Below are 105736 nucleotides of genomic sequence, written 5' to 3'. Positions count from 1 at the left end.
CAGAAGATCCTTCAAGTAACTAATGTGTGTGTTCAGTGTGAGGAGGCTTACTGCGTTTCAGCGTGTCCTGTGGGAGCGTTATCAAGAGACAATGTCTTAGGCTACATAAAAGTAGATAAAGACCTCTGCATATCTTGTGGGTCGTGCGTCGAGGCATGTCCTTATAAAGGCATAATACTGAGTCACGTAGATGTTAAGCCGATAATATGTGATTTATGTTATGGCGACCCACAATGTGTTAAGTGGTGTCCTTTCAACGCTTTAGAATACCTAGACATTAACGAGAAGACTATCTCGCTAGTTAAGCTAGCGCGAGAGAAAATGATTAGCCTAATTAAGGAGATTAGATGAGCGTAAAAACGCTTCGTTTTAAGTGAGTAGCTTAATTAAAGACTTAACAGACTCAACACTACTTAAGAATCTCTGCTTCTCATCCTCATTCAGCGGCAATTCTACTACTTTCTTCACTCCAGTCTTGCCCAACAATACTGGAACTTCTGCTACTACATCGTACTGTCCGTACTCACCGTCGAGGAAGACGCTCGCAATCAATAGCTTGTTTGAGTCTCTCCTTATGGCTTCTACCATAACTGTTAATCCAGCTGCTGGCCCGTAAGAGCTACTATAGCCTTTAAGCTTAGTTATTGTTGCTCCTGCTTCGATGGTCTCTTTCGTTATTGACTCAATCTCGTTCTCGTGTAGCAACTGAGTTAGGGGGACACCACAGACTGTGGAAAATCTAGGTAATGGCAACATGTTTTCGCCATGCATTCCAACGACTACTGGAGTTATCGAAGAATAACTTACGTTGAGTTTTCTAGATGTGTAGTAAGCTAATCTAGCAGAGTCTAGAACTCCACTAAAGCCTATTACTCTCTCTCTAGGGAAGCCTAATTTCTTAAACATTAAGTAAGTCATTACTTCTAAGGGATTCGTAGTGATTATTACTATGGAGTCTGGAGCATATTCTCTAATCTTAGGAGCTATGTCATTAATTATTGACGCATTATCCGTGATTAGTTGCTCTCTAGTCATGCCAGCTTTCCTAGGTTTACCTGCAGTTACTAAGACTATGTCACTACCTCTGATCGTGCTGAAGTCTTCTGAACCCTGTATGTCCACGTCAATGCCGAGGACCGCGGCAGCGTGAGATAAGTCGAGAGCTTCTCCCCGCGCTAGACCTGGCACAACATCTACTAACACTATCTTGTTATCAACGCCTCTTAAGAGGCACATCAAAGCAGTTGAAGTTCCTACTCTGCCAGCTCCTATTATTGAAATCACGTTTTCGTCACCCTATAATATCTCCTTATCTTAATTTAAGGAGTCTTCCCTTTCATTATTAAATAACTCTTAGGGGTTCTTTAATTCGGGGTATACTAAGGATGAGTTTAAAACGTCCTGTAATAGCTATTCTAGTAACGCTAGATACTAAAGAGGGTGAAGGCTTCTTCCTTAAGGAAAGGATTGAAGCTAATGGCGGGTTAGGATTTCTAATAGACATTTCTATGCGTAAACACGAGCCTAGATTGGGTAAGGCTGATGTAAGTAACGAATTACTAGTTAAGTTAGCTGGCTACTCTATAGAAGAACTTAACGATATGGATAGGGCTGATGCTCAAGAAATAATTGCTAGGGGTGCTCTGACATTATTAAAGAGTAAAGTAGCTAGTGGTGAAGTTGACGGTGTAGTAGGTATAGGTGGGTCGACAGGCTTAGGTCTCGTGTCTATGATAATGCGTGAATTACCTATGTTAATGCCTAAAATCGTGGTAACTACTGCCGTGAGCGAGGCTTGTAGTGCCGTATTAGGCTCGGATATAACGATAGTGTGGTCAATAACGGACTTTTCGGGAGGTACTTCACTTAACTCTATAGAAGCTGAAGTACTCAATAAAGTAGCTGCAATGATAGTTAAAGCTTCCTCACCCACTCCCGTAAGTATTGAGAAGAAGCCAATGATTCTAGCATCTCAATTCGGTAACACAACGCCGTTCATTATGGTCTCTAAGGAGATCTTATCTAGTAAAGGTTATGATTTTGTTTCGTTTCACGCTCTAGGACGCACTGGCGGATACGTCTTAGAAAAACTAATTAGTTCTGGCGTTGCTGTAGGGGTTCTTGACGCTACCACCCACGAACTCACAGATGAATTGTTCGGGGGAGTTCTCAACGCAAGTGTAGGCGGAGTTATTAGACTAACTACGGCAGGTAAGTTAGGAGTGCCTCAAGTAGTTCTCCCTGGAGGAGTAGATCAAATAGTTTTCTGGAAGCCTGAGAGCGTTCCTGAGAAATTCAGAAGTAGGTGCGTCTACGAACATAGCAAAGGATTAGTAACTCTGGTTAGAGCTACTGGTGATGAGCTGTATGCTGTGGGTAAGTTAATGGCTGAAAGACTGAACATGTCTAAGGGACCTACAGTAGTAGTGTTTCCTTTAAGGGGTTTCGGAATAATAGATAACGACCCCAACATAAAACCAGTCAACTTTCCTTCAGGAGCTTACTGTCAAGAATTAGTATTTCATGAAGATAAGGTAGTATTTAAGCGGACTAATAAACCATGGTTCAATAAAGAATCTAATCTTCAGTTTCTCAAAGCTCTTCTAGAATACTTAGACTTATCGAAACCTAATATAGACTTGATAGTAGTAGACCATAACATAAATGAGCCTGAAGTAGCTATTCTCAGCTCAGAGATTCTTCACAACATGATCAAAGGTGTCTGGAGGAAAGGCTGGATCCCCAGAGTACCGAATCTCAGAATAATTCAAGAAACTAACTAGTCTTTAGTATGTGCGGGGAGCAAGCAGTACGCGATTTTCACATGTCGTTACTTCTTAGGTTCTTATGACGCTTAAGAATTTCGTGAAGACTTCTATTAGTATTTTGGCTGCTAAGAACGAAGTAACGTCTCCTAGGTCGACGAGGGGGTTTACTTCAACTAAGTCGAGACCAGAAGTTTTTTCATCTATTATGTTCGTCAGCAAGTCTATCACTAGTGTTGGTTGAAGTCCTTCGGGTTCGGGGGTAGACACGCCCGGTGCGTAGGCTGGGTCTATCACGTCCATGTCTAGAGAAACGTATGTGTGACTACATGTGGTTAAGAAGTCTCTAACCTTGCTAACTACTTCTCTCAGGGTCATTCTGTTAAGTTCGTATGAGTTAATCATGTTTAGACCGGCTTCCCTAGCTTCTCTTAACTCTCTGGAATCAACTGCTCTAAAACCTAAGACCATTAAGTTCTTTACTCCTACAACCTCACTAGTTCTTCTGGTCGCGCAGGCATGACTATATCTGAAGCCTAGGTAGTCTGGCCTGAAGTCTAGGTGCGCGTCAAGAACCAAAACACACGGAGGTTTCCCTATAGCGTTGAGGAATCCCTTAATAATCCCGTAAGTGATTATGTGGTCTCCTCCCACAAAAGCTGTTTTCCTGTTCTTGAATAACTCTTCAGCAACCGCTGAGACATTTCTTAATGTTGCTTCAGCATTGCCATGTACTACTGCTACATCACCTTCATCTACTGGGGGATTTTCTTCTAGTGCGAGTCCGTTCCTGAATGAGTAAGTTTCTAGAGAGTGTGATGCGAGTCGTATATGTATCGGCGCGAATCTTGAACCACTTCTAAAACTGTTGGTTGAGTCGAAAGGAACTCCTACGAAACTTAGAGGGTTTCTCTTTCTGTCTCCGCTTACGCCTAAAAACACGTATGGGTTATTAACTATGTAGAGTTCTAGCATTACTTATCCACTCCTTAATGTATGGTGATAAGGTTTTATAAAACTAGAATCTATTTATTTTCTTTAGGTGTTGCGTGAGCATGAGTAGTGGTGACAAGTACGAGAAGATAGTTGATTTAGCGGCGCGCAGAGGTTTTTTCTGGCCGTCTTACGAGATTTACGGCGGTTTAGCAGGTTTTTACGATTTAGGTCCTTTGGGTTCTCTCTTAAAAGAGAACATAAAGAAGCTCTGGCTAGATTACTTTGTTTTCAAACATCAAGATATGGTTGTTCTTATAGAGACTCCTATGATAGCCCCTGAGATCGTTTTTAAGGCATCGGGACACTTAGAAAGTTTCACTGATCCTATAGTCACTTGCAGTAAGTGTGGCAAGATTTACAGAGCTGACCATCTCTTAGAGGATATCCTCGGAGTTAAGGTTGAGGGCTCACGTCCTGAGGAATTAACCTCAATTATTAGAGGTAAGGGAATTAAGTGTCCTTCATGTGGTGGTGAGTTAGAGGATGTGAGAACTTTTAACCTCTTGTTTCAGACTAACGTGGGTCCCTACAAACACGACGTAGCCTACTTAAGGCCTGAAGCAGCTCAGGGAATGTTTACTTCTTTTAAGAGGGTCTTTACTGCTATGAGGTACTCACTCCCGCTAGGCGTAGCTCAGGTGGGTAGGGTAGCGAGAAACGAAATATCGCCTAGGCAGGGAATGATTAGGCTAAGGGAATTCACTATAATGGAGGTTGAGTTCTTTTTCGACCCGGAAGACCCTGGAGAACCTGATTTTAGTAGGTTTCCCGGGAAGCTGAGGATATTAACTGCTGATGCTAGGAGTAAGGGTTTAGACGAGGTTATTGACGTGAAGCCTGAAGAAGCAGTTGCTGAGGGTATAGTGCTGAATAAGTGGCTTGCTTATTGGATGTCAGTAGCTCAAGCTTTTGCTAGGGAGCTTGGATTAAGTGATAAGGAGATACTATTTGAAGAAAAACTTCCTGAGGAGAGAGCTCACTACTCCAAACAAACGTTTGATCAATTAGTTTCTATATCTAGGTGGGGTTGGGTCGAGATATCTGGTCACGCGTACAGGACAAACTACGACTTATCACGGCACATGAACTTCTCAGGCGAAGACATGACTGTCTATAAGGAACTCAAGAAACCAGAAGAAATTATTACGAAAAGAGTATTTATTAACCAGAGTCTCTTAAAAGAGCTTTTTGGTGCGAACGCACCTAGGATACTGCAAGCGTTAAGGAACTTAAGAGTAGAAGAGGTTGAGAAGATCCTTAAGGAAGGGGGAGCCATTATTGAAGGGTTTAAGATACCTCCAGGAATTCTGCGTGTTGAGGAAGTTAAAGAGGTTGTGAGGGGGCGCAGGTTCGTTCCTCACGTGGTCGAGCCTTCTTTCGGTGCAGAGAGACTGCTACTAGTAGTTCTAGATAGAGCGTATACTGAGGAGGGAGGTAGAATAGTCCTTAAACTACCTCCGAGACTTGCTCCTTACAAGCTTGCTGTTTTTCCCCTAGTGTCTAAGGAAGAGTCGCTCAAAGCCCTTGCTAAGAAGATTTATAATGATGCTGTTAAGGCCGGTCTCACGGTCATTTATGATGAGGACGGGAGTATAGGGAGGAGATATGCGAGAGTAGATGAGATCGGGGTCCCCTTCGCAGTTACGGTAGACTACCAGTCACTAGAAGACAATACAGTGACTTTAAGGTTTAGAGACTCGAGAGAACAGATAAGGATTAAATCAGACGAGGTCGTAAAGTGGGTCTTGAGTAGCTTATCAAGTTACTAAAGTTTACTTTGATTCCTCGCTCATTACTTGAGGTGAAGACCCACTCTCTGGGTAGTGAGGTGTCGGGCCTAAGACAGTTGGGTATGCAGTCAGTAATTTATATGTACACTACTTATTAATTTTTGTGGTGGTGTATGCTGAGTAGTGAGGGTAGCAGTCCTCAGCAACCTCAGAAGAGAGATATTAAGCAGCTAGTAGCCGTGATACCTCCGGCTAGTGAAGTGCTTAGTAAGGGGGTCAAGAAAGTCCTTGAGAAGAGAGTGAGAGTCAGGCTGAGAGACGGTGTGCCTGATGGCGTGATCTACGTTTCTAGCAAGCTAGCTAGCGAATTAAGTGTTAAAGATAAGGTTCAGTTATCTGTTTCTGGTAAAAAGTTTATGCTGAAAGTTTTCGTTTCTGACGATATTCCCGAGAACGAGGTCTGGGCTAATGAAGAATTCATGCGGAAGAACGGGATTTCTGACAATTCTATGGCTACTGTGAGGTCCACTTAATGGAGGACTCAATCATATTTAGGAAGCTAGAGGATTACACGTTAAAGAGGAATAAAGAGCTGGCTAGGTTAAGAGGCTTAACCGAGGATTTCCTGAATGGCAGAACTTCATATGATGTAGTGAAGAGTTACATAATTAAAGTCGGTAGGACTAGGAGTAGCTTAAAGAAGAGCATCGAATTATGCGGCTCTTCTGACATACGTAGGGAGTTTCTAGATTACATGAAGACTCTGATCACGTTCGTTATAATGGTGTCGGTGAATGACGAGGAAGACATATTAATGGACCTCAGGACATATCTACTCGATAAAGGTATGCGAGATGAAGTAGACTTTATAGACGGCGAGTTAACGAAAATTAAAGACTTGAGTAACGTAGCCTTAAAGATTTTGAAGACTCTATCCAACGTTTAGTGTTTCTTCCTAGACCTTTAAGGTATTTATTCTGGTTTATGAATTATTAAGTAGTAGTGATGTAGCTGGTGAGAACTTGGCTGAGGAGAGTATAAGACTTGATGAGATTCGCGAACGTGGCGAGAGGGAAAGTATAGCTGAGTCAGCTATTTCAGAACAATTGATAGCTCTAGTTAGAAGGTCCATGGACCTCTTCAAAGAGCTTCAGAGCCTCCTCAAAGAATTAGATGACTTAAACAAAGCTGGCGTTGAGAAAATATACGGCAGGATACGCCTAATAAAAGATGAGATTGAAGAGGGTGCTACAAACCTGTTTGAGTACGTTGTTAGAGTCTCTCCTGCTTTACCTATGGAGAACTTATACGTAGGCATCATACAAGACATCATTAGGTTAGCTGAGCACGGAGAGGCGGCCGCGAACAGAGCTTTACTCTTAGTTACTAAAGGATTTGAGAAGATGTCTGACAATATGTACATATACCTAGACTCTGTGATAAGGAGAATCACGGAGATGATGAGTACGGTAGTAGACATGCTAAACAAGCTGAGAAACTCTAAAGCTGTTAAAGAACTCTACCAGAAGGAGACCACTCTCGAGAATAACGTGGACGAGATCTACAGAGAATTAGGCTTAGAGATAATAAGATGCTACTCTAACGACGTAGGTGCTCTGCTTCTACTTAAGGAGTTGACGGATAAGCTTGAAGACACTGCTGACATACTTAAGAGGGTGGGGTCTGATCTTAGACTCATCTCACTCCATAGATGAGAAGCTTAAGAGTTGCGGTAATGGAGAAGCTTATCTGATAGGGTCTAAGGTAATAGTGTTTAATGTAGGTCTAGCTAAGTGCATTTTTGATGCTAGCTTTATCGGAAAACCTGTTGGTGTGAAGAAGCCTAAAGGAACGGAGGAAGTCAATAAGCCCCTGGAGCTATCACTTATAGAAGCGTACTACCTTGCCGAGAAAGGGATACTCAAGATCTTTAAAGATGGCATAGAATTAAGTCTTGAGGAGTTTAAGACTATATGTGGTACTCACTTACCAGAGTTTGAAGATTTATATAGAAACTATAGGGAGTTCAAAGACTTCGGGTTCACTATTAGGTCAGCACTTAAGTATGGGACCGACTTCGCTCTATATAAGAAAAGACCTGGCCTAGAACACGCTCCGTACTTGGTTAAGGTACTTAAGTACGGGCAATTCATAGAGCCAGGAGATTTAATCAGTTGGGGCAGGCTTTCACATAGTGTTAAGAAAGACTTAATATTAGCTATAACCCACCAGTCAGGACTCATTACCTACGTAGCTTTAAAATGGTTTAAACCCTAGATTATATAGGGTTAGCGAGAGAAACCGGTGAGTCTGTTGAGTTACCCAGACAAGCATCGAGTACCCCACGAAGAAAGACGTGGTTGGGTTAGGAAACCAGAAACACCTGAAAAGATACACGATGAAGAACGAAAGCTCATGAAAGAAGAGCTAAAACCCCTACCTCTGGGGGACAAGTGCAATACCCTATGTCCTTTCTTTAGGTGTTCTAAGAACGCGCTAGTAGTGGTGAATAAGGTAGTTAAGGGTCACGTACAGAAGGTAGCTATGTGTAGGTGGATAGGCGACACGTGCTTGGGATACAGGTGCCAATTCGCTTACTGTGAAAGGAAGGCGTTACTACCTGACGGTAAGTGCGCGTTCGCTGTCAAGTTTAGAGAGGGCGAGAAGGAATTCATTAAGGAGTTAGATGAAGCAAAGATAGACGAGAAACTCAAGAATCTATTAGCTCGTAGAAGCGGGCGCAAAGACTTGTTCCTTGAGTAGATTTAAGTCCTTCCCACCTCTTATAGAGATTATTTTCTAAACCTAATACGTCAAGAACTTTACCAACTATGAAGTCTACTAAGTCTTGAATAGATTGAGGCTTTCCGTAAAAAGCTGGTGAAGCAGGCATCACCACACCACCACTTAATGATATTTTGAGCATATTGACTAAATCCAGAGTCGATAATGGGGTTTCACGTATCACTACTATTAGTGGGCGTCTCAATCTAAGTGAGTTAAGAGCTGCCCTACTAATTAGGGTTGACTGTATCGAGTTAGCTATCTCGCCAAGCGTTTTGAGAGTGCAGGGAATCACTATAGTTCCGTCAGTTAAGTAAGATGATGAAGCTACAGGCGCGGTGAAATCGTACTCGCCGTACACACTCGACGCGATTCTCCTTAACAAATTAACTAGTTTGTCTTCGCTGAGACACTCATCAGCAGACACTAACTTGGCTTCCTCACTTAAGATTACGTGAACTTCATGACCCAAAGAACTTAAAACTTCTACGAGTCTTAACCCGTAAATTGTCCCGCTACTCCCTGTAATACCAACAACAAATCTACTCAAAACAAGCACCCTATGACTTAAGAACCCTAAACTCATTTAAATACTCATTGACAGAGCAGGTTTCTGTTCTTGACTAAACGATTATTGTGTATAAATTTACGTATTTATGGCGCAATCCGCAACTCAATAATGTTCGACCTAACTAAAACTTATAAATCTGTAAGTCGGTAGAATAACCGACAACTCTAGTGAATCGATCCAGCCCTAACAGTAAGCAATAAAGATGATGAAGCTCGAAAGGTATGAGAGGTGATTTGCCCGCGCAGGACTGAAAAATTCCCGTTATTATTCGTAACCCAACATAGAGTAGATCCTGTGTAGGTATCCAAGAACTACAGCGTCTCTAACTCCCGGGGGAGGTTCAAGAAATAAATATATTTTCTCTTCACCCTTAATCTCTTTTAAAATCCTTTCAGATATTAAACCCACAGGGTCTGGTATCTTGACCCTAGCTTGGATATCACGAAAAGACTCAAAAGGTTTTTTCCTTTCTTCAAGAATTGTCCACATAGTCTTCTTGCCGATGCCAGGTATTAACTCCAGCGAGTGTAGTTTTATAGTTACTGGTGCAGCAATGTTGAAAAAAGTTACGAATACCTTCTCCAGGTCTAGCACTACTATCTTAATTGCTTCAGGGAGGTAAGACTTAGCTACTGTTGTTAAGTCATCGTATCGTATCGACTCTCCCCACACATATCCAACCTTATCTCTCAACTCACGAAACCTAAAACTAACACATACTTTCTCGCCTTGAGTAACAGCTACACCTGGCTTAGGATGGAATTCTAGCAAGGTAAAGTAGGTAGTTCCTAGTGCTTGAGCGAGAGGCTTGTTTTTATGTGATGGGTGATGCTGGTCTAGTGGATTACCACCTGGCATAAAGTCGAGGACTACAGCAAAGTCTTCTCGAGAAACTCTCTTATCTCCAGTAGTCGGCCCTTTAAATCCCACGAGTAATACCTCCACAAGAACCTTACTTACTGCAGTACTCGCTTATTGTCTTAAGCACTTCATTAAGGAATTCTTCTTCATAACTTTTATTTTCGAAATTCAAAAGGATCTTAAGGGTCTCTATATCTTTAGGGACTATATTAGCTATCATCACGGCAGTTATCTCGTTAAAGCCTCGTTTTTCAAGTTCTTTAACTAGCTCATCGCCTTGCTTACACTTATTGAATTTGCGGAGGTAGTCTAAGACACGAAGCTCTATACTCTCAAGCTCTACTCCTTTCTCAGCTAATTCCTCAATCATTTTCTGTATTTTAGCGTATGTAATATTTTGAGAAGATATTATCTTCATTTACCTCACACACTAGCAGGTCTTAAATGTTCGGGATATGTTATTAAAGTCTTTTTCTTATCGCCTAGGTAGACCTCAATTACGTAAGCTCTTCCTCTCTTACCTACTACGAGGCCAACCTTACCCACATACCTTCTATGAGGTAAGGCGTCTTGTATGGCAGGGTTAGGCACGATACACACTTTATCGCCTTCCTTATACTCTTTCAGAACAGTACTTAAGGGAGGTACTGAACCCCGCTCTCTAACGTTCTTCTTCAGCAACTTCCTTGTTCTGTGTCTATACCCGCGAGATGCCTTAACCATCCAATCACACCTAGTTTTTATTGTTAGGTCTATCCTTAAAAAGTTAATATGTGTGAGTATGCGGAAGCTCTAGAGGTCCTCCTCTACCTCACCATAATATATTTTTAGGTCTTCTAAAGTCAGTCTCCTAGCTTCCTTCATTTTCTTCTCTATCTCTTCTTTCTTTCTATTCAATACTTCTTTCTCTCTGTTTTTAGCTAGGTTAGTCTTAAGATTCTTTAATTCTTCTTGAAGAGCTCGTAATTCTTCGACTCTGGAATTGATAGATGCACTCAACTGGTCTATTCTGAGCTTTACATCTGTCAACTCCTTCGAGAATTCTTCAAGTTTTTCTCTTAAGGAATCACGCTCTTCTTTGAGCTTATGTTCTTTATCTCTTAACGCCATCATCTTCTCTGTGATCTCACTTATTCTCTTGTTAAGGTCTTCTAACATTATTCTCAGGCTTTGATGTTCTGCCTTTACCTCCTTATATTCCTCCATTAATTTTCTCCCTTCAATAGCTTTTTCCAGCTCTTCTTCTAACCTGGCTATCTCCCTAACGATCTTGCTTTCTACTTCTATCGGCAGTGACTCAGTTATTATCCTCCACTCAAGCCTCTCTATCTCTTGCTTGATTTTATTTATCGAGTGTGGTATGCCGTTCTTTAAATTACTCATATTCTCTCTAATACTGACCAGCCTGCCCCTCGTATCTCTCAACTTACTTAAGACTTCTCTCCTCTGAGATATTAGCTGGTCTCTCTCTTCTCTGAGCTTGTTTTTCACACTCCAAATATTTTCTAACTTACTCTTAATGTTAGTGAGTTCTTCTCTGAGCTTGTTTCTCTCTTCTTTTATTTCTTTAAGCCTACTTATTAAGTCAAATCTCTGATTCTTAAGAGTCTTTATCTCTTCTCTTAAGTCATCTATTTTCTTAATTAATTCTTCGGCAGTACTCAACTAAAACTACCTTATAAGTATTCTGGCATCTGCTACTTTAGCTCCCTTACCTACCTCGAAAACCATTATTGGGTTGAGGTCTACGTCCGTGACTGACTCATGCTCCTCCATGAACTTAGCCAGCCTTAATATTATGTCTACTATAGCTTCCTTGTCTCTCGGCGGGGTCCCTCTATAACCATCTAATATTTTAGCTGCTCTGATTTCTGTGAGCATCGTCTCAGCATCATATCTAGTTAAGGGAGTTATTCTGAAGCTTACGTCCTTCAAGACCTCCACGAATATGCCGCCAAGACCGAACAGGAGTACTGGACCGAAAGTAGGGTCTCTAGTAGCTCCTACTATGACTTCAAGACTTTGAGGAATCATTTCTTGAACTAGAATACCGGCAACCTTAGCTTCAGGAGCATTAACTCTCACGTTGCGTATTATTTCGTCAAAACTCCTGCGGACTTCCTCACTCGAGTTTAGATTGAGCTTAACGCCACCCACGTCTGACTTATGAACTATGTCGGGACTAACTATCTTTAGCACGACAGGATACCCTACCTCCTCAGCTAGCCTGACTGCTTCCTCAGCAGAAGTGGCTAGCCCGAACTTCGGCGCGGGAATACCGTACTTTATTAGGACGTCGTAAGCTTCATGTTCTAGTAATTTGGTTCTGCCCTCACTCCTAGCCTTACTAATTACTCCCTCTACATATTCTCTCACACTACTCATTGAATTAACCCCAATATAGTCTACAACCCAGATTTAAAAGCTGTGGTTACATTGAGAACCCACTTGCTTTAAGTGGGTACGCAGTAATTAACCTGATTAGTCGGTGTGTGGGGGCCCCTCACTGTACTCCTCAGTCGCGAAATCTTCACCGCCTATTAGAACTCTCTGAAGTGCTGCGTAAGCGTCCTCAACACCCCACATCTCCTTAGAAGATACTAAGATTACTTCCTTGAAAACTTCTTTAAATATGTCACAGAGAGTCTCACCAACTTCAAGATTTATAAAGAACGCGTCATTACTTGCAGAAACACAGCTATAGTCTTCACTTAGTAGGCGTAGGATGTAGAGCCTGCTACTCAAAGCATCTAAGTCTCTAAACTTCTGCAGGCTCGTTATCAAGTCTACTTTATTTAGTATCAAAACTAGAGGAAGCTCTAACCTATACATAGTTGAGAGAGCTAGTAAGAGAGCTGAGTAGCTAGAGTGTGGGTTGGAAGCCATGTGTGAGTCCAGTATGAAGGCAGTTACAGTCCTGCTATTCTTAACAAGCTCTCTCAGAACTATAGGTCCTAATCTCCTGAAAGCAACTATCTCTAGCTGTCCTGGAAGATCTATAATCACGTAATTACCGCCTGACTCATCAATTTCTTTCCTTAAGTCATTAACGTAATTAATTAGGTAGTCAACGCTCAACACTAACGCGCCGTTAGGTCCTAAACCGTACTTGACCATGAAATCCCGTGTTGTGACGTAGTTTCTTACGTCCACGTCTGGAACGTATGGTAAGACTTCAGAAGCTGGGTCTAGATTAACCTTAACAGCGTTTAGACCATTAAGCTCCATCCACTGAGCTAGCGCTGAAACGAAAGTCGACTTACCTGAGCCTGCGGGTCCAGCAACGATCACGAAATACACGACTACACCCCTCTCAAGATTTAGACCATAATTTTATGATTTAAAACCATAGAGTTCTCTTATGTCTGAGAACACCGACTACGTTTATCGCGTAACCACACTTGGGACACTTATTAGAGTCTGTTAGCCTCCACTCAGTTACGTAGAAGCCGTACCTACGTATTAGGAGCTCCCCGCAATTAGGGCAGTACGTGTTCTCCATCGGGTGTCCGGGAACGTTACCTACGTACACGTACTTTAGGCCCTCGTTCTTAGCTACCTCAGCGAGTTTCTCAAGAGTTTTAATAGGGGTTTCAGGTAAGTGATTCATTTTGTAGTGCGGGTAAAACCTAAGTAAGTGAAACGGTACTTCATCACCTACCGTGTCAACGAGCCTCTTAACTAGCTTCTTAAGGTCCTCAACGCTATCGCCGTACTTAGGCACTACAAGATTAGTTACTTCTATGAAGACTCCTTTCTTCCTCATATAATCGATACTCTCGTAAATCGGCTCGGGGTCGGGAACTCCCATGAACTTCCTGTAGAATTCTTTGTTAGCACTAGCTTTAAAGTCTACAGTAGCAGCGTCAAGAAACTTTGTAAGCTCTTCTAAGGCCTCAGTAGTTATGTAGCCGTTAGTAACCATAGTGTTAAAGAGCTTCTCCTTCTTAGCTAGTGAGGCCACGTCAGTCATGAACTCGTAGAAAATTGTTGGTTCGTTATAAGTGTAGCTGATGCCGTCAGCCCCCTCCCTAACAGCTTCTCTAACTACTTCTTCAGGTGTCATGAAGTCTCCGAAAATGCTGTTTCTTCTAGACTGACTTAAGGTCCAGTTTTGACAAAACATGCACATGAAGTTGCAGCCTGCTGTAGATATAGAAAAGACTAGAGATCCGGGGTGGAAGTGAGTCAACGGCTTCTTCTCTATAGGGTCTAGATTAGCTGCTGTGAGGAGGCCGTAAACTAGAGTATATAGGGTCCCACCAGAATTGTACCTGACGCCGCAAGCACCGTAGCCCCCATCACTTATAGGGCACCTCTTATAACATAAGTCGCAAACCACTTTATTCTCATTTAATCTCCTCCAGTATTTAGCTGTCTTGACCCAAGGCTTACTTAAATCAGGCTTCCTAAACATAAATTCACCTACTCACCCTTAGACATGTTTTCACATCTAATAAGGGTTGAGACATGCTAGAAAGCTTTAGAACTTAATAAGCATTATGTATGTGGGGTGGGTTGAGTGCTAGTACTCTCACTGCCTTCAGACCCGGGCTTAGGACGTGAGCTTGCTCGCCTTCTCAACCTCAGATATTCTGAGGTTATTCATAAGGTCTTCCCAGATGGCGAGTCGTACTTGAGGTTTCCAGAAATTTCTGAAGATAGGGTGATGCTCGTACTCACTTCATACCCTGATCAGAATCGCTCCATACTCGAGTTATTCTTCGCTATAGATTTGCTGTCTTCCAAAAGCATTAAAGAGATATACGCGTTGATGCCGTACCTGGCTTACAGCAGGCAAGACAAAGAATTCTTAAGTTGGGAAATAGTTAGTGGTAGGGCAATCCTTAAAGTGATGAAGAGTATGGGACTTAAGAAACTCCTCATCGTAGACCTACATAGTGAGAAACTTTCGGAAGAATTTAGTGATTTAGTAATTAACATACTGCCTATTAAGACTTTCGGGCAGTATGTGAAGAACAGGGTTGAAGAACCCTACATACTTATAGCACCGGACGTAGGCGCTTCAAAGAGAGTTAAGTTAGTAGCTGAATTCCTTAACAAAGAATACGTAACGATTAAGAAGCTTAGAGATAGAATGACTGGAGAGATCATACACGAGTTGCCTGAAGACCTAGACGTAAAAGGAATCAATGCAGTTATAATTGACGATATAATAAGTACAGGCGGCACAATAGCTAACATCACTAAGTACTTGAGGAGTAGAGGTGCTCGCAGAATCTATGTTTTAGCGTCTCACGGGCTTTTCGTAGGTGATTCGTTAAATAGATTAAGAGCTTCAGGTGTTGATAAAGTCGTGGTGTTAAATACTGTCAACTATCGCTTAACAAGCGACTTAATAGAGTATCTCGACGTGACTAACGAAGTAGCAGACTACATCAAGAAAAACCTGATTTGATAATTGCGTCATCAGCGTTGAGGCACAGCTTAATAAACTTTTTCGCTAATGAAACTCTAGAGGTAAAAATGCTCTACTACGTCTACCTCTCCGGTGAACACAGAGAGTTACCACTCCTAGAGTTAAGAGCGGTGATGGAGGCTGAAAAAGTGGAGTATAGACTTGTAGCGCAGCTAGATCAAGTCGCTATAGTTGAGAGTAGTGAGCCTTTAGAAATCCTATTAGGTAGAGTTGTTTTGAGTAAGTATGCAGGCGTTTTACTAGGTTTTTCTGAGGTTGCTGAAGGAGTGCAGGGTATTAAGAGAGTTCTAAGAGACTCTGACGTGTGCTCGCACGGGGGTTACGACTACGTTAACTTCAGGAGGGTGAAGCAGTACGGTACTCAAATAAGTTATGAAGACGTCTTGAGTACTGTGAATGAGTTATCAAAGAGTTTATGTAAGGGAGGAACCAAGAAGTTAGACATCATAGTTTCGGAGGGGTGTGTCATCATCGGTCTCAGGACGTACGAGAGAGACTTAAGACCTTACAAGACGCGGGAGCCTGCGGAGAGACCTTTTTACGCACCAGGTACTATGACTCCCTACATGGCTAGAGTTTTCGTGAACTTAAGTAGAGCTAGTGTGAGGGAGAAACACGTTGTCTTAGACTCTTTTTGCGGTGCTGGAGGTTTCTTACTAGAAGCGTGTCATATAGGCTTAAGGTATGTTGGTGTAGAAATTGACCCCAGACTAGCTGAGGGTGCTGTCAAGAACTTAACCCATTACGGATGCTTCCCTGAAGTAGTAAGTGGTGATTCTTGCTATATTCCGCTAGACAGGGCTGACGCCATAGCTACTGACCCCCCATATGGACGCATGAGCATGCCTGCCGGTACAGAATTGATTGACTTAATGAAGTGTTTTCTAAGTGAAAGCTATAGAGTGTTGAGGAAGGGCGGTTATTTAGTTTTCGCACAGAGGATAGATATACCTCTTGAGGAAATGATCGTTGATGCCGGGTTTGCTATCATTGAGAGAGTTCCTGACTGGGTTCACGGGTCTTTAACTAGAGACATATTTGTGGTGAAGAAAGAATGAACCCGGTTGTAGTCACGTTCTTAGGTTCTAGAGGCCCTTACCCAGGTAGTGACGACATGCCGTCTGTCTTAGTTAGTTACGGTGGTAAGAACCTGCTCTTAGACGTTAGTGAAGGAACTCAGCACAGGCTGTTAGAAATTGGTAAGAGTGTTGCTTCTGTAAACCCGATCTTGATAACTCACATGCACGGCGATCACGTCTTAGGCTTGATACCTCTTCTCCAGTCAAGGTCTTTAGCAGGCATTACTACGCCAATCTTAGTTGTCGGTCCTGCAGGATTAGGAACTTACCTAATCAAATCTTTCGAGTACCTTTATTTCTATCCGGAATACCAGCTAGTAATTAATGAAATTAGTGAAGGTGAGACGTGCGAGGGTTTTGAAGGTCTTGTAGAGCCTCTTAGAGAATTAACGCGTGACTCCGGAAGTACTGTGAGTATCGTGAGAACTGATTGCTGTAAGAACATTATTGAAGGGCCTTTTAAAATAAAAGCCTTCTGGGTTAAGCACTCAATACCTACTCTAGCTTATCGATTAGACATTTCTGAAGCTGTCAGTATATGCTACGTATCAGACACTATGGCCTCAGAAAATGTTATTAGAATGTGTAGCAAAGTGAAGGTTCTAATACATGACTCCACTTTTAGTAGTGATATGAGTGATAAAGCTCGCGAATACACACACTCAACAGCAACTCAGGCGTCGGAGACAGCTTTGAAATGCGGTGCTGAGATGCTCATACTCTACCATGTATCGCCTAGATACAAGAATACTGAGGTCTTATTAAGTGAGGCTAGGAAGATATTTAGAAATACTTATGTGGCAGAAAAATATATGAAGCTTTACTTAATTCCTAATAAGTAAGTTGCGCTTTCTTATTAACACAAACACCTCATAGCCAGAAAGTAATACTTTAGTATTTCCTGAGATTCTTAGTTTTTAAGTATTATTAAAAATCTTTTTCAAGGCAAGTAATACTTGACCGTATTTAGTGTAGGTATCGTTATTTGCTCATACTACATAGTGTCTAATAGGGGTACTTATGCCAGTCATGTATAAGTGTAGTTCGTGTGGTAAGATTCTCTTCACGTTTAGGTCTGTCGGACAAGATAGTTTTGGTGTGCCAACACCAGACGAACTCTTTAGTAAGATAGGTAATAAGTGTCCTGGATGCGGCAAGTTATTTTCGAAGCCTAGATTAGATAAAATAAGGGTATTGGGTAAAGCGTGAAACTTTGTTAACTAGTTGATAGTCTTGTTCAGGGATGTTTTAGTTTAAAATAGACTTTATCCATTATATTAAAGCATTCATTTATGTTTTCACTTGATTCTATCATTACCATGTAGCCCCACAATGACACGATTAGTTTTTGTTTAGGTGGGGTTGCTTCTATGTTTTTCTTGCTTACTACGTAGCCCCAAGCAACAAAGTCTTTTTTCTCGTCGTATTTGGGTTTCTCTCTACTTAGTGTGTACTCTGTCTTTTCACCTTCAGAAACAACTAGCAATTCCTTGAGTATATCTAGCTCAACTTTACTTCCTTGGCAGTCTAAAGAAAGTATCACAACTCCAGGTATTAGTGATTTACGGATGCTTGTTACCGTGCACTCATCACGTAACAAACCCTCACTTAACTCCACTCAAAGCACCAACAAATATTACTTAGCTAGCCCTTAAAAATGGTCTCAGTAACGTGGGCTTAGTAAGAAGTACTAAGAAGCTTAGTAATGAAGTCTTGCGGCAACTCTTGAGAGAGCCAGTCAACCCATACCTCGCACTTTCTAATGTTGTTAAGTATGCTCAAGATCTCTTCAACTACCTCTCCTACTCCCTTACTAGTCACGTCTATCTCACACACTTTAGATTCTGTGTGCTCATTCACTGCATTGTAGGTGCAAACACCTAAGATTTCAGCCTCTACATTTTCTTTTACTTTCTCTTCACTCCATCCTCTCGAAACTAGTCTTTCGTACAGTATCACCGGATTTAGCCTGAGCACGAAAATAATCTTAACTAACTCATCAGGAATTATCTCGCCATAATGACTATCTATTATGACGTCCGACTTACTCTCACTTAATAATTCAGTAAGTCTCTTAACTAAGCGTTCTTCATCTACTACGAAAGAGCCTCTAGCCTCGTCCACACCAACGTATAGAGATTCCCTCACTACTAAGTCTGACAAATTTAGGTAGCTAAGACCTAGCTTAGACGCGAGTAAGGTCGCAACCAAAGTCTTGCCAACACCAGGAGTTCCGGAGATTACTATAGCCTTACCCACCAAACACACCCGAAGATAGTTATTCTTAAATCTAAAATAGGATTGAGGAGCATATGTCTTAAACGTTCTAAATCAGTGATCATCCATATTCAGAAAACCAAAGTAACCAAGATAATAGGTGCGGGCCTCCTCCATACCCAAATTCTCAACTAGCTCCTTCATTATCCTTTCTTATTCTCCTCTACAATCTTCTAAGTACTTAAACTAGGACTTAGCTAGCTTACGCTCCCTAAACACCACTATAACTATATCGATTCGTTTCTCAACAACCATATCAAATGCCGAGCACTCTCCTAATCTAGCTCTCGGGTGATGTTATCCAGCGTCTACTAGTACTGATGGCGTGCAGACTCTGCCTAACTGACTTCTTCTTAACAGTTCTTTACAACCTAACTGTCCTTATAGAGCCTCATAAATATGGTGTCTTAATAATTAATCATAGCTCATGAGCTTTTCACTAAGAAATCAGTCCCCAGCCTTAAATCATTGTGTCATCGCTTTCAACCTTCATCATCTATGAGGTGTTTTTACTTGAGTATTAATAAGTTTTAGTCTAACTTCATGTCTGAAAGGTTTTTCAGTTTCAGGTCAGGTTATGTTTAGTGGTGGTATGAGTGGCTAAAATGTCTGAGTATGTGGTGGAGGAATTCATTAAGTTAGTTTCTGTATGTAATGAGGACGGCACAGCAGACTTAATAGGTGATTTACCCGCATTACCCTACTGCTTCTCTAGGAGTGAGTGTTTCCAGGTAGGTAATGTAGACGTTTGTTGGTCTGAGTGGATGCGGCTGAGGGACTTTTTAGTTCGTATTGAGGGCTCTGCCGTAGAGGGGGTTCTTAAAGCAATATCATTTCATGTTAAGGGTATTAAGTGTGAAGAAGCTTCTAAAGAGATCTATTACGTGGTGCGTGATTATATACTCAGAGAATGTTCTGCTAGCGATGAGTCTATATTTATGGTGAGGTAGTTGCCTAAGGTTGTGGTGGAGGCTCAAGATATATTGCAGTAATTACCATCTCTCCATCACATCTAGGGCATTTCCCCTCTCTCTTACCTACGTAATCTCCTTTCTCATATGGCTTGCTTGATAGGTAAGCACAGTTAAGACACTTCTTGAGAGTTACTATCTTACCCTTATCTTCCTTCTTCTGTACTGAAGACTCTCTAAGATACGATACTAGCATATATGATGCTAGAAAAACTACTATAGCTATTAAAAGTATGTAGATAGGGTCTAGATTTAGCAGCACTCACACCACCTCATTCTATGCCGAGTGTATTGCCTACACCTACGACTACTACAGTCTCTCCTTCTCTAGTCTTATTAAGTATTATGTTCTTAACCACGTCGGCTGCCTTCACCACCCCCTCGTAGATTTGCTTAGTCATAGTGTTTATAGCTTCTTCATTACTCATCTTAACTACTACCGCATCTAGCGGGACCGAGCACTTAGAAGTTATTCTTTCCATAGCTATTTTTTCAGGTCCTAAATCTCCTATAGCCGCACCAACGCCGTACGCCACATCACCGCTTTTCTCGCTCTCAAGTTTTAAGGCCGCGTCAATAGTTATTACTCTAGAGATCTTGCATTCAAGACTCTCAACAAGTTTCTCAAGTGCTTCACCAGGCCAACCGACCGTTGGTCCCGGGCCTTTAGCTTTTATTACATAGAGTTTCCTACCATTAAAAGACGTCTCATATAAGACAGTCTCGGGAGCTATCTCTGAAGTTGCTGAAACACTGTCTAAGAGCATTCTCGCGGCTAGAGCGCCTGCCCCGTCACCTATGGGCGCGCCTATGCCGAAGGAGTCTATAGCGTCTTTATATGCTTTAGCTAACCTAACTATCTGGTTTATCTGGAGAGCTAGTTGCATCATCATGATCCAGTCATTAAACTTAACACCGAGATTATAGTAGTGCTTCACTACCTTATTTATGTAGGTAAGAACTGAGTTAAGCTCTAGTAGTACCTCGATCTTCTGCCTATCAACTTCAGAGACGTTAGGAACTTGATCTAAGACATACTTCTTAACGGAATCATCACGTGTTCTCAACAAGTGCTTTAACCTCTTTATTATGTCGGTAGGCTCTCTCTCAACAGGAAATATCATGAAGAAGTTGTCAACGTAGTTGTCTATAATAATCTTCGGGTTATTTATGTTCATGTCTTTCAAGTACTTTATTGATTTCCTCCTACCCTCCTCCTCAAACTCTATCAACTCCATAAGCTTCCTTCTCACAACTGAGGAGTATCTAGTAAACTGTATTTTTTGAGGTATGTCTGTGAAGTTAAGTATGAAAGAAGATAATATCAGGATAGCTATCAACATAGAGGTCCAATCCTGAACTCCGTCCATCTGATCCTCACACCCGACTTACTACACTAAACCTAGGTCTTAAAGCATTTATATTTTTATGTCTAATAATGCGGCCATGACTAACTCCGCTATTCGACTGTTCAACGGTTTCTTCATAGGCTGTCGTTAGTCTCAGAAATCACGAACATAGATCTTGGGTCGAGAATAAATGGACACGTAGCGAGCGCCTAGTACAACTGTTTCGGGTTTCGTGAAGGTTTGTAAGGGGTTGATGTAGGTTATTTTATTGTGGGTTGAGCTCGCTCACGATGTGAGTGTGTAGTGAAGACTCGAGTGGGTGGGCACCTAAAGCCAGGATGTGGGGTTTCCCGTAGCCTTGAACCCGAACTATATAAGGGGGAGCTATGGGTCGGAGCTACCCTGAAGGGAATGAAGACCTATGACGCGGGCACCGATGAAAGGCGCCCCGAGGTCTATGAAGCCAAGGGTCGATATCAAACAACATGAAACCCAAACCCCTGCGTAGTCACCTAAGAACGCTAAGAAACCCAAAACATACAAATACATCAACTCAGGAAACATCTCCTCAACTCTAGTTCTAGAGAACGAAGCCCTTAGTTGTGGGGCATTCCTCACCTGTTTAGCTCTGGGTTAGTTGTTACTATGGTTTTATTGCCTAATACTAAGATAGTCTCTTCAAATTGTGCCACGAGATTGCCGCTGACTTCTCTTAAGACAGGGTATGACGTGAGTATAGACTTCCTCGTTAGGTTCTGAAGTAAAGACCTCAGCTTACTCAAATCACTAAATTCTTTCGCTAGCCATCTCTCACACATTGGGAGAGTCTTAAACTTCTCGTAAGCTGTTTTTATTAAAGACATCTCTTCTTCTGTAACCTGCTTGTAATGTCTGAAGCCTGTATTTAGTGCGTATATGTATGTAGAGGACTTGATTTCCTCCACATATCCTTTACCTGAGGTCAAGAAAGGCTCTATAGCGTATGCCTTACCGTTAGATAGCCTGCCTAAAGCCAGCCTAGTAAAGTAGTTAGGTATTATCTCTCCAGTATGTATTAAGTACCTGTCTAGAGAGTGTCCTGTAAGGTTCTTAATCACGTTAAAGCCGTATTTTCTAGCAACGGCTTCTACTACTCTCCCAACCACGTTTATAGGTGTCCCGGAACCTACGGAGGCTAAAGCTTTATGTAGTGCTTCTTCAGTAGCTTCTACTAGCTTAATTGCTTTATCAGAGAAAGTTATAGTGATTGCTGTGTCAGCTATGAATCCACTTACGTGAACACCTATATCTATCTTGACTACCGAGTCTTCAGATATGATTCTAGTGTCTCCAACGTAAGGAGTGTCGTGAGCGGCTATCTCGTTAACCGAGATATTTACTGGGAATGCAGGCTCGCCACCAAGAGACCTTATCAATTCTTCTATTTTCTCAGCTGCATCAAAGAGCTTAGTAGAAGGCTTAATCATTGAAGCGACAGACTTCTTAACTTTATAAGCTATCTCACCAGCTCTTAAGTAAGCCTCTACAGCCTCTTCATCGCTCGTATTTGCCACCCTCATAATATGTTATAGAATAAACATAAAGCTATTAAAGTTGCTTAACGCTCGAGAGCTTGATTCACCAGCAAAAGATATTTTTGTGTGTTGAGTAAGTATTATGGGTGAGTTAAATGTATGATATAAAGATTAAGTGGTTTGGTCACGCAGCTTTCAAGATAGAGATGTTTGGTAAGGTCTTCTTAATAGACCCGTGGATATTGAATCCATTATCTCCCGAAAAGAAATTAAATCAGATATGCGGTGATTACATAGTAGTGACGCACGATCACGGAGACCACGTAGGTAACACTCTAGAGATAATGAAGAACTGTCCTGGCTCTAAAGCAGTAGCCATCTACGAGTTAGCCTCATACATAGCTGAAGAACTGGGTAGCGAGCAGAGAGCTATAGGTGGAAACATAGGAGGTCCTATAGACTTGGGAGGAGGATTCGAGGTAGTGCTGACCCCGGCACTCCACTCTAGCGGTAAGGGGTCTCCAGTAGGGGTTGTGATAAGTAAGTTAGGGAATTCAGTATATCACGCAGGTGACACAGGACTGACTTACGAGATGAAACTCGTTGGTGAATTATACAAGCCGTTAGTAGCACTCTTACCGATAGGAGGTCACTTCACCATGGGTCCTAGAGAAGCTGCGTACGCTACTAACCTCATAAAACCAAAGTATGTCATCCCAATGCACTACGGTACCTTCCCCGTACTTAAGGGCACTCCAGAAGAATTCAGACGTTACTTAATAGAATTTGGTGTTACTACGGAGCTCGTAGTCCTTAAGCCAGGTGAAGAAACTATTATAAAAGCTGAGACCTCCCGCGCCTGACGCAACTGTCGGGTTAGGGAGTTGTTTCTTGTCTGTGGTTTTTAGGTTTTTCAAAGCTTTTAATGTGATTAGGTGTGGGCAAGGACTTCTAAGCCTCTGAAGCTTATGAACGTTTTGGTAACTCTGGGTTTCCGAGACTCGCGGCAGACCGTGAGGAGGGGACTTAAGGAAACCCTAATGAACCACCCTAGGAAAAACTACGAAAACCTAAGACGGGAAACGATATCCGGGGTCGTCCTGAACGCCTCCAGAGGTAATACAAACTCAAGACCAATACAGGAGACTAAAATGAAGTGATGAAACCTACGTAAGAGCTGAACTTCAAATAAGCTTTACAGATTTTAGTGTAAGCTTTACCCGGCTTTCGCTGGGAATGTAGCTCTGAACCTCCTCAGGACCCTTGTCCTCTAGGGCTGGGAGGAAGTCGGATGTCCTAGACTAGACAGGATGCTAAGTCTTTAGTGGATAATTTGGGGTTATATTTCTTCCCTTGCTCTAAATAAGACTTCTGTATTCTTAGGTGTAGCAATAAACTCAGAAGTTTTAAGATATCTAGTACGTGTTTTTATGGGTAGTGTGTTGAATAGACCCGATATTAGGTTGGTAGTGGTTGGTCCTGAAGGAAGAATCAACATGGGTTTCATATTAAGACTTGCTAAGAATTTCGGTATTAATGACATATGCGTAGTTAACCCACAGTTTGACTTAAGCGATTCTGAAGTTAAGGAGTTTGCGGCTAGGGGTGCCGAGCTATTAAGTAACGTGGTTATTAAGTCTAGTATTGAAGAGTGTCTTTCTGACGTGAAGTTATCTATATGTACCACCTCAATAGCTGATCTAGAGTCTGACGTGTTAAGACAGTCAGTGCCTCCTTACCTCTTAAGTTATGTTCTCCCTAAGACGGGTAAGATAGCTTTAGTCTTCGGTAGGGAGAGTGTTGGTCTTAAAAGAGAAGAACTGGATAAGTGCGACTTAGTGTCTACACTAGATACCGGAACTGACTATAACGTACTTAACTTGTCTCACGCGATAGCTATCTACATGTATGAGGTTCTAAGAGCTTCCATGAGAGAATCTTATGAGGCTAATGAATGTGATGAGAACGTGGTAAGAGCTTTGAGGAGAGAGCTAGAAGAATTGAATTCACTCCTTAATGACGAGAAAGGGATTAGGGCGCTAAGGAATGTCTTGTTTAGAGCTAATCCTAGAAATCCTGAGTGCGGAGCTCTTTACAGGGTGTTGAAGAAGATAGTGTTTCAGCTTAAGTCAAGAGACTCACATACTTAAAAACCTTCAACTCAGTAATCTTTAGGTGATAGAGAGTGCCGCTAAGACCTGCTAGATGCTACAAAGACTTGCACAAGCCCCCATACACTAGGAAAGAATACATAGACGGTATACCACAGCCGAAAATAAGTAAGTTCGTTATGGGTAATCCTAACGGGAGTTATGACTTAGTCGTAGAGTTGGTTTCTTTAGAGAATGCAATATTAAGACATAACGGGCTTGAAGCTGCTAGAGTCATGGCACACAAATACTTGAGTAAGTATGTTGGTGAAGACAAGTACTTCTTCATAGTCAGGCAATACCCACACCACGTTCTCAGAGAAAATAAGATGATGGCTTTCGCAGGAGCTGACAGGCTTCAGGACGGCATGCGCAAGGCTTTCGGAAAGCCTGTAGGTGTTGGTGCGAGAGTCTTCTACGGGAGTGTAATAGCTGAAGTCAGGATTTCTGCTAAGAACTTACCTCAAGCTAAGGAAGCGTTAAGACGCTTTAGGGACAAAATAGGTATCAGAACTATGTTACAAGTAAGAGAATTAAAGACTTCTAGTCTCGTTACTTCGAGCAACTCGGTAGAAGCTCAGAAATGAGCTCACTTAATAGGGACTCTTTTCTCGATTACTACTACCTTGACATAAGCGAGCTCTCTAAAGTAGCTAAGGAGAGAAGACCTTCTAGAGTACTACTTCAAGTTCCTGAAGGATTTAAGAACAGATCTTACGAACTGATAGATTACTTACAGAAATTACTGGTTGGGGCAGAAATACACGTAGACGCGAGTCCCTCCTTCGGCTCGTGTCTCCTAGACTTAGGAGTTATTGAGAAATACGACTTAATAATACATTTAGGGCATAAGAGATACCCCTACTGGACACCACCGGACAAAGTAGTCTATATCGACCTACAGTCAAAAACTAGACCTAGCCAAGAAGTCTTAAGTTCTTTAATTAAGAGTCTGAGAGAGCGTAATTATATGAAGCTAGCTGTGTACACAACTGCTCAGCACATAGACTTAACTAGAGAGATTATCGAGCTACTTCGTAGCAACGAATTCGAGGTGGTTAATAAAGATGTTGAGGTAATTTTTGGATGTTGGTTCTCCAGCCTAGATTCAGTAAAAAACTTTGCTGACGCTTTCGTAGTCGTGGCTGGCGGGAAGTTTCACGCGTTAGGTGTAGGCTTAAGACTTGGTGGCAGTAAAGAAGTAATTTCGCTAGACCCTTATGAGAATAATTACAGCTTCTTAAGCAATTACGTCATGAAAGTCCTTAAGTCTAGGCTCGCTAAAGTAATGAGATCCTCAGACGCGATGTCTTGGCTGATAATCTCAGGTAGTGGGGGGCAGTACAGACCCTGGATAATTAACGAGCTCGCAAGACTTATAACTAGTTCTGGAGGTAAATACTACGTAGCTGTGACTTCATATCTTACGAGAGATCTCCTAGTCAACATTGACTCAAGTATTCTGGACGCGATAGTCATTACTTCATGCCCTAGATTACCGATAGAAGACTTCCACGATTACGAAAAACCTGTTTTAACGCCTGGTGAAGCTTTTATGGCGCTAAAAAAAGTTTTTGAACCTTATGTTTTTCCCTGGTAACTGAACCTACTCATACTCTATCTTTACTTCAGGTCTTACCTCACCTAACCTGCTCCTCACGTAACTTATTATTGAGTCTGCTTCGCCAGGCGTTATTGGCTTGCCCTTACTTAGTAAGTCATTAATTGAGGCTTTCAAAGCATCTTCATAAGACCTGCCCTCGAGTGCTATCTTTGTTTTCTCTACTTTAGTAGGTTCGGGCACTAGCAAAACACCGACCTTAATATACAAGAACTCCTCATTTATTGGAATAAGCTCAAGAATCCCTCCTTCTCGTTCTCCAACTTTCAAAGCATAGATCTTGTCTCCGTCACTAGTGTCTCCGACGAACTCTACAGCGTACTCTACTGGCGCGGCCATTATCTTCTCAGCTTCAGGTACTAGCGTCATCAAAACAGCAGTTACTTCTTCGTCAGGCACTCTCCTAAAGACTTCTACTTTCAGCGTATCAAATTTCCAAATTATTTTGCCTTCACTCACCTCGTAATCGATGCTTACTCTCACAGCATCTCCTTTGTTTACTTTAAGTCTATCAACTAGCACTTCAAACAGGAATCTATTGAGCTGAGCTACGTGGAAAGCTACAACCTTATTATCTATCCTCTTCTCTCTAATGTCCTCCGCAAGCTGGGCGAAGACTACTCTCCTGACCTTAGTTGCGTAACCACCAGCAATAACTAGCCCTGTTCTCATAGTAGGCATAAAGTATCACCCAACTATATTATCTTCATTAAAGCATTTAAAATTAAATCATGAGAGCTCAAAATATTTTACTGTGGTCGGGGATGGGCAGAGGCAAGCTACTGAGAAAGATAGCCGAGGAAGTCTTAGGTAAGGAAAAAGCTGAGAAAATATGGGGTAGGATAGAGATAATAGGCGATATAGCGGTAATTAGAAAACCCCCGGAACTCCCTGCTGAGGCTTTCATACCTTTAGGTGAGGAAATCATTAAGAGGCTACCTTACGTTAAGTCAGTCTGGCTAGCAGTAACCTCAGTAAAGACACATTACAGAGTTAGAGAACATGTTTTTCTAGCCGGCGAAAATAGAAGTACTACTACTTACCGAGAACACGGATGTGTTTTCAAGGTAGATATAAACTCTGTCTACGTCTCGCCAGCTCTTAATTACGAACATAAGAGGATAGCCGACCTAGTAAGACCGGGTGAGTTCATAATAAACATGTTTGCAGGAGCTGGTCTCTTCTCTATCATAATAGCTAAGAAAGCAAAGCCAAGAAAGGTTATATCTATCGATATCAACCCTCGAGCCTATGAGTTAATGCGTGAAAACATAGTGTTAAATAGGGTTGAGGACGTCGTTGAAGCTAGGTTAGGAGACGCCGCACAGGTAGTGAAAGAGTTTGTAGGCATGGCTGACAGAGTGCTAATGCCTTTACCTGAGTACTCACGCACGTACCTACCAGACGCGATCCTAGCATTGAAAGAGTGTGGTGTGATTCACGCTTACGATTTTGTAACTGCTGAAGAGAAAGACGAAGCATTACTTAAGGGAGTGGAGATATTCAGCAAAGAACTCGAAAAGCACGGTGTTTATTATGAGTTCTTGCACAAGAGAGTAGTCAGGAGTGTTGGACCGCGATACTATCAGGTAGTCCTTGATATAAGAGTGAGTCAAGGTAAGAGAATGAGTCAAGATTAAAGCAATCGCCACATATCGCTCAAGTGCATCGGATAGTCCTGAAGAATGATCATGTACAGACCTAATACCCTCATGAACTCTGCTTAGATTTCTTAGCTCTCCCCCTGGATTTGGGTCTTGATTCTCTGCTTGAAGTAGTGACTTTAACTCCTATGCCGAACAACTCTTTAGTTATGGCGTCTAAGAATCTTATGTAAGACCCTTTCTGACCCACGAAAGCTCCTAGAACACCCTCCTCTACTTCGATAGATATGTAGGCACCCTTAAAATCAATATCTGTTACTCTCTTCCAAACCCAAGACACAGGATGCACTGCTCTTATTAATTCTGAGATGTCCGTATCTAACTCAACACCTCTTACTCTAGCGTTTAGTTCTTTCTCTATAGAGGTAACCCTCTCACCACCCTTACCAACTAGCCTGCCTAGATGTCCCTTCTTGACTATTATCAGGTAGTTAGGCACGTACTCTGAGGAAATCCCGTAATTACTGGCTAGCCTGCCTATGTCTAGAACTGTTATGACGTCAGAGTCAGGCGATTTTAGCTTAACAACCTCAAGAGCTCTCTGCTCTGACTCAGTGAGTTTCCTAGTTCTGAGTATGTATTCCATGAGCAGCCTCAAACCCATCTTAGCGCCCTCTCTGACTACGTCTTTTATTCCTAGGTCAATCACGAGTGCTCTAGCCTCACCTGCTAAAATCTCTCGTATAACTGATGTTGGGTCTTGATGTTTACTCCTTAAAGCTTGGAATATTGGGTCAGCAGCTACTATCAGCCTGCTATTCTTGCCTACCCTAACGACGGCTTCTATGAGTGATTCCAGCTTCAAGGATTGTGCGTCATCAATAAAAACTATTGCGTTGTCAAACGTTCTGCCCTTTAAGTAGTGGCTGTCTGCGAAGGTTATCTTACCTTCATTTATTAGTTTCTCTATTTCTTCCCAAGTCGTCAAGCCGCTTAAGACGTCTGTTACGTACTGTTTTGAGAGCTCCATAAACAGTGACCCAGACTCGGCCATCGTGATTTCCCTGCCTGTAGTCACGTCTATAACAGGCCTAATCACGATTAACCTCTTATACTTGCCTTCATTTACTGAGCTGAGTCCGTAAGCTAAAGCAAATAAAGACTTACCAACTCCTGTAGGACCGAAAATCCCCACTATAGGGTAAGAATCGTCCTTAAGTGCTTCTTTAAGTCTTTCTTGGCCGGGAGTCATAGCTTCTATTTTCTCTAGCATTTTTCCACACCAGAACTAACTCATATTAGACTCTTAAATAATTTCTACTTGGTGTGCTGGGCTGCCCTTCGTAGACCCTGAAAAGTGGAGAGCACGTAAAGAGAAGTTGAGGAAGCGACTCATAGAAGACTTAGAAATAGGTTACTTAGACGAGGACATATTAGATATTCTCAGAAAACTTTTTGAGTTCGAAGATATATACACAATAAGTTCTTGTAGTGGTAGAATCACATTCATAGACGGAAACCTACCTTGGGAGAGGAAGGATTCGTCCATAGTCTTTAAGAAACATCAGCCAATAAAGCTAGAAGAACTCCTTGAAGTTCTCAACACACCTACACTCAGGAGATTATGGCTAGTTGTAACAGGACCAATAATACATGCGTCAGCGCTAAACATGCGGTCTGCACGAAAATTACTCACAATAGCGAGAGAGTCTGGCATGAAACATTCTGGAATACTGTCTATAAATAAAGAAAAGGGCATAATCGTAGAACTCAAGACAGGAATTCGACTCACACACTTGCTTAAGATAAGTCAACACACGCTACTAAAAGAAAGTGAAGCAGAAGAGATAGTAAGAGTAGCCAATGAATCATTAATTGAAGGTAAAAAAAGATTGAACAAACTTAGAGAATTACTAGGAATTCAGAAATTAGTCTAAGACCGTTGAGCGTGAGCCTCCTTAACGTCTTAGTTGTTTTAAGGTGATTAATTACAAATCCTTAGCACCAAGAAATTGAGTTGGTCATCAGGTTTTCTAGGCTGAACTTGAGACTAGTTTGGCTAGTTCATGCATATCAGCCAGCAACTCTATGAGGTCTCTCAAGTAAGCAGATATCCTCACTAAATGCTCACCCCCGTGCTTAGATATGATGGTGTCGCTAGCCACGCCAGATTCAAGCACTCTTAGTTCCTTAACTAGCTCACCGAGGAAACGCAAGTCTTCTTCTCTAGCTCCATGCTCTACTACTAGGTAGTTAGCTATCTGAGTATACTTGGCTTGCAACGCCTCAACGTAGGTAATCAACTTGCTAGGCGTACCTACCTCACTCTCTATTAGCTTAGCTGTGTCTTCGGCTAGGCTAGATAAGTGGTCAGCTATTCTCTCCAAGAATTTAAGCATCATTGCTAGATATATTGCTTGAGTCATGGTCTTTAATCCTACTGTAGCATAATTGACTCTACCGAGTAATACCTGATTTAATTGTCTTAAGCCATACAAGTAGAGCTTGTCTATAAGGCTGTCTCTAGCTATGATTTCACGAGAGTCTCTAGCTTCTCCCTTCTTCACGGCTTTCTCAAGGTCTGCGAAGGATTTCAGCGTGAGTCTAACGATGTTCTTAACTACTTCTGAGAGTGTGAGCGTAGAGATGTTGGCTAAGCATTGTAGCTCTACGGTATTCTTGTCTTTCTCGATGACTTCTAAGCCTATAGTCCTCTCAATTATCTGCCTGACTAGCTCCTCTAGCTCTGTGGAAGAACAGTCAACACATGTAATGATTATCTTATCATACCCCACCACGTAAGACGCTATTAACTTAATGAAAAATAACTCTACAGAACTCTTGTCGAACTTGAGTTCTTCTTCCAGTAGTGCTTCAGGACGTGCCTCATCACTCAAGTATACCTTGAGTGTTGAGTCAGGCATTACTTCAAGTACTAACTCAGTACCGTGTTGCAGGTTCAAGCTCTTGGCCCACTCTTTAGGTAGAGAAACTATGTAGGTAGACCCCCCGACGACCTGTACTCTCCTTCTATATCTCATTTAGGACCTCCTATATATTCTATTAAAGCAAATATATTTTAATATGTTTTTTATATTCATTATATTTTCTATTCCTAAAGAATATAAAAGTAAACATGGATCATGGCTTGGTGATGACACATGAGTAATAGTACTAGAGCAATTAACAAGATTCTCGTCTTATTGATAATAGCTTTAGTAGCTTCGGCGATCTCGGTGCTCATTTACCTCCAAGCACTTAATCTCTTGCAGACAGGCACTACCGCTACAAGCCCGACTACGACTCCTTCTTGGGGTAGCGTTACTATCTCAGGTGCTGGTGCTTCCTTCCTGGCACCTCAGATGATTGAGTGGTCGCGAATTCTCGCCGAGACTAAAGGTCTGAGAGTAGAGTACCAAAGTGTTGGTAGCGGTGCTGGCAGAGATATGTTCTTCAATAAGGTTGTTCATTTTGCTGGAAGCGACCCACCTCTCTCTAGGAAGCTGTATGAGCAGTACTCAGGAAAAGTTCTGCAACTGCCTGTAGTAGTAGGTTCTGTCGCGATCACGTACAACATCCCTGAGATACCTGATAACAAGAGTATTTGTTTGAGTAGTCACGTTATAGCTTTGATCTATAAGGGTGATATAACGTACTGGGATGACGAGAGGATCTTGAATCTCAATCCAGACTTGAGGGAGGTATTACCTCATAAAGAGATAGTAGCTGTTCACAGATCTGATTCTAGCGGCACTACGGCAGTATTCACTACATACTTAAACAAGGCATCACCAGAGATATGGGTTAGTGAGTTAGTTGGGTTTTCTATTGATTGGCCTGTTGACGCTACAGGTAGAGGCGTTGGAGGGAAAGGGAATGAGGGAGTGACGCAGGTAGTTAAGACAACACCGTATTCAATAGGCTATGTTGAGTTAAGCTATGCCGTAACGCAGAGGCTACGCGTAGCTGCAGTAAGGAACTCGGAGGGAGTGTGCGTCAAGCCAACAAGTCAAACAGTACTCAACGCTGTGAGGAGTTCCGCGACGCGCCTGCCTCAGTCACCATTAGACGACTGGAGTGACGTATTGTTGCAAATGCTTAATCCGCCCGGAGAAGACTCGTACCCGATAGTGTCGTTCTCGTATATATTCGTTTACAAGGCTTACCCTGATAAGGTGGTTGTAGAAGCCTTGAGGGAATTTATTAGGTGGATCAATACTGAAGGACAAGAACATATGGTGCCTGGCTATCTACCAATACCTGAAGAAGTTAGAAGTATAAATCTGAAAGCCCTAGATTTACTCTCAGTAGGCGAGTCTTAATCAGGTGATCAAGGATAGTAACTATTTTATCTAAATCAGACAAACTAGTTTTTTATGCTTTCATCCCGCTGGTAGTTAGTGTCTTAGGTCTTTTCATAGTGATGAGTCTCTTCATTACTTATCAGTCAGCACCTTCTCTCATCCGTTTTGGCGTGGACTTACTATCTTCTACTGTGTGGAGACCGGCAGATGATCCCGAGCTAGAGAAATATGGTTTGTTAGCTCCTGTTGTCGGTTCCCTATATGTTTCCGTGCTAGCCACTTTAATTACTTTCCCGTTATCAGTAACTCTCACGTTTACTATTACTGAGATACTTCATAAGCGTTTACGGGATTTCCTACGAAGTATTGTGGAGATTATGGGGGGTCTGCCCACAGTAGTGTATGGTTTATGGGGCTCCACGGTACTAGCTCCCTACCTGAGAGATTTCATTATGCAGCCTTTATATGATCATCTGGGATTCATACCTATATTTTCTTGTAAGCCTGTATCAGGCTACTCTATACTGACTGCTAGTCTAGTTCTAGCTATTGCTTCAACTCCGTACGTCACGGCACTCCTTATAGAAGGATACAACATGATACCTGTTAAGTACAAGGAAGGAATAATCTGCTTAGGAGCTACTAAATACGAGACTTTTAAGCTACTGTACGGTCTCCTAAAACCTTACGTGATAGCGTCTCTCCTGTTGAGCCTTAGTAGAGCCTTAGGCGAGACGACTATAGTAGCTCTGACCGTAGGGAATGCAATGAAACTTACCTTATGCCTATTCGACTCGACGCACACAATACCTTCCTTAATTGCTAGTCAGTTCGAGAGTGCTAGACTCTACACTTACGCTATGCCGACATTATTCGCTGGGGGACTCCTACTACTCTTGATTAGTTTGGGAGCTAGCTACGTCGGGATCAAGAAGATGTATGATTGGAGGAGTAAGATACATGTCTAGAAGACAAGCTTTAAGAAAATATAAGAGCTACTTAATGCAACTCCTAATGATTTTTATTTCAATTACCGCAGTAACCCCGCTATTCTCGATATTTTACACAGCTGTGAGTAGAGGGGGTAGAACACTACTTGAAGCTGGATTAAGCTTCATTACTGACTTGCCCCCGACACCACTGAGCACTAGGGTAGGTGGTATAGCTCCTGCTCTCGTAGGGTCTTTCCTAGCAACTCTCTTAGCAATAGTCATTTCAGTTCCTGTAGCTTTCTTTATAGCTTTCCTAGTGACTGAGTTTCCTAACACGATCTTCAGCAAGTCTTCTGAGGTATTCATAAGGTCTTTCTCGGGCATACCCTCAATCATAGTTTCTATGTTTGTCTACTCAGCAGTCGTCGTAAGGATGGGCACGCAATCCCTCCTCGCAGGGTCTATCGCGTTATCTATAGTTACTCTACCTTACGCTTACGTATACCTAACGTCTGCTCTAAGGTCGGTGCCTGAAACCATACGTGAGGCTGCTATGTCGTTAGGTATGAACAGGCTCAAGGCCTTGAGATATGTTTACGTGGGTGTCTCTAGAAGATATATACTTACAGGAATCCTGGTATCTTACGTGAGAGCGTTCGGAGATACTGCACCTTTGTTATTCACTATAGGTTTCCTAATGAACTCCGTATTCGCGGGTCTTCTGCAACCAAGCAATGCTCTACCAATTCTTATATTCGTGTATGCTCTCTCACCTTACGAGATCTTTCACAAGGTTGCTTGGGGGGCTACCCTACTCTTAATAATTATCTACTTAGTTCTCTTCCTCGTATCAAGGAGCCTACTTAGAGGTGTTAAGTTATGAGCGCTTATGCTGTAGAGATAAAAAACCTTAAGGTAAGCATTAAGGGCGTTGAGATATTGCGCAGTATAGACATGAAAATACGTAAGAACACCATCTCAGTGATTATGGGGCCTAGCGGTTCAGGCAAGTCAACCCTACTGAGAACTCTGAATAGGTTGACTGACTTCATGGACGGCATTCGAGTAGAGGGCTCGGTGTTCGTGTTAGGACGCGACATCTTCACAGTAGACCCCTACGAACTAAGAAGGAAAGTAGTGCTGGTTTCTCAAGAGCCTAACCCGTTCCCGCACATGACCATATACGACAACGTAGCTCTCCCAGCCAGACTCAACGGCATCGCTAGAAGTAAGCAAGAACTTAATGAGATAGTTAAGTGGGCTTTAGAGAAGGTCATGTTATGGGATGAGGTAAAGAACAGACTTAGAGATTACCCGCACACGCTGAGCGGTGGCCAAAGACAGAGGCTCTGCTTAGCTAGAGCTCTAGCCGCTAAACCTGAAATACTTTTACTTGATGAGCCGACAGCAAACATAGACCCCTCTAACACGTTTAAGATTGAGGAATCGCTGAGGGAACTAAAGGAAGACTTAACGATAGTCATGGTGACGCACATGCCTCATCAAGCTGCGAGAGTAGCTGATCATGTAGCCCTCCTTTACGGGGGCGTAATAGTTGAGGAGGGTCCCGCCAAGGAAGTCTTCATGAATCCAAGAAGCGAGATAACGAATAATTTCTTGAGGGGTGTTATATAGTCGTGAGTAATTCGCGCTCGAAAGACCTACTAGGATTAGAAAATAGGTTGAGAGACGTGTACGTGATATCTATGAGAGTATTTGCTAACACAGTGAGCTTAGCGAACGTTAAAGATGACGCGACTCGTAATGAACTCGGTCTGAAGATAGAGGAAGACGTAGCTTTGCTAGACATACTAAAAAGAGAAGTCTCAGAAATTATACTCGCCTACACTATCAGGTACCAACCACTAGGTAAAGACTTTAGAAAGATCCACACATTTCTAGACGTACTGTATGACGTGTACAGGGTGGGTAGGTACTGTAGGGAGATAATGCTAGTTGATAAACACGTGAAGAAGTTGAGCGACGAGTCTCTGAGAGAGTTAAGAGACCCGTTAAAACTAGCTCGCGAAGCGTACGAGAACGCCTACCAAGCACTATTTAACGAGTGCAAGAAGTGTTTAGAACGTGTTCAAGAGATAGATGACATAATAGATGAACTATACATGAGCTACCTTCGAGAAATAGGGGGTAAAGAGACTCTACCTAACTCTGCAGTAGCTAAAGCCCTAATACTAAGACATATTGAGAGAATAGTTGACCACGCAGTCAATATTGCTTCTTACCGGTTCTCATACTCTTAGGTTCAATTAGGTGAAACATATCTTGACGAAGGTTTTCATTAGTTTGTTATCGTGCTTGTGCTTAACTCCCAGTCATGAAGTGCTTAAATACGTCTTAAGCTATCTATAGTTGAGGTAAAGGAGGGTAACAATATTGAGTGAGTTAAGAAACATAGTTTACAGATGTTGGAAGTGTGGTAAGGAATTCACGTTCGAAGAAGGTCTAGAAAGCTTTATTAAAGCTGAAGAGAGAGAAGGTTACACGTTTCTCAGATGCCCTTACTGTGGTTTCAGGATAATAGTTAAGGCGCGTAGACCAGGTCTTAAGAGAGTTAGTAGTGTTTGATTTCTCTGAGGAAGAAACGCGAGCTGTGCTAAACACATACTCGTGAGTAGTAGGCGGGGAACGACATCTCTATGCTTTCCTTAGAGAAGCTGGTTGATTTTATCGGTGATTTAGTACCTTTCGAGGATTTGGAGTGGATATTAAGTGACTTAGAATCTAGTGGTTTTAAAGAGGTCCTGATATCTTTCGTAACTAATTCTCAGTTATTACCATACGTCAATGTTATTTTCTCGTATTTGAGTGAGGTTGAGTTGATTGAGTGGGTGCGCGTAGAGATCATTATCTCTAAAGATATTGAGGCATTGAGTTTCTTCACTAAACACTACCCTGAACTCATAAAGTCTGGTGGAGAAGTAATCGTAAAGAGTGACGGGATTTCAGTCTTCTATAAAATTAGGTTAGCTGGTGAAGCCGAGAAACTAGTAGATTACGTGACTAAAGTAGCTGATTTAGTAGGAACTGAAGTAAGTGAATTGAGGTATTTTGGTTACACGATAATCTCATCAGGCAGTAATCAGTCAATCCACCCCGTACTCTGAAATGTACCTAACGTTAGATTAAGTAGGTGGGGGCATGAGGGGAAAGCTCATTCTCGTTGGTGCAGGGCTCTCAGTAGACTTAATTACTTTAAGAGGTGTTAAAAGAATCTTAGAAGCTGATATAGTCTACGTAGATTCTTATACTAGCATTACTTTAGGTGATTTAAGGAGCTTCTTAACGACTCAAACAGGAAAAGAAGCAGTATTTCTGAGTCGTAAAGATATTGAAGAAAAGTATTTTGAGACTATAATAAAGCCTGCTCTAGAAGGTCTTAAGGTAGTCTTAGTAGTTCCCGGGAATCCCCTAGACGCTACTACTCACGTAGCTCTCTTGAGCGAAGCTAGTAGAAGAGGGATAGATTTTGAGGTAGTGCCTGCGCCAGGTATAATACCTAACGCACTAACTATGTCGGGTCTTATGATATACAAGATGGGCAAGGTCGTGACCTTAACTTACCCTAAGTCGGGCATCATATCTGAGTATCCGTATGACGTCATAAAAGATAACGACTTAAGAAATCTCCACACACCGCTTCTCACAGAAATAGATATTGAGAAAGGAGTCAAAATGCAGGTGAGGGAAGCTATAGAGATACTCTTACAACTAGAGAGTATGAGAAGAGAGGGAGTCTTGAGCGAGTCTAGGAAAGCCGTTGCCGTATCAGGTCTTAGCGGGAGTGAGCAGAGGATATGTTTCGGAACTCTTAAAGATCTTACGGAACTCCCCGACCACGAAGGTCCCCACACTTTAGTAATAACATCACCTAAGATGCATTTTCTGGAAGAAGAAGTCGCTCAAATAATCTCTAGAAAGTACTGTCAACTAACTTAGTGATAACAACCTCAAATGACACGTCATATGAATTAGGGCAACAACTTATTAGTTAGGCGTCTCGTACTTATTTAGGTGTTTTGCCTTGGGTGAGAAGCTGGTATGTATTGTGTGTGGGAGGAAGTTCAGTGTGGGGCAGGGAGTCATCATAAACTTAGGAAGAAATACCTACAGTTTTCATAGTAAGGCATGTGCTTTGAAATTTGTAAAGAAGGTTCTAGAAAGTCTTGAACCTTCTGAGTTAGAGAAGGTAGCAGATAAAGTAGCTGATGAATACTCTAATATACTTAAAGAAAAAGCCGAGAGAACTACTAAGAAAATAGCTTGAGAAATCCTTAACCTAGCTTCATCACCTTAAAAATGAGAATTCCTTTAAGAGTTTACTTATTTGCGGTTTACAATCCCGAAAGCCTCGTTCTTTAGGGCGGGGATGATGTAGTAAGGTTTATAAGCTCTGTATTCTTTAGGTATTGTGAAGTCATATCCCTGAGCCCCGCTCTACACGGGGTAGGGGTGAAGCGCCTGAGACCGGGCGCAGAGCTGAACCCGGCAGAAGCCGAGAATGTAGCTCTAAACCTCCCCGAAACCCTCGCACTTCAGGGCGGGGAGGAGGTCAGTGCCCTACTCTCATCACTTTTTGTTGTTAATTCTGAGTAGGTAGAGACCTAATATTTGAAGTGTTTTTAAGTAGCGTTAAAACTATAACGTTATTGGGTAGAGCCTCTCAGTATGGGCAGGCTGTCCGAAAGATTTGCTTTCGTGAATTTCGGCTCCGTGTGTTCTGACTGCAGAATTAATTGCTGTAAACGTTTTTACGCGGTCCTCCTTCCCGAAGAAGAAAAAGATTTTGAGAACAGTAGCTTCTCAATTGATACTGAGCTCGGAAGCGTAAGAGCTATAGGTTCAAGAAACGGTTTATCGTGCCCATACTTAGACGACACCGGCATGTGTTCAATATATGTTAGGAGACCTCTTGATTGCAGGTTATGGCCAGTGATCTTGTATTATGATTTCAAGACGGGTGAAAAAGTAATCTACCTAGACTTAGACTGTCCTGCTGTAGCTTCCGGGAAGTTACCTAGTGATTTAATTAAAAATGTTATTGAAGAATTAAAGAAGCTGAGCCTAGATATAGAGTGGCTTAAGAAGTACACTCTAGCTCCCTGGCCTAATCATTTAATAGAGGTAGCTAGGATCAAATAATTAAGTGGATTCTTTAAGACTTATGCTTTAAATTCTCTTTAATTTCATCTCTTATTTGGTGTACGCGATGATACTCTCAGATTTTGACCTGACCTGGTATCTTAAGTCAGGCAGGCTGGTGATTGAGCCCTACGATGAAGAGATAGTTAGAGAAAATGGTATAGACTTAAGGATCGGTGGTGAAGTAGCTAGGCTGAAACCTCTGAACAAGGTTTTTGATACTAGGAATGTAGGTGATGAGCAAGTAAGTGAGTTTTATGAAATCTTAAGCGGGGACGAATTCGTGATTTATCCGAATGAGAAGATTCTCTTAACTACGCTAGAATACGTTAGATTACCTAATGACATAATGGGCTTTGTTGAACTCAGGTCTTCGTTCGCTAGGCTAGGACTCTCAATACCTCCAACGATAATAGACGCGGGTTTTGAAGGAAACGTGACTTTAGAAGTTCACGGTTCTGTCTTTCCAGTCAAGTTGTATAGAGGTCAGAGATTCGCACACGTGATATTCTCAAAAACTCTCAACCCGGTCTTAAGACCTTATCGAGGCAGGTACCAAGGTCAGAGAGGAGTTACTCTACCTAAATTCTAAGCTTGTGGACCGCGAGCAGGCGGGTGAGTAAGTAAAAGATGAGTTTAATCACTAACGAGTTCATGATTGTTGTGAGTAGAGACTTAATAGGGTTCCTCAAACTCGTTAAGGAGCTTAGAGGCGATATAACATATTCTGACACAACATCAAATTTTGTTAGGTTGAGGTTTCGAGGCCGGCCCTGTGATGACGAATTCGCTGATAACGTAGTTAAATTTCTGAAAAACGCGAGAGACTTAATTAATTCATGCAGGTGCTTAAGCACGTACGTTAACAGACTGCGTGTCTTGGAAAACGTAAGTAGAGAGCTGTCTAGAGTTAAGTCTTGTGTGTCTAGTTGCGTCACCATAGGTGGTAAGGTCGTATGCAGTAAGCGTGTAGAGGACATCAACTTACTACTCGAGGTCTTGATTACTCAGCACATGCTCAAGATTAGAGCGTATCCAATTAGTGCTGGAGAGCATGTTGCCTCAGTAAGCGATTTGAGGCAGGTTATCTCATGTGATGATAACTTAATAAGAAGGTTGTTGAGTATAATGTGTGAATTAGAGAAGTGTTTAAGTGGTGTCTGAATGGAGTTCCTCAAGTCGTGGTTTGGGAGAGCATTCACCTACGGCTTCTCTTTCGGGGTATTCTTAGGGATACTCTCTTATGTAATGAGAGTTGTTGTGCCGCAAGCTAGCGTATTCTCAGATTATGTGTTAGTTCTCGCGTACTTCATGTGTTATCCGATATACATAGCGGTACATAAAGTGTTGGGCGGGTTAGGGAGACCTAGAGGAGTCTCTATAGTTTATTCAGTCTCCTTCATAATGTGGATAACTACTTATGAAGTCATAATGCGTTACTTAGTTAGTTAAAATGAGGTAAGGGCTAGAAGTTGAGAGTAGTTAAAGACTATTGTGGCGTAACATTATTGCTAATAATTTAAGCTAGATTAAGTTTAGGGGAGAGAATGATAAGAGGAGTTGTCTTTGATTTAGACGGCACGTTGGTTGATACAGTAGACCTGCATGTTTTGACTTGGGTTGAGGCATGTCGTGAGTTAGGTGTAGAAGTAAGTGAAGCTTACGTTAGGGGATTAGTAGGTCTCTCAGCTGAGGATATTGCTAAGAGTTTAGTGAGCGACTTTAACAAAGCGTTAAGATTAGCTAAACTCAAGAGGAAAATCTACCTAGCTAGAGTAAATGAGGTAAAACTTTTTCCTGAAGTTCCTGAGGTTCTAGAAGAACTAAAATATGTTTACGGGTTGAGATTAGCAGTGGCTTCCTCAACTAATTTAGAAACTATAGTAGCGGTACTTAAGGCAAAAAACATCATGGATTTCTTTGATTCATTCGTGGGTAGCGACATAGTTAGTAGGGGCAAACCAGAACCAGATATGTTTATAGAAGCGCTTAACAGGATCGATGTGAGACCTCATGAATCCTTTATTGTAGGTGATACGGAGTATGATATCATACCTGCTAATTTGATAGGCGCTATCTCAGTACTTATATGCAGGAGTGAATGCAGAAGCTCAACTGTTAAACCGCGGCACATAATTAAAGATTTGAGGGAATTAATAGATCTCGTCAAAGAACACAAGTGACTATTGTATCAGGTACTAGAAAAACTCACTATGACCTCATACTTAAGGCTCTTCACACATGTTCTGCAAAAGATAAGGCAATTCAGGCACAACTTTCTTAGCCTCTTCAATCATTAACCTAACCAACTCTCTTAATTCCCATTGAGCGTGTGGTGAGAGTCTCAGACAAGCTATGTGTATAAGTTCTCTCAAGTTAACAGTCATTAGTAACCTCGTCGTAACAGCTTGAGGCACCACATATCTGGCGTCCTCATAAGGTACGCCAGCACTAATCATTTCGTCATAGAGTCTGTAGGCCTCCTCCATAAGCTTCCTAAACTCCTCCTCAAAACCCGCCTTAATTACGGAAGCCGGAACAACGTAATCTCTCTCAACAGCTGAGTATCTCTGGCTTTCCTGAGTGTACGATGCTATTCTGTGTCTAACTAACTGATGAGAAGCTACTCTAGAAATTCCCTCGATAAGGAAAGTGAAAACAACGTGTTCCAAAACTGAAGGGTACTTAAATGACTCCATAACGTGCTTTCCTACGTTTTCTTCTTTGTACTCCTTCAAGTAATACTCAGCCTCCTTCAGCCCTAACTTACCAGCTGAAGTCTTTACTGCCAACACTATGAGTCTCCTCAGATCTTCTAAATACCCTCCAGTCCACGCGATCAACTTAACGCGCAAGATTATCACCGAAGCTTCACAACGCTTTGTCCACAATTAGTCGAGTATTCTTTAATGAAATCCCTAATAATTACGTCCCCGCCAGGCCTTACCTCCTTAAAGGTCCTCGCACTAAACCTGAAAACTTTAACTCTCTCGTTTAGCCAGCAATCAGGGCTTAACCCAGCCTTAAAACAAGTTTCAGCTAAGAATGTCTCGTTATCCCAGCAATACTCTACGGGAACTTCAGGAAGTAGCAGACCACTGTAAAAGCCGTACTCCACCATTAAGCCGTCTCTACCTATTAAAAACTCACTCGGTCTTTTCTTAGGGTTTCTTGAAATCTCTATCATCTTAGAAAGCACGGAGACTTCAAAAATTACTTCTGTTAATTCTCTAGGTTCTAGAGGTGGGAATCTAGGGTCTTCTGTAGCAGCTGCAATAGCTGCGTGAATCACGTTCAGTGCCAGAGGCTCGACAGGTTTTACGTAGCCTATGCATCCCCTCAACTCATGTGATTCAGCCCCGCTAATCTTAAGTAACGTTACGAATGATGCGCCCATACCCCTCAATTTTTGAGGGGTGTCTTCAGGCAACTCAATAACTACGTTTCTAATGATGTAGTTCTCAACAGCTCTCCTAGCAAGCCTTACTAAGAAAGTTCCTTCTTCTAGTGTTAGGTCTTCTGGGTCAACGTATGAACTACACATACGCTCAACCTAATTCTAAATTGGTTAAAGTTTTATTAATTTGCTTGCTTTCTCAAGTATTAAGCTAATAGTTTTCCAGTGATTGCCTTGCCAGTAAATCTTACCGCATCTTCCGCATCTCCAGAAATCTTCGTATTTAGTGGCTACGTTATTTTCTAGCAGGGAGAGTGCTTCAGCCCTACTTATCTTCATTAACAACGTGTTACACTCAGGACATCTAGTCCTTGAAGGATTAAAAGAAAGTTCTATGCCGGTCTTAGTAGCTACATACGCGAGCATCTCAGCAATATCGTCAGACGTAATTAGAACAGCGCTTAAGCCTCTTGTTTTAGCTCTCCTGAAAAGTGATTCGTCTCTAGTGAGAAGGATTCTCTCTTCTTCTTCCGCGATACGCAGGAGTCTCCAGTCCTCGAAAGAGCTAGAGTAGAGAGTATCATAACCGAGTATCCTCAGCCAACGAGCTAGGTTCCCTAACATAGTGTCCGCAACGAATCTCATGACAGCCACATACGCATTATATCTTACAAAGCATTTAAACTAACTTCTCCTCAAGAGCTTCTAAGTCTGAATATATCTACACTAGAACCTATTACTTGTCCGGGTAAGTTGTTGTTAAACCTAGCTATAACTACCTTGTTCTTTCCGCTCCCGTGAACCCTGATTACCCTACCATGATACACATTTCCATGTCTGTCTTTCACTAACACCTTAGCACCCACTAAATTATGTGGGCTCTTAAGTATCGTTGAAAGAATCTTTATGAATACTTGATTAGGGTTCTGTTCTCTATTACTGAATCTGTAACCCAGTACTACGCCAGTCCCTAACAACATCCGGACCTTTGAAGACATTCTAGCCCCCTCTATAATTACTTGATCTAGGTAAGTCTTAATAAGGATTTTAATTTGTTTGAGTTAACTTTATGTAGTTATTTGAAGGGCTCTGGGTTTCATGTTGGTTGATGTTGTTTGTTGTCAACCCCTGGCTTCACAGACCTCGGCCCCCCTCATCGGAGACCTTATTATCGGTCTCCACCTGTTTGGGGCGACCCTAACCTACAATCCTCTCACCGGGCTCACTGCCGTGAGGAACTCCCATATTCCGGTGTACCCGTGGCGAATGCGTGCATACTAAACTCTATAAACCTTCATGAAACCTGAAACAACTGCGCGAGACATCTTCTAGTAAGCAGGTTGTGTAGGTGGTCAGAGGGCTCCTAAGTCCTCACCTTTCAGAGTCCGCCACATTCTTCATTCCAAGATTTATAGGTGATGAGTAGTGTTAAATTTTTGTCTCTTCTATTTTCTTTAATTGCTTCTTATACATCTCTAGTATTTCTTTAGTAGTCGTGGCTTCTCTTGGTGTCTTGTCTGAGCGCCACCTAATAAATCTGGGGAATCTTATTGAGATCCCAGCTCCTTTCTTTATTAAGTCTTTACAACACGTGTGTGCCGGGGACAGCGTGAGTTCAGCTCCTATTATCTCAGCTACGTAATGAGGTAGTATCCACACATCCGGGGTCATCTCTGAGTCTACGTTAGAGGGCTTATAGTTGACTACGTAGGGTTTCAGCATCTCAGTCATTTCTTCAAGGTCTTTATCTGTGAATCCGGTGCCGACTTTGCAGACACTCTTAAAGGTGTCTGTATCTTCATCGTAGGCGCCCATGAGTAACGCTCCAAACCTGCCGCTCCTCTTACCTCTTCCAGCAAAAGCTCCTATAACTACTAAATCTACTGTGTCAATCATTTCACTCTTGTAGTCACGCTTATACTTTACCCATAACCACCCTCTAGCGCCAGCCTGATATATCGAGTTGCTGTGTGTTGCTTTAACCATGACTCCCTCGGCACCGTCTTCAATAGCTTTAAGGAAGAAGTCCTCAAGTTCTTGGGGGTCTTCAGTAACTATACTGTGGGCTATCCTGAAGTTATCTGTTTCTTTAATTATTTTCTTTAAGACTTCTCTTCTGTAGGGTAGTGGCTTATCTAGGAGGTCTTCACCTTCATTATACATAACATCAAACAAGAAAACACTTACTGGAATTCCCTTAACAGCTTCATGAATTTCGTGTTTTCTTTTCCTATGCATTAATTCTTGGAATGGCATGAGGAACCCTGTCTCCGGGTCTACCGCGACAATCTCCCCCTCAACTATTGCCTCACTACTGAGTATGTTTGACTTAGCTAGTTCTACTACGTCTGGGTATTGGTGCGTAATGTTTTCTAGGTTTCTTGAGAATATTTTAATTACTTCTCCTTTCTTGTGTATCTGTCCTCTCTCACCATCATACTTATACTCTACTATGGCCTTGCCGCCAACTTGCCTTAGTATTTCTTTAGGGTCGTTCTCCCTGTTAGCTAGCATGGGTTTTATGGGGATCCCTACCTCAGGTTTAATATCTTCCACGGCTTTTATCCCATGCTCGGCCAGCATCTTAGCTATCAGTCCTAAATCACCTGCCCTAACATAGTATGCTTTCTCTATCATCTTCTCATACCTTTCGTCACCACCGAATACTATAGCTAATGCATCAATGACTGTCATGTCTTGAATCCCTGTTCTCATGTCGCCCGTCACGAATCTTGCTATATATCTGGCTTCAAGCGGTGAGGCTTCTTTAAACAAGCCAACCAGCAGGTTTATTTTGAGTGCCCTGCTACCCTCACCAGTAGCTAGAGCTACCTTAGAGAAAACATCATATACTCTCTCCACGCTTAAAGTGTCTGAACCCACGCCCCTACCCATGAATTTAGTTAAATCTCGCGTTGTTGTTTTCTCGCCCCTCTTTATATCTTCAATCACTAGTCCAGGGTCTCCTCGCTCTCTGAGCTTCTGGTCAATCACTGCTTCTCTGACTCCTGTTGCTTTAGATATGATCTTGACTAGCAACTCTTCATCGACTCCTATCTCTGGCATCCCCATCCACTCAGGCCATATCCTGCCTAGTATGAAGTAGACGACTTTATCTATGACTTCTTTAGGAGTAGACCTAAGCAGATTAGCAAGTAAGGTGGTCTTCATGTTCCTAGATGAGGTTTTCTCTATTTTGTCTAGAGCTTCAACAACTAACCTAAACTCCGTTACTTCACACCCAAATCACAATACTTTACTAAGCTTAAATAAATCACTTACTGGTGCTGGTAGATACTTTCATACTTAATAACCTCAATACATACTTACTAACTGATGATGAGAACCCGGCAAGAAGGTATTGATGCCTTATCAGTGTTACGCTGAGCACGCAAGAGTTATGTAGTGCTCTTCTCTCGAAGGCTAGACCACACGTAAGAGATTGCTGCTTCAATTTCCCTGTACACTAAGTTATTTATCTTGCCCTTAATTTCTATATCATAGACATAACCTCTCTTCTCATTTATTTTGTAGGTTTCAACAACCCCCCTCTCTCGTTGCTCTTCAAGAATCCTTGTGAGGAATGACGTTATGAGTGGGTGATTAGCTGGCAGAGCCTCCGTAAGTATTACTCTAAGACCTTCCTGAGAAACTATAACGTTAGCTACGACGCTGTCACCCACCGCTATCACGTCAACCCTAGTTGCCTGAAGTACTGACGCCTCAACACTTCTTTCTCCTTCAAGAATCTTCAGTAACTCCTCGAGATACTGGAGCTCACTTCTTAACTCCTCTATCTTCTTCCTCACGTAATTCTTTAGTTCCTCATTATTGAGTTTAGAAGTCTCGCCCAACAAAATCACCTTATGAAGTCTAAGAGAGTTTTTCTACGTTCTTTAATTCTTGTCTCACCCTGCGTTAACTCCCTGTACTTTGCGGCTACTAGCTTAAAATCTTCTTCAAGAGCTTTCCTAGGGGCAGGGTTGTAGAGAGCTGCTGCCGGGTGGTACGTCGGTATAACTAGAGTCTCTCTCCCGAATAGGGTGGCTTTATATACGTTACCCCTCATCTTAGAGACCCCATACCACTTAGTCCCGCCCAAGGTCTCGATGACGTACCTGCCCGCGTGATTGCCTAGAGTGACTATGATACTCGGTTGAATCAGCTGAATTATTGAGTTCGTGAAATGTGAGCAGCTAAGTATCTCGTCTTCTAGGGGGTCTCTATTCTCGGGGGGCCTGCATTTTACGACGTTAGTTATGAAAACTTCTTCTCTCCTCAAATTATTGCTCTGTAAGAGCTCATTAAGGAGCTTCCCCGCAGCACCAACAAATGGTCTTCCTGCTTCATCTTCATTTCTTCCGGGAGCTTCACCTACAAACATTACTCTAGCATTTAGAGAGCCCTCTCCAGGAACAGTCTTAGTCCTGCTCTCCGCTAGTCTACACTTCCTACAGCCAGAAATCTCTAAAACTAACTTAGACCACACAGCATTCTTATCCAAGCAACACCCCCACACTAATTCAGTTAACGTAATCTATTTATTAAAACTTCACCCTAGCGCCCCCTGAATGTAGCTCTTGACAGTCACGCTCTGAAAGTGCTTGTTCTCATCGAGCTAAGTTTTTATTTAGTCTAGACATAAAGACAGTGGGGGAGTAGTTTGGGCGGAGGTAAAAAGAAGAAGACTATATCTGCTGCCGAGAAAGCTCAGAAAAGAGAAGAGGTTAAAGAAGTTAAGAAGCCTGAGAAAAAGGAGAAATCTTCGTCTGCCGGACTTGCTGAGATCGACGAATCTCTTTTAAGTAGAGCACTATCTACAATAAAATCTTCTGACGTAGTAACTACACATCAGCTAGCTACCGCATTAAGCATTAAGATGACACTCGCTAGAAAACTCATAAGAGAGTTGAGTATGAGAGGAGAGATAAGAGTAGTAGATAAGTTTAGGTCTTTATACATAGTTAGTAAGGCTTCCTGAAACAAGTTCCCAGACTTCTATAATCTCGTTACTCAAGAATATTAATTCGGAAGTATAAGTTATTTTGGGCGTGAGGAGGGGGTAGTAGTTGCTCACGGTTTCGGCTCGATTTTGTGGTGGTAGCTAATGGAGGAACTACTTAAAGCTACTGAGGGTCTTGAAAGTGTAATGGCTGACGTCCTCAGAGTTCTCTACGTTTGTATGGGCTCTTTGTGGTTGAGTGAGTTGATGAGCGAGTATAGAGTGTTTGTTGAAGCTTTAGGTGGGGCACCGGCCTCAGAAGACGAAGTTAAGAGAGCTGTTAGCAAGTTGGGTGAGATAGGGTTAGTTAGTATTAGGGAGGGGATAAGAGCCACCATGTCTCGAGAAGGTGAGAGAACATACTTAGTCTCACTTAAGCTGAGTAGTCAGCAACTCGCGATGTTAAGGAACGACTCTAAGGTATCTAAATATAGAGACCTGTGGAGATACTACCTAAAGACTACGTGAGAGAGTCATCGCGACTAACCAGGAGAGGAGTGTGTTTTAAGTCTTAAGAGAGGGAATTAGCTAGTGAGAGAATCACTTGTAGAAACTCGCGAGGATGGCCTTGACGTATTAAACTGGTATGAGGAACTTAGCAATGGGTATGAGGAGCTTTACGGGGAGGAACAGTCCCGCAAATATATTCGAGTCTTTAAAGAACTATCACTGAGAAGTCACTTAACGCGTAAAAATCAAGTAATTCTCGACTTAGGTTGCGGCACGAGTAGCTTGATCAAGTTCTTGTGTAGTGGGGTTTCCAGCACTGCATTTTCTTACTATGTAGGCCTAGACTTAAGTCCCTCAATGTGTTTTATGAGCAGGAAGCGGATAAACCGTGCGGGGCTACTGGGGGACGTGGTAGCGGGAGATATTTTCAGGCTTCCCTTTAGAGGTGGGGTAGCGGATACTGTTCTCTCTATTACTGTATTAACTTGTAGAGATCCCCTGAAAGAAGTAATTCTCGACTTTAAGAACTTACTAAGAAATAACGGCTTACTCTGTTATACTGTATTGTGTTCTGACTTTCGCGCAGTTTTGGAGCACGACTTTGAATTGTGCGAGTCTACTACCTCATTAAGTCAGAGAGAGGTCTTATGCGTTATTAAGTCATGACTAATTGCTTTAGAATAGTTAAGGTGTTTTGAGAATGAGCTCAGAACACGTGAAGGTTAAGAAGTCCTTAAGTTCTCTTGATGTCGCAGTAATAGTTAAGGAGTTAAGTGAGTTGATAGTTAATTCTAGAATAGATAATGTTTTTCGAGTAGGTGATAATTCCTTACTTCTTAAGTTAGTTCTCAGTGAAGGGAAACATGCACACCTCATTATTGAGGGGGGTGCTAGAGTATCTCTAACTACGCATCCTGGCGTAGGCGAATCAGCTGGTAGGGTACCGCTTTTCAGGCGTTACTTAAGAGAGGGAATTATTTCAGGTATTGCTCAACACATGTTTGAGAGGATAATAATATTCGAGGTTAGAGGGCGTGAGAGTCTGAAATTAATAGCTGAGTTACTACCACGTGGCATAATAGCTGTAGTCAATTCCGAAGGTAGAGTTCTAGTTAGTACTAAAGATCTTGATACTAAAGACAGGAGCGTCAGGCCGGGAGTCCCCTACGTTTTCCCCCCAGTTTTCCCAGATATAAGAAGAGTTAGTAGAGAAGAGTTTCTTAGATTATTACGTGTGGAGAGAGAAGTAGGAAGGGCTCTGGTCAAGGTCTTTGGAGTACCTCCGGAAATCATTAACGAAGTTCTAGACGAATCGCTTAGGAAGACTCCCCCTTCTATGTTAAGCGATGAAGAATTAACGAGTGTCCACGACTTAATCAAAGCTTTCATAGAGAAAGTCGTGGGGAAGCCTGAGCCCGTTATAGTCGTGTGTGACGACCATTATGTTTCGTTTCACCCGTTCCAGCCTAGGAGACTTGAGAGCTCATGTAAAACAACTTCTTTCAGGTTTTTTAACGAGGCTGTAGACGAGTTCTTTCAATCTCTCAAGAGTGGGGTTGCTGAGTCTGTTGAAGAAATTGAAGAGAGAGACAAGACTAGCGTCATGTTGAGTAAGGTCAGAGAAGATTATGATAAGATGCTTAAAACTCGGGAAGATCTGGCTGAGTTTATTAAGTTGATTCAGGAAAACTATGATTTCCTAGAGAGTATTTGGGCTTGTGTGTTGAGTAAGGTCAAGAAGAGTGGGTGGGAATCAGTAACCTCATGTGGCGTCACGAGATATGATAAAGCCTCCGGGACTTACGAAGTAGTCCTTCATGAAAAGACACTTGTTTTTAGTATACTCAAAGATTTCAAGTCACAATATTTCGATTTAGTAAAGAAGTTGAGGAATTTAGAAGACAAGATCAGAAGGACTGAGGAAGTTCTTAAGAGTCTCGAAGAAAGATTGCGCGTGATAGACTCTATAATTAAAAAGAAGTCAGAGAGAATTCCTGTGTCGAGATCTTTCCAGTGGTATCACGCGTATCACTGGGTAGTTACGAGAAACGGCTTCCTCGCTATAGGCGGGAGAGACGCAGGGCAAAACGAGAAAATTGTTCGGAAATTCATGAAAGATAAAGACATATTCATGCACGCAGACTTGCACGGAGCTCCAGTATTTCTAGTGTTTACTGAAGGTCGTGAAGTGCCTGAGGAAGACTTAAGTGACGTAGCCGTTTTAGCAGCTTCCTACAGCAAAGCTTGGAGAGAGAAGTTACAGACAATAGATGTTTTCTGGGTATATGGTTCGCAAGTAAGTACAGCCGCGCCAGCAGGTCAGTACTTACCTAAAGGCTCTTTCATGATATACGGCAAGAAAAACTACATCAAAAACGTCAAGCTGAAAATCTCATTAGGTATCCAAATCCGTGACGACAAGTATTACGAACTAGTTTCTGGACCTCCCGAACTCTTAAAGAGTAGATGTCAAGCATTAATAACTTTAGAGCCTGGCGAGACCAAGCCAGAAATCATAGCAAAAGAATTTATTGAGTTATTACGGGGAACCAAATACTTAGTGAGAGACCTCAGAGTAGACGATATAACTAGGTATATACCGGGCTCCTCAACTATCACTGAAAAAATTGTGGTAAATTAAAGGCCGAGTTGATATGTTTTGTTTAATGCATTAACAAAGTATTAAGAATTTTCAGTATGAAGATATATTACTCTGTGATACATATACTTACTTGGTGTGAGTTTGAAAGTTAGATCATTTGCTCAATTTAATTATCCTAAAATATCTTCTGAGACTCCGCTCACGCGAGCTAGAGCAATTATGCGTGACTTAAGCCTCAGGCTACTCCCAGTAGTTAAGGAGGGTGACTTTCTTGAAGGCATTCTGCGTAGGGAGCATGTACTAAGCATATCTTCTACTAAGTCTGATATAGCGGTCTCGCAAGTTATGGAGAACCCTCTTCTCGTCTTTAAGACCGGGGAAGACGCGCTTAAAGCTTTTAAGATTATGCTCGAGTTCGACGAGTGGTACGTGCCCGTAATCAATGAGAATACTGGGAAGTATTTAGGGGTTTTATCGATTGATTCCTTCTTACGCGCGATGCTGGTGAGGGACATTAAAGTACATGAAAAGCAGATTTCCGAAATCATGACTACCAAAGTTGAGTATGTCGTCCCAGAAGACTACGTTAGCAGAGTCTGGAGAAAAATGATAACTTTTAAGTATGCTGGCTTCCCAGTAGTTAGAGAGAAAGACTTAGTAGTGGTTGGTATAATAACACAGCACGACTTACTTAGGAAGGGCTATACTAGGATAGAGCTAGAGTCTGAGTCAGGGCCTAGACTAGGTCCTCGCGTTAAGGAAGCTATGACTACCCCCGCAATAACCCTAAAGCCATATAACAGGGTTCGTGACGCTCTCAACTTAATGGTTAGAAATGACTTCGGCAGAATACCTATAGTTAACGACTCTAATTCTCTAGTAGGCATAGTAGATAGGAGTGACTTATGTAAGTGTTATTTAGGAGGTGATAAACCTGATTAAAGCGTACACGCCTCGCAGGTTACGTGAGAAGAACAGGTGGTTAAGAAGTGATGGTAGGCCAAACTTCAAAGACAGGCTATTCTCTAGAGAGCCTGAGTTAAGTCCTTTGATGAGGAGAGATGTGCCACCAATCAACACGCTAGCCACAGTTCTCAGGGCTTGCGAGCTGATGAGCTCTCACAACACGCGCTTAATAGCTGTTATCTCAGGTAAGGGGAACGTAGTCGGCGTTGTCACGGCTATGGATATGATAGACTATCTCGGGGGCGGGTCTAAACACGGCTTGGTGAGCGTCTCGGGTTTTGAAACAATACATGAGGTCCTTAACTTGAGTGTGGGGAGGATAATGAACGAGAAGCCGGTTTACGTTGATGTTAACACACCTCTCTATAAAGTGCTCGAGTTGATGGTTAACTACGGACTGGGTGCAGTACCCGTAACTAAAGAAGACGGTTCCTACGTAGGAGTACTGACAGAGCTTGAGATAATGAAGTACCTCTCCGTCAAGTATGTAGGAATACCAGTTCATAAGGTCATGACCAGAGAAGTTCTCTCAACTAATTCTAGCACGTCCTTAGAGGAGGCTATGTGGATGATGGTATCATTAGGGGTTAGGAGATTGCCTGTCATAGACGACGACAAGCTTAAGGGTATGTTGACTTGGAAAGACATTATAGACTTAATAGGTACGCACAAAATCTACGAGATACTTAGGTACGGCTTATTAAGAGAATTTAAGTCCTTAAGAGTTTCTGACGTGATGAGTACGAGTGTTGATGTAGTGAGCCCTTATACAGACTTAGGTGAGGTTGCTTCTATAATATCGAGAACAGCCACCTCATCACTCCTAGTAGTAGAAGGGGGTGTTGTAGTAGGTATAATAACTGAAAGAGATGTTATTTATGGGTTGGTGGTGAGTTAGGTGCCTCCTAGAGTAACGTCGTATATGAGTACTCCAGTAATAACGGCTAAAAAGAATGATAATCTAGCTCACATTAGGAACCTGATGATTAGACATAAGATAGGTAAAGTAGTCATAACGGAAGAAGATGGAGAGACCATATACGGAATAATAAGTAAAAGCGACTTTGTGAGGATTCTTTACAACCGCAAGAAATACATAAAACCTCTTGAAATGTTATTTGCTTATGAAATCGCTACGACGCCTGTCTTAGCAGTTAGAGATAATAGGACTATTAAGGCAGTAGCGCAGATCATGGTTAAAAGAAACATAGGCTCTCTCTTAGTTCTAGATAAGGACCAGAAGCTAATAGGCATAGTAACTAAGGCTGATCTCGTGAGGGCATACGCTGAAAAATATCATGGGATATATAAAGTAGGAGATTTCATGAATAGAAATCCGCCGACAGCCTCATTATCTCACTCCATATTCTACGTCATAGATTTAATGAGTGAGAGCGGTGTCGGCAAAGTAGTTGTGGTAGATAAGGGGAAGCCTATTGGTGTAATAACTAAGTCTGATGTGATGTTCTTAAATATTGAGGGGCTACTAAGCGTTAGTAGAGTTAAGTTCGTCAAGAAACGAGGCATTAGTGGCCGGGGGTTTGAGAGCGTTGTGCGCATATACTCACTCCCTATAGCTGGTGACGTGATGACTCCTAACCCTATCACGGTTAAGCCTACGGAAGACCTGGCAATAGCTGCTGACGTAATGACTAAAAACAGGATAGGTACTTTACCGGTAGTTGATGATGAGGGCAACTTAGTGGGTTTATTGAGCAAGCAAGACATACTAAACGCTTTACGGCAGGTGTAAACATGGATTCTCTCATTCTAGTTAGTGAGGTCGCTTCTAAAGACTTCCTTAAAGTAAGCAAGAACGAATCTCTGATAAGCTTAGTTAAAGAAATGCGCAAGAAAAGTACTGACAGAGCAGTCATTTACCGTGATGAAGTCCCTGAAGGTATAGTGACTAAGAAAGACATAATAACTAAAGTCGCTATGAGTAAGACTAAGAGATACCCTGTGTCAGTACTCCACGTCTCTTCAGTAATGAGTTATCCTTTAATAACTGTAAAGAGAGACATGCCCCTATCTAAGGCTGCTAGAATAATGATTGACAAAAACATAAGTAGTCTTCCAGTAAAAGACGAAGACATCGTCATCGCGTTACTAACTAAGTGGGACATCGCCAAAGCATTAATTAAGTCTCCTACTCCACTCTCTCAAATCATGACACGCAATGTAGTAACTATAAGAGACACTGACTCAATACTTACAGCCAGAAAATTAATGATTGAAGAAGGGTTCTCATCCTTGCCCGTCCTAAACAGTGAGGGTAAGTTAGTAGGTATTGTGACACTAGATGAGATAGTTGACACGTTAGTTGATTTAATGGAGTTCGTTAGCGACTCAGGCTCTAAGAGCTCACTAAAAAACATAACTGTGAGGGACTGCATGAGGCCTGTAGTGCCTGTTCTCGCGACAGAAGATGCTCTCGGGACTGCCGCAGCCTTAATGCTTGATAAGAGAATAAGAGCGGTTCTGCTAGTAGATCCTGAAAGAGCCTTACAAGGAATAGCTACTTTAACTGATTTGACGCGCTACGTCGCTAGCACGTACGTGTAAGCCCTCATTGTAGAGAAGCTAAGATCTCGTCCCTATCTTTAATAATTTCTATCCCAGCACTAGTCCCGATAACATCAGCACCAAATAAAACTAAGTTGAGTGCCTCAATAGAGTTTCTCACTCCTCCAGATGCTTTAATCTTGAGCTCGTCACCGACAATTCTCTTTATCAACATTACGTCTCTCACGCTAACTCCTCTAGGTCCAAAACCCGTGTTAGTTTTTATAAAGTCTGGTTTGTGGACTAAGAGTATCTTACATATTTTTGCTAGCTCGTCATCAGATAAGATACTCGTTTCTACTATTACCTTGATACCCAGCCCAATCTCCCTAGCACTCTTAACAAGCTTCTCTACTTCATTATTGACTCCAACGTAATTGCCCGACTTAATTTGAATCAAGTCAATTACTACATCTACTTCCTTCCCACCACTTCTCCCAACATGTTCTATCTCCCTAATTTTAGCTTCTACTGGGTGATAGCCGTGAGGGAAGCCCACAACACCTGCTACAGGAGTCTTCACTATAGAGGCTATCTCTTTAACTAAGACTGAGGGTACTACTATCGACCTAAAAGAGAACTTGTCGGATTTCTCGGCGAAGTCTATGTAGTCTTTAAGTCCTTTATCGTACTTAAGCATTGTCTGGTCTATTCTAGTATTTAACGACTTAAGAATTTCTAAGATTCTTTCTTTTGAAAGATTAAGCAAGCCAGTCACCGACTTCGATTTTATTAGGTATATACGTGTCAGCTAGGAATTTCAATCCTTTACTAGTTAATGCTTCAATCTCGAGTTTTGATAGTTTCTCTAAGAATATGTCGATCTCTACTTTCCAGCGCGGTGTTTGGAACCACTTGTAATTCATGAGTTCTTTAGCTCTCTTAATATCCATCTCTTTAGCTTTAATTATGTAGTTCTTTCTCTCACTCTCTGATAGGTATGGTTTCTTACCTAGCTTGGGTGACCCGTAAACATCGGACATCATAACTCCTAAGAACCTGGCTTTAGGAGTAGCTAGGCGTTCGCTCTCATATGATAGAGTTATTGACCCAACCCTGAAGACGCTATATATGTAGAATCCGTAGGGGTCACTATTATGATACACAATACCAAACCCCCCTACAAACGAGTTATCTCCAGGCACTGCAAAATCGTAAACGTAACCCTCATACATTTCTTCTTCAACCGACTCTACCCTCACTAGCACTGCATCACTTTCTTGAAGAGCTTGATGGTCTTCAGGTATTGCCGTCAAGTTCTTATTAAAGAGTTTAGCGGCCTTTACTTCTTGCGTGTAGCTACTTTCGTACGAGTAGGTAGCTAATCCTCCATCAAGCAACTCCGTTAATTTCTTAAGTGTCTTACTCACGGGCAGTTTATAGACTTGTTTATTAAGTGACTCATGAGTAGACAACTCTACACCAAACAAGTACTTACGTACATCAGGCAGTGCCCAGCACGAGTCTCTATTAATAGTTATAACGTAGTTCGTCTTATCTTGCGTTAGCGTCGGAGTAACGCCGAGGAACTGAAGCAGTAGGAATACTTGACGCGCCAATACAGGGTTCTCAGTCGAGTAGACTATATCACCGTGTTCATCTATGTACCCGCCACCATCTATGAGGCCCTTCAGATAAGCTAAGATTATGTTTCTTGGTGAGTTAATTATAATGTTTGGAACATGCTTCTCTTTAGTAGTTCCCAACAATCCTAACTCTTCGAAAACTGCACGTAGTATTCTAGAGTTAACTGCCAGCTCCACGCGCTTCTTTAATGTATTAACGTCTGTTTTTGCCTGAATACCGAATTTCTTCTTCAACACTTCGCTAATTTTCTCGGCTTTCTCAGATTCTCTACTACTGAAACGGAAGGTGAGATGCTTATTGGTTTCGGCTGTGCAAACACCCATAACCCACGCTAGATCCTCGTCTAACTCAATCTTGTTAGGGACAAATCCCAACTTAGGGAGCTTGAGAAATTCTGCTTTACGTAACTCCTCGTCAGAAGCTTCTCTCAACGCGATTTCACGTCCGTCTATGATTAGCTTGAAAGCTTTGTGTAGTTTTATAGAGTTCTTCTGTGTAGCCTTCTTTAACAGCTCTGCTAAGAGTATGAGCGGCTTATCTTCTCTGACAGGCAGGGGTAAGTGCTTGGCGGCAACTATGTAATCGCCTGGCCTTATGTCTTTAGCCGGAATAGCCTCTATTTTCCAGTCTCTAAACACGAAAATAGAGTGAGCTTTAGTGACTCTAATTACCCCACGACCACTAGTTACTATTTTTAATATTGGTTCTTTTATCTTGTGTCTGTATATGTAGCCGATAGGTGACCAGTTGATCTTTCCTGTTACGGGATTCCACGAAAGCACTTCTAACGGAGCTTCTGTCCTCTCTCTTTCTAAGTTGCTAGAGAAGTAGTCCTTAGTTAACTCCTCTACAGAACCTATCTTTACCTCGCCACCTACTAAATCTCTTACTATAACTACCTCATCAGCTGGAATACTATCGGTTAGTATGTATACTGGGAGCTTCAGCTCTTCATTTAATCTCTTCACGAATCTTCTAGTTGCTCTATCAGGTTGTCCTGCGCTAGTAACAAGTAAAGCTTTGTTTGTTTTCCAGTATCCTATCCTATGTAATTGCTGAAAGACAGCGTCTTTCTCGATAACTAGTACGTACTCAACATCATAGTCGAGAAATTCTATTAAGTCTGGAGTCGGCTCTATCGAGTAAGCTCCATGACCCATCTTACTCAAATCTATTACGTCATCACCTGACCGGATTCTCATGTTACCTACTACTTTGCCTTTCTCTTTACTTAGTATCAGCATGTCTTCCCTAAGCATATCAATGAATACTTCTAGATCACGTATCACAGAGTCAGACTCTTTCTGCTCGTCCCACGTGTTCTCTTCTTTTATCTTTCGAGTGACTAGATCGCGATACTTGATAGTGTGTTTGCCCCTATAGTAGAGGTCTCTTATAGTGGGATACTCGTTATTCTTTAAAGACTCGTAAATTATGCTAGCCATTAAGAGTGTCTGCATGAATTTCTTCGATTCATTAACGTTGAGAAAACTTCTCTTAAGAACTCCTTCCCCTAATTTCAAGAGTCCATTAACTTCATCATATATCGTGTTAGTTAAGGTCCTCTTCCTTATGACTAGAGTAGGGGTTCTGCCGTTCATCACTTCCTCAATAACCTCATTAAACTTGCTTCTAAGGACTTCAAGCGCTTTACTCCTAGCACTTAAGTCCTTAGACGTTAAGTGGGTACTGGAGCTCATGACTAACTCACCTCAACCACTATGTCCTTAAGTGACTTGATTTTTAGCATAGTTAGCTTCCTATTCAGTAATTGTAGCAACTCTCTCTCTATGTCTTCCTGCCTGAATTTACTGTCTGAGAGTGCGTGAAGCGAGCGCGCAACATCAGGTATATATTTTGCTATAGTCACTGCTTTCTCAGCTTCTTCGTACTCTCTAGCTTTCCGCACAAGATAAGACTTGAGTTTTCTAGCTACCTCCCTAACAGCCAACTCTATTTCTTTCTCTACCTCAGGCACGTCAGCTACAGCTTCTTTGCCAACACCTTTGTAGGGAACTTTAGTACTGCATACATGGATTAATACCGCTAGCTGAGCTGGCAACACAACACCATACCTATTCCACTCTATAGTGTCTACTACCTTACGCATCACGTCAGCTGACTCGTCGTAAAGGAGCGGTATCTTATTAGCATATCTGAGCAGTAAGGGCTTATCAACCGACGGTATCTTGCCACCGTAAGCTATTCCTGCTTCAACTATGAATGCGTGTCCCTCATAAACATTAGCTTTCCTAGTTATGGCTGCCGCATATTCGGGCTTTAGCGTTTCTCTCAACCCTAGCACTATCAACTTCTCACCTAAGAAAGACAAGTGCTTACCTGAAGGAGCCTTAATCTTAGAGGATTTGATACTTCTCATCAACTCCGTTACGTCATTTAACGTCAGCTCGGATGGCTTGAGATCAGGCTTGAGTCTAGCACTCTCCAATATCTTAAGAGCCGTCAACTCACCAACGTTCTGGAACTCCTTCACGAGAAACTCTAGGAGAGTCTTAGTGCTTGTATCAGCAAGCATCCTCTTAAGTAACTCAATATCTACTCCGTAAGGGTGTGGCTTGACCTCACGCGGCGGAACAGGCATTTCTTCAGTTGACCTCTTAAACATCACTATATTCCCTTCAGGGTCCTCAAAGTATATATTCGCGTAAGGCGCGATTATGGCGGTCCTCTTAAGATAATCATATATTTTCTGTTTAGATCTTTGCCAATCACCTATCAAGTAAATCTTGACTGCAGTTCCGTGCCACTCGCTATTCTTATCCATTATCGAGAATTCATGTATGATTGGCGTATTACTCGCTATATCTATACTGACTTTAAAGTAGTAGATCTTTTTTGACAGTATTTGTGAAGTGATTACTTCCGCAGGTCTACCAGTAGTTATCTGCCCGTAGAGAATAGCCATCTTAGCTCCTAGACCAAACATACCGCGAGATTGTCTGAGAACGTATTTAGAGCTGTATAGTAGCTGACCAAAAGCTCTAGGAACATGCTGAGGAGGTAATCCTATCCCGTTATCCTCTACCTGAACACTAAAAAGGATGCCCTCATAACTCTCAGTATCTTCTACGTTAGTAGTTGAGGTTTTCAAGCCTTCACTGCTTTCAGACTTAATTATGACTTTAATGTCAGGCAGTATGTGGTGTGTGTCTGTAGCATCTAACGCGTTCTCAACCAGCTCTCTAACTGTTTGGTAGAGAGCTCTAGCAGGGTTACTAAACCCGGCTATCTCTCTATTCCGGTAAAAGAATTCAGAGGGTGAAAGCGCTCTAAACTTTTCTATACTCTCTACTTCACTCATTTTCCCACCTAAAAACTCATAATGAAAATAACTTAAAAGGAATACGTCTAGGAGAATCTCACTTTAGAGAATACTTTACACGTCATTCGTTGCTAGTAGTGTGTTCTAAAATACTGGCCGCGAGTATCGGCAACAGTATCGATACCTCACCGTAGACCGTGACGTGCTTCGCGTTAGGTTTTATTTTCCCCCAACTTATTGCTTCTCTGCTTCTAGCGCCGCTGAGACTACCATCCCATTCTATGGCTGTAGTCACGTAGACCGCGTAATCTAGGCCGTTCTTGAATTGATTCCACCATATTGTGTGGTGTTTGCTTATCCCGCCGCCGAGTATTAAAGCTAGACTTTTCTTAGATTGAAAAACTAGGTCTGACAATTCCTTCATATCTTTTAGCAAGTTTAACTTAAATCTAGTAAACTGAGAGAAGATAAATAATTGTGTGCCGAAAGCCCCGTCAACCACTCCAGGAACGTAAATAGGCACTCCGCGTTTCTTAGCTACTCCTATGATTGAATTAGGATCATTTGATAGGGCTTCTCCAGCTAGTGTGAGGAGTTCTCTCACTCCCCACTCTTCTTTTATTGAGGAAGCCTTATACACTAGCTCACGAACGAAAGACTCTACGAGTGGCCCGTAAGAATTTCTAGGTATGAACACGTTCCCCAGTCTGTGGATACCGGCTTTCTCTAGTTCTGAGTCATCAGCTTCAAAAAATCCTTTCAGATAGTTGCCGCCTAAAGCCTTAGCTATGTCGTGGTCTAAAGTCCCGCACGTAGTTATAATCACGTTGAAGAAGCCTTCATCTATTAACTGAGCTAGTACTCCTCTAAGTCCTGTAGCTACTAAGTTTCCCGTGAAAGACAGGAATCTTAGATCTGCTTCTCTAATACCTTCCTTAAGTATCTCTGAAGCTTCGTAGAGACTTGAGGCAGTAAAACCGTGTATCTCTCTATACACTCTAATTAAATCACTTACTCTCATCCCCTTCTGTAATCTCACGTCACTTACTCTCTCGTAAGAGCTCATACAAGACCTCCTCCAAATTATCTGTCTTTACAGTCTTCTGCGCCTTTTCTCTTAAGTTCTTTATAGTTAGTGTTCCTTCTCTTATTTCTTTCTCTCCTAGAAATACTGCATACTCGTAACCTCTCTCAACAGCATCACCTAATACCTCACCCACCTTCTTTTTAGTGACTACCCTGACATCTACTACGCATCCCGCGTTCCTGAAGGCAGTAGCGACTTGATCTACTTCTACTGTGTAGTTTACTAACGCTATCAAAACTACTTTAACTTTCTTTTCAGGTAGTTGCCACCCCCTATTATCAAGCACTAAGAGCATCCTGTCAAGTCCTAAAGCAAAACCTGTTGCTGGGAGGTCTTCACCACCGTATAGAGAGATCAGCTTATCGTAGCGCCCCCCACCACCTATACTGAAAGTTACGTCAGGTACCGTAACCTCGAATATGAAGCCCGTATAGTATGCTAACCCTCTGGCAAAACCTAAATCTACGTAGGAGTTACCCACGCCTAATTTCTTAGAGAGCTCGAGGATCTTTATAGTTCTCTCAAGTTCTTCTAGCGACTTACTATCTAGTCTTAACCTACTCACCTGTTCTTTAACTTCTTCTGGCTCTGAAGAAGATATACTCATTAGTTCTTCAATCAATGTCTGTCCTGAGGCACTGTACTCTCTAACTAAGCTTAATGCTTTTTCAACTTCTTTCTTATCTAGGTAGTGTATTATCAGGTCTTGAGTTTCTTCAGGTATTCCCCAGACGCTAAACAAGTGTCTGTAGATTCCTATATTGCCGATTTTGACCTTATAGTTGTCTAGACCCACCATCTTGTAGTAATCTCTTATAAGGAGTAAGAGTTCTATGTCAGCGTTTATTGAGGGGTCGCCTAGATACTCAACACCTGCTTGAAAGAATTCTCTATACCTGCCTGCTTGAGGTTCTTCGTACCTGAAGGCTTGACCAATGTAGTATAGCTTTATAGGTTTAGGTTTGTCACGCATAAGTCTTAAGTAAGCTCTAGCAACTCCTGCCGTGAATTCAGGTCTTAAACACACTTGCCGTCCTCTCTTATCGCTGAAGACGTACATGCTGTTCTTGATTTCTGGTCCTGACTTAATAGAGAATAAGTCAAAGAGTTCTAGTGTGGGCAGTATTATTGGTTCATAGCCGTACCTGGTAGCTACCTCACTAAATTTCTTCTTGAGATAGTAGAGTTCTTCAGACTCTGGAGCTACTAAATCTCTCATACCTCTCAAGGGGTCTAAACGGATCTTCATAGTTTACACCAGGTCTTCTAGCCTGTACTTCCTCATAGTATAGTATGTTACGTCTCCGTTAGCGTCAACTAGAGCTAGTATTGGTTCAAGATTCTTGAGTAAGGCGCTGTCAATCCAGCTCAGCAGTTCTTTAGTGTTTAGTGGGGAGTTTTCTTCTACTACATAGACAGCGTATCTCTGCCCTTTCATCTCGAAAACAAGTACGTTCTCACCATAACCTGGTTGCGCTACCCTACCTCTGCTCCTGAGGTCGAGAAAAGTAGTGAATTTTATCCAGTCGTATCTGCTCTTAGAGTACTTAGAGAAAAGGTCGCCTAACTTAAGGTCCTCACCGTCCACATCAACTATCTTGTATTCCTTAAGATACGTGAGGTAAGCTAACTCCACCAGATCTAGTAAGTATGTAGAGACTTCAGATGTTTTAATCCCTACCCTAGCCTCCACGAAAACCTCTGGAGGTCCTTCTACTAAGAGTTTGTTATCTTTAGTGCCTACGACACGTAAGACGTTACTCACTTCTGCCACCACTATAATGTTCTTAATAATAGCTTAAAGAAATTGCAGTCATTTTATAAGACCTAACTAGTCTAATATTCGGTGTTTAAGCTGTGTCTCATATTAAGCCTATTGAGTGGCTGAGTGGTAAGGTCAGGTGGTTAAACACTCTAAAGATACCCTGGGATGAAGAATACGTTGAGTCAGACGATTACGAGAGATTAGCTAGAGCTATAGAGACTATGGAGATTAGAGGAGCTCCTGCGATAGGTGTTGCGGCAGCTTTCGGAGTTGCTTTAGCAGCGACTAACTATAGAGGAGATAGTGTTGCGGAATTCAAGCTATTTTTGCTGAAAGCTGTTGAGAGGCTTTCTAAGACTAGACCTACTGCTGTCAATCTATTCTGGGCTCTGGATAGGATGAGGAAAGTAATTCAAGGAGACTACTCCAGCGTTAACGAACTAAGAGAGAGTGTAGTGAGAGAAGCTCTAGAGATATATGAGGAAGACGTGAGAGTTAATAAGACTATAGGTGAGGTAGGTAGCAAGTTAGTTTATGACGGAGACACTATATTAACTCACTGCAATGCTGGTGCTTTAGCGACGGCAGGTTACGGGACGGCGTTAAGTGTTGTGAGACACGCATGGTATTCAGGCAAGAAAATCAAGGTAATAGCTACGGAGACTAGGCCCATGCTTCAAGGAGCGCGCCTGACGGTATGGGAACTCAAGAGAGAGGGAATCCCAGTAACTCTAATTAGCGACAACATGGTCGGCTACGTAATGAGTAGAGGCTTAGTAAGTAAAGTTTTCGTCGGCGCAGACAGAATACTCAAGACCGGACACGTAATAAATAAGATAGGCACTTACACGATAGCCGTACTAGCACGATACCATGACATACCCTTCTACGCAGTCGCCCCAACCTCAACCATAGACCTAGTAAGTAAATTAGACGACGTAGTGATTGAGGAGCGCAACCCTGACGAAGTACGCAAAATACTGGGAAAACTCCTCATAACAGTTCCAGACGTAGACGTGGTGAATCCAGCTTTCGACATAACCCCGCCACACTTAGTCAGCGGCATAGTCACTGAGAAAGGAATAGCTACCCAACCTTACGATAAAACTATAACAGAACTCTTCAAATAAGTCTTTAAAGAATAAATACATGACGAGTTTCTAGCTGTTTCTTAAAAACAAGATTTGCTAAGATTCTTTTGTGTTTAGTCTCCTCAACATTTTAGTTGGGCTGGTGCTGGCTATATTTTATGTTTCACGAACATATAGTCCCAAAGACTTACACCTAAAAGCCCTATTTTAGATGTGGGGAAGGTTAGAGTAACCAGGAATAGTACCTCATAAACTGTTCGAACGGTGCTTAAACGCCGCATCTGTTCTCCTATGGATTTCATATGGTTGTTCTTAATCACACTTTACTTTCGTTTATGCTAGAGTTCAAGGATTTATTTAATAAGGTTTCTTCTGAGCCCTACGGGGGTCTACATTAGCTGGATTGGTCCCGAGAGCTACTCTATAACTCTCTTTGGCTCAGCGCGATTCAGTCGGTTAGAAGTGTTAGAAAGTCTCTTGAGGATGCCACTATCCAGCCTACCTACATCTAGCCGGTAACATCTTCTACTTAGTTGTTTTCAACTTATACATCACTCTTGTCTCCTCCTTACCCACGATAATAAATAATGACCCCAAATATTATTGAGCCAGCCAGCAGATGAGAGCCTTCTCATCCTCTATTGTTTTTCGGTAGAATAATTATTAATTGCTCTTCATTTTTGATACCTTGTTTCCTAGTCATTTATTTCTTAACGGTATGGATTACTGGAGTTTTTCAGTTTTGTCATTGAAGACTTCACAGTATTCTCCTCATGCGCTCGTTGTACTACAATACCGTAACTCTATAATACTTTACTTAAGACATATATATTGCCAAGTTCTCCATAATGGTTTCTTTTTCCTATTTCAGTATGGTTACATCCGCATACTCACGCTTCCAGACACAAGCACCTTAAGGGACCTCCCATTAACCATAACCATATTATTATCTTAAAATTAGTTATGTATGGTAGGATGAACACATAAAAAGTTCATTAAATACTACATTAAACGTTTATAGATTTTACTTAATCTCGTCCATTAGCCGTTAATAGAGGAGAGTATCTCACTTATGTGTTTCTTAATTAGTGGTTGGCTCTCTGCTTTCTTCTTTATTTGCTTGATCATGGCATTAACTTCTTTCTTGTATGTCTTCAGGTTTCGCAAGTCTCTCATGCTGTATACTCGTTGGCGATTTCCGTTGTTGAGTCTTTCCTCCTCTGTAACTATCTTATCTGCCTCATCCTCAGGTAGTTCGTAGAATATCTGCCTCAGCGTATGTTCCTGGATTACTGACTCGTCTAGGCCGTAGAGCCTCGTTTGAGAAAGTTCCTCAGCTGTTTTGAGCGCATGTAGCAGGAATGATCTGGCAGGTGCTGTGAGGTATCCAAGCTTGCTGTAGCCAGTATTCTTCCTAACTCTAGCCTCAGGCATGTCGCTCACCCACCTGTACATTAACCTGAACGCTTCAAGGTAGAGGTTCCCCTCACCCAGTACCAAGTTACCGAGCTGGTGCTTAACTAGCGTGCAGTGCCAGCACCCGTACCTAGCCTTCACCAGTCCTACTTTGTCCGTCCCATATAGTCCATATAACCTGAATAACTCATTAAGGTATTTCTCGCCACAATCTCTCCGATACTTCAAGTATGTCCATACATCTGTTTCTCTCCACTCTCTAATTGGATATGTCTTAACTGCGCTTCCTTCCCTTGATAAGTAGTAGGATGAGCATCTCCCAGCGCTAAGTGGGCAGAAACTACCCATAGTTTTTGAATTCAGGGATTGAGTTCTAGCAGAGGATTCCTCGTCTCTGTGCCCCATCAGAACCATTGAGTCAGGATCACTGACTACCTCAAGTGCCGGCTTCCTCTTGAGAAGGTAAACACACCACCTGAAGCTGAAGGTAGGTGCCGGATATCCCCTGACAAATACCCTCCAGTAAAAAGTCTCTGACGGCTTGGGAGTGACTATCCTGAAGGAGGCCCCAACGCCGAGCGCCTTAAGCCTGCTTACATATCCCTCCATGAACGATTTAGTCCACAACCTCATCTCAGGTATCTCACTTAAAGTATCACTGTTCAGGAGCAAGACACTCACGTCACTTCTACCTCTCAACTCAATCCACTCACGAAGTAAAAGAGCCACAGCAGTAGAGTCCTTGCCACCCGAGTACGCTATTACCACCCTCCTAGAAGAACTAAGTACTTCGTCCAACAAACTAAACACATTAACGAGATGACTACTCACCAACATCCCCCACATATACCCACGTATAGTTAAAGAGTGTCTTCCCCTTCAATTAAAACCCTTATAAATTAAAATTCAAAAATATATTTAGGGATTCCGAGCTTTGGTGCGTTCTCTTTTTGCAAAATATATTGAGGGGGATTTAAGTAAGAATATCTCCCCAAACGACTCTGAAAGATTGAAAGAAGCCCTGAAAGTGCTTGAGGAAATACTATCTAAGACGGCTCACGTACCGACTGTGACGAGCGTTGCCATAGGAGCTGCTCTCTGCTCTTTTAAAGCAAGACTTATAGAAGCGATAGGAGCTATCAAAAAACAACACGTGCATGTGTTTAAGGACAGAATAATGGGGGAAGGCTCAGACATTCATAGAGTTCTAGCCTTAGCCTCTCTTCTTTACTTTAAGGAAGGACACTCAATTCCGAAGAGTGTTAAGAAGTCGATTGAAGAATTAGGAAGTCAGAGAGAATTCATCAAAAACCAAGGCGACCACCTACTGAAGGAAGCTATAAAACTTCTCGAATATTTAATTAATCAGTTACCTTCATGGACAAAGCTATTAGGAGTTGAATTGAAGAACTTGAACCCCATAGTTGAACAAACACTTATTGATTATGAAGTTCGTCTCAGAGGCATACCAGATCTAATCCTTGAAGATTGTAAGAATCGTAAAGCAATAGTCATAGAGTGGAAGACAGGTGGTTCTAGAACCCCCTATAATTACGAGATAGCGCAGGTGCTGGCATACGCCATCCTGGAGGCTAGAAGGCTGGGCTACCCCCCTGAAGAGCTTGAGAGGGTCATCTTAGGACACTTAGACGATGACGGGTCTGTAAGGGATTTTTCTATATTACCAGTGATTATAAGACCAACTTATCAAGGCGAGATATACCCTCACCCATCTCTAGCACCTCCTAATAAAGTCAGAAAGAGATACGATGAAATGAAAAACCTCATTCAAAGGATTCTTATTGAAGCCGATCATCTAACTGTCCTCTTAACGAACCAAAAGGAGCTGACTGGAAAAGATCCAGAGGATCTTAGAGTTACTCTTCTAGACAAAGGCATTGATGTGAATGTGTTAAGATACACGCCTCACATCTTGAAACGTGGAGTCCCCAAAGAACAGAAAACGTGGCCCTGTGCTAATAAAAAAGGAAAAGTGATCTGTGAGTATAATGATGCGTGCAGGTTTTACTTTGGTGAATTTGGTAAGAAAGAAGACTACGAACGCATTCTGTGGGGTCTTAGGTTTGAGGCTCTAGGCAAAAGGGAGGAAATGCTTGCTGTCTACAGAGGCCTTCACGAGTTCTTCAGATATAACCTATTTATAAAGAAATTACAAGTAGAAGAAGTCTTGAAGAAACTTCAAGAAGGTAATGGAATAATAGTTGAATTAGATGTCTCTCCTAAGGTTAATCTTTCCACTAGGTACGATGGAAAAAGCATATGCAGAGAAATATTAGTTCTAAGGGGCAGTAAAGAGTTGTTTAGAGGCGGATTAGACGTTATAGAGAGCGTAAATGTAGACGTTGACAGGGGTATCATAATAGCAAGCAGGAAAGTACATGAATATGAAAAGAAGACTAAATACGGCTTTCTACCTCGACTCATTAGAGAGGGAGCACCTGTAATGCTTTCATTTATGGATTCATGGAGTCCTCTTCTCAGCACAAATATATTCGGCAGGGTTGACTCGGTGAATATTAGAGGTGAAGACATAGAGTATGAGCTAGGATTTCCCAGTCGGCTACTGGAGTTGCAAAGGTGTGTATTTGCTCACTATATCCGCAATGATCTTATAGGGAAATATCTCCTGGCAGAGGTTAATGTTGATTTAACTAGGGCGGATCTCGAATCAATAGATGCCATACACAGGTGTCTAGATAAGTGTAGGTCCTTAGGTGTCAAGGACATTAAAGAGGAGATAGACAGGGACGAATTAATGAAAGAACTGAAAATTTTAAAAGTAACTAAAAAAAGGTTATCACGTGAATTAGGTGAAGATACCTCCCTTGGACTCATACTAAGAGAGATACTTGCCCGTAAGAGGTGAGATAATGATTTTCTACCTCCGTAGTATTATAGATGAGGAGCTTGAAAGTGGTTACTTCCTTAATCCACCTCCGTTAGAGGATATAAATTATGTAATTAATTTCATGATTGGTAAACTAAAGAACCATAACATTGCTGTAGTTCAGGGTCCTCCAGGAACAAGGAAGACCCTTTCTATGTTTTCGAGCGTCGAGAGAGTCTTAGACAACCTTGACCAGAACGAGTTAATAATATACGTAGCCCCAACTAATGCATTAATAGCTCAAGGATTACGATATGCGGTGAGAGTTCTCTTTAGGAAGGGATATACTCAAAAGGAGATTCTAGAATTTATGAGGGTTTATGGTTCACAGTTTAGATACGAGGGAGATTGCCGCAAGCTCAGAGACAAGGTAAGTAGTGAGACCAAGATAATTCTGACTACTCCTTACCAAACACCCTCAATAAAAGACAGAGGGGTGTTTCACATAATGATTGATGAAGCCAGCAGGATGAAGTTCCATGAAGCCTTCATGGAGGTAAGAAAAGAAATCATTGATAAGGTCAGCAAGGACGAATCCCTTGAAGGTTCAATGATAGTTGTAGGAGATCCTATGCAGGCGATAGTACTTCCAGAAGACTATAGAGAATTCACTCGACTAAGGAATGAAAGATTGATCCTTGAGAGCTTTGTTGCAGGTCTTTTAGAAAGAAGCGGGATAGACACCAAAAATTTAGAAAGTACTGAATTAATGAGAGCGGCGCGCGAACATCTAAGAGGGGAATGGTACGAACTCATTGATACGACGTACAGGTTACCTGGCCCCACCGAAGAACCAATAAGTACTGGATACTATGCTGGAGAGCTTAGAGCTAAGTTTTCTTTTAACGAGAAAATAAAACAGCTAGGAATAGACATAGGTAACTCACCCAAACTCTTTGAGCATGAAGTATTAAACAAGCTAAGTGAGGCTGTCTTTGAGTGCTTAAGCACCGGAAGACCCATGTTAATAGTAGAACCAACTCAAGAGGAGTGGCTTGATGAAAATTACGGTATTCTCACCGAGCCCTACAGAACTTACATTGCGGGGGCACTTGGAATCGTTCTAAGTTCCTATGGATTCAAAACGACAGTGGTAACAGCATATAGAGACCAGGCATTCTATGCTAAGATGTTAATTAACGAGAAGTATGGAATATATTTCAAGCGGGAAAATCTTGTAAGACCTGACTATATCAACGTACACAGGTTGCTTGGGGGAGAAAATGAAGCTATCGTTGCAGTTATGGGTAAAGAATATAAGACATCAAGAACTGAAATGCAGACCGTATATTTCCAAGAACCTGAACTTCTCAACGTTCAATTAAGCAGACATAGTGTTTTTCTAGCAGTCGTGGGTAACCCTAGACTGCTAGTTAGGTCAGCAAGGGAGTTAAGCCAACGTGAGAGAACTACTAGATATAAGCCCATAATTGAGACGACTAAAGAACTTGTAAGACTAGTCGGAGTGGAAGAGAGAGAAGTAGATAGAGCTACCAGAGGAAGAATAAAATACGAAGGTAATGCCGGCATCTACATAAGGTGGGAAATCTGATCATGATGATTATAGTTGGGTCTAAGAAGTCATTTAAAAGGTTCCTTCCTTTTGTTTTGGCTTTAGTGTAATTTATGATTTCTGGTTTGCTTAACACGTCTTTTAAGCGTTATTTCTTCGTGGAGTCTCACGCGTTTGGAGATTATTTCAAGTTAGGTAGTGTTCAGGACACTTTTATACTTTATAATAGTCTTTGTCACCACTATAATTTCTATATGTGAGTTTCACCAAGTTTGGTAGAGTGTTCTAGCAGTCCTTACAGCTTTATAGTCTGCCACAATCACCTAGTATAACCCTCGCGTTGGTTGAGAGAATAGCTGGTCATCTAATTGTGTGAGAAATCGATGATGAAGTCTCAGATAACTTAAGTACTCCATACTTGGTTGCTGGGGTTTCTACTCAATGTGTGGAGCGTGGCGATGAATAGCAGGAGAACACTTAATCCTAGGAGGGTCTCGGTTAGCCATACGTTTTTAGTTAAATCAAGCGTGACCACACCCACTATGTTGAGTGACCCGTGAGCAAGCATTGACGCAGGTAAGTAAATGATCTTACTTAGTGCCTTCAACACGATCAGGGAGAAAACAATGTGCCCTAACAAGGCAATGTTTCTTTCGAGGGCTCCAGGTAGTAGCTCAAGTAGAGAGTAACCTACTGGGGTGTAAATGGTGATGGGCAACACGTAAATGAATAAAGCTTCAGTTAGGCCCCAGCTTAGTCCTAGCGCCACGGCATCTTCAGTTGACTTCTTACTTAAGGGAGTCTTCAGCACTAAATACCTCATAGATTCTTCGAAGAGCCCGGCAGAGTAAGAAGCTACCACTAAGTACGCTGTTCTCTCGATAGTGTTGGAGAGCGCGTACAGTATGGGGGTTCTCGCTAGTAATGCTATTAGCCACCCGCCACCGCCAAGCAGCAACAACACGAGATTCGTTTTCTTGGTTTTAATGAAGTATGCTAAAGTGGAGAGTCCTGGAAGAAGCGCTACTAGAATCAAGAAGACTGTATCTAGTAGCAACTTGCTCACCGATAGCTTGGTATCTAGTACTCTTTAGGTTTAGCTTCTAAAACTTTACTCCAAGGACCTCTAATAAAGTGTATAATGTATAAGAATAGTGTGAAGAGAGCTGCAGGCATTACTGAGTACACGTAGATCGAGAAACCGAGTTTTCTGAGTATCGCCGTGAGTAGAGGGTCTTGAATAAATTGAATAGTCAGTATCGGCACTACTCCTAAGAATAAGGCATATACTACTCCAGCTAACATTATTGATTTTAGTAAGCTTGTCTTGAGCCTCGTCATTAAGTATTGCTGGAGAAGACCGAAGAGCGCTCCTATCAGGGAGTACTGGACTGGATAGATTATAGGAGCTACGAAATTCGCGATTGAAATGATCTGGGAGAGTTGCTCGTGTATTAAATCATACGGTACTCCGTAGATTGAAGTCATCAAACTAGAGATCTCGTCAACTAATTCTATCATAATCTGTGATAACGCAAACACGTATATGATCCCTATTAATATGCCGCTCATCAAACCAGCAAGAACTCCGGCTAAAGCTGATTTACTATAACTCAAATACCTAACACCTACTTAAATATACACAATAATTTAAAAACTGAGTTAGTAGAAGACCTAAAACTTCTTGAGGTGGCTTTCAGCTGAGACAGCTGTAATCATCTCTCATGCGTTTCTTCTCATCACTACCAACTATAAAGATTTAATAGTTAGCTAATAAGGTTTTAAGTAGATGATGTTACGACGCTCTCCTGATAGTGTGATGAGTCTTCTCTTCACTGACAAGAACTAAGGTTCGTCAAGTAATGGCTAAATACATCAGGGCTTAGGTATAAATAGAGTTCTCCCCGAATTATATTCTTGGGTTTAAGATGACAGTTAATAAGGAATTGACTGAAGCTGAGTTAGTGTTGTACGGCAGTACGTGTCCAAACTGTGGAGGCGTAATAAGTGATAGTAGGTTAGGTAAGGGCGTTCCCTGCAGTAGTTGTCTCCCTTCATTTGAAGGGGATACTCTCAACTTGAGTGATGTTATTAGGGAATTACGTAGGTTGGGTAATTTAAAGAACCTCAAAGAATTTAGTGATGCTTTGAAAGATGAGGCAGCTCTTAGCGAGTTTTTTAAGAGATGTGTCGGTAGTGAGCCGTGGAGTATTCAGAAGTTGTGGATAAGGAGAGTTAGCAGGGGAAGCTCCTTCGCTATGATTGCTCCTACAGGGATCGGCAAGACTACCTTAGGGTTGGTTGTGGCGCTATACTATTCTTTTAAGGGCATGAAATCATACTTTATAGTACCTACGACTACGTTAGTCATGCAGGCAGAGAAGAAATTAATAGATTTTCTTAACAGGATTGGAGGCGCTGCGAGCATCTTAACAATACATTCAAGACTTAAGAAGAGAGAGAAAGAAGAAAGAGAGAAGAGGCTGGAGGACCCTAAGGGGTTTGACATACTCATAACTACTTCAAGGTATTTCATGAAAAACTACGATAAGATAAACAAGCATGACTTTACTTTTGTTTTTGTAGATGACGTAGACGCCGTCTTAAGGGGCTCGAAAGCGATAAACTACTTGCTCAACTTAATGGGTTTTACAGATTCTGATATAGAGAAAGGACTGAAAATAATTAAACTTAAGAGAGAATTAGGACTGAAGAGCGGGTCTAGTGAGTTAGTTGAGGAACTTAATAAACTAAAATCTGAGGTAAGAAAACGAAGAAATGCGAAGAAGGTCTTGGTAATAGCTTCGGCTACGGGAAATCCTAGAGGTCTCAGAGTCAGGTTGTTCAGAGAGTTGATGGGGTTTGAGATAGGTGCTAGACCTGAGTTAATAAGAAACATAGAAGATACATACCTCAAGACAGTAGACTTAAAAGGAGCGGTCGAGGAGGTAGTGAGGCTTGTGAAGACTTTAGGGAGTGGAGGCCTGATTTACGTTCCCGTAGATTTAGGTATAGAGTTCGCTGAAGACTTAGCTTCTAATCTTAGGTTGCAGGGAATAGCAGCTGAAGCTATGCATAGCAAGAAAATAAGAGTTTTAGAAGATTTTATTTCGGGTTCTATAGATGTCTTAGTTGGTGTGGCTACTTACTACGGTGTACTAGTTAGGGGTATCGATCTCCCGACTAGAATAAGATATGTCGTATTCGTTGACGTACCTAGGCACAAGATAAATTTAAGACTTGAGAGATTGAGCGCTGTTGATGTGGTGAGACTTGTGCCTCTACTGAGAGACGCGGTCGCAGACTTAAACGATAAGCGGTTCCTAGAAAACGCTTTCGTTAAGTTAAGGAGGGTTTTGAAGAGGTCTGGCAACTACTTTCTCAAAGTAATTAATGAGGTCTTGATGGGTGAGAGGAGCCCTCAGACAGCGAGTGAAAAACTCTTCGTAGAAGTTTACGAGAGAGTTCATGAATTGCTGAAAAGCCAGGCCGTTGTAGAGAATCTGATTAAGCATCCGGAAGTGGTAGTCGTTAGTGAGGGGGGAGCTCTATACGTGTTGATACCTGACGCGCCGACGTATATTCAAGCTAGTGGGAGGACTTCTAGGCTTTATTTAGGCGGTGTGAGTAAGGGTCTCTCAATCATAGTGACTTGGAACGAGAAACTCTTGAGAGCTCTTGAGAGGAGACTGAAGCTAATTACTGGAGAGTTTGAGTTTAAGAATCTAGAAGAGATTAACTTAAGTCAAGTAATTAATGAGATAAACCGAACACGTGAGGAGATCTTAGCTATAGGTAGGGGCGAGTTAATTGAAGATCTGAAAAAGAGAGTAGAAATTAAGACAGCTCTCATGATTGTTGAGTCGCCTAACAAAGCCAAGACTATAGCTAGGATGTTCGGGAGACCTAGTATTAAAGAATACGGGAGGTTAAGAGTTTATGAAGTAAACTTAGGTAACTACACTCTACTGATTACGGCTAGCGGCGGCCACATATACGAACTGATTACTGACCAATATGTTAATGGAGTAGAGCCTGCTGATTACGTGTATGGGGTTTTACACCGTAGAGGAGTTAGTGGTAAGTCTTCTTTCGTTCCAGTGTTTGCTCCAATAAAGAGGTGTGTAAAGTGCGGCTATCAATTCGCATCACTCAATAATAGCACCTCGTGCCCTCTCTGCGGTTCGGGAGAGGTTTTGAGTTCCTCAGACGTTATCCAATCGTTAAGGGAAGTAGCTTACGAAGTTGATGAAATACTAGTAGGTACAGACCCAGATACTGAAGGTGAGAAGATAGCTTATGACCTCTATCACGTTTTAATTCCATTCAATAAGGTCATAAAAAGGGTTGAATTCCATGAAGTAACTCGTAAGGCAGTAACTCAAGCTCTAAATAACCCTCGCAACATAAACTTTAAGCTTGTTAAGGCACAGCTCCTCAGGAGAATTGAGGATAGGTGGATAGGTTTTTCGCTTTCTGGTAGACTGCAGAACGAGTTTTGGAAGTACTACTTCTGTCCACGGCTTGCTTCAACAGCCGACAAACACAGCAACGTTAGGTCAAGGCAAGTCAGCAAGTATCTAAATCTCTGTAGTAAGTATAGGGAATCTTATAAGAGGTTAAGTGCTGGGAGAGTTCAAAGTCCTGTTCTTGGGTGGATTATAGAGAACTATAGAAAACATCGGGAGTCTCTATCTACATATCTATTACTATACTTCAGAGACTTAACAGTCGCGGTCAAGATCCCCATAGATTTGAGAGACATAATTACCCCTAATAACGTCAGGGATGTTCGAGTTAGTGTTAAAAGCTACGGCGTGGTTGAGGAGCAGGTGAGTCCTCCTCCACCCTATACTACTGATGCTGCACTCTCAGATATCTCAAGTACTTTAAGAATTCCAGCATCTCAGGTAATGAAGATCTTACAAGAACTTTTTGAGTCTGGCTTAATAACTTATCACAGGACTGATAGCGTTCGGGTTTCAGACGTTGGGATTAGAGTTGCGAGAGATTATTTGAGTGAGAAACTCGGTGATTCATGGACTAAGTTCTTTGAGGGGAGGACGTGGGGTGTTGGCGGTGCTCATGAGTGTATAAGGCCTACGAGACCTGTTGATGCGGAGATGCTTAGAGAGCTGATTAGCGAGGGTATTATAGAAGTTCCTAAAAAGCTTCACAATACGCATTTCAGAGTTTACGACATGATATTTAGGAGGTTTATCGCGTCTCAGATGCCTAAGGCTGTAGTCAAGAAGAGAGTTACGGAGTTCTCTGTGGAAGTGATTACTAAGGACTCGAGACACATTAATTTACCGCCTGTCAGCAAAGAAGTAGTGTTTGAGGTAGTGTCTGAAGGATTTGATAAAATCCTTAAGAGTCTGAGAATTCATCAAATTCCTGAGGAAGGTCTTTACAGTTCTGAAAGCTCTAGTCTTAAACACGATATTAAGGCAGTATATGAGGTTCCACTACATACTCAGGCATCCGTGATAAGAACTATGAAGGAGAGAGGTATTGGCAGACCTTCAACCTACGCTAAAATAATCGAGACTATTCTTAAGCGTAAGTACGCGTACTCTAAAAAGAGAGGGGAACTAATACCTTCGTTACTAGGTATCGAGGTATACAATTACTTAACTGAGAGATACGCGGGCTTAGTTAGTGAGGAGAGGACTAGGGTTCTGGAGAGTAGAATGAGTCGTGTAGAAAGTGATGATGCGCTTTATAATGACTTGCTTAAAGAATTATACGAAGAGCTAAGAACAAACGAGCTACTTGGTGTGATTGGGTATGAGTTATAGGAAGACTGTTGCAGTAGTAAGATTAGACTTAAGCAGTAATTCCAGAATGTATGCTGAGTCTATAGATGAGGTCTTAGAACATATATCAAGTAACGTGACATTGCTTTTATGCCTCTCTTCAGTGAATTCCCTGCATGACTTTATTAGTGGACGCAGAAAATACAACAATTACAGGAACTATGTGAGGAATATTACTAAGAAGCTAATTAACGTAGCTAGGAAGAGGAAAGTTTCTATAGTTATAACTCCCATAATTAGGAAGGGAGGTGATAAGGCACATTTTTCTACAGGCATAATACCCCCGTTAGGTCAGCCGCTTTTCAAGGCCGGCAACATACTGCCTATTAACGACAAGATATTAGCGAATAAGACGCCTGAGTTATTTGAGGTCGGCGGTATTAAGTTATGTTTTATCTACCTGAAAGAACTTGAAGTACCTGAAGTAGCGAGGATATGTAAGTTCTTAGGTAGTGATACTATAGTGGCTGTTAATCCTCCACTATTGACTGAACGTGACCCAGAATTAACTCTTAAGTTAGGCGTTGTTAGAGCAGTAGAGAATAACATACCTCTCGTGGGTTTAGGAGGTTACTTAAGTAACAGGAGAGAGCAACAACCGACTTTTTTGATAAATAGTTCTGGTAAGGTAGTTGACTTCTATAATGATTACGAGCCCGCAGTCTTCGAGGTAGAGATAGAGAGGCTAGACCGTTCAGTAAGGTTGGACTTAGTACGAAGATACTTCAAGCTAATCAAGGAAATAAGTACTCACCCAGCATATAGGGACTTGCCTTAATGCTTCATAGCTTCTCTACGAATTAAGTATAACGGACTTTCAAGACCTGGCCTTCCCTACTCTAGGAGGACGAGGCTTTCAGTTGTGAGTCGTAACTCACGCTAATTTATTTTATTTGGATATAGATTGTCTTGGGTTTAACAAAATGTTTGAGATTAGGTGGCATGGACGTGGCGGCATGGGGGCTGTAACGGCTGCAGACATAACTGCTTCAGCAGCTATTAAGGCTGGTTTCTATGCTTTGGCGTTCCCCGAGTTTGGTGCTGAGAGGAGGGGTGCTCCTGTCACAGCATATACTAGAATTGACAGGGAAGTTATTTATGACAGAACACCCATAACTAACCCAGACGCTGTGGTAGTGTTAGATCCTTTCATGATTACATCACCTAAAGTTCTTGGAGGGTTGAAAGAAGGTGGTTACTTAGTAGCAAACACTACTAAAGAGCCCTCAGAGATATTAGATGAGATAGCGGATTTAAGGCGCTTGAGAGTCACCATAGCAACAGTCGACGCTACGAGTATTGCAATGAACATATTTAAGCTACCCATAGTTAACACAGCTATGATAGGTGCTTTAGTAGCTGCTACTCACGTAGTGTCTCTAGATAACGTTATAGAAGTAGTTAGAGAGAGGTTTCCTGAAAGGTTAGCTGAGGCTAACATAAACATAATTAACGAATCTTACAGATTACTTAAGGTGGTGAGACCTTGAGTAGTAGGTTGCCTTCCTGGAGAGAATTACCGGTAGGAGCGATTATACTGGAGCCAGGCTCTTCAAGGCGTTACAAAACTCATGAGTGGAGGACTTTAAGACCTGTCATAAATCAGGATAAGTGTATTAGGTGTCGTATATGCTGGTCTTACTGCCCGGAGCCAGCGATAATAGAGGCTGACAAACCTTACGTCACTTCAACGAATAGGAGGTATGAGGTGTCCTACCTGATAGACTACGATTATTGTAAGGGCTGCGGCATATGTGCGCAGGAATGTCCTGTTAAAGCTATAGAGATGGTTCCTGAGGTGAGGTAAGTGGGTAAGGTAGTTCCGCTCTCAGGTAATTCAGCAGTAGCGTATGCTGTCAAATCAGCAGACGTGGACGTGATTTCCGCGTACCCAATAACCCCTCAGACTACAATAGTTGAGAAGCTAGCAGAATTCATAGCTAATGGAGAGTTAGACGCTGAAATGATTCATGTGGAATCAGAGCATTCAGCTCTTTCAGCAGCTATTGGCGCGGCGGCTGTCGGAGCTAGAGTTTATACAGCGTCTTCTTCGCAGGGGATAGCTTTAATGTACGAAATAATGTTCATAGCTTCCTCACTAAGACTACCTATTGTCATGACGATAGCGACGAGAGCTCTCTCAGCACCTATAAACATATGGAATGATCATAGTGATTTCATGGCTGTCTCAGATACTGGCTGGGTCATGATGATGGCAGAAAATAATCAGGAGGCGCATGATGACATCATACTTGCTTATAAGATAGCAGAGGACCCAGAAGTCCTCTTACCCGTGGTTACAGCCCTTGACGGGTACTTCATGACACACACGATCGAGCCTATTAACGTAATAGAAAGAGATGAGGCGTTGAGTTTCGCACCGAAGAGAAAGACCTGGTTCACGCTAGACCCTAACAGACCTGCAACTATCGGTGCTTTAGGAGACCCTCAATGGTATTTTGAGTTCAAGAAGCAACAATATGAGGCGATGAAGAAGTCTAGAGAAGTCTTTGAGAAGAGTGTTGAGGAATTTGCTAGGGTGTTTGGCAGGAGGTATGGTGCGGTAGAGTATTACGGTGATGATAACCCTGAAATAGTGTTAGTAGCTATGGGGCATGTTGTGGGCAACATTAAAGCTTACCTAAGTAGGGTTAGAGGCAAAAATTCTAGAGCAGGAGTGCTTAAAGTGAAGCTCTACAGGCCCTTCCCAGAAGATCTGGTAGTGAAACATCTTGAAGACGTTAAGATTATCGGGGTTGTTGATAGAGCTTTAATACCTGGTTCTCCGTCTCCAGGACCCCTACATTCAGAGATTGTTACAACGCTGAGTAAGCACGGAGTAGATACTAAGACTCTGAGCTTTGTGTCCGGTCTTGGGGGAAGACCAGTAACGCATGAACACATAGGCGTGATGTTCAGTAAGCTCTCTGAACTAAAAGATAAACCTGCCTCAGATTTGCCTAAAGAGCCTCTGTTTATTGGGGTGAGAGAATGAGTAAAGTCCTGACTATTAGGGATTTACCGCGTGAAGAAAGGTTCGCGCCCGGACATAGAATGTGTCAGGGTTGCGGTGCTGCTATACTAATGCGGCATATAACTAAGGCAATACCTAAAGACTCAATAATAGTTCAAGCGACTGGTTGTGTTGAAGTGACTACGACGCTGTATCCTGAAACTTCTTGGATGCATCCGTGGTTACACATAGCTTTCGAGAACGCTGCGGCCGGTGCTTCAGGGGTTGAGGCGGCTATTAAAGTTCTTAAGAGAAAAGGGCAGATGCCTGCTGAGAGAGAAATTAAAGTCGTGACTATAGGGGGTGATGGCGGGACTTTCGACATAGGCATCCAGGCACTCTCGGGAATGCTTGAGAGAGGGCATGACATTCTCTACATAGTTTATGATAACGAGGCATACATGAACACGGGTATACAGAGGAGTGGAGCCACGCCGTTAGGAGCCTGGACTACGACTACGCCTGTCGGGAAGATATGGCATGGTGAGTGGAGACCTAAGAAAGATATTGTTGGTATAGCATTAGCACACAGAGTCCCGTATGTAGCCACTATAAACCCAGCATATCTTCCTGACCTCTACATGAAGATAAGTAAAGCCATGAGTATTAAGGGACCTAAACTAATACACGCGTTCTCTCCTTGTGTGCCTGGCTGGAGGTACGAGCCAGCACTAACTATAACGATAGCTAAGCTAGCTGTCCAGACAGGTATTTGGGTAAATTACGAAATAGAAAACGGAGTACTAAACGTGACTACTCCAGTGCCTAAGAGAAAGCCTGTAAGGGAGTACTTGAAGCTTCAAGGGAGATTCAGACATCTCACGGAGGAAGAGATAAACGCCATACAAAAATATGTTGATGAGCAGGTAGCCTACATAAATAAGCTGGCTGGGAAAGAAGTCATAGGCCCTGTTGAAGCTTAAGTATTTCTTTTTAAGTTTAAATATCATAAAGTTACTGCAAGCATGATTCACGAATAACTACTAGTTTAGTCTGTTATAGCGTAACAGGACGCTTTAGGTTCGTATATTTCGCCATTACGTTTCAAGTTCTTGATTATTTTCTCAAGGACTTCCTCGTCTATTCCGTAATCATAAGCTTTCTTACGTAGCTCCTTATACTTAACGCATTCTTCGCCAGTACTCATTATCTCTCTTATTAACTTAACGATAGTGACTTCCTTCTCTCGCATACTCTTAGCTTTGCCGGTCATTATTAAGTCTACGTCTATAGTTCCTGTCTCTACGTCCATACCTACCTGTTCTAAGACTGTGTTCATTAGTCTTACTGCTTCTACAGCGTCTTCAGCTTCTACCTTATTTTTGAGCTTCATTTTAGCATGCGCTTCTGCAAGTCTGATGAGAGCTTCTAATTGTCTAGTAGTTATGGCGAGCGGAGCGTCTTCTCTTTCAGCACTCTTCTTTCTCAATTCTATGTAGTATTCTCTAATTATCTTCTCTGCCTCCTCAGTAAGCTCAGGTTTTACGTATTTTCTTGCGTAAGCTATGTATTTACGGAGGAGGTCTGGGGGGATCTCTGACTCAACGTAGCCCACCTTCTCGTGAGTTTTTAGGACGTAGCTTGACAGTGAGGTGTCTCTCGTTATGTTAGGTAGGTCTCTCACTATGAATATTAAGTCAAACCTCGAGAGTATCGTTACTGGTAAGTCGATATTTTCGGCAACGCTCTCACTACTTACGTATCTGCCTCTCTTAGGATTCCCAGCAGCTATCACTGTTGTTCTAGCGTTTAATCTAGCGACTATGCCTGCCTTAGCTATGCTTACGCTACCCTGCTCCATAGCCTCGTGGATAGCTACTCTGTCTTCATCACGCATTTTGTCGATTTCATCGATGCTTACTATTCCTCCGTCAGCTAACACCATTGCTCCAGCTTCTAGAAAATACTCGCCTGTCTGCTTGTCTTTGACTACTGCTGCTGTAAGACCTGCTGCGCTGGAGCCTTTACCAGTAGTATAGATTCCTCTAGGAGCTATCCTGGCAGCATATTGTAGTAGTTGTGACTTAGCAGTCCCTGGGTCTCCTACCATTAAGACGTGTATGTCTCCTCTGAGTCTGGTCCCGTCTCGTGTAGTCTTAGAATTACCTCCGAATAATGCTAGCGCTATAGCTTCTTTCTCATCCCACATGCCGTAAATTGTTGGAGCTATGCTGGCTATTATCTTACGCCTTACTAAAGGGTCTCGAGAAAGTTCGATTATCTTGGCTTCATCCTCAGTACTGAGTTTCAGTTCTTCAAGTAGTCTTTGTGCTACAACGACGTTATTAGCTTCAATATACGGGGTGTAGATAATCTTGTTAAATCTGCTCGATCTAGTCAACCTAACAACACCGATCACGGTAACTCTATCGCCGGGTCTAGCAACGTCGACTAGGTCGTCTGTTAAGACTACTTCTATAGACCTAGGTATTTGCCCTGCAGGCACTTCCTCAGGCCTCTCCTGAATAACTACTAACTGCCAATCTCTGTACTTAGACCGCTCAGGCTCTAGCTTTATAGTGCCTCTCCTGAACCGCTCTTCCTCAGTTACTACACTAACACAGACAGGACAGTACGGAGGCCTCTCAACCTCGTCTCTCAGCTCCTCCCTCTCTTCAGGTGGCCACCAAAACTCGTGTTTCTCACCATTTGATAATATGTGGACGTATAGAGCCTTATAGAGTTTACTCTTACGCGGTGTCGCTTTAACGATAACGCCGTCGACTGCTATTAGCTTACCTAAGTAATCGCTAGTAACTCCCCTTATAGCTACTGTTTTTACCCAGCCGTTGAGTCTAGCGTAAAACTTCTCAAATTTTTCAATGTATTCGGGATATTCACCTCTTATTAAGTCTCTTAAAGCGTTGTTGAAAGCGTTGAAAGCTTCATCAGGGTTTTTCTCTATAAACTCTATTAAATTGACGTCGTAGGTTGCTAGGTCTTCATAATCTATTAGCAGAGACTTACTCCCTTCTCGAATCATCCTCCTTATTCTTTCTTTATACTTGAAAGACCCGTCACGACTCTTAAAGTTGCTTAAGAAAGACTTAATGAGTTCTACATCTACCTTATGTTCTATGAAGACCTCACGCACTTCTAAATCTTCAGTTCTGTTATTTTCGCTCACTAATAGACAACCTCCACCCACTGATTAATGATTTAAGAATCTTTAAGAGGATGCCTTCCTCAACTAGTATCTTACTTAAGTACTCGTCGATTTCTTCTTCCGTAGATAAGACAGCTATTCTAGTTAGTTTCCTAAGCCTGTACTGAATTAAGTCGTCAAGGTTGCTCTCAAGCTTAAGTAAGCTAACGGCTGCTTCCGGCTCTTTCATAGACTCTTCTCTAGTCTTACGTATGAGTCTACGTATCTCTGGGTAAAACCTTGGCTTCAGCTTCGCGAATTCTTTCTCGTTACTTCCTTTCTCGCTTATTAAAGCCATCGCGACGTCTCGAGGCTCTAGCATGTTTTCCTTGATTTCTACTAAGCCCTCCCCGCTTAGGAGTTCCGCTAGCCAGAAAGGAATTGATGCCTCAACACCCCTACTTAGTAGTTCAGTAGAGCCTCCTACAGTTAACTTGCCTAAATCCCTAAAAACAGCTACCTTAACAGGACTCAGTTCGTGGTAGTACGTAGCTAGACTCACTAAAGACCTTATCATGTGTACTCCAAACACTATCTAACCGCTACATAGTATTTAAACTTACTTCTTAATCGCAGAACACGCGTGAAATACTTAAAAACTCTTGTGAGTCAATCTAAAGGAAGGGCCCGTAGCTCAGCCAGGTAGAGCGGCGGACCCCAGCAGATAGGCCGAGGCTCTTAACCCGTAGGTCCCGGGTTCAAATCCCGGCGGGCCCGCCACAACTCAAGATCATAAACGCTTGGAGATGAAGAGTGGTCATCGTCTGAAGAAGTGATGAAGGCTCGTGTTACTGATCCATTGAAGTACCGAGGTGCGCAGAGAATCTAACAACCCAGTGTTTTGTGGCACCTCGCGCAACTCGGTAAGAGAATGAGAAGCGAATCTTCTGAGCGTAATCCCACATAACGATGACAGAACTAGCCGATGAGCGCGGTTCTACTGTATTGTTCTCGAGAACCTGAGCAAACCCAAAAACAATGTAAAGAGAGAGCAAAACATTCAGTAAGAAGTTATCACTATAGTTCTATGAAGAATACAGTCACTACAAAACATCATCTACATGCTCTAGATGCGGACTCACAGGAGACAGAAACGTGGTCATGTACACAGTAATACAAACCAAGACCGATGCAAGGGAATAGAGATGATGAAACTAACATAAGAGCTGAACACCTAACATATTTATAAGCTTCATGTTTAAGTTGTTGTGGGTTTAGGAGTATGTGTGAGCTGACTGTGAAGTTGAGTAGCGGTAAGGAAGTGCTAGTTACTGAGGACGTTCTAGACACTGTATACAAGTATATGAGGTTTTCATTAACTCTTGAGGAGCTTGCGCGTGAGTTAGGTCTTGAGAGCTGGGAGGAAGCCTACGATTTTGTAAAGAGGTTTCCAGCTTGGGTGGCTTGGACGCCGCCATCTTTCTTTAAGCATATTAAGGAGAAACTATGTGTTGAGAAGTGAAACGCTAGACTAGCGACGAACTACTTTCTTGTCACAACAAACACTTTCTTCAGAGAAGCTTGTCAGTTAGTCTCGGAATATGTGAGCAGGCATGTGTAGGCAATCAGGAGAATCAACGAATGTGCGTGATGAAGCCGAAGAAAACTTAGAAAATCCTTGCTGGCCTCCTACCTATATAGCTACCGTAATTTACGGCAAAGAAGAACTTGCGGAACTTGAAATAGGTGATGCCCTCTTCCCACTAGATCAGGGAGTCAAGATTTGCAAGACTTCTTATGGGGGTGTCCTTTTAATAAAGACTTTCTTAACTGAAGACATTGCTTCTAAGCTATTATTAGCTAACCCACCATCAGCTCTCCGTAGGTTCATGAAAGTCATTTTCTGTTGCGAGAACATTAAGTTAGTTGAGTGCTTGAAAAACAATATTACGATCTTGACCGGAATTAATTTTAGATCCTTACGCGTTAGTGAGAGGTCAGGCGTAAGTTACGAGTATATCGTAAGACTACTTAATACTGTGGGGTATCGACTGAGTCGGGAGGGGCAAGACCTTACATTAAGTATAGAGCCTCTCAGAAGCTTTGTTTGCTTCACTAAGCAACTCCTCAATTTTTAAATTTCTCATGAGTTTTTATTTTCTGGTGATGAATGTGGGCGAGCTGAAGAAGATAGAGGTAGTAGATATTCCAGTACCTCAAGGAACCAACATCATAATAGGTCATACACACTTCATTAAGTCAGTCGAGGACATTTATGAAGCTCTAATAACGTCATCAACTGTGATTAAGTTCGGTATAGCTTTCAATGAGGCTAGTGGTGAGAGGCTAGTTAGAAGTGATGGAAACGACGAGGAATTAATCAAGCTAGCTGAAGACGCCGCTCTCAAGATAGGGGCTGGACATACGTTCGTGATCTACTTAAGGAATGCTTGGCCCATAAACGTGTTGAACTCGCTAAAGAACGTGCAGGAGGTGTGCAGAATATACACAGCTACGGCAAACCCTGTTCAAGTATTAGTTGCTGAAACAAATCAAGGTAAGGGAGTCATAGGAGTTGTAGACGGCTTCGCAGTAGTCGGGGTTGAGAACGCTGAGAGTAAGAAGCACCGTCACGAGTTTCTTAGGAAAATAGGCTATAAAAGATAATCAGAGATACTCCCGCGTGACCCGGTTGATTGGCTATGCTTCCTAGCGCCTCTCTTAAGTGCTTATCAAGACAAGAACTACTAGCAGGCAGCAAACTAACGTTATCGTTTTATAAGGTAACTAAGGAAGCAAAAGTAAAATTCTCTGAAACAAGTTTTGAGGAAGTACTTAAATCAAGACCCAGCAATCTAATAAAGTATAAAGAACTAAGAAAAATATGCAGAAATTCCGACGCGGCATTAATAAGTGGAGATGGTTTGACGCTATTTGTTAGTCTTAAAAAAGTATCTCCTAGTATCCAGCTACTTAAAACACCGGCTCTGGTTAAGGAGATACTAATCGCTAAAGTAGTGGCGAGCAACGACGCTAGCGAGAGTACGGAACTAGAGTTTACTGACCTCAAATTAAAAACGGAAAAGATTGAGTTGAGCGAAGAACTCATAGCTTTTGATTCAGTAGTTAAAGGAGATTTAGAGGACGGTATATACGCGTTGAAGATAGTGAGTGATAAATTAGATTCTGTAATAACTAAAGATGAAATAAGAAAGTACTTGAGTAAGCAAAGCAAGCAACTCGAGACTTTAGCTAGGAAGTCTCTGAAGAAGAAAAAGAAGAGGAAGTCTAGAAGAAAGAAGCGTAAGAAGACTGCTAGAAAGTCTCGTTAACTTGGTTTTTATCTTTGTAATAGTTTTTAAACTAGGAGTAGGTAGGAAACACTATATGAGGAGAGCGAGCAGAGCTTTCTGTGCGTGTAGCCTGTTCTCTGCTTGGTCCCAGACTACCGACCAAACACCATCTATGACTTCATCTACTACCTCCATGCCTCTCAGTGCTGGCAGGCAGTGCATGAATATAGCGTCTTTCTTAGCCAGTCTCATGAGCTCCGGCGTCACTCTAAACTTACTCAAATCCTTGATTCTTTTTTCTCTTTCTGCTTCCTGACCCATGCTAACCCACACGTCTGTATAGACGACATCAGCTCCCCTGACGGCTTCTTCAGGTGTCCTCAATATCTCTATTACTGAACCAGATCTCGAAGCTTCTTCTTCAGCTACCTTGAGTATCTCTGGGTTTGGGTCGTAACCCTCCGCAGTACCTACTCTTACGTTGATTCCCAGCTTGCTTGCCGCCAGTATTAGTGAGTGAGCCACGTTATTGCCTCCATCACCTACGTAAGCTAACGTAACTCCTTTCAGTCTTCCTTTCTTTTCATAGATTGTTAACATATCTCCTACTGCCTGGCACGGATGTTCTCTATCGCTTAAAGCGTTTATGACTGGTATATTAGCATATTTAGCCAGTTCTTCTAGGTCGCTGTGTTTGTAAACTCTTGCGACAATGCCATCAACGTATCTCTCTAGAACTCTTGCCGTGTCAGCTATGGTTTCGCCTCTACCTAACTGGAGTTCCTGCCAGTTAACAGTTATTGAGTGACCACCTAACTGTACTATAGCTTGCTCAAAACTAATCCTGGTTCTGGTGCTTGGTTTCTGGAAGATCATCATGACTGTTTTGCCCTTAAGCACGGGTATTATTCTCTCGCCACCATAAAACCTCTGCTTCAGGTTGTAAGCAGTGCTTAGCGTGAACATAAGCTCCTCTGAGGTTAAGTCAGCGACTGAAAGGAAATCCCTGCCTTTCAAGTACCTCATAAGACTTACACCCAAATAACATTTGGAATGAACAAAATAAATTTTAATTCTTAATTTATAATGTTAGACTCAAGTAATTCTTGAAGAGCATGAAGGAAGTAAGGATACTCCTCAAGATAACTGAGGAGAGAGGCGGTGTTAAGCCGGCTTTCTCACCTTATCACGTCTTTAAAGTACTTGAGTTTCTTTATGTGCGTGGTATTAGCAGCAGGCACGAGCTAATGAGGTTATCAGGCTTAGGAGAAGCTAGCATTAAGACTTTGCTTAACAGGTTGAGGGAAGCTGGTTTAATCAGTATTTCAAGACCTCATGGAACTAAACTAACAGAAGCTGGTAGAGAGCTGGCGGGTAGTCTTAGGAACCTCATAAAATTAATTCCTTATTTAAGGATTGAGAGCGTGTGTGCGAACTGCGCTATCTCTGGACTTGTCTTAAGTAATGGCCGCACTATCTTGTATAAGGTGGGCGGAGTGATAGTTCTTAGAGACTTGGTAGTTAAGGAGGGCGCAGACGGAGCTTTAATACTGACATACTCTAAAGGAGCTTTTTATCTTCCCTTAGTGGGCGGGCTGGAAGAACTAAAGAGTGGAGAGCTTCCTCAGCAGTTAAGAGATTCTCAGATACGTGATAACGACTTGATAGTCTTGGGCATGTGTTACTCAAGTAATGGTGAACGATGCCTCGCTGCTACAGTTAATGCAATCATTAAAGTTCTGAGTTCCGAGGGTATTGAGGGGTGAGAGGCGCAGCATTATATACTGGAGGCAAAGACTCTCATTTTGCTCTCATGGAAGCTTTAAGAGCTGGTATACTGGTGGATCTACTCATCATAGTTGTCCCAGTAGCTAGTGATTCCTGGATGTTTCACTCAGTCAACATAGAGTTTTCAAGGCTTCACGCAGACCTCATCGGCGTTAATGAGGTAACGATACGTTCAAGCGGGATCAAAGAACTTGAAGTCTCAGAAGTTCTTTCTAGTCTTAAGAAATTAAATCTAAGATCTAGATACGAGTACTTGATTTCGGGAGCTGTAGCGTCTAAGTATCAGAAAGAGAGAGTTGATTTAATAGCTGAGGAGCTCGGGTTAGACCATGTAGCGCCTTTATGGGGGCGTGATCAGAGAACTCTTCTGCTAGAAGAAGTCAAGCACATGAGTTTCATAATCACTGCAATTCAGGCGTATGGACTCAACATGAAGTGGCTAGGCACTATAATCAACGAAGGTAACGTTGATGAGTTTCTTAACGATCTTGAAAAACACGGCGTAAGCCCTGTAGGTGAGGGGGGAGAATTCGAGACGTACGTAATCTCATCAAAGCTCTTTAGGAGAGGAGGTGTTTACATAGAATCAGCTAAATTAATTAAACGTCCGCTACACGGGTTTGGATACTATATTATCGAATCTGCTAGGACTTAACCTCTCTCCAATTCTTTAGAGCTTGTTTTAAGACATGAGCAAGACCTGCTATGCTTAGAGCAGGAAGCGAAATCACTACTTATTTCTTGAACCAGGCTTCAAGCCCCTTAACCTGGGCTTTGAGGAACTCTCTGTAAGCTTTTTTTAACCTCTCTACTGCTCCACTAACTCTTTCTTCTGAGAAGTCATGTTCCTCTACTAAAATCTTGTTTATTAGCTCAAGGTTAGGCTCGTCCCATTTAATCGTGTATGAATCTGTTACTGGCGGGTTTAGAAATATCTTTCTGATTTCTTCGTAGTTGAAATCTATCTTGATGTTTGGGAGTGCCTTAGCTGCTTTCTCAAAGCTCCCGTACGTTTTTATTAGTTTGAGCGCGGTTTTAGGTCCCACACCCTTTACTCCCTCGGGGTTGAAGTCTGTTCCGAGGAATATAGCTATATCTATCAACTGTTCTCTATTTATCCCTAGTTGTTTGAGTAGGGTGTCTAGTTCTATGAGTTCAGGCTTTATTTCAACATATACTTCTTTACCTGGCAACTTGCGTTTACCGCTAATTGTTAAGTTTCTTAAGAGTCTAGGCGTATCAAATAATAGTGAGTCATAGTCTTGGGAAACTGACGCCCATACGTGACCTTTCCTAGCCATATAAGCGGCCTGCGCCTCACCTTCTGAGGGCGCGTTAACGTACGGTATGCCCATAGCTGTTAACAACCTTTTAGAGTCTTCAACCATGTCTGAAGTTAGTCTCCCAGTAGCTTGCGCGTACTTACGCGCTTCTTCAATCCTGCCCTCTGCTATGGCGGCCTCATACTTCTTGGCAAACTCTTCTTTTATCGCGAGTCTTTCCGCGATCTCCTTAGCTTTCAACTCAGGCGGCTTACCATCAAATACGTATACCGGCTTAAGACCTGACTCCACAAGATTGATTGTTCTGTAGAAAAGCCCGCTTAAGTGGCTTGTTACGCGTCCTTTAGTATCCATTAACGGAGTTCCGTCGGGTTGTCTTATCGCTGCTAAGAATTGGTAGAGAGCGTTGTAAGCATCAATAGCCACGACCTTACCTCTCAACTCTCTTAAGTCGTTAATGATTCTAACTGCGGAAGTCTCCTCCACTAACTCTCTTAAATTAACACCCACTTAAGAGACCCACGTGAATTAACTACTCAAAGTTATTATTTTTATTTATTGCTTAGAGTCAATGGTAATAATTTAAGTTCGAGAGTGGAAAACGTATATGGTCTTGTAGAGTCTCAATTTTTTCTCTGTTGGCAGAGTACTAGTAATGTTTTAAATATATTGGGGGTTGTAAGAGATTACTAGGTGATGATCACGGGTACCGCGAGTCTTGAAGACTTTGTAGCATACCTCGTTGATATAGCTCGTAAATGGTCTAGAATTTGGGAAGAGGAGAGAGTTTATGAGGCAGACCCGAAGGAAGGTCTGCCGAAGTACTTCTTAACAGCTGCTTTCATGTACCCTAACGGGCCGGCACACGTAGGTCATGCTAGGACATACTTGATCCCTGATATACTAGCCAGGTTTTTCAGGGGTTTAGGATATAATGTGCTATTCCCTATGGGCTTCCACTATACTGGAACTCCTATACTAGCTCTTGCTGAAGGTCTAGCTACTGGAGATCCGCAATACGTGAGTAATGTAGCTAAGGTGTTTCAAGTTGAGAGTGAGGAACTCATGAAGCTTAAAGACCCTGTTGACGTGGCCAGGTTCTTCCACGAAATATCTAAGAAGGCTATGAAGCTCTACGGACTATCTATTGATTGGAGGAGAGAATTCACAACTATAGACCCAGAGTTTAAGGCTTTTATTAGGTGGCAGTTCAAGAAGCTCCTAGATTCAGGCTACTTAACTAGGGGTTCACACCCTGTTGGTTGGTGTCCTAGGCATAACATGCCTGTAGGAATGCACGACACCAAAGATGATGTAGAGCCTGAGATAGATGAGGTCTACTTGATAAAGTTCGCCGGTCTCGACGGGTTGAACTACGTCGTAGCTACTTTAAGGCCTGAGACTGTCTTGGGAGTAACTAACATATGGGTTAACCCGAACGTGAAATACTGTATTGCTAGTGTTGAGACAAGCCGAGGTACTGATACTTGGGTTCTCTCGTGCGAGGCTGCTAAGAAGTTAGGTTTTCAGAGGAACGTGGAGATAGTTCGTGAGGTAAGTGGTGAGGACCTCATAGGTAGGAAAGCAGTAAATCCGGTTACCGGACGCGTGATTCAAGTTATTGAAGCCTCTTTCGTTGACCCCAAATTTGGAACTGGTGTAGTGATGAGCGTGCCAGCACACGCACCTTACGATTATGTTGCTTTGCGTGATTACGTACTCAACAAGAAGAGTGGCTCTTGGGAGGGGCTAGAGCCCATACCCCTCATAAAAGTTGAGGGGTATAGTGATATCCCGGCTAAAGACGCTGTTGAGAGGCTAGACATTAAGTCACAGGAAGAGCATATCTTACTAGATAACGCTACTAAAGAAGTCTATAGAGTGGAGCTAGAGTCGGGTGTTATGCGTTCAGACCTAGCTAACCTGATTGAGCAGGAAGTCATTAAGGGGGCTCGAGACTTCATATTGAATGAGATTTCCGGTGTTCCGGTTAAGGAGGCGCGAGAGAAGATCAAGAACTTCTTATTAAGTAATGGGTTCGGAGACCTAATGTATGACGTGATGAACGCGCCTGTATACTGTAGGTGTGGTACGGAGATAGTAGTTAAGATAGTTAAGGATCAGTGGTTTATTAATTACGGTGATACAGGCTGGAAGAAGCTGGCACTCGAAGCGTTGTCTAAGATTAGGTTAGTGCCTGAAGAAGCGAGGACCCAGTTCGTGAACACTATTTATTGGTTGAGAGAGAAGGCGTGTACTAGGAGTAGAGGTTTAGGGACTGAGTTGCCGTGGGCTCCTGGCTGGATTATTGAGTCTTTAAGTGACTCCACGATATACATGGCTTTCTACACGGTCATACATAAAATAAGAGAGTATGGTGTGCCGCCTGAGAAGCTAACTTACGAATTCTGGGACTACGTGATGCTGGGCTCTGGGGAGCCGGACAAGATAGGTGTTGACCGGAAAGTTTTAGAAGATTTAAGGAGGGAGTTCCTTTACTGGTATCCTCTTGATTCACGACATAGTGGTAAAGACTTGATACCTAATCACTTAACGTTCTTCATATTTAATCACGTAGCTATATTCCCGGAAAGTCTGTGGCCTAGGCAAATAGTTGCTAATGGTTGGGTACTCATACAAGGAGAGAAGATGGCTAAGTCTAGAGGCAATATCTTCCCGTTGCACTGGCTAGTTTCCACGTACTCGCCTGACGTTGTGAGACTCGCTATAGCGTCGGGAGCCGAGGTAGAGAGCGATCTAAATCTTGATATAGAAGTACTTGACTCTACTAAGGCGAAACTCAGGTCTATACATGACTTAATAACTTCCTTCTCTAACGTTAGTGACTTGAGCGACGTAATAGGTCTTCCTGAGAAATGGCTTCTCTCTAGGTTTGCCAGGAATGTGTTGGGGGCGTATGAAGACTTATCTAAAGTTAGGGTGAGAGCAGCATGCTTAAAGATCTTCTACAACATACACCAAGATATTCTCAGGTATCTGAAAATGGTTGAGAAACCGTCGAGAGTCTTGAGAGACTTGCTGGTCATGTGGCTTAAAGTGATGCATCCCGTGACTCCATTCATTACTGAAGAGTTGTGGCATGAGATGGGGATGAGCAGACTACTAGCTACTGAGAGACTGCCTTTGAAAGAAGAGTTGGAGAGAATGATTGACGAGTCTGTAGAACTAGGTTACTTATTCTTAGAGAGATTTATTGATGACTTAAAGAACTTGTCTAAGATAGTGAAAGGTAATGAGGCAGTAGTATACGTGTCTACAGAGTATGAGTACAAACACTTAATTGAGTGTGTCAGGATACTGCGAGGCGGCGGCAGAATAGGTGACGTAATAAAATACCTGGTAACTAGCGGGTTTGCCGACCAGAAGCAAGCGCCTAAGGTAGCTAAGACACTAGTAGATTTAGTTATGTCATTACCTCCAGAGTTGCTGGAAGCTATCGCTAGAGTAGGTTTCGTAGACGAGTATGAGATCCTCCTTAAGTTCAGGAAATTCATAGAAGGAGAGACTGGAATTAGACTCAGAGAAGTCTATAAAGCGAGTGACGTGGAAGCACCTGACTACGGCGGCAAAAAGAGGAACGCGTTGCCTTTCAGGCCGAGCATCATGCTCGTGAATTCTGCTCAAGGCTAAGCAAGTATTATTGTTTGGTGACGTAACTAAATGAGGAATCTCTTAGGAAATCTAAAAGTTCCTCTAATCTTAATGCTTTACGGCTTCTTCTTAATACTAATACAGATAGTCTTAATAAGGTCTCTAGTTTCTTTAAGTACAGAGTGGAGTCACTCAATACTAGTTCAAGCGTTAGCAGTTATTTTATATGTTTGTCTCAATGCTGGACTACTGTATTCATGGTATAAGCTGACCACGTACATCAGAAATAAAGAGTTGATGAAGTAACGAGCATTCTACTTGTTTCAACATAAATTAGAAGGGAAGTGATTTCAATAAGTTCTCAGCTATGATTGCGGAGCTCAGAGCTGCAATGGCTCTTCATCTCTTCAGTCCGCCCGTCGTCGACTTCACAGCCCCTATTATCTCTATCTTCTAGAAATATTTTAAGTTGAAGATTTGGTGGGGAGGGTCTGAGGAAGTTTTTAATCAGACAAATGCCTTCTCATCAGTTTTCAGTACCGGAGGTAGACATCATCTTATCTTACTTCTTCTGAGATAATTGCTGTCTACTTAGTAATAAATGTTTAGCTAATGACTTGACGTCTAGTGTAAATGACTTTCTTTACATATAATGTCATAAGCTTTTAAACACTTAAATCAGATTATTAACAGGGTAAAACGCTATGGCGCGGTCTGAAACTAGGTTAATAGTAATTAGTAGTTTAGTTTTAGCCGTGTTATTATTAATTTACTGGTCTATGTTCCTAGTCAGTCCTGTAGCCAGTGCTGAGAATGTTAGTCTCGGTATAGAGTTTAACGCGCATGCTACGCCTGCTTGGATAGCATTACATGCTGATCTTTTCAAGAAACACGAGCTCAATATTACCAAACTTTTTAAGTTTAGGACAGGAGCTGATTTAGCTGCAGCAATAGCTAGAAGAGAAATTGATGCTGGGTGGGCTTGCTTAGGACCTATACTTAACTTAATAGACCAGGGTGTTGACGTTAAGATAGTTATGAAAGTTCACGATTACGGTTACGCGCTAGTAGTTAACCCTAATAAGGTGTCAAGCATTGAAGACTTAAACAACATTACTGTTTACTCGACGGGGCTTGCTAACCCAACAAATCTACTCCTCCTAAGAATTCAGGACGTTTACGGTGTTAGATTCAACATAAAGCCTGTTGGTGATCCGCAGACGTTGCTGTCTATGCTGATTAGTGGACAGATTGATGCGGCTTCACTACCAGAACATTACGCGAGTGTTGCCGAAGCTAGCGGTGCTAAGGTCTTGTTAAGAGCTCAAGATGTGTGGCCTAGTATGCCAGGTAGCTACATCATAGTTCGCGGCGATATACTGAAGAATAAGCCTGAGGTAGTTAAGAAGCTCTTAGAAGTGACTAGAGAAGCTCTCGTAATACTTGAGAGTAATAAAGAGTTAGCGATACAGGCAAGCTCTACAGAGCTCGGCATAAGTAGGGAAGTAGCCTTAAAATCCATCAGTAGTCTTGAGTGGATTATGGAGATCGATGTGCGTGAAATCCAGGAATACATAGATTTCATGTATAAGCATGGGCTGCTGAAGAACAGACTTAACGCGACAGAAATAGTAGTTCGTAGTGTGGGTCAGTAATGAATTTAAAGAATGCTGTCTCAATATTCGTATTTTTCTTGATTTGGGAATTTACTGCTAGATACTTGGTTTCAGCACCTAAAACTATATTCCCTCCATTCACTTACGTTCTCTGGAACTTCACGGATAAGTCTTTCTTATACACGTTACTGAGTAACTACTCTCAAACTTTCTTCAGATCTTTGCTAGGATTTACTGTAGGTCTTTTTTTAGGTCTTCTCACAGGTCTAGCTATCTCGATTAAGCGTTCCGTGAGTGATTACGTAAGTCCTATAGCGACCTTAATGTTTTCAGTGCCTTCAGTTGCGTGGGTCCCGATACTGATTGTTTTAGTAGGGATTGACGAGTTTAGATTACCGCTAGTAGCTTCGTTCATGTGTTCATACCCACCAATACTATACGGGGTAATTAACACGCTAAGAACTTTCGATAGAGACCAGCTAGACATCACTGCCGTATACTGTCTAAGGCACAGGACTAGGTATGAGTTAGTTATACTGCCACAGTTAATATTGCGGATACTTCCCTCAATAAAAACAGAGGCCGTCATGGTGTGGAAAACAGTATTCGTGGCTGAAATGCTCGTCTTGCCGAACGGGATAGGTTATCTAGCTCTAATATACGCATCTACTCTAAACATGGATAAACTAATTGCTGTTGTTTTGGTATTGTCATTGACGCTCATCTCGATTGATGTGTTGTTAGATTGGTTAGAAAAGAACTTCTATAGGGTGGTGAACAGTATCTATGAGAGACGTTTCCGTTAGGAACTTAAGTGTTACTTACTCAAGTAAAGTAGCGTTGAAGAGTGTTAATGCGGACTTCCCTGCAGGGAGTCTCTCCATACTAATAGGACGCAACGGCAGCGGAAAAACTACGCTACTAAAAGCGATAGCCGGCTTAGTCAACTACAGCGGTAAAGTGTTCATTGGAGGAGAGGTCGCGGATGACAGTCCTCCAAGCCTTAGGAGAGTCTCGTATGTACCTCAAAACAACGCGTTAATACCTAGTCTGAAAGTCTGGTGGAACATAGCTCTAGGGCTTGTTGACCGTGAGCGCGACCCTCAGATTATCAAGGAAAAAATTGAAGAAGTTGCTAAATTACTAGACATACAACACCTCCTTAATAAGTATCCTGGGGAATTAAGTGGTGGTGAGGCCAGGAGAGTCGCTATAGCTAGAGCTCTCGTCGTTGATAGCGATGTCGTGTTAATGGACGAGCCTGAGTTGAGCGTGGATATTCAGACATGGCAGATAATCCGTAACAACATATTGAAGGTAAGGAAGAGTGATAAGACTATCATCGTCTCTACTCATAATTTTGAGGATTTATTACCTTACGCTGACGTCGTTTGTCTTCTCCACGAAGGTAATGCGTTATTTGTGGGACGTCCGGCAAACCTGAGAACTGAAAACATGCCTTTAGATGTCAGGGCTTGGTTAGGGTCTGTGATCGAGGCAGATGATGTGGAGTGTGATGAAGGAGATTTCTGCGTAGCTCTGTTTAACGGGTACAGGATTTACGCAGGCTCGTATAGGAAGAGTTTTAGAAGCTCTCCAAGGATTCTCATACTACCTAAGTATATTACGGTCGATCAAGACGGGGTGCTTAAAGGTAAGGTAGTTAGGAAGATTAAGCATGATACAGGACGTTCGACAGTTTTAGTTAGTATTAATGGATACGAGCTCGTAACCACAACACATGAAGTTTTGTCAGAGGGTGCTGTAGTAGGCTTAAAGATCGAGAAGGCGATACTACTGGGCTGACTCTATGAGTACTTACTACAACAGTGGCACGTCAAGGTAACTAAATTGATCTTAAGGTTTATTAAACCTGATAATAAGAACATATTGATGATTTAGGTCTATAAGCGCTGAAACATAGTGATGAGAAACCCACGCTATGATACTCATACTCGAGTAAAGTGTAAGCAGTGTCCTAGTGATTGGGAGAAGAGATTAGTTGCTTAAGGTATTAAATTAAATATTGTGGTCTTAAGAATCTCTGATACTTTCTTTTCGTCCATTAAGACTATAGTTAGTGCCGCTACGTACTTCAGGTTGTGTAAGTCTGCTAGGTATCTGAAGTATTCTGCTATTTCCTTGTTGAGTATTGCATGTATTGAAATCACATAATCTCCCTTCTGCAGTAGTGCTGGCGGTCTACTTTTAGTTTCTAACCCTATTATCATGTCTTCCTCAGTAGACATTACTAGAGGGACTTCAAGAGAAGTTGAGAGGTGTGAGGCTATGCTTAGTGAGTAGTCAGGTAGTGTTATGAATTTGTCTACCAGAAAGCCAGGTAACTTGCTAAGTAGTCTATACTTAAAGTATGTAGTCACATAGTTGATGAAGTGCGGATCTACACAAGCTCTCCTTAAATCCCAGCCAACTTTATTCATGAACCTGCCCACACACTTCTTAGCAAACTCTTCGCTAAGAAAGCTCTTAAGTAGCTTCTCAGCCATGGGGTAGGCGGGGATAGTCATGCCATGATAGTATTTGCTCAGAGTTGCCTCACTAACGCCTAGGATGTGCGAGAGCTCTACATTCCTGTAGACTCTCCTAACAGATGATAAAACAGCTACAGAATCTACCCTAACAACCAACTCACGAACCTTCTTACTCACGTACCACTTCAATCCTAATCACTAGAAATACGTTACTTCACAGATTTTTATTTTCAAGAGTCCGAGCCCGCCTGGTGCAACCGTTTTGGGTTTTATAAAGGTTTATAATGGTTGATGTAGGTTATCTTATTGTGGGTAGGCTCAACCCACAATATCAAATCAACCCCTTACAAACCTTCACGAAGCTCGAGACAGCCTCACTAGGCTTTATAAGGCGTAGCGATATAATAATCTATGAATCCCACCGGGTGATGGATGCTGGATCTTAAGAGCGTACTCGAGTTTATAGCATATGGGGTTGTGTGGAATCCGCTGTTGCCGGTCATCTTCCTGCTAGCGGGACTTTACCTAACCGTTGGCATGCGGTTCTTCCAGTTCAGAAAATTTGGTACTATACTTAGAAACACGTTATGGAGTATAGCGGAAGCGCGTAGGGGAAAAGGATCCGGGATAGTGTCTCAGTTTGCTGCCTGGACTACGGCGACAGGAGCTACGATAGGAATGGGAAACATAGCCGGAGTCTCCAGCGCAGTAGCGTTAGGAGGCCCTGGTGCAGTATTCTGGATGTGGATAGCAGCGCTCTTCGGCATGGGCACAAAATTTGCTGAAGTAGTTCTCGGCGTTAAGTATAGAGAGGTTTTACCTGATAGGAGAGCGTATGGCGGTCCCCCATACTACATGGAGAAAGGACTGGGTAAGGAGATGCGGTTGCCTGGCTGGGTTTGGAAACCTCTCGCAACTTTATTCACTCTCACCTTCTGTTCGACTGCTGTAATATCAATGAGCAATTACACAATCATGGAGGGAGCGATGACGAGCTTCCAGCTATCTAGTGAGGCTTCAGTCATGGTGGGCCTGATCTACGCTTTATTAACTACTGCTATATGTGTAGGTTTCATACCCAGAGTTTCTAGAATGGCTGAGCTACTCATGCCGCTGATGGTCATGATGTACGTTGGCGGATGTCTGGGAATTCTAGTTAAATACATACACGATGTACCTAACGCATTCATTCAAATATTCACCTATGCATTTACGCCGGCGGCTACCATAGGGGGTTTCGCCGGAGCCGCTGTGACTAAGGCTATTCAAGTAGGTGTTGCCAGAAGTGTCTACAGTAATGAGGCTGGATGGGGAAGCGCTCCACATATCCATGCCGCCGCTAGGGTAGATCATCCTGTTAAGCAGGGTATGTGGGGGATTATGGAGGTCTTCCTTGACACGATAGTAGTGTGTTCGATGACAGCTCTTGTAGTCATTGCGACCGGAGTCTGGCAGGCAGGTGAAGGTGGTGTGGGAGCAGTGCTCCAGGCTTTTGAATTGGTCTATGGTCCAGTGGCGCCAGTAATACTATACTTGACGTTGTTCCTATTCGTTTTGTCAACAAGCACCGGCTGGTATACTTACTATGAGGTCGAGATGAGATACTGGCTCAGAAGCAGACCAAAACTCATGAACGCTATTATAAGATTCTTCCAGATCGGGTCTCCGTTCATCGTGTGGGGCGTAGGCGCTACAGCGCTACTCTACGGGACAGTGCCGGCAGTGTTCTGGATTCTGGGCGACATTACAGCAGGTCTTCCCGTATACGTAAACTTAGTAGCGTTACTGATACTGTCGCCCATCATATTTAAGGAGGTCAGGGATTTCGAGTCTAGATTCAGTATATCGTGATATAATTAGATTTCGATATTGAATTTTTATAAATAGCGTCACACGACCCATTTCGACTTCTTTAGCCCATTAAGAGTCTCTATCTTCTAGGAAATCATTACTAGTTAACGAAGTGTGTTAACTAGCGAGGAGGATCTAGAGATAATTCGAGTTAGTACAGATAAACTGCCTGTAGCTATTCTAGTGAGATGTGAGTTACTAGTAAGGATTGGTTTGTGGCGGGCCCGCCGGGATTTGAACCCGGGACCTACGGGTTAAAAGCCCGCCGCTCTACCTGGCTGAGCTACGGGCCCGACCCACACATTTATACTTATTAACTCCTTTAAAACTTTATTGATTTGGTCGAGGTTAAAAGCTTAAAATGTGTGTTCTGGTTTTCTTGTTTAGCAGGAATGATTGGTGGGGTATGGAATGAGTGAGAAGCCCAAATTTAAGATATTAGAACACGAGCTGGTTCCTAAGCACGAAGTTTTAAGTCCTGAAGAAGCTATTGAAGTTTTGAGGTCTCTTGGAGTGAGGCCCGAGCAACTACCATATATTAGAGCTTCAGACCCGGTCGCTAGAGCTATAGGCGCTAAACCAGGTGATATAGTTAGAATAACGCGAAAATCTCCTACAGCAGGCAAAATAATAGTTTACAGATTCGTTATAGCGGGGTGAGGAGACCTGGACGATCCTTTCAAGCTAGATAAGGAAGTTCGCTGGTTACTCATAGAGTCTTTTCTGAAGGAGAAAGGTCTCGTAAAACAGCATCTAGACTCATACAACACGTTCGTTACTTCAGGTATTAAAAAGATAGTTAAGGAGTTAGGCAGAATAGAAATAGCACACCAGAAAATATACTTAGAAGTCCTTGATGTTAAGATAGGCGAGCCCGAAATTAGAGAAATAGAGGGTGCAGTTATAAGAGGTTTAGAGAATCTTAACCCAACTATAGCCAGGATTCGCAACCTAACCTACAGCGCACCTATGTATCTGAAGATAGCTATACATGAAGACGGGTTTGAGTATGTTGAGGACAATGTTCCTTTAGGGTTCATGCCAGTAATGATTAGGTCTGTGTTAGACCCTACTAGTAAGCTCAGTAAAGAGGAGCTTATTAAGCATGAAGAAGATTGGAGAGACCCCGGCGGTTACTTCATAATAAACGGGTCTGAGAGAGTCATAGTCGGGCAAGAAGACCTAGCTCCTAATAAAGTTTTAGTTGATTATGGTAGGGAGGCTTCATCAATAACACACACAGCCAAGGTTATCTCAGCTTCTGCAGGGTATAGAGTTCCGATAATACTTGACCGCTTAAAAGACGGAACACTCACTATTAACTTCCCGTCAATACCTCAAAAAGTTCCTTTCGTCATCATGATGAGGGCGTTAGGATTAGAAACTGATATGGAGATAGCTTTAGCTGTCTCTCCTGACCCAGAAATACAGAAAGAGTTGATTCCGTCTCTCTACGCTGCTAGAGAGATCAAGACACAGATTGAGGCGTTAGACTACTTAGCCTCGAGAGTCACTATAGGTATTACAGACCCTGAGGCTAGACGCAGTAGAGTTCTCCAGATACTTGACATGTACTTCATGCCTCACTTAGGCAACACTCCTAACACCAGGATTCTTAAAGCCCTCTACTTGGGGCAGATGGCGTGTAAACTGATAGAGCTGGTGATAGGGAGGAGAAAACCTGATGATAAGGACCACTACGCTAACAGGAGATTGAGGCTAGCCGGCGACTTAATGGCTCAGCTCTTTAGAGTAGCTTTTAAAGCGTACATGAAGGACTTGAGGTATCAGATAGAGAGGTATAGGCTCACTAAAGGTAGAAAGCTTTCTCTGAAAGCTCTTGCAAGACCCGACATAGTTACAGAAAGACTTAATTACGCTCTAGCAACAGGCAACTGGGTAGGTAACAGAACTGGTGTTAGCCAAATACTTGACAGAACTAACTGGATCTCTATGTTGAGTCATTTGAGGAGGACCGTAGCCCCCCTGAGCAGGGGTCAGCCACACTTCGAGGCTAGAGACCTACACCCGACGCAGTGGGGCAGGATATGTCCTTTCGAGACTCCTGAAGGCCCCAACTGTGGCTTAGTTAAGAACTTAGCTCTCTCAGCTTACGTTACTGCCGGAATAGACGAGTCTTCTATTATACCTTACCTCCAAGAACTCGGTGTAGTGAGTCTACTCGAGGTTTATGAGAGGCTCAAGAAAGGTGATGAAGAGTTACTAGAGAAGGTCACTAGCTTCACTAAGGTCTTCTTAAACGGTACACTAATAGGGTATTACCCCAAGGAAGACGCGTCAGAGCTTGTGAGTAGTCTGAGAAAATTGAGGAGGTCTGGGAAGCTACATCACGAGGTTAATGTATCTTACATGAAGACAGAATACATTAATGAGGTACACATAAACTGTGATAGTGGTAGGGTTAGGAGGCCCTTACTCATAGTAGAGAAAGGAAAGATAAAGATAAGTAGTGATGTTGTGGAGAAGCTCAGATCTGGAGACATCACGTTCAGCGACTTAGTTAGTATGGGTATTGTAGAGTATCTGGATGCTGAGGAAGAAGATAATGCGTTGATAGCTTTAGAGCCTGAAGAGGTGACTCCAGAACATACGCACTTAGAACTCTACCCGCCGTCTATCTTAGGAGTAGCTGCTGTCTTGATTCCTTACGCCAACCACAACCAGTCACCTCGTAACGCGTATGAGGCGGCCATGGCTAAACAAGCAGTGGGCTTGAACGCCGCTAACTTCCACTTAAGATTTGATAGCAGAGCTCACTTCCTACACTACCCCCAGAAACCAGTCGTGCAGACTAGATTCCTAGACTTAATAGGGTTTAATTCTAGACCTGCAGGACAAAACTTCGTAGTAGCAGTGCTTTCGTTCACAGGCTATAATATGGAAGACGCCGTAATAATGAATAAGTCTTCAGTTGAGAGAGGTCTTGCTAGGTCAACATTCTTCAGAGACTATAGCACTGAAGAACTTAGATATCCTGGCGGTCAGAGAGACATAATAGGGATTCCTGACATTAAGGTGAAAGGCTATAGAGGTAAAGAGAATTACGAGTTCTTGGACGAGGACGGCATAGTGCCTCCCGAGGTTGACGTGGTCTCAGGTAAGGTCCTTATAGGCAAGACTTCACCCCCGAGATTCCTGGAAGAGTATAAGGAGTTTGGGTTAGTTGGCGAGACTAGAAGAGACTCCTCAGTTAGTTTAAGGCATGGTGATAAGGGAATAGTTGATACTGTGTTAATAACAGTTGATGGGGAGGGGAATAAATTCATAAGAGTTAAGGTTAGAGATCTGAGAATTCCGGAAATAGGCGATAAGTTCGCGTCTAGACACGGGCAGAAGGGTGTGATAGGTTTGTTGGTTCCTCAGTATGACATGCCTTACACGTTTGAAGGCATAACTCCAGACTTGATAATTAATCCACATGCGTTACCCTCTAGAATGACTGTGGGTCAGTTAATTGAGTCTATAGCTGGTAAGGTGGGTTCACTTAGGGGCAAGACAGTTGACGGCACCCCCTTCTTTGGGGAGAAGCCTGAAGACTTAAGGAAAGAACTCATGCTGTTTGGGTATCCTCATGACGGGACTGAACCCATGTATGACGGGAGGACAGGCGAGTTGATATCGACACCTGTATTCATAGGTGTCGTGTATTATCAGAGGCTACATCACATGGTGTCAGACAAGCTACACTCAAGATCTAGAGGTCCTGTGCAGTTGCTGACTAGACAGCCTACTGAGGGTAGAGCTAGGGAGGGGGGATTACGTTTTGGTGAGATGGAGAGAGACGCGATAATAGGTCATGGCGCTACTATATTGCTTAAAGAAAGGCTCTTAGACAGCTCAGACAAATACACGATATATGTGTGCGAGAAGTGTGGGTTGCTAGGATGGTTTGACAAAAATAAAGGCAAGTACGTGTGTCCAGTGCATGGAGAGGAAGGCAGCTTAGTCTCTGTTGAGGTTTCATACGCTTTCAAGCTCCTACTACAGGAGATGATGAGTATGCTCATATACCCCAAGATAGTACTTAAAGATAAGTTCTCGGGTGAGTAACATGGTCACAGAGAAGGAGATAAAGAGTATCAGGTTCGGCATATTGTCACCAGACTTAATAAGGAAGATGTCAGCGACTGCTATAGTGACCCCAGATGTTTATGACGAGAACGGCATGCCTGTTAAAGGAGGAGTCATGGATCCTAAGCTAGGCGTTATAGAGCCGGACCAAAGGTGTGAGACCTGCGGCAACAAACTTGCTCTCTGTCCAGGACACTTTGGCAGTCTAGAATTAGCTAGGCCAGTCATACACATAGGGTTTGTTAAGCACATACACGAGATACTCAGAGCTACATGCAGGAAGTGTGGGAAGCTTAAAATACCTGAGGATGAGATAGAGAGATATCTAGAACTGTTAAATAAGTTGAAAGATAGGTGGCCTCAGCTAGCTGAGTCACTTTCAGAGTATGTGAAGAGGAAGGCCATGAAGGTTTATGAGTGTCCTCACTGTGGTGAGAGGCAGTATAGAATACGTTATGAGAAGCCTACGACCTTCATCGAGGAAGGTCCTTTAGGGAAGCTTACGCCCACGTTCATTAGAGACTGGCTCAGCAGGGTTCCTGACAGACACTTAAGAGTTATGGGTTATGATCCTGAGATAGCTCACCCTGCGTGGGCAGTAATAACTGTCTTGCCTGTACCGCCTATAGCTGTCAGGCCTTCAATTCTTCTTGAGACTGGTATAAGAGCTGAAGACGACTTAACTCATAAGCTAGTTGACATAATAAGGACTAACGAGAGACTTAAAGAAGCTATAAATGTGGGCTCGCCTGAAATCATAATAGATGATTTGTGGGATTTACTTCAATATCACATAACGACGTACATTGATAATGAGGTCCCAGGAGTTCCACCGGCTAAGAGGAGGTCTGGCTCCCCATTAAGGACTCTAGCACAGAGACTTAAAGGGAAGGAAGGTCGTTTCAGGAATAACTTATCAGGTAAGCGCGTAGATTTCTCTGCTAGGACAGTGATATCTCCTGACCCCTACTTGAGTATCAACGAGGTCGGGGTTCCTGTGGAGGTAGCTATGAACTTGACCGTGCCTGTGAGGGTAACGTCGTGGAACATAGATGAGCTAAGGAGATACGTGCTTAACGGGCCGTTCAAGTATCCAGGAGCGAATTACATTATAGAACCTAACGGACGTAGGCTAGATCTCAGATATAATAAGGATTTAAAGGCTGTTGCGGAAGCTCTGAAGCCGGGCTTCATAGTTGAGCGACACTTAATAGACGGTGATATAGTTCTCTTTAATAGGCAGCCGTCTCTCCACAGGATGTCAATAATGGCTCACATTGTGAAGGTGCTTCCAGGCAGGACGTTCAGGCTTCACTTAGCTGTTTGCCCGCCCTACAACGCTGACTTCGACGGGGACGAAATGAATCTGCATGTTCCTCAGACTCCTGAAGCACAGGCTGAGGCTCGCATGTTGCTTTTAGTTCAAGACCACATTCTCTCACCAAGGTATGGAGGACCTATAATAGGAGGTATTCAAGACTACATAAGTGGAGGTTATCTGCTCTCATCTAAGGCTACTTACTTAACTAAAGATAGGGTTTCAGACTTGCTTGCTAGCATAAACTATGAGGGTGAGATACCTGAGCCAGCAATACTAGCCCCTAAGCAGGCTTGGCTCGGTAAGCAGATAATTAGCTTGCTTCTTCCCGAAGACTTTAACTTTGCTAAAGAAGCTAAGATCTCTAGTGGCGCGCTTAAATGTCGTGATGAAGAGTGTTTCTGGGATTCATACGTAGTAGTTAAGAAGGGTAAGTTCTTGATGGGCGTGATAGATAAGAACGCTATAGGTGCTCAACAGCCTGAATCTATGTTGCATTACATAATTATGGAGTATGGACCTAACTTCGGCAGGCAATTTATGGACAGGGCCTTCAAGCTCTTCTTAAGGTTTATTGAGATGAGAGGGTTTACAATGACTTTAGACGATATATCAATACCTAATCAGGCTTACGAAGAGATTAGAGAAGTTTATAAGCGGGCTTTAGAAGAAGTTAATAAAGCTATCAAGCTTTATGAGGAAGGGAAGCTAGAAGTAACTCCTGGCCGGACTCTTGAGGAGTCATTGGAGCTTAGGATACTTGAGATCCTCTCTAGAGCTAGAGACGATGCAGGCGAGATAGCTGTTAAGTATCTTGACCCATTCAATAACGTGTTCATCATGGCTAAGACTGGCGCTAGAGGTAGTGCCCTGAATATAACTCAGATGGCCGCCATGTTAGGGCAGCAGTCAGTGAGAGGTGAGAGAATACATAGAGGCTACACGCTCAGGACGTTGCCTTTCTTTAGGCGTGGCGATATAGGGCCTGAAGCGAGAGGGTTTGTCGTAAACTCGTTTGTTAAGGGACTCACACCGACGGAGATGTTCTTCCACGCAGCTGGTGGTAGAGAGGGACTAGTAGATACTGCTGTCAGAACGTCGCAGAGTGGTTATATGCAGCGCAGACTCATAAACTCATTACTAGACGTAATTGTTGAATATGACGGGACTGTCAGAACAGCGTATGGTGACTTAATACAGTTCAGGTACGGTGAGGACGGAGTTGATCCTAAGAACACTTCCTTCGGTAAGGCAGTCAATATTGATAGGATAGTTAAGAAACACGTGGGGTGGAGGATAGGATGAAGAAGTCTAAACAGAAGAGGGCGTCACGTAAGAAGCCAAAAGTTAAGCCTGCAGTAACTAAAGCAGAGGAGATCTTAGAGAAAGTTACTGAGCCTTATCGCGTCGTAAGTGAGTTAATGAGTAGAGTTGAGGTAGTGCCGGAACTAGCTGATGAGATACGGAAGAATCTCCTAAACCTGTATGTTATTCAGGGCGTAACTCAAGAGGAAGTTCTTCTTAAGGAGCTAACTAAGTATAGTGAGGCAGCTCTTAAAATCAGGGAGTTCTTAGAACCCATTAAAGACTATGTCCCTGAAGCTATCTATAATGAGATGATGTTGACTCTCTTCAGATACTATACTAAGCACGAGTTAAGTGATTACGAGCTAGCTACCATAGTAGATGACTGTGTTAGGACATACCTGTACTCGTTAGTTGACCCTGGAGAGCCGGTAGGTACTGTGACGGCGCAGTCTATAGGTGAGCCAGGCACTCAGATGACTTTAAGAACTTTTCACTTTGCGGGTGTCAGAGAGCTGAACGTCACGCTAGGGTTGCCGAGACTCATTGAGTTAGTAGACGCTAAGAGAGTTCCTGAGACCCCAATAATGGAGATACACCTCAGTGAAGAATACAAGTATGATGAGGCTAAGGCTAGAGAGGTAGCTAGGAGGATAGAGTTGACTACCCTAGAAACTATAACTAGGTCAGCAGATATAGACCTTTCTGAGATGAGGCTCTTTATAGAGCTAGACCCTGAGATGGTATACGATAAGGGAGTTACGCCAGATGAGGTAGCTAAGGTCTTGTCTAAGGGCAAGTTACTTGCCGGTAAAGTCCGTATTTCTGAGGAGAACCCGTACTTGATTATTGTTGAGATTCCTAAGAGTTATAGTGACATAATTAAAGCTCAGAAGTTTAGAGACAGGTTATTAAAGCTTAAGATTAAGGGTGTGAAGGATATCAAGAAAGTGATACTTCAGAAGAGGAAAGACCAGGATACTGGGAAAGAATATTATGTCCTCATAACTTCTGGTTCTAATTTAGAAGCTGTGCTGAGGATTGACGGTATCGACCCAAGGAAAGTGAGGACCAACAGCATTCACGAGATAGAAGACGTTTTAGGTATTGAGGCTGCTAGAGAAGCTCTTATAAGAGAAATCAAGAACACGTTAAATGAGCAAGGCCTAGACGTTGACTTAAGACACGTTATGCTGGTAGCTGACATGATGACGAGGTCAGGTACTGTGAGGCCTATAGGCAGGCATGGAGTCGTTGGAGAGAAGCCCAGCATCTTAGCTAGAGCGGCTTTCGAAGTCACCGTGAAGAACTTGTTTGACGCGAGTATTAGGGGCGAGACAGATCAGATAGTTGGGGTCACGGAGAACGTTATTATAGGGCAGCTAGCCCCTATCGGGACTGCCTTAGTAGAGCTTAAAATGAATCCCACAAAAATTAAAACATTGGTGAAAGAAGGAGAGAGGTGATACGGATGTCTCAAGAAGCGTCTTTAGAAAACCCTATAAAGTTACTTTACAAAACTGGGAAAGTTGTTTTAGGTTCTAGGAGGGCAGTTAAGTTAGTTAAGTCTGGTAAAGCAGTAGGTATAGTCTTAGCTAGTAATATTCCTAAACACGTAGTTGAAGACTTCACGTACTATGCTAGGTTGGGTAACGTTAAAATAATTCGTTATCCTGGCAGTAGTTACGAGCTCGGGGCCCTGCTAGGCAAGCCCTTCCCAGTCTCGGTGATAGCTATTATAGACCCTGGTGAATCAAATATTTTAGAGGTGGGTGAACAGTAGGTTGCCCGTGAAGTTAACAGGTGATGAATTAAAGTATATAGCTCTTTTAGGGGACATTACGGGAGTTACGGCTAAGGATTGCATAGTTGATGAGGAGACTAACACTATAATATTCATAGTGCCTCCAGGAACTGCAGGTGTGGTAGTCGGGTTTAAAGGGAGAAACGTAAAACAATTAGCTAAGATACTTGGGAGGCGTGTAGAGATCGTAGAGTGGGCTGAAACTCTTGAAGACTTCGTCAAGAATTTGTTCCTGCCTGCTAGAGTGGTAGGAGTTAGACTCAATAAACTCAAAGACGGTAAGAAAGTGTTGTTAATTAGGGTTTCGCCCGAGGATAAAGGCATAGCTATTGGGAAGAACGGCAAGAACGTCAATAAAGCAAAAAAGATTCTCAAGCGGTACTACGATATCGACTCAATCACAGTATCTTAAAACAAGGACTTAATACTTCGTTGAATGCTTATAAGTATTCTCTAGTATTATCTAAATCAGGTGGTATGTGAGTGCCGGGCAGTAAAGCACCAAAAGGTCTTTACTCTGCTAGGAAGTTACGATTAAAGAGACTTAAGTTTCGCTGGAGTCAGAGAGAGTTTAGGATACGTATGCTCGAGTTAAAGAAGAAACACGACCCTCTAGAAGGAGCTCCTATGGCTAGGGGAATAGTTTTAGAGAAGGTTGGTATAGAGTCTCGTCAGCCTAACTCGGCTCTGAGGAAGTGTGTTAGGGTCCAGCTAGTTAAGAATGGTAAAGTAGTTACGGCATTCGTGCCTCAAGACGGTGGAATCACTTTTATTGATGAGCATGACGAGGTAATAATTGCAGGTATAGGCGGTACTCTAGGTAGGTCTATGGGTGACTTGCCAGGAGTTAGGTATAAGGTAGTAATGGTTAATGGAGTCTCGTTAGACGCGCTACTTAAGGGGAAGAAACAGAAGCCTCTCAGATAAGAAATTTCTTTACTCCTCTTCACGAAAGTCTTCATCGCTTAACGGGCTTAGCATCTTAGATATTTCTAGTACTTCTCTAGTAACGTAAATAGGTTTATTGAATAGTAGAGAAATGAATATCGCGTGACTCGGTATCATTCTCTTCCTTAATGAGATGCCATTTATTTTTATGTGGATTGACGCGTTATAGACTCCTCTTCGAGCGTCGTACGAGTCTATGACTACCCTCTTAATAGAGTTCTTCAACTCCCTCAACTTAGGAGCTAATAATAGTAGGACGTCATACACAGACTCCCTATCATCATTTAGCGGACTTAGCGACCCCTCATCTACCGGATTATTTAACTTTTCTATAGCTTTAGCTATCTCGAGAGGCACGTTGTAGAGTGTGAATATCTCGTCGTTTTCTAAGTAGCAGTGTAGGGCGGCTATCTCGATAAATTCTTCTACGTCGCTCATTAGCACAGACTCTACCCCCACAATTCTCAGCAGCTCGCTCTCATTATCTTCTGTCACTACATTCACCTACTATCCACTATATGCTTGGAACACTGTGTGCTCCGAGCTCTCTTGTTACTAGAGATTATAAACTTTAGTTTCAATTTCGTTCAAGGACCTGCTCACAAAATTTGACGTTCTTGCTGTGTTAGTGTGTAGCGCAGGTTCTGCTACCGCTTCTTATATTGAGGTTTTTGTTT

109 protein-coding genes, 2 tRNA genes and 4 pseudogenes are annotated in these 105736 nt (G+C 42.4%); 72 read left to right on the top strand and 43 right to left on the bottom strand.

All coding sequences use genetic code 11. The features are described 5' to 3' along the window. Window positions 1-351, top strand: a 351-nt coding sequence (locus QXL29_01545; GenBank protein ID MEM2283273.1) for a 4Fe-4S dicluster domain-containing protein, incomplete at its 5' end; no start/stop codon positions are given. 18 nt (window positions 352-369) lie between these two features. Here QXL29_01545 and QXL29_01540 read toward each other — a convergent pair. Then, complete coding sequence (locus QXL29_01540; GenBank protein MEM2283272.1) at window positions 370-1284, bottom strand: malate dehydrogenase; 915 nt, start codon at window positions 1282-1284, stop codon at window positions 370-372. Between the two features lie 101 nt (window positions 1285-1385). Between QXL29_01540 and QXL29_01535 the strand changes: the two genes are divergently transcribed. Next, window positions 1386-2783 (top strand): Tm-1-like ATP-binding domain-containing protein, encoded by a 1398-nt coding sequence (locus QXL29_01535; GenBank protein MEM2283271.1) that lies wholly within the window; start codon window positions 1386-1388, stop codon window positions 2781-2783. A 54-nt stretch (window positions 2784-2837) separates the two neighbouring features. Here the strand turns inward: QXL29_01535 and speB are convergent, their stop codons facing one another. Continuing rightward, complete coding sequence (speB, locus tag QXL29_01530) at window positions 2838-3740, bottom strand: agmatinase (protein ID MEM2283270.1); 903 nt, start codon at window positions 3738-3740, stop codon at window positions 2838-2840. An 80-nt stretch (window positions 3741-3820) separates the two neighbouring features. Between speB and glyS the strand changes: the two genes are divergently transcribed. From glyS to QXL29_01500, 6 genes are all read left to right on the top strand, one after another. Then, a complete protein-coding gene (gene glyS, locus QXL29_01525) occupies window positions 3821-5530 on the top strand; it encodes a glycine--tRNA ligase (protein ID MEM2283269.1) in 1710 nt (569 codons plus the stop codon). Between the two features lie 134 nt (window positions 5531-5664). After that, a complete protein-coding gene (locus tag QXL29_01520; GenBank protein ID MEM2283268.1) occupies window positions 5665-6024 on the top strand; it encodes a hypothetical protein in 360 nt (119 codons plus the stop codon). Beyond that, on the top strand, window positions 6024-6437 hold the full coding sequence (locus QXL29_01515; protein ID MEM2283267.1) for a hypothetical protein: 414 nt from the start codon (window positions 6024-6026) through the stop codon (window positions 6435-6437). The genes QXL29_01520 and QXL29_01515 overlap by 1 nt, the downstream gene beginning before the upstream one ends. A gap of 76 nt (window positions 6438-6513) precedes the next feature. Beyond that, window positions 6514-7206 carry a hypothetical protein gene (locus QXL29_01510; GenBank protein MEM2283266.1) on the top strand — a complete coding sequence of 231 codons (693 nt, stop codon included), beginning with the start codon at window positions 6514-6516 and terminating at the stop codon, window positions 7204-7206. After that, entirely contained in the window at window positions 7139-7768 is a 630-nt protein-coding gene (endA, locus tag QXL29_01505) for a tRNA-intron lyase (GenBank protein MEM2283265.1), read from the top strand. The genes QXL29_01510 and endA overlap by 68 nt, the downstream gene beginning before the upstream one ends. 27 nt (window positions 7769-7795) lie before the next feature. Further along, the gene (locus tag QXL29_01500) at window positions 7796-8254 is read left to right on the top strand and encodes a hypothetical protein (protein ID MEM2283264.1); all 459 of its coding nucleotides are present in this window, start codon (window positions 7796-7798) and stop codon (window positions 8252-8254) included. On the opposite strand, the gene QXL29_01495 is transcribed toward QXL29_01500, so the two are convergent. From QXL29_01495 to amrS, 8 genes are all read right to left on the bottom strand, one after another. Then, entirely contained in the window at window positions 8202-8825 is a 624-nt protein-coding gene (locus QXL29_01495; protein MEM2283263.1) for a UbiX family flavin prenyltransferase, read from the bottom strand. The two genes, QXL29_01500 and QXL29_01495, sit on opposite strands and share 53 nt — an antisense overlap. 285 nt (window positions 8826-9110) lie before the next feature. Continuing rightward, complete coding sequence (locus QXL29_01490; protein MEM2283262.1) at window positions 9111-9776, bottom strand: DUF655 domain-containing protein; 666 nt, start codon at window positions 9774-9776, stop codon at window positions 9111-9113. A 22-nt stretch (window positions 9777-9798) separates the two neighbouring features. Continuing rightward, window positions 9799-10125 (bottom strand): hypothetical protein, encoded by a 327-nt coding sequence (locus QXL29_01485; GenBank protein ID MEM2283261.1) that lies wholly within the window; start codon window positions 10123-10125, stop codon window positions 9799-9801. Window positions 10126-10130: 5 nt separating this feature from the next. After that, complete coding sequence (locus tag QXL29_01480; protein ID MEM2283260.1) at window positions 10131-10430, bottom strand: 50S ribosomal protein L21e; 300 nt, start codon at window positions 10428-10430, stop codon at window positions 10131-10133. A 69-nt stretch (window positions 10431-10499) separates the two neighbouring features. After that, window positions 10500-11372, bottom strand: coding sequence for a hypothetical protein (locus QXL29_01475; GenBank protein MEM2283259.1), 873 nt, complete (start codon window positions 11370-11372; stop codon window positions 10500-10502). A gap of 6 nt (window positions 11373-11378) precedes the next feature. After that, the gene (locus QXL29_01470; protein MEM2283258.1) at window positions 11379-12092 is read right to left on the bottom strand and encodes an acetate--CoA ligase family protein; all 714 of its coding nucleotides are present in this window, start codon (window positions 12090-12092) and stop codon (window positions 11379-11381) included. Between the two features lie 96 nt (window positions 12093-12188). Then, window positions 12189-13007 carry an ATP/GTP-binding protein gene (locus QXL29_01465; protein MEM2283257.1) on the bottom strand — a complete coding sequence of 273 codons (819 nt, stop codon included), beginning with the start codon at window positions 13005-13007 and terminating at the stop codon, window positions 12189-12191. A gap of 40 nt (window positions 13008-13047) precedes the next feature. Next, a complete protein-coding gene (amrS, locus tag QXL29_01460) occupies window positions 13048-14124 on the bottom strand; it encodes an AmmeMemoRadiSam system radical SAM enzyme (GenBank protein MEM2283256.1) in 1077 nt (358 codons plus the stop codon). Between the two features lie 105 nt (window positions 14125-14229). On the opposite strand from amrS, the gene prs reads away from it, so the two are divergent. The 4 genes from prs (at window position 14230) to QXL29_01440 (ending at window position 17435) form a co-directional block, all read left to right on the top strand. Continuing rightward, the gene (gene prs / locus QXL29_01455; protein MEM2283255.1) at window positions 14230-15126 is read left to right on the top strand and encodes a ribose-phosphate diphosphokinase; all 897 of its coding nucleotides are present in this window, start codon (window positions 14230-14232) and stop codon (window positions 15124-15126) included. Between the two features lie 68 nt (window positions 15127-15194). After that, window positions 15195-16205 (top strand): TRM11 family methyltransferase, encoded by a 1011-nt coding sequence (locus QXL29_01450; protein MEM2283254.1) that lies wholly within the window; start codon window positions 15195-15197, stop codon window positions 16203-16205. Beyond that, the gene (locus QXL29_01445; GenBank protein ID MEM2283253.1) at window positions 16202-17068 is read left to right on the top strand and encodes a ribonuclease Z; all 867 of its coding nucleotides are present in this window, start codon (window positions 16202-16204) and stop codon (window positions 17066-17068) included. Before QXL29_01450 ends, QXL29_01445 begins: the two co-directional genes overlap by 4 nt. 178 nt (window positions 17069-17246) lie before the next feature. Next, window positions 17247-17435 carry a hypothetical protein gene (locus QXL29_01440; GenBank protein ID MEM2283252.1) on the top strand — a complete coding sequence of 63 codons (189 nt, stop codon included), beginning with the start codon at window positions 17247-17249 and terminating at the stop codon, window positions 17433-17435. Window positions 17436-17463: 28 nt separating this feature from the next. Here QXL29_01440 and QXL29_01435 read toward each other — a convergent pair whose 3' ends face one another. Next, the gene (locus tag QXL29_01435) at window positions 17464-17844 is read right to left on the bottom strand and encodes a DNA-directed RNA polymerase subunit G (protein ID MEM2283251.1); all 381 of its coding nucleotides are present in this window, start codon (window positions 17842-17844) and stop codon (window positions 17464-17466) included. 59 nt (window positions 17845-17903) lie between these two features. Continuing rightward, window positions 17904-18485, bottom strand: a complete 582-nt coding sequence (locus QXL29_01430; GenBank protein ID MEM2283250.1) for an adenylate kinase family protein — start codon at window positions 18483-18485, stop codon at window positions 17904-17906. Between the two features lie 614 nt (window positions 18486-19099). On the opposite strand from QXL29_01430, the gene QXL29_01425 reads away from it, so the two are divergent. Next, window positions 19100-19453, top strand: a complete 354-nt coding sequence (locus tag QXL29_01425) for a hypothetical protein (GenBank protein MEM2283249.1) — start codon at window positions 19100-19102, stop codon at window positions 19451-19453. Window positions 19454-19457: 4 nt separating this feature from the next. Here QXL29_01425 and QXL29_01420 read toward each other — a convergent pair whose 3' ends face one another. From QXL29_01420 to map, 3 genes are all read right to left on the bottom strand, one after another. Then, a complete protein-coding gene (locus QXL29_01420; protein MEM2283248.1) occupies window positions 19458-19736 on the bottom strand; it encodes a hypothetical protein in 279 nt (92 codons plus the stop codon). A 10-nt stretch (window positions 19737-19746) separates the two neighbouring features. After that, window positions 19747-20844 carry a DUF1512 domain-containing protein gene (locus QXL29_01415; protein MEM2283247.1) on the bottom strand — a complete coding sequence of 366 codons (1098 nt, stop codon included), beginning with the start codon at window positions 20842-20844 and terminating at the stop codon, window positions 19747-19749. Window positions 20845-21437: 593 nt separating this feature from the next. Then, window positions 21438-22382, bottom strand: a complete 945-nt coding sequence (map, locus tag QXL29_01410; protein ID MEM2283246.1) for a type II methionyl aminopeptidase — start codon at window positions 22380-22382, stop codon at window positions 21438-21440. Window positions 22383-22492: 110 nt separating this feature from the next. Here map and QXL29_01405 point away from each other — a divergent pair, with 110 nt between their 5' ends. From QXL29_01405 to dph2, 5 genes are all read left to right on the top strand, one after another. Further along, window positions 22493-23200 carry a metal-dependent hydrolase gene (locus tag QXL29_01405; protein MEM2283245.1) on the top strand — a complete coding sequence of 236 codons (708 nt, stop codon included), beginning with the start codon at window positions 22493-22495 and terminating at the stop codon, window positions 23198-23200. A gap of 72 nt (window positions 23201-23272) precedes the next feature. After that, window positions 23273-23497: a hypothetical protein gene (locus QXL29_01400; GenBank protein ID MEM2283244.1), complete on the top strand. Its 225-nt coding sequence runs from the start codon at window positions 23273-23275 to the stop codon at window positions 23495-23497. A gap of 282 nt (window positions 23498-23779) precedes the next feature. Next, on the top strand, window positions 23780-24487 hold the full coding sequence (locus QXL29_01395) for a TrmH family RNA methyltransferase (protein MEM2283243.1): 708 nt from the start codon (window positions 23780-23782) through the stop codon (window positions 24485-24487). A gap of 35 nt (window positions 24488-24522) precedes the next feature. Continuing rightward, complete coding sequence (locus QXL29_01390) at window positions 24523-25074, top strand: 50S ribosomal protein L16 (protein MEM2283242.1); 552 nt, start codon at window positions 24523-24525, stop codon at window positions 25072-25074. Further along, window positions 25071-26087 carry a diphthamide biosynthesis enzyme Dph2 gene (dph2, locus tag QXL29_01385; GenBank protein MEM2283241.1) on the top strand — a complete coding sequence of 339 codons (1017 nt, stop codon included), beginning with the start codon at window positions 25071-25073 and terminating at the stop codon, window positions 26085-26087. The genes QXL29_01390 and dph2 overlap by 4 nt, the downstream gene beginning before the upstream one ends. 6 nt (window positions 26088-26093) lie before the next feature. On the opposite strand, the gene QXL29_01380 is transcribed toward dph2, so the two are convergent. After that, on the bottom strand, window positions 26094-26789 hold the full coding sequence (locus QXL29_01380) for a DUF2258 domain-containing protein (GenBank protein MEM2283240.1): 696 nt from the start codon (window positions 26787-26789) through the stop codon (window positions 26094-26096). A gap of 50 nt (window positions 26790-26839) precedes the next feature. Here QXL29_01380 and QXL29_01375 point away from each other — a divergent pair, with 50 nt between their 5' ends. Then, complete coding sequence (locus QXL29_01375; protein ID MEM2283239.1) at window positions 26840-27748, top strand: class I SAM-dependent methyltransferase family protein; 909 nt, start codon at window positions 26840-26842, stop codon at window positions 27746-27748. 70 nt (window positions 27749-27818) lie between these two features. Here the strand turns inward: QXL29_01375 and QXL29_01370 are convergent, their stop codons facing one another. Next, a complete protein-coding gene (locus tag QXL29_01370; protein ID MEM2283238.1) occupies window positions 27819-28985 on the bottom strand; it encodes a PhoH family protein in 1167 nt (388 codons plus the stop codon). A 37-nt stretch (window positions 28986-29022) separates the two neighbouring features. On the opposite strand from QXL29_01370, the gene QXL29_01365 reads away from it, so the two are divergent. Then, window positions 29023-29649 carry a hypothetical protein gene (locus QXL29_01365; protein ID MEM2283237.1) on the top strand — a complete coding sequence of 209 codons (627 nt, stop codon included), beginning with the start codon at window positions 29023-29025 and terminating at the stop codon, window positions 29647-29649. A 96-nt stretch (window positions 29650-29745) separates the two neighbouring features. Here the strand turns inward: QXL29_01365 and QXL29_01360 are convergent, their stop codons facing one another. Beyond that, window positions 29746-30753 carry a phosphate uptake regulator PhoU gene (locus QXL29_01360; GenBank protein ID MEM2283236.1) on the bottom strand — a complete coding sequence of 336 codons (1008 nt, stop codon included), beginning with the start codon at window positions 30751-30753 and terminating at the stop codon, window positions 29746-29748. A gap of 120 nt (window positions 30754-30873) precedes the next feature. Between QXL29_01360 and pstS the strand changes: the two genes are divergently transcribed. The 15 genes from pstS to QXL29_01285 all read left to right on the top strand — a co-directional run bounded on the left by pstS (window position 30874) and on the right by QXL29_01285 (window position 40291). Next, a complete protein-coding gene (gene pstS, locus QXL29_01355; protein MEM2283235.1) occupies window positions 30874-32034 on the top strand; it encodes a phosphate ABC transporter substrate-binding protein PstS in 1161 nt (386 codons plus the stop codon). 14 nt (window positions 32035-32048) lie between these two features. Further along, on the top strand, window positions 32049-32984 hold the full coding sequence (gene pstC, locus QXL29_01350) for a phosphate ABC transporter permease subunit PstC (protein ID MEM2283234.1): 936 nt from the start codon (window positions 32049-32051) through the stop codon (window positions 32982-32984). Next, window positions 32977-33831 (top strand): ABC transporter permease subunit, encoded by an 855-nt coding sequence (locus QXL29_01345; protein ID MEM2283233.1) that lies wholly within the window; start codon window positions 32977-32979, stop codon window positions 33829-33831. The genes pstC and QXL29_01345 overlap by 8 nt, the downstream gene beginning before the upstream one ends. Then, window positions 33828-34583: a phosphate ABC transporter ATP-binding protein gene (locus tag QXL29_01340; GenBank protein ID MEM2283232.1), complete on the top strand. Its 756-nt coding sequence runs from the start codon at window positions 33828-33830 to the stop codon at window positions 34581-34583. Before QXL29_01345 ends, QXL29_01340 begins: the two co-directional genes overlap by 4 nt. Window positions 34584-34585: 2 nt before the next feature. Next, window positions 34586-35209 carry a phosphate uptake regulator PhoU gene (locus QXL29_01335; protein ID MEM2283231.1) on the top strand — a complete coding sequence of 208 codons (624 nt, stop codon included), beginning with the start codon at window positions 34586-34588 and terminating at the stop codon, window positions 35207-35209. A 133-nt stretch (window positions 35210-35342) separates the two neighbouring features. After that, window positions 35343-35534 carry a hypothetical protein gene (locus QXL29_01330; protein MEM2283230.1) on the top strand — a complete coding sequence of 64 codons (192 nt, stop codon included), beginning with the start codon at window positions 35343-35345 and terminating at the stop codon, window positions 35532-35534. A gap of 71 nt (window positions 35535-35605) precedes the next feature. Continuing rightward, complete coding sequence (locus tag QXL29_01325; protein ID MEM2283229.1) at window positions 35606-36073, top strand: hypothetical protein; 468 nt, start codon at window positions 35606-35608, stop codon at window positions 36071-36073. Window positions 36074-36107: 34 nt separating this feature from the next. Next, window positions 36108-36905: a diphthine synthase gene (gene dph5 / locus QXL29_01320; protein MEM2283228.1), complete on the top strand. Its 798-nt coding sequence runs from the start codon at window positions 36108-36110 to the stop codon at window positions 36903-36905. Between the two features lie 85 nt (window positions 36906-36990). Continuing rightward, on the top strand, window positions 36991-37233 hold the full coding sequence (locus QXL29_01315) for a hypothetical protein (protein MEM2283227.1): 243 nt from the start codon (window positions 36991-36993) through the stop codon (window positions 37231-37233). A gap of 185 nt (window positions 37234-37418) precedes the next feature. Next, window positions 37419-37562 carry a hypothetical protein gene (locus QXL29_01310; protein MEM2283226.1) on the top strand — a complete coding sequence of 48 codons (144 nt, stop codon included), beginning with the start codon at window positions 37419-37421 and terminating at the stop codon, window positions 37560-37562. Window positions 37563-37634: 72 nt separating this feature from the next. Beyond that, on the top strand, window positions 37635-38108 hold the full coding sequence (locus tag QXL29_01305) for a YkgJ family cysteine cluster protein (GenBank protein MEM2283225.1): 474 nt from the start codon (window positions 37635-37637) through the stop codon (window positions 38106-38108). 67 nt (window positions 38109-38175) lie between these two features. Next, entirely contained in the window at window positions 38176-38700 is a 525-nt protein-coding gene (gene dcd / locus QXL29_01300) for a dCTP deaminase (GenBank protein MEM2283224.1), read from the top strand. 38 nt (window positions 38701-38738) lie between these two features. Beyond that, on the top strand, window positions 38739-39272 hold the full coding sequence (locus QXL29_01295; protein ID MEM2283223.1) for a hypothetical protein: 534 nt from the start codon (window positions 38739-38741) through the stop codon (window positions 39270-39272). Further along, a complete protein-coding gene (locus QXL29_01290) occupies window positions 39273-39560 on the top strand; it encodes a hypothetical protein (GenBank protein ID MEM2283222.1) in 288 nt (95 codons plus the stop codon). Window positions 39561-39655: 95 nt separating this feature from the next. After that, a complete protein-coding gene (locus QXL29_01285) occupies window positions 39656-40291 on the top strand; it encodes an HAD family phosphatase (GenBank protein ID MEM2283221.1) in 636 nt (211 codons plus the stop codon). A 42-nt stretch (window positions 40292-40333) separates the two neighbouring features. Here the strand turns inward: QXL29_01285 and thyX are convergent, their stop codons facing one another. From thyX to udg, 7 genes and pseudogenes are all read right to left on the bottom strand, one after another. After that, entirely contained in the window at window positions 40334-40963 is a 630-nt protein-coding gene (gene thyX / locus QXL29_01280; protein MEM2283220.1) for an FAD-dependent thymidylate synthase, read from the bottom strand. Window positions 40964-40968: 5 nt separating this feature from the next. Continuing rightward, complete coding sequence (locus QXL29_01275) at window positions 40969-41652, bottom strand: TIGR00296 family protein (GenBank protein MEM2283219.1); 684 nt, start codon at window positions 41650-41652, stop codon at window positions 40969-40971. A gap of 24 nt (window positions 41653-41676) precedes the next feature. Continuing rightward, entirely contained in the window at window positions 41677-42150 is a 474-nt protein-coding gene (locus QXL29_01270; GenBank protein MEM2283218.1) for a Mut7-C RNAse domain-containing protein, read from the bottom strand. Window positions 42151-42200: 50 nt separating this feature from the next. Beyond that, on the bottom strand, window positions 42201-42503 hold the full coding sequence (locus QXL29_01265) for a 50S ribosomal protein L35ae (GenBank protein ID MEM2283217.1): 303 nt from the start codon (window positions 42501-42503) through the stop codon (window positions 42201-42203). A 430-nt stretch (window positions 42504-42933) separates the two neighbouring features. Further along, window positions 42934-44721 (bottom strand): annotated as a pseudogene (locus QXL29_01260) (ATP-dependent DNA ligase). A gap of 182 nt (window positions 44722-44903) precedes the next feature. Beyond that, the gene (locus QXL29_01255; GenBank protein ID MEM2283216.1) at window positions 44904-45359 is read right to left on the bottom strand and encodes a hypothetical protein; all 456 of its coding nucleotides are present in this window, start codon (window positions 45357-45359) and stop codon (window positions 44904-44906) included. A 5-nt stretch (window positions 45360-45364) separates the two neighbouring features. Then, window positions 45365-46009, bottom strand: a complete 645-nt coding sequence (udg, locus tag QXL29_01250; GenBank protein MEM2283215.1) for a type-4 uracil-DNA glycosylase — start codon at window positions 46007-46009, stop codon at window positions 45365-45367. Window positions 46010-46168: 159 nt separating this feature from the next. On the opposite strand from udg, the gene QXL29_01245 reads away from it, so the two are divergent. The 8 genes from QXL29_01245 to QXL29_01210 all read left to right on the top strand — a co-directional run bounded on the left by QXL29_01245 (window position 46169) and on the right by QXL29_01210 (window position 53090). Next, complete coding sequence (locus tag QXL29_01245) at window positions 46169-46486, top strand: hypothetical protein (protein MEM2283214.1); 318 nt, start codon at window positions 46169-46171, stop codon at window positions 46484-46486. Between the two features lie 126 nt (window positions 46487-46612). Continuing rightward, window positions 46613-46975 carry a hypothetical protein gene (locus QXL29_01240; GenBank protein MEM2283213.1) on the top strand — a complete coding sequence of 121 codons (363 nt, stop codon included), beginning with the start codon at window positions 46613-46615 and terminating at the stop codon, window positions 46973-46975. A gap of 63 nt (window positions 46976-47038) precedes the next feature. Then, a complete protein-coding gene (locus tag QXL29_01235) occupies window positions 47039-47623 on the top strand; it encodes a class I SAM-dependent methyltransferase (protein MEM2283212.1) in 585 nt (194 codons plus the stop codon). A 34-nt stretch (window positions 47624-47657) separates the two neighbouring features. After that, window positions 47658-49598 carry a ribosome rescue protein RqcH gene (gene rqcH, locus QXL29_01230; GenBank protein MEM2283211.1) on the top strand — a complete coding sequence of 647 codons (1941 nt, stop codon included), beginning with the start codon at window positions 47658-47660 and terminating at the stop codon, window positions 49596-49598. Between the two features lie 102 nt (window positions 49599-49700). Further along, the gene (locus tag QXL29_01225) at window positions 49701-50501 is read left to right on the top strand and encodes a CBS domain-containing protein (GenBank protein ID MEM2283210.1); all 801 of its coding nucleotides are present in this window, start codon (window positions 49701-49703) and stop codon (window positions 50499-50501) included. After that, window positions 50485-51423, top strand: a complete 939-nt coding sequence (locus tag QXL29_01220) for a CBS domain-containing protein (protein ID MEM2283209.1) — start codon at window positions 50485-50487, stop codon at window positions 51421-51423. The genes QXL29_01225 and QXL29_01220 overlap by 17 nt, the downstream gene beginning before the upstream one ends. Then, entirely contained in the window at window positions 51424-52278 is an 855-nt protein-coding gene (locus QXL29_01215) for a CBS domain-containing protein (protein MEM2283208.1), read from the top strand. 2 nt (window positions 52279-52280) lie between these two features. Beyond that, the gene (locus tag QXL29_01210; GenBank protein ID MEM2283207.1) at window positions 52281-53090 is read left to right on the top strand and encodes a CBS domain-containing protein; all 810 of its coding nucleotides are present in this window, start codon (window positions 52281-52283) and stop codon (window positions 53088-53090) included. Between the two features lie 4 nt (window positions 53091-53094). On the opposite strand, the gene deoC is transcribed toward QXL29_01210, so the two are convergent. From deoC to QXL29_01170, 8 genes and pseudogenes are all read right to left on the bottom strand, one after another. Continuing rightward, window positions 53095-53799, bottom strand: coding sequence for a deoxyribose-phosphate aldolase (gene deoC / locus QXL29_01205; GenBank protein ID MEM2283206.1), 705 nt, complete (start codon window positions 53797-53799; stop codon window positions 53095-53097). Continuing rightward, window positions 53792-54187, bottom strand: a pseudogene (locus QXL29_01200) (DNA topoisomerase VI). Before QXL29_01200 ends, deoC begins: the two are co-directional and overlap by 8 nt. Before the next feature lie 3 nt (window positions 54188-54190). Continuing rightward, window positions 54191-55537 (bottom strand): annotated as a pseudogene (locus QXL29_01195) (LAGLIDADG family homing endonuclease). 54 nt (window positions 55538-55591) lie between these two features. Next, window positions 55592-56377 (bottom strand): annotated as a pseudogene (locus QXL29_01190) (DNA topoisomerase VI). A 2-nt stretch (window positions 56378-56379) separates the two neighbouring features. Next, window positions 56380-57999 carry a DNA topoisomerase VI subunit B gene (locus QXL29_01185; GenBank protein MEM2283205.1) on the bottom strand — a complete coding sequence of 540 codons (1620 nt, stop codon included), beginning with the start codon at window positions 57997-57999 and terminating at the stop codon, window positions 56380-56382. A gap of 82 nt (window positions 58000-58081) precedes the next feature. Then, window positions 58082-59026, bottom strand: coding sequence for a deoxyhypusine synthase (locus QXL29_01180; protein ID MEM2283204.1), 945 nt, complete (start codon window positions 59024-59026; stop codon window positions 58082-58084). Then, window positions 59001-60296, bottom strand: a complete 1296-nt coding sequence (gene hisS / locus QXL29_01175; protein MEM2283203.1) for a histidine--tRNA ligase — start codon at window positions 60294-60296, stop codon at window positions 59001-59003. Before hisS ends, QXL29_01180 begins: the two co-directional genes overlap by 26 nt. A gap of 3 nt (window positions 60297-60299) precedes the next feature. Beyond that, a complete protein-coding gene (locus QXL29_01170; GenBank protein MEM2283202.1) occupies window positions 60300-60812 on the bottom strand; it encodes a hypothetical protein in 513 nt (170 codons plus the stop codon). A 92-nt stretch (window positions 60813-60904) separates the two neighbouring features. Here QXL29_01170 and mtnA point away from each other — a divergent pair, with 92 nt between their 5' ends. Further along, the gene (gene mtnA / locus QXL29_01165) at window positions 60905-61942 is read left to right on the top strand and encodes an S-methyl-5-thioribose-1-phosphate isomerase (GenBank protein MEM2283201.1); all 1038 of its coding nucleotides are present in this window, start codon (window positions 60905-60907) and stop codon (window positions 61940-61942) included. A gap of 1002 nt (window positions 61943-62944) precedes the next feature. Here the strand turns inward: mtnA and QXL29_01160 are convergent. After that, window positions 62945-64150 (bottom strand): phosphoadenosine phosphosulfate reductase family protein, encoded by a 1206-nt coding sequence (locus tag QXL29_01160; protein ID MEM2283200.1) that lies wholly within the window; start codon window positions 64148-64150, stop codon window positions 62945-62947. Between the two features lie 106 nt (window positions 64151-64256). Between QXL29_01160 and QXL29_01155 the strand changes: the two genes are divergently transcribed. Next, entirely contained in the window at window positions 64257-66206 is a 1950-nt protein-coding gene (locus QXL29_01155; GenBank protein ID MEM2283199.1) for a PD-(D/E)XK nuclease family protein, read from the top strand. Between the two features lie 4 nt (window positions 66207-66210). After that, window positions 66211-67779, top strand: a complete 1569-nt coding sequence (locus QXL29_01150) for an AAA family ATPase (GenBank protein MEM2283198.1) — start codon at window positions 66211-66213, stop codon at window positions 67777-67779. 364 nt (window positions 67780-68143) lie between these two features. Here the strand turns inward: QXL29_01150 and QXL29_01145 are convergent, their stop codons facing one another. Together QXL29_01145 and QXL29_01140 are read right to left on the bottom strand one after the other, a co-directional pair. Then, complete coding sequence (locus tag QXL29_01145; GenBank protein MEM2283197.1) at window positions 68144-68806, bottom strand: YhfC family glutamic-type intramembrane protease; 663 nt, start codon at window positions 68804-68806, stop codon at window positions 68144-68146. A 14-nt stretch (window positions 68807-68820) separates the two neighbouring features. Next, window positions 68821-69357, bottom strand: a complete 537-nt coding sequence (locus QXL29_01140) for a hypothetical protein (GenBank protein ID MEM2283196.1) — start codon at window positions 69355-69357, stop codon at window positions 68821-68823. Window positions 69358-69668: 311 nt separating this feature from the next. Here QXL29_01140 and rgy point away from each other — a divergent pair, with 311 nt between their 5' ends. The 6 genes from rgy to porB all read left to right on the top strand — a co-directional run bounded on the left by rgy (window position 69669) and on the right by porB (window position 77495). After that, window positions 69669-73541: a reverse gyrase gene (rgy, locus tag QXL29_01135; GenBank protein MEM2283195.1), complete on the top strand. Its 3873-nt coding sequence runs from the start codon at window positions 69669-69671 to the stop codon at window positions 73539-73541. Continuing rightward, a complete protein-coding gene (locus QXL29_01130; GenBank protein MEM2283194.1) occupies window positions 73531-74337 on the top strand; it encodes a hypothetical protein in 807 nt (268 codons plus the stop codon). Before rgy ends, QXL29_01130 begins: the two co-directional genes overlap by 11 nt. A 145-nt stretch (window positions 74338-74482) precedes the next feature. Continuing rightward, window positions 74483-75049 (top strand): 2-oxoacid:acceptor oxidoreductase family protein, encoded by a 567-nt coding sequence (locus QXL29_01125; GenBank protein ID MEM2283193.1) that lies wholly within the window; start codon window positions 74483-74485, stop codon window positions 75047-75049. Beyond that, window positions 75046-75366: a 4Fe-4S binding protein gene (locus QXL29_01120; GenBank protein MEM2283192.1), complete on the top strand. Its 321-nt coding sequence runs from the start codon at window positions 75046-75048 to the stop codon at window positions 75364-75366. Before QXL29_01125 ends, QXL29_01120 begins: the two co-directional genes overlap by 4 nt. Then, window positions 75367-76554 (top strand): ferredoxin oxidoreductase, encoded by a 1188-nt coding sequence (locus QXL29_01115; GenBank protein MEM2283191.1) that lies wholly within the window; start codon window positions 75367-75369, stop codon window positions 76552-76554. Beyond that, entirely contained in the window at window positions 76551-77495 is a 945-nt protein-coding gene (porB, locus tag QXL29_01110) for a pyruvate synthase subunit PorB (GenBank protein MEM2283190.1), read from the top strand. Before QXL29_01115 ends, porB begins: the two co-directional genes overlap by 4 nt. A 65-nt stretch (window positions 77496-77560) precedes the next feature. Here porB and QXL29_01105 read toward each other — a convergent pair whose 3' ends face one another. Together QXL29_01105 and QXL29_01100 are read right to left on the bottom strand one after the other, a co-directional pair. Next, complete coding sequence (locus QXL29_01105; GenBank protein MEM2283189.1) at window positions 77561-79699, bottom strand: minichromosome maintenance protein MCM; 2139 nt, start codon at window positions 79697-79699, stop codon at window positions 77561-77563. Next, window positions 79686-80249 carry a hypothetical protein gene (locus tag QXL29_01100; GenBank protein MEM2283188.1) on the bottom strand — a complete coding sequence of 188 codons (564 nt, stop codon included), beginning with the start codon at window positions 80247-80249 and terminating at the stop codon, window positions 79686-79688. Before QXL29_01100 ends, QXL29_01105 begins: the two co-directional genes overlap by 14 nt. Window positions 80250-80340: 91 nt before the next feature. Here QXL29_01100 and QXL29_01095 point away from each other — a divergent pair. From QXL29_01095 to QXL29_01075, 5 genes are all read left to right on the top strand, one after another. Beyond that, window positions 80341-80437 (top strand) — tRNA-Lys (locus QXL29_01095). 502 nt (window positions 80438-80939) lie between these two features. Then, window positions 80940-81179: a hypothetical protein gene (locus QXL29_01090; protein MEM2283187.1), complete on the top strand. Its 240-nt coding sequence runs from the start codon at window positions 80940-80942 to the stop codon at window positions 81177-81179. Window positions 81180-81270: 91 nt separating this feature from the next. After that, window positions 81271-81795, top strand: coding sequence for a hypothetical protein (locus QXL29_01085; GenBank protein ID MEM2283186.1), 525 nt, complete (start codon window positions 81271-81273; stop codon window positions 81793-81795). A gap of 28 nt (window positions 81796-81823) precedes the next feature. Continuing rightward, window positions 81824-82324, top strand: a complete 501-nt coding sequence (locus QXL29_01080; GenBank protein ID MEM2283185.1) for an adenosine-specific kinase — start codon at window positions 81824-81826, stop codon at window positions 82322-82324. Between the two features lie 29 nt (window positions 82325-82353). Next, on the top strand, window positions 82354-82989 hold the full coding sequence (locus QXL29_01075) for a hypothetical protein (GenBank protein ID MEM2283184.1): 636 nt from the start codon (window positions 82354-82356) through the stop codon (window positions 82987-82989). A 51-nt stretch (window positions 82990-83040) separates the two neighbouring features. On the opposite strand, the gene argF is transcribed toward QXL29_01075, so the two are convergent. Next, window positions 83041-83976 (bottom strand): ornithine carbamoyltransferase, encoded by a 936-nt coding sequence (gene argF / locus QXL29_01070; protein MEM2283183.1) that lies wholly within the window; start codon window positions 83974-83976, stop codon window positions 83041-83043. Between the two features lie 89 nt (window positions 83977-84065). On the opposite strand from argF, the gene QXL29_01065 reads away from it, so the two are divergent. Both QXL29_01065 and QXL29_01060 read left to right on the top strand, forming a co-directional pair. Further along, window positions 84066-84716 carry a DUF4443 domain-containing protein gene (locus QXL29_01065; protein ID MEM2283182.1) on the top strand — a complete coding sequence of 217 codons (651 nt, stop codon included), beginning with the start codon at window positions 84066-84068 and terminating at the stop codon, window positions 84714-84716. Then, complete coding sequence (locus QXL29_01060) at window positions 84713-85393, top strand: diphthine--ammonia ligase (protein ID MEM2283181.1); 681 nt, start codon at window positions 84713-84715, stop codon at window positions 85391-85393. Before QXL29_01065 ends, QXL29_01060 begins: the two co-directional genes overlap by 4 nt. A 79-nt stretch (window positions 85394-85472) precedes the next feature. Here the strand turns inward: QXL29_01060 and fen are convergent, their stop codons facing one another. Next, complete coding sequence (gene fen, locus QXL29_01055; GenBank protein MEM2283180.1) at window positions 85473-86531, bottom strand: flap endonuclease-1; 1059 nt, start codon at window positions 86529-86531, stop codon at window positions 85473-85475. A gap of 186 nt (window positions 86532-86717) precedes the next feature. Between fen and leuS the strand changes: the two genes are divergently transcribed. The 5 genes from leuS to QXL29_01030 all read left to right on the top strand — a co-directional run bounded on the left by leuS (window position 86718) and on the right by QXL29_01030 (window position 93055). Further along, on the top strand, window positions 86718-89672 hold the full coding sequence (gene leuS / locus QXL29_01050; protein MEM2283179.1) for a leucine--tRNA ligase: 2955 nt from the start codon (window positions 86718-86720) through the stop codon (window positions 89670-89672). 30 nt (window positions 89673-89702) lie between these two features. After that, on the top strand, window positions 89703-89939 hold the full coding sequence (locus QXL29_01045) for a hypothetical protein (GenBank protein MEM2283178.1): 237 nt from the start codon (window positions 89703-89705) through the stop codon (window positions 89937-89939). Window positions 89940-90337: 398 nt separating this feature from the next. Beyond that, the gene (locus tag QXL29_01040; protein MEM2283177.1) at window positions 90338-91288 is read left to right on the top strand and encodes an ABC transporter substrate-binding protein; all 951 of its coding nucleotides are present in this window, start codon (window positions 90338-90340) and stop codon (window positions 91286-91288) included. Beyond that, window positions 91288-92055, top strand: coding sequence for an ABC transporter permease subunit (locus QXL29_01035; GenBank protein ID MEM2283176.1), 768 nt, complete (start codon window positions 91288-91290; stop codon window positions 92053-92055). Before QXL29_01040 ends, QXL29_01035 begins: the two co-directional genes overlap by 1 nt. After that, on the top strand, window positions 92036-93055 hold the full coding sequence (locus tag QXL29_01030) for an ABC transporter ATP-binding protein (protein MEM2283175.1): 1020 nt from the start codon (window positions 92036-92038) through the stop codon (window positions 93053-93055). Before QXL29_01035 ends, QXL29_01030 begins: the two co-directional genes overlap by 20 nt. Before the next feature lie 200 nt (window positions 93056-93255). Here the strand turns inward: QXL29_01030 and QXL29_01025 are convergent, their stop codons facing one another. Further along, window positions 93256-93918: a hypothetical protein gene (locus QXL29_01025; GenBank protein MEM2283174.1), complete on the bottom strand. Its 663-nt coding sequence runs from the start codon at window positions 93916-93918 to the stop codon at window positions 93256-93258. 255 nt (window positions 93919-94173) lie between these two features. Here QXL29_01025 and QXL29_01020 point away from each other — a divergent pair, with 255 nt between their 5' ends. Continuing rightward, window positions 94174-95592 carry an amino acid carrier protein gene (locus tag QXL29_01020; GenBank protein MEM2283173.1) on the top strand — a complete coding sequence of 473 codons (1419 nt, stop codon included), beginning with the start codon at window positions 94174-94176 and terminating at the stop codon, window positions 95590-95592. Window positions 95593-95808: 216 nt separating this feature from the next. Here the strand turns inward: QXL29_01020 and QXL29_01015 are convergent. Further along, window positions 95809-95885: transfer RNA gene (locus QXL29_01015), tRNA-Lys, on the bottom strand. A gap of 118 nt (window positions 95886-96003) precedes the next feature. Between QXL29_01015 and QXL29_01010 the strand changes: the two genes are divergently transcribed. The 7 genes from QXL29_01010 to QXL29_00980 all read left to right on the top strand — a co-directional run bounded on the left by QXL29_01010 (window position 96004) and on the right by QXL29_00980 (window position 105038). Then, window positions 96004-96252, top strand: a complete 249-nt coding sequence (locus QXL29_01010) for a DNA-directed RNA polymerase subunit H (protein MEM2283172.1) — start codon at window positions 96004-96006, stop codon at window positions 96250-96252. Between the two features lie 6 nt (window positions 96253-96258). Next, entirely contained in the window at window positions 96259-99663 is a 3405-nt protein-coding gene (locus QXL29_01005) for a DNA-directed RNA polymerase subunit B (GenBank protein MEM2283171.1), read from the top strand. Window position 99664: 1 nt separating this feature from the next. Then, window positions 99665-102307, top strand: a complete 2643-nt coding sequence (gene rpoA1 / locus QXL29_01000; GenBank protein ID MEM2283170.1) for a DNA-directed RNA polymerase subunit A' — start codon at window positions 99665-99667, stop codon at window positions 102305-102307. Continuing rightward, window positions 102304-103773: a DNA-directed RNA polymerase subunit A'' gene (rpoA2, locus tag QXL29_00995; GenBank protein MEM2283169.1), complete on the top strand. Its 1470-nt coding sequence runs from the start codon at window positions 102304-102306 to the stop codon at window positions 103771-103773. Before rpoA1 ends, rpoA2 begins: the two co-directional genes overlap by 4 nt. A gap of 5 nt (window positions 103774-103778) precedes the next feature. Continuing rightward, complete coding sequence (locus tag QXL29_00990; GenBank protein ID MEM2283168.1) at window positions 103779-104090, top strand: 50S ribosomal protein L30e; 312 nt, start codon at window positions 103779-103781, stop codon at window positions 104088-104090. A 7-nt stretch (window positions 104091-104097) separates the two neighbouring features. Further along, window positions 104098-104523: a NusA-like transcription termination signal-binding factor gene (locus QXL29_00985; protein MEM2283167.1), complete on the top strand. Its 426-nt coding sequence runs from the start codon at window positions 104098-104100 to the stop codon at window positions 104521-104523. A 71-nt stretch (window positions 104524-104594) separates the two neighbouring features. Then, window positions 104595-105038, top strand: a complete 444-nt coding sequence (locus QXL29_00980; GenBank protein MEM2283166.1) for a 30S ribosomal protein S12 — start codon at window positions 104595-104597, stop codon at window positions 105036-105038. A 9-nt stretch (window positions 105039-105047) separates the two neighbouring features. Here QXL29_00980 and QXL29_00975 read toward each other — a convergent pair whose 3' ends face one another. Further along, complete coding sequence (locus QXL29_00975; GenBank protein MEM2283165.1) at window positions 105048-105554, bottom strand: DUF151 domain-containing protein; 507 nt, start codon at window positions 105552-105554, stop codon at window positions 105048-105050. Between the last annotated feature and the right edge of the window lie 182 nt (window positions 105555-105736).

This window comes from Zestosphaera sp. (assembly GCA_038843015.1).
Lineage (GTDB): Archaea > Thermoproteota > Thermoprotei_A > Sulfolobales > NBVN01 > Zestomicrobium.
Note: the sequence above shows the minus strand (reverse complement) of the source record. Positions and strands in the feature narration are given on the sequence as shown.

Bases quoted from the DNA above. Each gene is read 5' to 3' on its own strand.
- QXL29_01535 (MEM2283271.1), top strand. From the start codon at position 1,386: ATGAGTTTAAAACGTCCTGTAATAGCTATTCTAGTAACGCTAGATACT.
- speB (MEM2283270.1), bottom strand. From the start codon at position 3,740: ATGCTAGAACTCTACATAGTTAATAACCCATACGTGTTTTTAGGCGTA.
- glyS (MEM2283269.1), top strand. From the start codon at position 3,821: ATGAGTAGTGGTGACAAGTACGAGAAGATAGTTGATTTAGCGGCGCGC.
- QXL29_01520 (MEM2283268.1), top strand. From the start codon at position 5,665: ATGCTGAGTAGTGAGGGTAGCAGTCCTCAGCAACCTCAGAAGAGAGAT.
- QXL29_01515 (MEM2283267.1), top strand. From the start codon at position 6,024: ATGGAGGACTCAATCATATTTAGGAAGCTAGAGGATTACACGTTAAAG.
- QXL29_01485 (MEM2283261.1), bottom strand. From the start codon at position 10,125: ATGAAGATAATATCTTCTCAAAATATTACATACGCTAAAATACAGAAA.
- QXL29_01480 (MEM2283260.1), bottom strand. From the start codon at position 10,430: ATGGTTAAGGCATCTCGCGGGTATAGACACAGAACAAGGAAGTTGCTG.
- QXL29_01470 (MEM2283258.1), bottom strand. From the start codon at position 12,092: ATGAGTAGTGTGAGAGAATATGTAGAGGGAGTAATTAGTAAGGCTAGG.
- amrS (MEM2283256.1), bottom strand. From the start codon at position 14,124: ATGTTTAGGAAGCCTGATTTAAGTAAGCCTTGGGTCAAGACAGCTAAA.
- QXL29_01450 (MEM2283254.1), top strand. From the start codon at position 15,195: ATGCTCTACTACGTCTACCTCTCCGGTGAACACAGAGAGTTACCACTC.
- QXL29_01445 (MEM2283253.1), top strand. From the start codon at position 16,202: ATGAACCCGGTTGTAGTCACGTTCTTAGGTTCTAGAGGCCCTTACCCA.
- QXL29_01440 (MEM2283252.1), top strand. From the start codon at position 17,247: ATGCCAGTCATGTATAAGTGTAGTTCGTGTGGTAAGATTCTCTTCACG.
- QXL29_01415 (MEM2283247.1), bottom strand. From the start codon at position 20,844: ATGGACGGAGTTCAGGATTGGACCTCTATGTTGATAGCTATCCTGATA.
- map (MEM2283246.1), bottom strand. From the start codon at position 22,382: ATGAGGGTGGCAAATACGAGCGATGAAGAGGCTGTAGAGGCTTACTTA.
- QXL29_01405 (MEM2283245.1), top strand. From the start codon at position 22,493: ATGTATGATATAAAGATTAAGTGGTTTGGTCACGCAGCTTTCAAGATA.
- dph2 (MEM2283241.1), top strand. From the start codon at position 25,071: ATGAGCTCACTTAATAGGGACTCTTTTCTCGATTACTACTACCTTGAC.
- QXL29_01380 (MEM2283240.1), bottom strand. From the start codon at position 26,789: ATGCCTACTATGAGAACAGGGCTAGTTATTGCTGGTGGTTACGCAACT.
- QXL29_01375 (MEM2283239.1), top strand. From the start codon at position 26,840: ATGAGAGCTCAAAATATTTTACTGTGGTCGGGGATGGGCAGAGGCAAG.
- QXL29_01370 (MEM2283238.1), bottom strand. From the start codon at position 28,985: ATGCTAGAGAAAATAGAAGCTATGACTCCCGGCCAAGAAAGACTTAAA.
- QXL29_01360 (MEM2283236.1), bottom strand. From the start codon at position 30,753: ATGAGATATAGAAGGAGAGTACAGGTCGTCGGGGGGTCTACCTACATA.
- pstS (MEM2283235.1), top strand. From the start codon at position 30,874: ATGAGTAATAGTACTAGAGCAATTAACAAGATTCTCGTCTTATTGATA.
- QXL29_01345 (MEM2283233.1), top strand. From the start codon at position 32,977: ATGTCTAGAAGACAAGCTTTAAGAAAATATAAGAGCTACTTAATGCAA.
- QXL29_01340 (MEM2283232.1), top strand. From the start codon at position 33,828: ATGAGCGCTTATGCTGTAGAGATAAAAAACCTTAAGGTAAGCATTAAG.
- QXL29_01325 (MEM2283229.1), top strand. From the start codon at position 35,606: ATGCTTTCCTTAGAGAAGCTGGTTGATTTTATCGGTGATTTAGTACCT.
- dph5 (MEM2283228.1), top strand. From the start codon at position 36,108: ATGAGGGGAAAGCTCATTCTCGTTGGTGCAGGGCTCTCAGTAGACTTA.
- QXL29_01305 (MEM2283225.1), top strand. From the start codon at position 37,635: ATGGGCAGGCTGTCCGAAAGATTTGCTTTCGTGAATTTCGGCTCCGTG.
- dcd (MEM2283224.1), top strand. From the start codon at position 38,176: ATGATACTCTCAGATTTTGACCTGACCTGGTATCTTAAGTCAGGCAGG.
- QXL29_01295 (MEM2283223.1), top strand. From the start codon at position 38,739: ATGAGTTTAATCACTAACGAGTTCATGATTGTTGTGAGTAGAGACTTA.
- QXL29_01290 (MEM2283222.1), top strand. From the start codon at position 39,273: ATGGAGTTCCTCAAGTCGTGGTTTGGGAGAGCATTCACCTACGGCTTC.
- QXL29_01285 (MEM2283221.1), top strand. From the start codon at position 39,656: ATGATAAGAGGAGTTGTCTTTGATTTAGACGGCACGTTGGTTGATACA.
- QXL29_01275 (MEM2283219.1), bottom strand. From the start codon at position 41,652: ATGTGTAGTTCATACGTTGACCCAGAAGACCTAACACTAGAAGAAGGA.
- QXL29_01270 (MEM2283218.1), bottom strand. From the start codon at position 42,150: ATGAGATTCGTTGCGGACACTATGTTAGGGAACCTAGCTCGTTGGCTG.
- QXL29_01265 (MEM2283217.1), bottom strand. From the start codon at position 42,503: ATGTCTTCAAAGGTCCGGATGTTGTTAGGGACTGGCGTAGTACTGGGT.
- QXL29_01240 (MEM2283213.1), top strand. From the start codon at position 46,613: ATGGAGGAACTACTTAAAGCTACTGAGGGTCTTGAAAGTGTAATGGCT.
- rqcH (MEM2283211.1), top strand. From the start codon at position 47,658: ATGAGCTCAGAACACGTGAAGGTTAAGAAGTCCTTAAGTTCTCTTGAT.
- QXL29_01210 (MEM2283207.1), top strand. From the start codon at position 52,281: ATGGATTCTCTCATTCTAGTTAGTGAGGTCGCTTCTAAAGACTTCCTT.
- QXL29_01185 (MEM2283205.1), bottom strand. From the start codon at position 57,999: ATGAGTGAAGTAGAGAGTATAGAAAAGTTTAGAGCGCTTTCACCCTCT.
- QXL29_01180 (MEM2283204.1), bottom strand. From the start codon at position 59,026: ATGAGCTCTTACGAGAGAGTAAGTGACGTGAGATTACAGAAGGGGATG.
- hisS (MEM2283203.1), bottom strand. From the start codon at position 60,296: ATGAAGATCCGTTTAGACCCCTTGAGAGGTATGAGAGATTTAGTAGCT.
- QXL29_01150 (MEM2283198.1), top strand. From the start codon at position 66,211: ATGATTTTCTACCTCCGTAGTATTATAGATGAGGAGCTTGAAAGTGGT.
- rgy (MEM2283195.1), top strand. From the start codon at position 69,669: ATGACAGTTAATAAGGAATTGACTGAAGCTGAGTTAGTGTTGTACGGC.
- QXL29_01130 (MEM2283194.1), top strand. From the start codon at position 73,531: ATGAGTTATAGGAAGACTGTTGCAGTAGTAAGATTAGACTTAAGCAGT.
- QXL29_01125 (MEM2283193.1), top strand. From the start codon at position 74,483: ATGTTTGAGATTAGGTGGCATGGACGTGGCGGCATGGGGGCTGTAACG.
- porB (MEM2283190.1), top strand. From the start codon at position 76,551: ATGAGTAAAGTCCTGACTATTAGGGATTTACCGCGTGAAGAAAGGTTC.
- QXL29_01090 (MEM2283187.1), top strand. From the start codon at position 80,940: ATGTGTGAGCTGACTGTGAAGTTGAGTAGCGGTAAGGAAGTGCTAGTT.
- QXL29_01085 (MEM2283186.1), top strand. From the start codon at position 81,271: ATGTGTAGGCAATCAGGAGAATCAACGAATGTGCGTGATGAAGCCGAA.
- QXL29_01080 (MEM2283185.1), top strand. From the start codon at position 81,824: ATGAATGTGGGCGAGCTGAAGAAGATAGAGGTAGTAGATATTCCAGTA.
- argF (MEM2283183.1), bottom strand. From the start codon at position 83,976: ATGAGGTACTTGAAAGGCAGGGATTTCCTTTCAGTCGCTGACTTAACC.
- QXL29_01065 (MEM2283182.1), top strand. From the start codon at position 84,066: ATGAAGGAAGTAAGGATACTCCTCAAGATAACTGAGGAGAGAGGCGGT.
- leuS (MEM2283179.1), top strand. From the start codon at position 86,718: ATGATCACGGGTACCGCGAGTCTTGAAGACTTTGTAGCATACCTCGTT.
- QXL29_01045 (MEM2283178.1), top strand. From the start codon at position 89,703: ATGAGGAATCTCTTAGGAAATCTAAAAGTTCCTCTAATCTTAATGCTT.
- QXL29_01040 (MEM2283177.1), top strand. From the start codon at position 90,338: ATGGCGCGGTCTGAAACTAGGTTAATAGTAATTAGTAGTTTAGTTTTA.
- QXL29_01035 (MEM2283176.1), top strand. From the start codon at position 91,288: ATGAATTTAAAGAATGCTGTCTCAATATTCGTATTTTTCTTGATTTGG.
- QXL29_01030 (MEM2283175.1), top strand. From the start codon at position 92,036: ATGAGAGACGTTTCCGTTAGGAACTTAAGTGTTACTTACTCAAGTAAA.
- QXL29_01020 (MEM2283173.1), top strand. From the start codon at position 94,174: ATGCTGGATCTTAAGAGCGTACTCGAGTTTATAGCATATGGGGTTGTG.
- QXL29_01010 (MEM2283172.1), top strand. From the start codon at position 96,004: ATGAGTGAGAAGCCCAAATTTAAGATATTAGAACACGAGCTGGTTCCT.
- rpoA1 (MEM2283170.1), top strand. From the start codon at position 99,665: ATGGTCACAGAGAAGGAGATAAAGAGTATCAGGTTCGGCATATTGTCA.
- rpoA2 (MEM2283169.1), top strand. From the start codon at position 102,304: ATGAAGAAGTCTAAACAGAAGAGGGCGTCACGTAAGAAGCCAAAAGTT.
- QXL29_00990 (MEM2283168.1), top strand. From the start codon at position 103,779: ATGTCTCAAGAAGCGTCTTTAGAAAACCCTATAAAGTTACTTTACAAA.